The following is a 101811-nucleotide window of genomic DNA, read 5'->3' on the forward strand; positions in this document are numbered from 1 at the left end:
TTTAAAAGTGAAGAGTTGTTACCTCTGGCCGAGCGCACTGGCCTTATTGTGAAGCTTGACCGCTTTGCTTTACGGGCAGCCAGCCAGTGGCTTGTTGAAAATAGTGTCAGTGCTGAAACTATGCTGCACCTGAATTTATCTGTGCGGCATTTATTGAAAACCAGTCACCTGAATGAGCTGGTGAATATTGTGACTGAAAGCGGTGTTAAACCAGAGAACATCGCACTGGAATTTGATGAAACCGACCTGGTCAGAGACGGCCGCCGGGTACTGGCCAGTTTAAGACGGCTTTCCGAATTTGGCTTTAAGCTGGTTATAGACAATTTTGGCAGTGGCTCCGGGCCGCTTCAGTTCTTGTATAACTTTCCGTTTACCATACTTAAGCTGGACCACCATTATATTGCTCGTTTGAGCAGCAATAACAGGGCGCAGGCCATGTTAAAGCACATTGTGACCTTGTGTCATGAGCTCGATATTGCTGTTTATGCCGATGGACTGGAAACTGAAACGCAAAAAAATGATGTGGAAAAGCAAGGTGTTATGATGGGGCAGGGCAGCTTCATTGACGAAAACTATGAAGGCACTGTAGCCAAAGACGACGACACCTCTTTCGTATCAGCTTAGTTGTGCGCTACTTTTTCAGAGCGTTCTTCAACATTTCCAGACCCTGACTTCGTTGCTCTTCACGTTCCTCGTCAGATTTTTGCTTGCGATGTTCCCATTCTAAATCGTCCTGCGGTAACTCCAGCAAAAAGCGGCTGGGTTGTGGCTCCGTTTTTTCTCCAAACTGGCGGCGCTCCTTAGCCATAGTAAAGACTAACTTATGCTGGGCGCGGGTAATGCCGACGTAAGCCAGACGGCGTTCCTCTTCAATGTTATTTTCATCAATACTGCTTTGGTGTGGCAATAGACCCTCTTCCATGCCCACTAAAAATACTTGTGGAAACTCCAGACCTTTAGAAGCGTGCAAGGTCATTAGCTGCACCTGTTCAAACTGCTCGTCGTCTTCGTTACGGGACATCATATCGCGCAGTGACAAGCGGCTGACCACCTGATTCAATTCCATGGGTTCATGTTCGGCGTCGCCTTTTAGCATGTCCGATACCCAGCGGTGCAGTTCGTACACGTTTTTAATCCGCATTTCGGCGGCTTTCGCGCTGGGGCTTTGCTCAAACAACCAGTCTTCGTAGCCAATTTCGCTTAGCAGTTGTTTTACTGCGTCACTGGCGTCTTCCTGATGATCGGCTCGGCGGGCCAGGGTATCTATCATGTTGCGGAACACGTCCACATGCTGAAACACACCGGTGCTAAGCTGCGTTTTTAAATGGGGCGACTGACAGGCTTCAAATAAACTACAGCCTAACTCCTGCGACAAACGGCCAATACGCTCAACGGTCTGCGGGCCAATGCCGCGCCGCGGGGTATTAATAATGCGCAGAAAAGCGGTGTCGTCGGTAGGGTTCACCAGCAGCCGCAGGTACGCCATAATGTCTTTGACTTCCGCGCGGGCAAAGAACGACTGACCACCGGTAATTTTGTACGGAATGCGGTTGTTCATCAGGGCTTTTTCAAACAGACGCGACTGGTGATTACCCCGGTACAAAATCGCAAAGTGGTGATACGGCGTTTTGCGAAGGAACCGTTGTTTTACAATTTCGGCAACCACACGCTCTGCTTCATGCTCTTCGTTACGACCAAAAATAACGCTTATCGGCTCGCCGTACTGCATTTCTGAGAACAGCTTTTTCTCAAATACGTGCGGGTTGTTCTCAATGAGAATATTGGCGGCTTTCAGAATACGCCCGTGCGACCTGTAATTCTGCTCCAGCTTCACCACGTCCAGCTGTGGGAAGTCCTGCTTCAACAAGGCCAGGTTTTTAGGCTGCGCACCACGCCATGAATAAATGGACTGATCGTCGTCGCCCACCACGGTAAAGCGAGCGCGTTCGCCCACCAGTAACTTGACCAGTTGGTACTGGCTGGTGTTGGTGTCCTGATATTCGTCCACCAATAAATACTGAAACTTTTTCTGCCAGCGTGCGCGGGCGTTCTCGTTGGTTGCCAGTAACTGGGTCGGCAGGCGGATCAAGTCATCAAAGTCCACGGCATTACAGGCGCTCAGGTTATTCTGGTATTGCTGATAAACCTGAGCAAAGGCCTTTTCCTGATCGTTCCCGGCTTTTTGTAGAGCCAACTCCGGCGACAGCATGGCGTTTTTCCAGTGGCCTATCTGGTGCTGACAGGCTTGAATCAGCGCTTTGTCGCCCTCAAATACATCTTCAGTCAGGGCGTTAAGCAGGGCGTAGGTGTCCTGGTCGTCAAATAATGAAAAGCCGGGCTTAAACCCCAGGGTGCTGAGTTCCCGACGAATAATATTCAGCCCCAGAGTATGAAAGGTGCACACGGTTAAACCGCGCAGCTGCGCTTTCGGCAGAGTTTGCGCTATACGCTCTTTCATTTCTTTGGCGGCTTTATTGGTAAAAGTTACTGCACCAATTTGCCGGGCAGTGTAAATTTGCTGGCGGATCAGGTACGCAATTTTCTCCGTTATTACCCGGGTTTTGCCACTACCGGCGCCGGCAAGCACCAATAAAGGGCCCTGGATGTAATGTACAGCCTGGTTCTGGCGATCGTTCAGCATGGGCGCCGCGGAGTTCCTGATTCGTGAAAAAGCTGATAAGAAGCTCGGATTTTACCTGAATCTCCTGCTAAGCTAAACGCATAAGCAACGATTTACACAAAGAGAGACTTATGGACAACAAAACAATAGAGAATATTGCTCGCCAAATTAACGACAGCATGCCTGCCGGCGTCAAAGAACTGGCCGGCAATATGGAACAGCGCGTTAAACAAACCCTGCAGTCACAGCTATCTAAGCTGGACTTAGTCACCCGCGAAGAGCTGGACGTACAGCAGCAAATGTTACTGCGCTTACGTGAGCGTGTTGAACTGTTAGAAAAAGAGCTGGAAGCGACCAAGAACCAGAACAAGGACTAAGTCAGACGTATGATCCAATGGATTAGTGGGAAAGTTGTCGAGAATTACCGTTGGAGTTCTGGCGTTTTCAGTTTAAGAGTTGTGGCTGAGCCGTTTGATTTTAAGGCCGGGCAGTTCGTCCGTCTAGGTCTGAATGTGGGGGGCGAGCAACTGTTGCGCGCCTACTCGCTGGCCAGCGCACCGGGCGAAGCCATACTGGATTTTGTCATAGCCGAAGTGGAAGACGGCGAGCTCAGTACTAAGTTAGCCAAGCTGCAGCCCGGCGATAACGTGGATATTACCCAGCCCGCTGGTGGTTTTTTCACGCTGGACGAAGTGCCGGACGGCGACAGCTTGTGGATGCTTTCTACCGGAACCGGCATTGGTCCGTTCATTTCTATGCTAAGAACCGAAAAGCCGTGGGAACGATTTAAACGGATTAATCTGGTGCACGGTGTTCGTGTGGCAGAAGACCTGGTTTATCAGGGGCAAATAGAGCAGTGGCAACAAGAATACCCCGGGCAACTGGGCTACCAGCCGGTGATTACTCGTGAAAACATTCCGGGTGCTTTCTCTGCACGTATTCCTGAACTGATCAGCTCTGGTCAATTAAGTGATGCACTCGACACACCGCTGAATACCAGCGCGCAGGTGATGCTTTGTGGTAACCCCGACATGATAAAAGAGTCACGCGCCGCGCTAGCTGAATTGGGGCTTGCTAAAAACACTCGGCGTAAGCCTGGTAATGTTACGTCTGAAAACTACTGGTAATGGTTATATTTGAAACGTTTTCAAGGTGTTTGGGGCGGCAAACTTAATCGCCACTAGTTCACTTTCTTCATTATCTCTATAGCCTGATTTAGCAACGCCTTAAGGCTAGCTCCTACGAAATTGGGCTTTAAATTTCTCCAATCGGCTTTTTGCCTGCTCGTTATCAGTGAATGCGAACTGGCCAGACTCTAATTTCTGGAATGCCTGATTGACTTGTTCTGTAAGCCAGTTTTCCTGCGATAGCTGTTTTCGACGCTCTACTGCCTTCTGCGGCGCTAAGCGCTTTGTTTGTTCATCAATACGAAACTGAATTTTTGTTCCCATGATGGTTCTCTTATAAAAGTGCAGGCATAAATGCTAGTGTGCTTTGGAAGTATTATCAAATTATAGCTCTCAATTTATTCGTCAAACCTGGAAACTTGTCACTATCGTTATATTCCAAAAAATAGCAGGTCGATAGCTGCGGTGATTCTATCTCTGTCGTGGGATAAGTCGTCGACCACGTGAGTAAGCTGAGTTCTTGAAATACTGGCCATATCTTGTGTCATCAATGCGAATGTCTTTCCCTCAACGGTAACATCCGGGTTCAGCTTGGTGAGTTGGAAGGATTCAGCCAGCGGAGCGGGTATCAAAGGTATCACTAAGGTTGTCGCTAAGGCTGACAGCAGGTCACTCTGCACATCAATAAGATAGGGGTAGGTTGTGCGTGTCGCTGTATTGTTATTGGCGTAGACGGCGAATTGACTCATTAGAATTTTCGCACGCTGTCGCTGAATGTTCCGTTGCGCTCTACAAATTGATTATACGCTTCCATTGCGTCAGAGTTTTCCTTCAGCCAATGCGCTTGTTCTTTTAAACGAATTTGTTCCTTCAATGCAGACTCAAGTGTCGCCGATAAATTGATATCAAGCGATTTTGCTTTTGCCAGAAGTTCAGCGTTAATACTGACATTTGTCGGCTTCTTTGCAGGAGAAGCAGTTGTGTAAGCAGCCATTTTATCACCTGTTATTAAAAATTCGTAATCCATGCGCATCAACTATGCGCATGGATTATAGCAGAGTTAACTTCAGATGGTTAACCCTTTATCCTTGAGGCTTCATATCAGGCTGGTGATGAACACTGATTAATTCAGATTGAACTGTGTTGTCGCTATTTCTTCCAGCTTGTCATAAGGGATGTAACCAGGCATTACCTGCTGACCAATGATAATAGTCGGTGTGCCGCGAAAGCCTAAATCGCGAAACGCCGACATATTTTTGCGGATAACCGCCTCGCTCTCGCCGGACGGTGACAAAAAGGCCTCGGTACTCGTGACTTGCGCAACACTTTGCAGTGAATCAGCGGTGTGCATGCCCGACTTTTTCATCATTAAGTTGTGAGCTTCAAAGAATGCCTTAGGGTCATTGCGCCAAAGGTTTAGCCCATAAAGAGCTGAGTTGGTTTTGAGCCCATCAACCTGCTGTTGGCGCAATGGCACAAAAATGTTCACAACCTGAATAGACGGGTATTCCTCAATCAGTTTATGAAGGCCAGGCTCTAACTTCTTGCAAAACGGACAGTTGTAGTCGGTAAACACAATGATTTTATGTGGCGCGTCTTGGTCACCTAAAATTGGATGTGCCGCCGACTGATACAGCCATTCCTGATGGTTAGCAAAGGCGTTTTTCTGCTCACTTTGCTGTTCTAAAAAGCGCTGTAAGCCTCGGTGAATGTTTGGAATAAGCTCCGGATTTTCACGTAACAGCTGTTCTACTTTCTCTAAATCTTCTTCTTGTTGTGGGTTTAAATCTTGCGAAAATACGTTGCTGCTAAAGATAAAAGCAACAACGAAAAACGTTTTATAGATAAAATTCATACAACTTTCCTACTTAAAAATGAGTTACTTCAAAAAAACTGGTGAAACCAAAGACGAATAAACAAACCGGGAGGTGTTGTGACTCCGGTTGTCGCCGAAACAATGTCACCGTTTTCAATAATGATGATGGTTGGCGTGGCAGATACCTGCCAGCCATTTGAGACGCGGTTGAGGTTGTCGTTAACAATAGGGAACTCATACCCTTTCGCCTGCGCGTAGCGCGTCAGCTTGTGGTTGTCGCCAGAGCGCAGTGCCACGCTAATGGTCGGGTAGTGGTTGCCAACGTAATCAACCGTAGGCGATACCGCCGGGCAAACAGGGCACCAGGTTGCCCAGAAATACAGCACAACCGGGCTGACCTTACTCATCTCGCGTAAGTTATATTGCTCGCCGTTTATGTCCGTTAGTGACGACAGCTCCGGCGGAACAGACTCCGGCACGTCACTATTACGAAAGGCATCGACTACGAAAGCGACGACCGAGAACAGCACAATATAAAGCGCTGCGGTTCGTAGCCGCTTTGCCCATGACGGCTTCACTTTGCTATTGCTCACGAGCATCCTCCAGCGCGTCCATAACTTTATCTTTACTGAGTACTACGGGCAGGGTTATACCGTCCGGAGCGCCGGGTCCGTAAACTTTGTTAAAGGGCACACCAAAGGTATTGTTTGCCTTTAAGTATTGGGTAATGCTCTCGTTGGCTTTGGTCCAGTCGCCGCGCAGGCGGGTGACGTGCTCCTTACCTAAGGCTGTAAATACCGGGTCTTGCAGTAATACGCCGACTTTATTGGCCTGGCAGGTCACACACCAGTCTGCGGTCACATCCACAAACACGGTTTGGCCATTGGCAACGGCTTCATCAATACGTTGCTGGGTTAGTGGCTGCCATTGGTGGTCCTGCGGTAGTTTGTTGACCCAACGGTCTGCGGTAAGAATTAACGTCGTACCGACAACGGCAGCTAATACCAGAAAGCCACCAATGGATAAAAACAGCGCCTTACGGCCATGCACTTTACCAATAATCACCAATGTCAGAACCGATAAACCGACGGTTAGCGCCAGGAATAACTCGTTGCCGATAAAGTTTTTCAGCAAGGTTGTCAGCCAGACCGTGGTTGCCAGCATCATAATGGCGAAAACGGGTTTCACCCACTGCATCCAGCGACCGGGTTTGGGCAGTAATTTTGCGGTTCTCGGGAACACGGCTATAAGTAACCAGGGTAGCGCCATACCAACCCCAAGCGCGGCAAAAATCAGCAGAATAACCGATGACTCAGCAGCTAATGCAAAGGCCACTGCGGTGCCTAAAAAAGGCGCTGTACAAGGTGTTGCCAAAACGGTGGCCAGCATGCCTTGCAGGAAGTGCCCTTTGTAGCTGTCATCGCCGGCGGTTGCGGCACTGGTACTCAAAGAAGACGGCAATTTAAACTCAAAGGCGCCCATTAAGTTCAGTGCGAACAGCCAGGTAATAGCCACGAGTGCGGCAATAAAGTAAGGGTTCTGAAATTGAATACCCCAGCCGACAGAACCGCCTGACCAGCGAAGCGCCATAAGCCCCAGGGCAATGACCAGAAACGAGCTGATAATACCTAATGACGACGCGAAAAACTGCTTACGCACGACCTTCGGTTCTTGTACTCCTGACAGCATCAGGCTCTGAACTTTCAAACCCAGTACCGGCAACACGCAAGGCATAATGTTCAAAATAAGCCCACCAGCTAATGCCATAAGTAAAATGGCCCACAGCGGCGGTGCGTTATTAGCAATAGTGCCTGCGGTTAGCTGAATCTTATATTCAGCGGCAAACTTTTCATCACTGACTGTCGCTATAAGTTCAGCGCCGTTTAGGTCCGGCAGATCCAGCCAGTGACTAACGTCAACATTCGCCGTGAGCGAATTGCTTTCCACCTGAATATCTGGTGATGAAAACTCTGCGTCGGCCAAAGTCTCGTCGTTGCTGTGTATAAACAGCTGTGGGTTTTGCCAGCCACTGTCACGCTCTATGGTCAATTGAACGCGCTGGTTGGCGTCGGACCAAATAGCCTGCTTCACGTTATTGCTGTCGTATTCGCGAGGCACCTTGCCCGTGGCCTGATTAAAGGCAAACGCGCGATCACTGTCGACGGTCAGGGTGTCCAGATCAACGTGCAAGTCAATTGGGTAGTCCGTTAACACACAAACGGTGGTACAGGACGACATAGTCAGTGTACCGCTAATGTTTGCCTGCCGGGCATCGGGGCTTAGTTGTACCATTAACGGAAAGGTCAACGATCCCTGATACCCAACGGTATCAATACCCTGAATGCTGTAGCGCGAGGGCACCGGCCAGTGCCACTCAATATCGTTAATATTGGCTGATTTAGCCCAGTCAAAGGTTGGCGGTATGCCGCCTTCGCCGGGTGAACGCCAGTAGGTTTTCCAGCCTTCATCCAGCTCAACATGCAGCAGGGCGGGTAGTAGGTTGCGCTCAGCTTCATAGTGGCCGGTCAGTTCTAGCTTCACCGACACCGGTGGATGATCTTCATGACTCAGCCAACCGGTAGACGGCGTTTCTGCTAGGCTTTGCGCGCTGTAAATCAGCAGCGCAGCAATAAGCGATACGAGCCATAACGGTAAAATTTTATTCATACATTACTCCTGAAGTTAGTATTCCAAAGGTAAAAACCTGTTGGAAGCCTTACTCCAGAAAGCAACAAAATACGGCGTGGGGTCGCCTTTTACAGGAAAAGAAAAAGAGGGGAGGCGCTAATTGCTTGTTCACAGTGGCTTTCAGCGCCAAAGTCAGAAGAACAAAGAAAGACAGTGCCGCGTAGGTTATGTCTGACTTGAATTGTTGCAATAAGTGCGTTGTCTTGTCGCAGTCGGCTTCGGCGCCTTCGTGTTTTGCTTCCAGGTCCGCATGGCTTCCTACAAGCTGTTCAGCCGCGGGTGCAGCCTGATGCTTAGGACAGCCTTCCAGCCAACCAAAGTTTTGTCCCCAACACAGCATAAAAACCAGGAATAGCAATGGTGCTATATACCGACCTTTTCGACACTGTTGATTCAGTTGGTGGAACATGGCTTTTGGTGACCCTTGGTTATTCGGTTTACTCTTAATTAAGGCAAGATGATGACAGAAGTGGGTATAAAAGCAAGTGAGAGAAGGAATGATATCGGTCGTTGCTTGAAGTGTTTAGCTTACAGACAGGAATTTCCCCAAGGCTTATAGTTACGCCGTTGTTTAGTCACGGAGAGACAGATGGCGTTAGCGCGAGTTTATACCCGGGCATTGATAGGTATTCATGCGCCGGAAATTCGGGTTGAAGTGGATCTGGCAAGGGGAATGCCAGGCTTTACTATGGTCGGCATGCCGGCAACCACGGTTAAGGAGGCTCGTGATCGGGTCAAAACCGCCTTGATGAACGCGGGATTTGAATACCCGCCAGCCACGCGTATTACAGTGAATTTGGCGCCAGCGGATATCCCCAAAACCGGGGCGCGTTATGATTTGGCCATAGCGGTGGGGATATTGGCGGCTTCGGGACAAATACCGGACAGTATTTTAGAGCAAGCAGAATTCTATGGTGAGCTGGCGTTAACCGGCGAGTTGCGGGCTGTGAATGGTTTAATCCCAGCCTTATTGGCGTGTCGTAATAAAAAGCGGCAGGCGTTTGTGCCTATTGCTAACGAGCAGGAAGCCGGGTTAGTACGTGAACAAAAGAGCTGGTTGTCGGCCGATTTGGTCAGTGTTTATGAACATTTGCACGATCACCAGCCACTGAGGGAATCAAAGCCGATAAATTGGGCAAAGGAATCATCGAACCATGATGGCGACTTAGCCGACGTGGTTGGGCAGGAGCAGGCAAAACGAGCTTTGTTGTTGTCGGCGGCCGGTAAGCACCACTTGTTGTTCGTCGGGCCGCCAGGTACGGGAAAAACCATGCTTGCGCAACGGCTTAATGGCATATTACCTCCACTGACCGAGCAGGAAGCCATGGAAATTGCTGCGGTGAAGTCGGTGTCTTTTGATTACCATCATGCGGAGGCGTTAACACGGCGCGAGCTGCGAAATCCGCACCATACCTGTACAGCCGCTGCGCTTGTGGGAGGTGGAGCGGGTAATTCTGTTCGTCCGGGAGAAATATCCTTAGCAAACAACGGGTTATTGTTTTTAGATGAGATGCCCGAGTTCAGTCGACATGTATTGGACTGCTTACGTGAACCACTCGGAAGCGGTGAAATTACCATTAGTCGTGCAGGATACAACGTCAAATTCCCGGCTAACTTTCAGCTGGTTTGCGCGCTGAACCCTTCGCCCTGCGGTCAATTCGATGGCTCCTTAGCTAACTGCCGTTCTACCCCGGATCAAATCTTAAAATACTTAAGTAAACTCTCAGGACCGCTGTTAGATCGTATTGATATACAGGTGATGGTGCCCCGAGAGAGCGAGTCTATGAGTTTAAAGGGGGCAACTAAGCACAAGACTCAGCCCATGACCTCATTACAAGCAAAAAGCTTAGTCGAGAAAGCTCGGCATCGCCAACTAATGCGACAAGGTTGCTTAAACAGCGAGTTAAAACCAAAAGTGTTAAAGCAGATATGTTTTTTGTCTGAACAAAGCGAAGCTTTTTTGGCAAAAGCGGCCGAGAAAATGAAATTGTCGCATCGGGCCTATCACCGAACACTTCGTTTAGCCCGAACCATTGCCGATTTAGCCGACAGCAAAAAAATAGAACAACAGCATCTGGCAGAGGCATTGAATTATCGTGCGTTGGATCGGCTTATCGAGCAGGTGCAGAGCTTATGATGCTGCCGCATCAGGTTCGGTCCCAATTTATTTATGAGCCTTTTGTATATACAGATGTATTACGCTACAATTCAATGGAGGAGTTGTGCTGGAAATTAGCGATAAAGTTAGGGAAAAACTAAAGAACAAGCATAACGTCTCAGAAAGCATGATCAGAGAGGCTTTTGCAAATAGACAAGGTGGCTTCTTGAAAGATCAAAGAGAGAAGCATGGCACCATTCCACCTACTCAATGGTTTGTATCCGAGACAGATAACGGGGTAAAGCTAAAAGTTTGCTTCATTCATTCTAACGGAGTTATCTATATAAAGACTGCTTATGAAGCTAATTCGTTAGAGCAAAAAATCTATGAAAAGTATGGAAGCTAAAAATATCCCGGCATGAATTGGAGAGTCGTATGAAAAAAGAAGATATCAGAGAAGCGGTTGAGCAAGATGAAAAATGGGATAGTGGTGAATTAGGTCAAGAAGAAGCTTATGTAGAACGTGTGGGATTTGACCAGGCAATTGAAGATGCAATCAATCAGTCTGTGCGACTGCGGCCTATATCTATTCGTATGGAAGAAGAGCTCATCGACGATTTGAAGACCATCGCAGAGCATTATAACTTGGGATACCAACCGCTAATTAGGCAACTCCTGAAGCGATTTGTGGCATCGGAAAAGAAAGTTCTGAAGCAAAGAGCTCAGGTCATGGAAATCAAGGGCCCAGAAGATAAAGAAGCCGAAGAAGGGTAGCCTGACGCTATTGCGTCAGGTGCGATTTGCCCGTTTATACCAAGAGGTAAGAATTACCATTGGTGGTTAGCTTGACACCCCACCTGACGTGAACGTCAGGCTACTAAGCCACTGTTTGAACAATTCGACAAAACGTTCCAGCTGTTCACGGCTGACATCCAGATGGCATACCAACCGCAGCTTTTGGCCGCTGGGCAGTTTAATATCATTCTCAGTCATCAGTTCCCGCAAGCTGTCCGCCGGTAAACTGTCCGATAGCTCGACAAAGGTCATGTTGGTACCGGAATAGCGGACTTTGGCTTCGGTACCTGCCAGCAACTCAGAAAGTTGTTCAAACAACCATTTCGCGTTGTCGTGGTCCTGCTGTATACGCTCAAACTGATGCGTTAACGCGTAATCAATGGCTACGGCAACAAACCCGGCCTGACGCATACCGCCGCCGACCATTTTGCGCCAACGTCGAGCGTGGGCAATTAATTCTTTTGAGCCTGCCAGCAGTGAACCAATAGGCGCACCAAGACCTTTTGAACAACATAGAGACACGCTGTCGAAAGGCGCGGCGAGTTCCGCCATGCTGCGGCCGCTGGCAACAACGGCGTTGGGCAAGCGCGCGCCGTCTAAATGCATCGACAAACCATTTTGATCGGCCAGAATACGGGCTTTATCAAAATAGGCCTGGTCTATTAACTGCCCGCCGTGGGTATTTTCAAAGGCCAGCAAGCGGGTAATGGGAAAGTGCGGGTCGTTGGGTTTTATACGCTTTTCAATAGTTTCAAGCGACAAGGTGCCATCGGCTTCTACTTCTACCGTCTGTGGCACTATGCTGCCTAAAACTGCAGCGCCTCCGGCTTCGTAGCGGTATGTGTGATACTCCTGACCGACAATGTACTCTTCGCCGTTACGACAGTGGCTCATTAACCCCAGCAAGTTACTTTGGGTACCCGAGCTGCACAGCAAAGCATCTTCTTTACCCAGCAACTCTGCCACCCGCTTTTCCAGTGCGTTAATTGACGGGTCTTCACCATAGACATCATCGCCGACGGTAGCCTCGGCGATTGCAGTGCGCATTGCAGCGCTGGGAAGGGTTACGGTATCACTGCGTAAATCCAGCATAACAGCCTCATTTTGGGGTTAGTTATAACAACTATCATCCGGTTCTAAGCGCAAGGTTGTTTAGCGAGCTCAGTCAAGGGATAATGGCCTAATATTGAACCAGACACTCGACAACAAAGCGAGCCAATATGAAAGTTTTTAATAATGTAATGGAAATGGTCGGCAACACGCCAATGGTGCGCGTTACCAATATGGACACCGGCCCGTGCGAGCTGTATTTAAAACTCGAGCTGCAGAACCCGGGCGGCTCAATTAAAGACCGTATTGCGGTGGAAATGGTTGAACAGGCTGAAAAGCAAGGCAAATTAAAGCCGGGCGATACCATTATTGAAGCGACTGCCGGTAATACCGGGCTGGGTCTGGCGTTAGTGGCGGCGAGCAAAGGTTATCCGCTGAAAATTGTTATGCCGGACAAAATGAGCCAGGAGAAAGTAAACAACCTGCGCGCTATGGGTGCCGAAGTGGTACAGACGCGCTCCGACGTACAAAAAGGCCACCCTGAGTATTATCAGGATATGGCAGCGCGCATGGCGGAAGAGAACGGTTATTACTATGTTAACCAGTTTGAGAATCCGGCAAACGTCGATGCTCACTACAAAACCACAGGTCCGGAAATTTGGGAACAAATGGAAGGTAAACTGGATGCGTTCGTTTGTGGTGTTGGCTCTGGCGGAACCTTAACCGGTGTTGGCCGTTATTTACGCGAACAAAAAAGCGATATCGACTTAGTATTGGCTGATCCGGCAGGCTCTATTTTAGAACCATTGGTTAACCGTAACGAAGAAGTGGAAGCTGGTAGCTGGTTGGCCGAAGGCATTGGTGAAGATTTTATCCCGACCATTTGTGATATTAAATTAGCCAATACTGCATTTGCCATTTCTGATAAGGAAGGCATGCAAACCGCGCGTAAAGTACTGGAAAAAGAAGGCGTTATGGTCGGTTCATCAAGCGGAACTTTAATTGCAGCAGCGCTGCGTTATTGCCAACAACAAACCGAGCCAAAACGCGTTGTGACGCTAGCTTGTGATACGGGTAACCGTTACTTGTCCAAGCTGTTCAACGACGACTGGATGCGTGAGCAAAACCTGCTGTAATACTTGTTGTAAATTAAGGAACCGAATCATGGCAAATGAAAAAACGATGAAATTCGCGACGCGCGCCATTCACGGCGGGCAGTCTCCGGAGCCTGTTACCGGTGCGGTAATGCCTCCTATTTTTACCAGCTCTACCTATGCTCAGGAAAGCCCGGGCCAACACAAAGGTTTTGAGTATTCACGCTCACACAACCCCACGCGTTTTGCCTGGGAACGTTCGGTTGCATCGCTGGAAGGTGGCAAGCAAGGGCTGGCTTTTGCGTCTGGCATGGCAGCAACCTCGACCATTCTTGAACTGCTGGACAGCGGCGATCACATCGTTGCTATGGACGATTTATACGGCGGTAGCTTCCGCTTATTCGATAAAGTGCGCGGACGCTCTGCTGGCCTGAAATTCTCTTATGTCGACTTAGCTGACTTAAGCGCAGTGGAAGCCAGCATTCAGGACAACACCCGCATGATTTGGGTCGAGACGCCAAGCAACCCGATGCTGAAACTGGTCGACATTGAAGCCATCGTTAAACTGGCGAAGAAAAAGAACCCGGACATTATTGTGGTGGTGGACAACACCTTCGCTACGCCGTTTAACCAGCGTCCGCTGGAGATGGGCGCAGACATGGTTATGCATTCGGCAACCAAATACCTCAATGGTCACTCTGATATGGTCGGCGGTATTGCTGTTGTGGGCGACAATGACGACCTGGTTGAGCGTATGCTGTTCTTACAGAACTCAGCAGGTGCTATTGCCGGTCCGTTTGACTCATACCTGGCACTGCGCGGCGTGAAGACGTTGGCATTGCGTATGCGTCATCACAACGAAGCGGCAATGGAATTAGCTAAGTGGCTTGAGCAACACCCGAAAGTGGAAAAAGTCATTTACCCGGGACTTGAAAGCCATCCTCAGCACGAGTTGGCTAAAAAGCAGATGCAGGGCTTTGGCGGCATGATTTCTATTTTACTGAAAGGTGATTTAGAAGCGGCGCGCAAATTCCTGGAGTCGGTAGAAGTGTTTGCTCTGGCGGAAAGCCTGGGCGGCGTTGAATCGCTGATTGAGCACCCGGCTATTATGACTCACGCATCGGTTCCAAAAGAGAATCGTGAGAAGTTAGGCATTCTGGATAACTTCGTGCGGGTGTCTGTTGGTATTGAAGATCTGGATGATCTTAAAGCCGACTTAGACAACGCGCTTAATGCATTTTAATCGCTATTAACGATTAAAAATTCAATATTTAATATGTAAAACCGGCCTTTTGGTCGGTTTTTTACTTTTAATTTCATAGACTTATACAAAGTTTTACAGTTTAGTCATAATTGAGTAGTCTTTATCTATCAGTAATTACTTGCGAGTAAAAGCTGATTTAGAACAAAAAACAGAAACGCAAAGACGTTTTTTAAATAACGAAAAGGAAAGACTTATGCTATTGAGCCTCATGGTACTCCAAGGACTCGTAGCCGCTCTATTGTTTTATACTTTAGTGGGCCAGCATCAGAAAAAACCACTATGGAATTTGTTAGCGGTATTAACCGCCGGTTTCATTCCACCGGTAAACTGGGCGCTTCTTGTGTTCGCTATTGGTGTCAGAATGTGGCGTCGTTCGCCGCAAACCAGTACACCACAAAACATAACGGCAAAGCTCAGCCATTAAGTGGCTAAAGAGCAAGGCAATTTAGCAGTATGTCAGACACAACTAATGTACGACCCTTTCATTTAGCCATTCCTGTCAGCTCACTCGATAATGCCCGTGCGTTTTATGGCGATGTGCTTGGGCTGTCACAGGGACGCAGCAGTGACGAATGGATAGACTGGAACTTCTTTGGTCACCAGTTTGTGACTCATGTAGCGCCCAATGTTGCCGGTTTAAAAAATCACAGCGGCGTTGATGGTCATTCGGTTCCTGTTCCACATTTTGGCGTTGTCTTATTACGTGACGACTGGGAAGCGTTGGCAGAACGTGTGAAAGCTGCGGATATTGAGTTTGTCATAGAACCCTACATTCGCTTCAAAGGTAAGCCGGGCGAGCAGGGCACTATGTTCTTCTACGATTACTGCGGTAACGCGCTAGAATTCAAAACCTTCAACGACGACAGTCAAATCTTCGCAACCTAAGTTTTGATATAGGCTCGACTACTGGCGCAGCTTTATATCTTCCGGCTGCGCTGCAACATTACCACCGCTCAGCACCAACCCCACTCGTTTACCTTCAAATAGCGACTTATTTTGTATAACCGCAGCTAAAGCGATAGCAGACGACGGTTCCACAATAATTTTCAGATGATGCCAAATCAGCTTCATGGCGCTTAGGGTGTCTTCATCCTTCAAGACTAAGATATCGCTGATACGTTGCTGAATAATAGCAAAAGGCAATTCACCAACTTGAGTCAGTAAGCCATCGCACAGGCTTTTCGCGGGTAACGCCGGTTGCCGCTCTCCGGCTTTTAACGACAAGAAAGCATCATTCGCTAATTCCGGCTCCGCGCCGAACACTTGTATTTCGGTACCGTCGCAGGCAAGACAGGCACCTGAAAGCAAGCCACCACCACCCAGTGGCGTGATTACCGCATCCAGTGCGTCAGTTTGCTCCAGTAACTCAAGTGTTGCTGTGCCCTGACCGGCAATAATGTCGGCATGATCATAAGGCGGTATAAAGTGACTTTTACCTTCCTTTTGCCACTTGGTCACAATGGCTTCACGCGCTGCCATACCGGGTTCTATGTCGGTAGTTTCCGCACCACCGGCTTCAATATTTTGCCGTTTTATTGCGGGAGCATTAATGGGTACACCCACTTTTACTTTTACACCCAAAGCTTTACCTGCATGGGCTAATGCCGCACCATGATTGCCGGAAGACACGGTGATAACCCCTTGCTGGCGCTGCTCCGGGCTAAGCTTAAGTAGCGCGTTAGTGGCACCACGGAACTTAAAGGCCCCGGTACGTTGCAAATTCTCGCATTTGAAAAATAATTCGCAGCCCAATTGCTGATTTAACGCAGGGTTTGTCAGCACAGGGGTCTTGACGGTATAGCTATTAATTCTTTGCTGCGCTTGTACGACATCGGCATGGCAGGGGAGCGATAACTTCGGCATAATACGAGCCCTTAACGAATAAAACGACACAGTGATAAGCATACACTGTCTGGAGCCGGAACGTGAGTCAACTCGATACCTTTCAGCGCATACGCGAACTGCCGCGTGAACAGCAAATTGTTATGGCGTTATATTTGTGCGAACGCATGGTTCCTAATTACGACTTCTTCCATCAGTTAACCGGCTTTGGCGACAGTAAACCTTTGCACGGCACGCTAAATGCCTGCTGGGACTGGGTCGCGAACCCGAAGAAAACGAAGGTTAACTTTACCCGCTGGCAGGAAAAAGTCGACGAGCAAACGCCCAGTGAATACGGGCACGATATGCTGGGTGTCTACCCGGCAATGGATGCCTGCACGGCGTTGAGTACGTTGTTGCAGGGGCTGCTGGACGATAACGGATCTAACTTTCTGGATGTGGCAAAAATATCACAAGCCAGTGTGGCGAAATTTATTGAATTAAATGACGCCGAAGAAGTGGGTACCGAGCAGTTAAAAGAACACGTTCAGAACCATGAATTAATGGAATATGAAGTTGCGATTCAGCAGGCTATGATCAACTTTCTTGAACAACAGCCTGCGGTAAACAGAGCTTTGGTAAGCCAGTTAAAAATGATGCTTAACGACGAGGGGGTGTCGAACCTTGGTCTGGCTTTGGACGCTGAAGAATAGACAGCCAGGCGAAAATGCCAAAGGCCAGGATTTGCCAGCTGTCGCCTTTGCGCCAGGGAAAGACCTCTTTCATGGTGGCAACAAAAATACCAAGCAGCAGCAAGTGAGTAATAACCATAATGGCTAATAATAAGCTCAGCAAACCAATGGACTGAGTGCTGAGCTCGCCGTTTGCTCCTGCAAGCAGAGCAAAAAGACCCAGCCAGATAACGGCAAAAACCACTTTGCCCGCAATAATAATAACTTTCATGCTATGTCCTTCGTCAGTAAGCGAAAGCAAACTTGTCCGTGAGTTTTCTCTTTGGTCACACGCCAGTTTGCCGGTAATTTCAATGGCCACTCTTTTTCTGTTTCCAAATACACTCGACTGTCGGCTGCCAGCCAGTTGCTTTCATCCAGTAGTTTTAACGTTTTATCAGCCAGCCCTTCGCGAAACGGCGGGTCAATAAAAACAATGTCGTAGGCTTCAGCGGATTGAGTTTGCAGCCAGTCGAGTGCGTTATGAGTAATAACATCAATGTTTTCGCTGCTTAACAAGGTGACATTATTCTGTAATTGCTGGCTTACCGTTTTTACGGCCTCTATCAGGGTCAATTGAGCCGCTCCACGCGACGCAGCCTCGAAACCTAAGCTGCCACTGCCGGCAAATAAGTCCAGCACCCGGGCGTCAGTAATGTCCCACTGCAGCCAGTTAAACAGAGTTTCGCGTACGCGGTCCGTGGTGGGACGTAAACCCGGGCTGTCGGCAACGGGAAGGCGACGACCGCGCCATTTTCCGCCAATAATCCGATAGTCGCCGCTGGCGCTTGTCTGGCGTTTTTGTCTCACTCTGTGGCTTCCTTTATTCAGACCGTCGTCAGTTTGTTAACAGCATGGTAAACTAAAGCCTATAGTTTAACGATTCCTGCGTGTCAGTTCCAAGGAAACCAATATGTCGATGTTTTCGCTGTTTAAGAAAAAGCGTAATGAAAAGGCACCCGAGGCCGAAGAGAAAAAAGAAGATGCGGTAGTCGAAGAACAGGAGCAGCCAGAGCCTGAATCAGAAGCTGAGCCTGAGCCCGTAGTTGAACCAGAGCCAGAATCAGAAACTAAATCCGAAGCTAAACCTGAACATAAGCCAGAACATAAACCAGAACCAACCGAAGTCGCACCAAAAGAGAAGGGTGAGAAGAAAGGTTTCTGGGCACGTCTGACCCAAGGTTTACGCAGAACTTCCGGTTCTATCGGTTCAGGTCTTATTGGCGTATTCCGTGGTAAGAAAATTGATGACGACCTGTTTGAAGAACTCGAAACTCAGCTATTAATGGCAGATTTGGGTGTCGCGACCACCACCAAAATTATTGATAATCTGACAAAACAAGCTGACCGCAAGCAGTTAAAAGACGCGGAAGCTTTGTATGAGCTGTTACAAGAGCAGTTAGCCGAGATTTTAAAACCAGTCGATAAGCGTCTGGAGATACCGGAATCTGACTCGCCTTATGTGATTCTAATGACCGGCGTAAACGGTGTGGGCAAAACTACCACTATTGGTAAGCTGGCTAAGCAATTTAAAGCTGAAGGTAAGTCGGTAATGCTGGCCGCCGGTGATACTTTCCGTGCGGCGGCGGTAGAACAGCTTCAGGTGTGGGGCGAGCGTAACGACATTCCGGTTATTGCTCAGCATACCGGAGCCGACAGCGCTTCTGTTCTGTATGACGCGCTGCAGGCTGCTAAAGCACGCGACGTTGATGTGCTTATTGCGGACACCGCCGGACGCCTGCAAAATAAAGCCAACTTAATGGAAGAGCTGAAAAAGCTGGTTCGGGTAATGAAAAAGCTGGACTCGGAAGCGCCGCACGAAGTGATGCTGACGCTTGACGCTGGTACCGGTCAGAATGCTATTAGCCAGGCAAAACTCTTTACCGAGGCCGTGGGCGTTTCGGGTATTGTGATGACTAAGCTCGACGGCACCGCAAAAGGCGGGGTGATTTTCGCGGTCGCAGACCAGTTCGCTATTCCGATTCGCTATATTGGTGTGGGCGAAAGCTTAGAAGATTTACGGCCTTTTGTGGCAAAAGACTTTATCGCGGCGCTATTTGACCGTAACGTAGACGAATCAGAACAGACAACAGCGAGTTAATCATGATCCGCTTTGAGCAAGTCAGTAAAACCTATCGTGGAGGCCATCAGGCGCTAAGCCATGTCGACTTCCACGTAGAGCCCGGTGAAATGGCCTTTTTAACGGGCCATTCCGGTGCGGGTAAAAGTACCTTGCTTAAACTCATCAGTTTAATGGAAAGACCAACCGCAGGCCGGGTGCTGATTAACGGGCACGATTTGCGAAAGATTAAGCCCTCGCAAGTGCCTTATGTGCGTCGTGATATTGGCATGATTTTTCAGGATCACCGCCTGCTCATGGATAAAACGGTATTTGATAACGTTGCGTTGCCGCTGATTATCGAAGGCTACAGTGTTCAGGAGGCGCGCAAGCGTGTCATGGCTGCGCTGGAGAAAGTGGGTATAGCCGACAAAGTAAAACACTATCCGAAAATGTTATCCGGTGGTGAGCAGCAACGAGTGGGTATTGCCCGCGCTATTGTGACTAAGCCACCTTTGCTACTGGCCGATGAGCCCACCGGTAACCTCGATCCTAAGTTGTCGATGGAAATTATCCGGTTGTTTGAAGAATTTAATAAAGTCGGTGTTGCTGTCCTCATTGCCACCCACGATTTAGGCCTCATTGCACGCTTACGCTACCGCACGCTAACTTTAAAAGACGGACGTATGATTAACGATGGTCTGGAGGACAGTGAACTATGAGTTTATTGTTCCGCAACCGCAGCATTGAAAAAGGTGCCAGTAATCGCGGCCGATTGCCCTGGTGGCGCAGACTCGTTATGGTTCCTGTGCATCATGCCCAGCAGGCCATTGCGAGTTTAGGCGAGTTGTGGCGTAATCCTTTTGCTTCTCTTATGACCATGGCGGTACTGGGGCTTAGCCTGACGCTGCCGTCGTCGCTTTACGTGTTAGTCAAAAATACCACCAGTATTGCTGATAATTGGCAGGAAGCCTCTGAAGTTACCTTGTTTTTAAGGAAGGATCTGCAGCAATCTGAAGTCGATACATTAAAAACGCAAACGGAACTCTCCGAAGGTGTTGAGTCAGTGCGCCTTATTCCAAAAGAGCAGGGGTTGGAAGAGTTTAAGAAAGAGTCGGGCTTTGGTGAAACACTGGATTACCTGTCATCAAACCCGCTGCCGGACGTGTTGGTGGTTATTCCGGCTGAGTCGCATCGATCGCCCCAGCGGGCCGAGGAATTGCTCAACCGGCTGGAAAAACAACGCGAAGTCGCTTACGCGAAAATGGATCTGGAATGGCTTAACCGACTACAGGGAATTCTCAATTTAATTGAAGATATTCTCGGAGCGCTGGCCGTGGTGCTGTGTTTGTCGGTGGTGCTTATTGTAGGGAACACGATTCGGTTAAATATACTGTCCAAGCGTGACGAAATTATGGTGATGAAACTGGTCGGCGCGACTAACGCGTTTATTCAGCGTCCTTTTTTATACACCGGAGTCTGGTACGGAATTATTGGCGGACTGGTTGCCTGGTTAGCAACCGCGTTACTGATCTGGTGGGTGGAGAGTGCCGTAGTAGATTTAACTGAACTTTACGAGACGCCTTTCCAATTAAATGGTCTGACGTTAGGCGAGCTATTGATTATATGGTTGGTCGCTGTAGGATTAGGTTTAGCAGGTTCTTACTTGGCTGTAAGACGTCATATACAAAGCATAGAACCTGAATAAAATGGGGTTGCGAAAGCCATAGGCTTAGTTATACTGAATTACCTGATCTGCAATGATCATAATGGAACTTTTAGACTCAAAAAGGGTCTTAAAAGCTGACTGAAAAAGCAGTAATTAAGTCGGTATTTTAAGTAGAGGTTGTTAAATGAGCACTGAATTAAACACTATGGCATTATCGGTTCCCCAAGGGGCAGGACTCGACGGCTATATTCAGTCAGTCAACCGTATTCCTATGCTCACCGCCGAAAAAGAAAAGGCGTTGGCAACAAGATTATACGAGAACAGTGACCTTGATGCAGCGAAAGAACTCATCATGTCGCATCTCCGTTTTGTGGTACACGTAGCTCGTAGTTATTCGGGTTATGGTCTGCCGCAAGCCGATTTAATTCAGGAAGGCAATATTGGCCTAATGAAGGCCGTGAAACGCTTTGACCCATCAGTTGGTGTGCGTCTGGTGTCTTTTGCTGTTCACTGGATAAAAGCAGAAATTCATGAATACGTGCTGCGTAACTGGCGCGTTGTTAAAGTGGCAACCACTAAAGCACAGCGTAAGTTGTTCTTTAACCTGCGTAAAATGAAAAAGCGTTTAGGTTGGTTTAGTCAGAAAGAAGTTGAAACGGTAGCTAACGAGCTGGGTGTCAGTACTAAAGAAGTGCTGGAAATGGAAACTCGCATGAGCGCCCACGATCAAGCGTTTGAACTGAGTTCAGACGACGATGACTCGAAAGAGGGCTGTGCCTATTCTCCGGCGATGTATCTGGAGGACAAGCGTTCCGACTTAGCCGCAGAAATTGAAGCGGAAGACTACGAAAGCCATACACAGCAGAAACTGCTGGGTGCAATGAGTCACTTAGATGAGCGTAGTCAGGATATCGTCCAGTCTCGCTGGTTATCGGAAGACAAAACGACGCTGCATGACCTGGCAGCAAAATACGAAGTCTCGGCAGAGCGTGTTCGCCAACTTGAACAAAACGCGATGAAGAAACTTCGTCTCGCAATGAGCTAAATGAAGTGCCGCATTGGTTGCGGCGCTTGCTGCATAGCCCCCTCAATTAGTTCTCCCATCCCCGGTATGCCTAACGGCAAATCGGCGGGTGTGCGCTGTGTTCAACTCGATGACGATAATTTGTGTCGTTTATTTGGGAAGCCAGAACGGCCGAAAGTGTGTGGTGAGTTTTCTGCCGATGACTATGTCTGCGGCGAAACTCGCGAGCAGGCGCTTATTTTGCTGACGTCACTGGAAGAAGATACTCATTGCGGTTAACTACTGTGGTTAACTCAGATACGAATACCAATTCAATACCCTGCTCTTTTAATAATGGTAGTTGCTTTTGCAAAAAGCTAAGTGTTTCTGGGTAAGGATGTCCAATAGCTATGGCCTGTCCCTGATGTTTGGCTATACTCAGCAGTTGTTCAAATTGCTGCCGTAAATAGGGTTCATCAACTTGGTTATCAAGAAACACATGCCTATGTGATGTTCGTACACCAAATTCTCCCGCCATTTTTTCTGCAACGCTGAACTCAGATGTCCGGCTATCAATAAAAAAGAGTTTGCGCGCCGCCAGTGTTTCCATCACCGCTTGCATGGGCATTTGTAGTTGGGTCAATTTGCTTCCCATATGATTATTCACGCCAGTAACGTAAGGTATTGAGTCCAGGGCATCAACCAGTTGCAGTTTGATCTGCGCATTGTTCATATCCGCCGTAACCACGCCGGGACCCGGTCGGTTATTTTCAACGGCTTCCATTGGCATATGCAGTAGTATTTGTTTTTTCTGATGATGGGCACGTAAAGCAAAAGCGCGGGCATAAGGGGTATAGGGCAGCACTGCGAAACTGATATTGCCGGGTAACAGAGCTGCTTTTAAATCGTTTCTATTATTGCCTATATCATCGATAACAATGGCTATCTTAGAGGCATAAGCTGGCGCCATCAGGCACACCAGTAAACCCAAAGAAAGTACAAGCTTCAACATCAGCGTATCCAGTTACTTGGGTTTTGTGGACGCCCCTGATGGCGAATTTCAAAGTAAAGTGCCGCACTATTACGTGAACCAGACTGACCCATCAGTGCAATTTCTTCGTCTTTACGCACTTTATCACCAACCGCTTTTGTTAATGTCTGGTTGTGGCCATATAAGCTCATATAACTCTCACCGTGGTCAATAACGATGACTAAACCAAAGCCTCGCAGCCAGTCTGCATATACCACGCGGCCGTTAGCAATAGAGCGAACCGGTTGGCCGTTTTGTCCTTCAATGAGCACACCTTTCCATTCAAGCGGACCTTCGCGGCGTTGTCCAAACAAGCGTTTCACGTCTCCGTCACTTGGCCAGCGAAGTTGATTCTTGACTGCCTGCAGGCCAACCAGACGAACGTCTTTTTGCTGAGCCAGCGCGGTTTCAATGGCACTTAATACCTGCTCTAATTGCTCCCGGCTTTGCTCCAGCTGAGTCACCCGGGACCGGTCTTTACGTTGCTGCTGTTGCAGCTCTGCTAACTTCTCTTCCTGCCGGTGTTGCTGCTGCTCCAGTTGCGCGCGTTGTTCTTGTTGTTCGGCCTGTAAGCTCGCTAACTGGTTTTGTTGCTGCTTAAGTTGTTCTGTCAGCGTGGCAATTTCTTCCTGAGTGCGCCGAATAACTTCAATCTCTTCAACTCTGGCGGCATTCATGTATTGGTAATAGCTCAACATTCTTTCAAACTGGCCAGGGTCTTGCTGGTTTAACAGCATTTTCAGAAAGTCGTGTTTACCGTTCATATAAGCGGAAACCAGCTGATCTTCCAGTTGTGTCATCTGCTGCTTTTGTTTTTGCTTAAGCTCTTCGCGGCGTTGTTCTGAGTCAGCTATTTCTGCAGTAATTTCTTGAAGTTCAGTGTCGGTCTGGCGCAAAGAGCCGGCTATTTCTGAGGTTTTTATTTCCAGATCACGCAGTTGTCGTTCAGTTGAGTTTAGTGCACTGCTTCGCTCTTCTATAGCCTGCAAACGCTTAGCCAGTTCCTCTTTAACCGCTGCAATTTCGGCTTGAGTCGAGGCTTTATCATCCTCGCTATAGTCCTGCGCTAAACCGGGGCTGATAACAACCAGCCCCAGCGCCACTGCCCAAAACAGCCTTATTGGCATAAGTTAATCCTGTTCTAACGTCATTAGCGACGTACCGGTCATTTCGTCCGGCTGCTCCATGCCAATTAAATGCAGTATGGTTGGTGCAACGTCTGACAGGCGTCCATTTCGGGCTTTAGCCGGTCGACCCACATAAATAAAAGGCACAAGTTCGTTCGTATGAGCGGTATGTGCCTGCCCGGTAGTGGCGTCACTCATTTGCTCTGCGTTGCCATGGTCTGCCGTTATCAGACATTCACCACCAACAGCTTCTAATGCCGAAACCACTCGTCCGACACTATGATCAACGGCTTCACAAGCTTTAACGGCGGCATCAAAATTACCAGTATGTCCAACCATGTCACCGTTCGGGTAGTTGCAAATCACAACATCAAAGGCCTGAGACTCAATGGCTGCAACCAATTCGTCGGTAAGCTGTTCTGAACTCATCTCAGGCTGTAAATCGTAGGTTTTAACTTTAGGTGAAGGAATAAGAACACGTTTCTCGCCTTCAAATTCCTGCTCGCGTCCGCCGCTAAAAAAGAAAGTAACGTGTGCGTATTTTTCTGTCTCGGAAATGCGCAGCTGAGTTTTATCATGCTTAGCAAGCCATTCACCCAGTACATTATTCAAAGGCTCGGGTGGGAAGGCGCTGGGCGCTTTTAAGGTATCGGCATATTGGGTCAGCATAACGAATTCGCTAATGTCAGCGCGCGAGCCACGGTCAAAACCGTCGAAGTCTTTGTCGACAAAGGCTTGAGTCATTTCACGGGCACGGTCAGCACGGAAGTTCATAAAAAATACGGAATCACCGTCGGCAACTGGTGCTGGTTGCCCAATAATAACTGGCGTGACAAATTCATCGGTTTCGCCGCGCTCGTAAGCGTTTTCTACTGCGTCTGTTGCGTTGGCAGATGTTACCCCTGAAAGACCGTGATAAACCGCTTTGTAAGACTGTTCAATGCGCTCCCAGCGCTTGTCTCTGTCCATGGCGAAGAAGCGGCCACTTAAGGTGGCGAAACGACCCTTGCCTAAACGTGCGAATAAGGCTTCAAAACGTTCAATGGAAGGCAGTGCCGATTTCGGTGGTGTATCACGACCATCTAAGAAAGCATGCAGGTAAACGTCTTCTGCGCCTTGCTCAACCGCCATTTCTATCATTGCGACCAGGTGGTCTTCGTGGCTGTGAACACCACCGGCGGAGAGTAACCCCATAATATGGACTGCACCCTTAGCAGCTTTGGCTTTTTTCAGGGCGTCGCAAAGTATCGTGTTACTGAAAAAACTGCGGTCAGAAATGGCTTTGCTAATGCGGGTAAAGTCCTGATAAACAATGCGGCCAGCGCCTAAATTAACGTGACCCACTTCGGAATTACCCATTTGGCCGTCAGGTAAACCAACTGCGCCACCGGAGCCATCGACCAGACAATGCGGGTATTTTTCCCATAAACGATCCATAACCGGAGTATTCGCTTTGGCTATCGCATTATCAGGTGCATCTTCACGGTAACCCCAGCCGTCCAGAATCAACAATACCAAAGGTTTTATCGTAGGAGTCATAATGGGCCTCATTGCTCGGTGTTTTCACAGATGAAATTAGCCAACATTCTACTCGATTTCCAGAGCTTACGCATCCACCCAAGATTTTTCTGGAAACTGCGATTTGTACAGGTATACTCTTGACCCGCAACTCTTTTCTGTTACCGACGAATACTGGTAGGTCTTATGCAAGAAATTATGGAATTTGTCAAAAGCAACCCGATGATGAGTGGTATCTGGGTTGTGCTGCTAGTCGCACTGATTGTGACCACGATTCGATCGGCTATGTCACCGACAAAAAATTTAGAACCTCAAGAGGCCACGGTATGGGTAAACCGCGGTGATGGCGTTTTTGTTGATATTCGTAGTCCGGATGAATTTAAGAAAGGACACATTCACGGATCGGTGTCATTACCGATGGAAAAAATTAAACAAAAAGAACTTTCCTCTATTGAAAAGTTCAAAGAAGCCCCCATTGTGATAGTCTGTGCAACAGGAATGACGGCAAAATCGGCAGTTAGCCAGCTAACGGCTGAAGGCTTTACTCAAGTTGCTGTGCTGCAAGGTGGTATGAACACATGGCGCAGCGCCAAATTGCCGGTTTCGCAGAAAAAATAATAAAATTCGTCTAATACTTAAAAAAGAATAGGAAGTAAAATCATGGCTGAAGAACAGCAAGCAAACGGCGCAGCAGCTGAAAACCAACAGCAGCAAGTACAATTCGCTATTCAGCGTATCTACGCTAAAGACATCTCTTTTGAAACTCCAAGCTCTCCGGCTATTTTCCGTAAAGAATGGAAGCCTGACCTTAAATTAGACCTGAACGTTAAACACGAAAAAATTGAAGACGGTGTTTACGAAGTGGTACTGACTCTGACGGCAACTAACAAAGTTGAAGACGACGTTGCTTTCCTTTGTGAAGTACATCAGGCGGGTATTTTCACTATTGGTGAAGAAGTTCAGGACGGCCAGCTGGCACACATGCTGGGTTCTTTCTGCCCGAACATTTTGTTCCCTTATGCTCGTGAGTGCGTTTCAAACCTTGTTAACCGTGCGACTTTCCCACAGTTGAACCTGGCTCCTGTTAACTTTGATGCGATTTTCCAGCGTCACATGCAGCAGCAAGCTGAACAGGCTCAGGGTCAGCAAACTGCAGACGCGTAAGCAGATACAATAATGCAGACACCTCAGGTGACAGTATTAGGGGCGGGCTCTTACGGGACCGCCCTTGCTATTTGTTTTGCCCGTAAAGGTATTCCTACTACCTTATGGGGGCGGGATGCCGATAAAGTTGCCGTTATGCAAACGGCTCATGAAAACGAAGAGTACCTGCCGGCGTGCCCGTTTCCCGAATCATTAAAGGTTACTGCCGACTTAGGCGAAGCCCTTAAAGACGTGAAAAACGTAGTGGTTGTGGTTCCCAGTCATTCGTTTTCGTCTATGCTGAAGCAGGCAAAACCTTTGTTAGCGGAACATGCCCGCGTTGCCTGGGCAACTAAAGGATTAGAGCCGGACAGTGGGCGTCTTTTGTACGAAGTCGCAGAAGAAACTCTGGGCGACGAGCATCCGCTAGCTGTGTTATCCGGTCCTACTTTCGCTATTGAAATGGCTAAAGGCTTACCTACTGCCATTTCTATGTCGTCAACCGATCAGGCCTTTGTCGAAGAGCTTTCCGGGCTTCTGCATTGTGACCGTTCTTTCCGGGTTTACACCAATAACGACTTTATTGGTGTGCAGCTAGGTGGCGTGGTTAAAAATGTCATAGCTATTGGTGCTGGTATGGCCGACGGTATTGGCTTTGGTGCTAACGCCCGCACGGCGCTTATTACCCGCGGTTTGGCTGAACTTACCCGGTTAGGTCTGAAGTTAGGCGCAAAAAGCGAAACCTTTACTGGTATGGCAGGTTTGGGCGATTTAATTCTTACCTGTACCGACAATCAGTCGCGTAATCGCCGTTTTGGCATGGCTTTAGGTCAGGGTAAAGGAGTTGATGAAGCGCTGAAGAGTATCGGGCAGTCGGTTGAAGGCTACCGTAATACCCGTGAAGTGGTTGCTTTAGCAGCGCGCAACGAAGTGGAAATGCCCATCTGTGAGCAGATATATGCGGTCCTTTACGAAGGCAAAGAACCGCAACAGGCCGCTATCGATTTATTAAGCCGTGAGCGTAAAACGGAGTGATCTGTTTTACGCCTTTATTCACGCACTGATTAGCTGTTGCTCCATTACCTGCCACTGAGCCGAGAAATGCTCGGTCGGTAAACGCTTAAAGTTAGACCGTACAAACTGACTGATTTTGCCATCGGCATAGCTCAGTAATAAGTTCGCTAATACCGCTTCGTCCACAATAAAGCGCTGCTGTTCGCGCATCGCTTTCTCGCGCAGTATTTGCTTAATTGAACTCTCTATACGGTTGAACAAATCTTCCATACGACCACGCAAACGGTCATGTTCACCCATTAATGCATCACCTGTCATAACACGGGTAATACCGGGGTTGCGCTCGGCAAACGTCAGCAATAGCTGCAATATTGCGTGACAGCGGGAGAGGGTGTTTTTCTCCTCGTCCATAATCATGTTAATACGGGTTAGCAGGGTGTCTTCAACAAACTCGATAAGCCCTTCAAACATCCGCGCTTTCGACGGAAAGTGACGATATAAAGCCGCCTCTGAAACGCCTAAATTAGCCGCCAGTTTTGCTGTAGTAATGCGCTGACCCGGACTGGTTTCCAGCATTGCCGCTAAAGCCTGTAAAATTTCTTCACGACGGTTACGTTTTTGTTCTGCCATGACAGTAACTTTCCTTATTTGAGAGGCCAGAATGATTAGTTGCTGTAACTACGAACGACCAGAATGACCAAAACCACCTTCACCACGATCCGTCTCGTGGAACTCTTCAACAATCGACATTTGCGCCTGCACAACCGGTAAAATGACTAGCTGCGCAATACGGTCTCCAGGCTCAAAGGTGTAAGCCTGATTACTGCGGTTCCAGCAGGACACTTTAAGCTCGCCCTGGTAGTCCGAGTCGATAAGGCCGACCAGGTTACCCAGCACCAGGCCGTGCTTATGGCCCAGCCCTGAACGCGGTAAAATAGTGGCCGCATAATTCGGGTCGCCAATGTACATGGCAATACCGGTGCCTATTAACTGAGTTTGTCCTGGCTCAATGGTTAATGGCTGGTCCAGGCAGGCACGCAGATCCATTCCGGCAGAGCCCTGTGTGGCGTATTCAGGAAGCGGGATAGACTGGCCAATGCGGTCATCTAAAATTTTTACTTCGACTTGCGTCATGGAGTTCTCACTTTCTTATTAATTGGCAGTGGTATTAAAATAACGTTTGGCTATCGCGTCGATAATTGCAATAGCCATATCATGCTTGCTCATTGTTGGAAGTGACTGCTCACTGTCCTTACTCAAAATAATGGCGTTATTGCTGTCGCTGTTAAAACCCAGCCCAACCTGACTAACGTCGTTAGCGACAATCATCTGTAGCTGCTTTCGCTCCAGCTTGCGCAGCGCGTTGGCTTTTAGGTTTTCAGTTTCGGCCGCAAACCCAACGGTAAAAGGTGGTTTTTCAGAGCTGGCGACCTGCTGCAGAATGTCCGGGTTTTGCACCAGCTTTAGTTGTGGCGGCTGGTTGTTCTGTTCTTTTTTTATTTTCTGCGAGGCAACCTCAGCAACCCGATAGTCTGACACAGCGGCACAACCAATAAACACATCGCAGTTTGGCAGTTGCTGCTGTACCGCGTTTAGCATTTGTTCTGTGGTTTCTACGTCAACGCGTTGAACGCCGGCGGGCGTGGGCAGTTGCGTTGGCCCGGATACTAAAATGACTTCAGCCCCTGCATGTGCAGCAGCTTCAGCCAGGGCATACCCCATTTTTCCGGAACTGTGATTACTGATGTAGCGCACTGGGTCGATGGCTTCACGGGTCGGGCCTGCGGTAATCACAAAGGTTTTACCCTGCCAGTCTTGCTTGGCTTCAGGGGCTTTTTTTATTAACGCCTGCACAATCTCTGTAGGGTCACTCATGCGGCCGTAACCGACATCGCCACAGGCCTGTTCGCCACTTTCCGGGCCTATCATTTGCACACCACGGCTGAGTAGCGTTTCAATGTTTTCCTGCACCGCAGTAGCCGCCCACATTTGCTGATTCATTGCCGGAGCAATGGCGAGCGGCGCTTTACTGGCTAAAACCAGGGTACTCAACAGGTCATCGGCAAAGCCGTGAGCAATACGGGCAATGGTGTTAGCCGTGGCCGGAGCAATAAGAATAAGATCCGCCCAGCGAGCCAGTTCAATATGGCCCATAGCGGCTTCTGCTGTGGGATCCAGCAGGTCGTCGCTGACCGTAAAGCCGGACACCGCTTGTAAGCTAAGTGGGGTTACGAAGGCTTTGGCACCGGCAGTCAGCACCACACGAACTTCTGCGCCCTGCTCACGCAAACGGCGCACCAGGTCAGGTGCCTTATAGGCGGCAATGCCACCGGTAATACCTAAAAGTATGTGTTTGTTCTGCAGCTGTGCCATGCGAACCCCTTAGTGTTAAGTCGTGTAAAGATAACATGAGACCCCGTGACTGGGTAGATGGTCGTTATACTTCTCTCTTAAGAATTAAGGTAAGAATTAAGGAGAAAAGAATGAGCGTCAAGGAATGGCCCGTTTCGGAACGACCGAGAGAAAAACTGCAGACCCAGGGGGCAGAATACCTGAGTGACGCAGAATTATTAGCTATTTTACTTGGTAGCGGCAGTGGCGGGCAGGACGTTGTCAGTTTTGCGCGTCGTTTACTAAGTGACTTCGGCGGTGTAGGCGCTTTGTTAACAGCCACTCCTGAGCAGCTATTGGCTTGCAACGGCATAGGCCCGGCCCGTGTGAATCAGTTGCGGGTTGTGCTGGAATTGTCACGACGCTACCTGAAATGGCAGCTGGAGCGTTCAGACGGCTTTACCGAACCTACCATGGTCAAAGACTATTTAACCTCACAGTTGCGTCATCAGGGCCGCGAAGTCTTTGCTATTTTACTGCTGGACAGCCAGCACCGGCTGTTACGTTACGAAGAGCTGTTTCAGGGCACCATTAATGCCGCGCCAGTGTATCCACGTGAGGTAATAAAGCTGGTTATGCAGTATAATGCGGCGGCGGTTATTCTGGCACATAATCATCCATCGGGCGTTGCAGAACCCAGCCAGGCTGACCAGCGAGTCACCGAACGAGTTAAAAAAGCCCTGACTTTAATTGATGTAGCGTTGTTGGATCATTTCGTCGTGGGCGCCGGCGATCCAATTTCTTTTGCAGAGCGCGGATTGTTGTAGTTTTGTACTGGCGGTTTGGTTAAAAATCACGTAAAATCCGCACCGAACGATCGATGACGATCAAATTTCCGTCGTATAAGCTTGATTAGAAGGGCAGTTTGCTGTATAAAATGCGCCCTCGGATTTATAGGCAAGGTCACGTTGGGCGACAGGCGAGCTTGCAGCAATTTTGGAGTAAAGACATGTCACAAGTATGCCAAGTTACAGGTAAGCGTCCGGTAGTCGGTAACAACCGCTCGCACGCACGCAATGCGACTAGACGTCGCTTCCTGCCGAACCTTCAATCGCACCGCTTTTGGGTAGAAAGCGAGAAGCGTTGGGTTAAGTTACGCATTTCTACTAAAGGTATGCGTATCATTGATAAAAACGGTATCGATACGGTATTAGCGGATCTCCGCGGCCGTGGTGTTAAGGTTTAAGGAACTAAATTATGCGCGATAAGATTCGTTTAGTGTCATCTGCTGGTACAGGTTATTTCTATACCACAGACAAAAACAAACGCACCATGCCAGAAAAAATGGAGATCAAAAAATTCGATCCAGTGGTTCGTAAGCACGTGATCTTCAAAGAAGCTAAAATCAAGTAATTGGTTTAAAGCTTACAAAAAACCCAGCTTCGGCTGGGTTTTTTATTGGGTGGCGTTTGAGTTTATCGTGGCGGGTCAATAATGCCCGAGATGCTGGCATTAATTCGGAACCAGCCGGTAATGCTGAAGCGGTCACGTTCCGAGCGCTGTACTTCATGCACAAAGCGGTCGCTTAAAAATACCACTAAACGCCCTTGTTTAGGCAGTACGGTTTCCAGCACCTGTCCCTTGTCGCCATAAATAACCAATTGCCCACCGTCGGTTTCCTGCCATTCGGGGTTCAGATAAAATACCGTTGTGAGCACTCGGTTGCTTCTGCCTTTAAACGCATCCAGATGTTTTTTATAAAACGCGCCTTTAGGGTAATGCGCCAGGTGGCATTCGTAATCGAACAGGCCAAGAAAGAGCTCGCGGTTAAATTCGTGGCGTAACTCATCCATAATGCTTAGGTAGTCTTTATGACGCGGCTCTTCGGACGTTAGCCAGTAAATGCGGTCGTTACGAACCATGGTATTAATGGTCTGGTTTTGCTGGCGGCCTATACCTGCCAGGTTCCAGTATTGCGCGGGTAATTGCAGAGCATATTGATACAGAGCCTGCGAACGCCGCGGCTGCAGAAAATCATCGATAATGCAGTAGCCGTGGTCGGCAACTTTGTCGATAATATCAGATAGCACCATAATGCAATAAAGCTCCGTACTTTGTTGTCGCGCGAGAATATAGGGTATTCTGTCTCCAGTAACAAGGAGTACGGCAACAAGAGAATTATTCGAACCTTAGCACAAAGAGCGCAAGCCGATGAAAGTGAATGAGAAGCGAAAAATATTTGGACTGACCATGACCCGAAGGGCATGGAACAACGTTTTGGTTTACGTGATATTAATTATCATGGTGGTGTTCTGGTATGTCGCTCCGCCGGTTAAAGAGGAAGCTGATGACGGTATTGCGCAAGAGGCTGAATCGGGCGAAGTCATAGGCTTAATACCGAATGATGGAAACTTGAGAACAATACAAATTGACCAACTGAAGTTAGCGCTAAATGACGGGCAATGGCAGTGTCAGGCTCCATGTCGTTTATCGGAAAAAGCGGCCGCCAGCGTCGCTGAAAATTGGTTGGCATTAACCATGACGCCAACCGAACAGCCAGCTGAAAATTTAATAACGGAAATTTATTTTGGTTTTGTCGGGGGCGAAGAAGCACGTGTTGAGCTTTATTCAGAGCCCGAGTTGATGATCCGTTTGCCAAATCAGCAACAGAATTATCGTGTTATAGAATTTACTGCCAGTCAGTTACTGGGTCATTAAGGAAGTTTTAGGTTTATGCCAGAGTTACCCGAAGTTGAAGTCAGCCGTTTAGGCATTTCTCCACACATTGAAGACCGCACAATTAAGTCGGTTAAGGTTCACGATAAGCGCCTGCGCTGGCCGGTCCCTGAAACTGTGCATCAGGTCGAAGGACACGTGCTGCGTTCGGTTAGCCGCCGTTCAAAATATTTGCTCTTACAGACTGATAACGGCTGTCTGATATTGCACCTGGGTATGTCGGGTAAGCTGCGCGTGGTTCCAGCCGAAACAACTCACTACAAACATGACCATATTGATATTGAGTTCGATAACGGCCAAACCCTGCGTTTGAATGATCCACGGCGTTTTGGCGCTTTGCTTTACAGTGACGGTGATGTGAGCGGGCATGAACTGCTAAGCCAGCTTGGTCCGGAACCGTTAACCGACGCGTTTAATATCGACTATTTATTTGAGCGCTCACGCGGGCGTTCGCAGTCGGTGAAAACCTTTATTATGGATAACAAAGTTGTGGTGGGTGTCGGTAATATTTACGCGAACGAAGCTTTGTTTAAGGCGGGTATAAACCCAAAGCGAGCGGCCGGGAAAATCAGTAAAGTGCGCTACCAGAAACTGGTGCCGATAATAAAAGAAACCCTGGCAAGCGCTATAGAGCTGGGCGGCACTACCTTAAAAGATTTCACTCAAGTGGACGGTAACCCGGGCTATTTCGCTCAAAAACTTCAGGTTTACGGGCGTGGCGGTAAGCTTTGCATGGTGTGCAGTAACCGGTTGAAAGAAATTCGTCTGGGTCAGCGCAGCACCGTGTACTGCACCCAGTGCCAGCGCTAGTTTGGTTTTTAACTCTTAGTTCTCAACAACCTTCAGCAATTCACTGACAAAGCGCTCCGGTTCCGAAATAAATGGGGCGTGTGCGCTTTTGGTGAATACCACAGCTTTTGACTCCGGCGCCAGTGCGGAAATATCGTTGATAGCGCGCTCCGGAACCAGGCTGTCCAGGCGTCCGTAAAAACGGTGAAAGGGAACTTCAATGCCGGGTAGTTGCTGGCGTAAATCTGCGGTTTGCAAAATGGTTAAGGACTGTTTCAGCACACCCTGGTCTGGCATAGGCTTGGTAAATATCAGCTGTTTTACCTGCTTAACCTGTTCGCGTGCGTCCTCGCTGCCCATGGCCTGAATCGCTAAAAAACGCTCAATGGTCTTTTTAAAGTTGCTGTCCAGTTGCTGTTGAAACTGCTCAAGAATGTCAGGTTTGATTCCAGCCCAGTCGTTGCTTTCCACAAAGTGCGGTGACGATGCAACGGTGGTTAGGGACATAACCCGGTCAGAATGCGTCAGCGCAATTTGTGTCGCAATTAACCCGCCTAAAGACCACCCCAGCAAGTGAAAGCGTGGCGGCAGGGCTGGCATAATTTGTTCAATAAAACTTTCCAGTGACACCTCATTCTCTGATGACCAGACAGAGTCGCCAAAACCGGGCAGGTCGACGCAATACAACTGAAAGTGCTCGCTTAATGCCGGTACCACGGGTTGCCAGATGTTCGAATTCATTCCCCAGCCATGGAGTACAACAATAGGGGTTCCTGTACCACAGCACGTTACCGAAAGGCTCACTATACTACCTGTCCGAGTTATTAATTAAGGGGTGGTATGCTAGCGTTTTTACAGCGTTTCGCCAATGCTTTTGAGTTGGGCACATGCTGGAGTTGCGGTTATTCTAAGGTGGCCGCTGCAAGCCTTTGCCCTTATTGCGAAGAAGCACTGCCGCGTTGGTATCCGCGTTGTTGTCAGCATTTGTCCGATATTGAACAGCATTTAGTGGCGGAGCAGAAGCCGTGCCGCTACTGGTACGGTGCATTGCGCTGGGAGCCGCAGGTACAACAGCTTATTACTCAGTTTAAATTTCGCTATAAAGCCGAGCTGGCCCCTTTACTGGCAAACCAGTTAGCGGCTCATTTACGCCTTTGCTATCGCGAACAGCCACTGCCAGACTGCGTTGTTGCGGTGCCTATGACGCAACAAGCCTGGCGTAAAAGAGGCTTCCACCAGACTGCGTTACTGGCGCGGCATGTGTCAGTGGCTCTTGAGTTACCTTACATTGCGGGCGGATTACGTAAAATACGGGCCGTGCCCATGCAGCATATGGCATCAAAGGCATTACGCTGGGAGAACAGTCGGGGCAGCCAACTCGCTTTACAGGATTTTAGTGGCTGTACGGTAGCGGTTGTGGACGACGTGCTGAGTACCGGCGCCACTATGATGGCAGCAGCCGATGCGCTCTACAAAAAAGGGGCTAGAGCGGTGGATGCGTGGGCCGTTGTCTATAACCAGCACGACTAGAAACTGCAGGGCGTTTCGGTTACACTATACCCTAGTAATTTACTCAGGTATAAGCCGTGAGGTCAGTATTTATGATTCGTATTTCAGAAGCAGCGCAGTCCCACTTTCAGAAGCTATTAGCCGATCAGCCCGACGGCACGTGTATTCGTGTGTTTGTGGTGAACCCGGGTATGGCGAATGCAGAGTGTGGTGTTTCTTATTGCCCGCCAGATTCGGTAGAACCGGATGACGAGCGTCTGCCGTTTAATGGTTTTGATGCCGTAGTGGATTCAGGCAGTGCACCTTTTTTAGAAGACGCCGCTATTGATTTTGAAGAGCAGGAAATGGGGTCTCAGTTAACTCTGAAAGCTCCGAACGCCAAAGCGCGTAAAGTGGACGACGACGCACCGCTAATTGAGCGGGTAGAATACGTTATTCAGGCGGAGATTAATCCCCAGCTTGCCAGCCACGGCGGACAGGTGATGGTGTCAGAAATTACTGATGACGGCGTTGCTATTCTGCAATTCGGCGGTGGCTGTAATGGTTGCAGTATGATTGACGTAACCCTGAAAAACGGCATTGAAAAAGAGTTGCTTGAGCGTTTCCCGGAAGAAGTGAAAGGCGTGCGTGATATCACTGATCATGAGCCCGGAGAACACTCCTACTACTAGACCTTTCGATTATACAACTTAGTATCTTTCGATTTTTTGATGTTAAAAATATGTGATCCCTTGCACAAATAATGCTCGTAACGATATTTGCCTAATCAATACGAGGATTTAAATTATGCAAGGGATCAAAAAACTGGGTGTCATAGCGACATCGCTTTTTCTCATCACAGGTTGTGACTGGTTCGACAGTGACAATGACGATACTAACACACCACCTCCTGAAGCTGAATCAAGCTTTGTACGGGTACACCACACGTCTGCCGATTCGCCTAACGTTAACGTTTTAGCAGGTGAAACCGAATTATTAGAAAATGTGCCTTACCATACGTCTTCCGGCGTTCTGGAAGTTGATGCTGGTGACTATGACATTACGGTTCAGGGTATTTTACCCGATGACAGTACCGTTGATGCTATTGGTCCGGCTTCCTTAACCTTTGCCGCGGATACTCGCTACGAAGTTTTGCTGCCGGTCAGCTGGGTGACGAGTCTTTAGAGCCATTGGTTCTTTCTAACCCGGTATCGGATGTTGCAGCAGGTGAAAGCCGTATTCAGGTTGTACACGCTGCCTATGGTGCGCCGACTGTCGATGTGTATCTGACAGCTCCGGACGCTGAGTTAAGCAGTGCCTCAGCTACTTTAACGCTTGCTTACGGGGAAGACAGTGGTCAGGTTGATGTTGAAAACGGTGACTATCGCATTCGTTTAACCGGTGCGGGTGATGATGCGGTCGTTTACGACTCGGGAACCGTGAGCCTGGCTGACGGGGGTGACTACATTATTGCCGCAACCAATAATGTTGCTGCTAACTCTGCGAGTTCACCCGTCACTCTGCAAGTGAGCGACGGTGAGGCAACCACCTTAATTAATGATGCAGATGCTGGTGCGGATGTTCGTGTTGTGCACGCCGTAGCTGATGCACCGAATGTTGACGTGACATTAAACGACGCCGCGGATCCTCAAATTGCTGACCTGGCATTTTTAAGCGCGACAGACTACTTAAATCTGGAAGCCGCTGAATACAGTGTTGATGTTGCCGCTGCCGGAGGTTCTCCCGTAGTGCTTGAGGACCTGCCTCTGGAAGTAGAAAACGCAATGAGTTATTCAGTTTATGCTGTCGGTGAACTGAGCACTATTGGTCTGCAAGTGTTGACCGAAGAACGTCGTAGCGTGGCGACTGAAGCCAAAATACAGTTGGTGCATGCAGCACCAAGTGCCGGTAATGTTGATATCTATGTCACTGAAACCGATGACATTAGTGGCGCAGACGCTGCTTTTACCGATATTGCGTTTGACGCAGAAGGCCTGGTGAGCACCGGCAACGTTCCGTTAACTCCGGGTGACTATGTGGTTACGGTAACCGCAACGGGTACGCAGGACATTGCTATCCAGACGCCGGTTCTGACTTTAGAGGGCGGTGGTATCTACACGGCAGTTGCCGTTGATGCAACCAGCGGCGGCTTACCTCCGCAGCTTATCCTGATGGATGACCTGGCGAACTAAAGTATTTAAGCCAAATTGCCTGGGTAATACCACGCATGAATAAAAAGCCGCTGAGAGCTAACCACAACCCGTGGTTCTCCAGCGGCAATCCCGCCCACCATAAAGGCAGAAAGCCAATTAAAGCGCTTAATATCATCGTATTACGCATACCACGGCTGAACGATAAACCAATGAAAACACCGTCAAACCAATAGCTCCAGTGAGCAATGAGTGGCAACACCACTATCCATGGCAGGTAGTTTTCGGCAACCCGGATGATTTCAGGAATATCGGTAATAAGGCGAATAATTGCACTGCCGGCCAGGGCAAAAACCAACGTATAAACCACAGCAAAGAGTGACGACCAGAGCAAAGTAATTTTGCACCAGTAACGCACTTTATCGTAACGTTTCTGACCTTTTGCGGCACCGGCAAGAGCTTCCACGGCATAGGCTATGCCGTCTAACCCCAAAGAGATTAGCATCAGGAACTGCATGAGTACGGCGTTAACTGCCACCATGGTACTGCCGTAGCGCGTCGCGTAGCCTGTCATTGTGGCCATACACAGCTGCAACACCAGGCTGCGAATAAAAATATTACCGTTAACGCCTAAAAACTGACGCAGCTGCTGAAATTTGAGCTGCCAGTGACGTAAGTGCCAGCCCAGTGCACGGGCGGTCCAGTAGAAACCGACAATGGCGGTTACCCACTCGGCACTTAACGATGCCCAGGCGGCGCCTTTTACATTCAGTCCAAAGCCAAGAATGAGTATCACATCCATAACCACATTCACGGCGTTGGTAATGATTACCAGGAGCATGGCTTTGCGGCTGTTTTGCCGGCCTAATAATACCCCCAGAGCGACCAGCGTTATCAGCGAAGCCGGTGCTGACCATAAGCGAATTTCGATGTAATCGCGGGCGTAGCCTTCGAGCTCGACAGAAGGGGCGATAACCCACATGGCTAAGTCATTAATTAACGGGCTGGCAACGGCTATTAAAACGCCTAAACCCAGCGCGATAATAATGCCGTTATTAAAGTGCTGCCGCTGAGCATGTATGTCATCGGCACCGTAGGACTGGGCTATATAGCCGGTTGTCGCCATACGCAAAAATACCGCCAGCAGATAAATAAAACTGACCACCATGGCACCAACGGCAACGGCGGATAAGTAGATAGCGTCAGGCAAATGACCTATGATGGCAGTATCAACCAGACCGAGAAGCGGCGCAGCAATATTGGAAATGATCATTGGCAGGGCAATCGCAAAAACGCGGTTGTGATCAGACAATGAAAATCCAAACAGCTTGTGCATAACTATCCTTAAGTAAACTCGGTTAAAAACGGCTTTTATACTTTATCAGGAGTCAGTATGAAGATGTTGAACAAAATGACGTTGAGTGCCGCATCGGGCTTATTGCTGGGGTGCTCACCATTGGCTCAGGCGGGCAGCGCCGATAGCGTGGTGGTGCTGCAGTACCACCACGTCAGTGACTCAACTCCCGCCGTAACGTCAATTGACCCGGAGACGTTTCGAGAGCATCTGCAATACCTGCAGGATAACAACTTTAACGTTATTGATATTACCGTCGCGCGCGATGCCATTGAAAAAGGCGAAGAGCTTCCTGAAAAAGCCGTTGTTATTACCTTCGACGACGGCTACCAAAACGTCTATGAAAACGCTGTAAAGGTTCTGGAAGAGTTTGAAATGCCCTATACGGTGTTCGTTAACCCTGAGCTCTTGCGTAAGCACAGCGGCCATTACATGGGCTGGGAAGAGCTTAAAGAAATTCAGCAGAACGGGGCGACTATTGCTAACCACGGGCAGACTCACGCACACCTTATTCGCAAGCAGGAAGGTGAGAGTGGTGAAGAATGGCGCGAACGTATGCATTACGATGTTATTACCGCACAAGAAGCCATTGATGAGAACTTAGGCGAACAGCAGAAGTATTTTGCCTATCCTTACGGTGAGTACAACAACGAGTTGCGAGCTTTACTGGATGAATGGGGCTTTCTGGCCTTTGCTCAGCATTCAGGCCCATGGTCTAAGTGGAGTGAGGATACTGTTATTACGCGTTTTCCTGCGTCTGGTATCTACGCGAACTTAAATACGCTGAAAGCCAAGTTGAATTCGAAAGCCATGCCGGTAAGTGCTTACCAACCGGAAGAGCCTTTAGTCGCACATGAAAATAAGCGCCCAACGATTAGCGTAACGCTGGAAGCGGGCGATACACTAAACGATATGCGTACCGATGCGCTGCAATGCTTTGCCGGAGGTTCAGTCTTAAAACCTGAATGGGAAAGCGATACTCAGTTTAGTGTGACGCTTGAAAAGGACATTAACATTGGGCGCTCACGCGTCAATTGCACGGCACCCAGCGCATCAGAGTCTCGTTACTATTGGTATTCCGTAGCACTTATCCGTCCGAACGAGTCAGGCAGTTGGCCTGACTAATTGGCGATAATGGCAAAATCTTTTGCCAGTTGTTCCATGTCGACTACCGGTATTTCCCCACGTTGGTGGTCGGCATTAAATATCGCTTTACGGTGCCCGTTCGGGTTAACCAGAATAATAGCGGCGCTGTGGTTAACCAAGTAATTTTCCTCGCCTTCATCGGGAATGGAATACATTAAGCCTAAATCACGTACGAAAGGGAACAGCTCTTTGTGCTCGGCTCGCACACCAACAAAGTCGTCACCAAAATAGTTAACGTATTGAGTTAAACGTTCAATGTCATCACGCTGAGGGTCAACTGAAATCATCCAGACTTTCACCGGTTTAGACACTTCTTCCTGTAATGAAGGTAGCACCCCTTTGAGATCCGACATGGTGGTTGGGCAGATATCAGGACAGAAGGTATAACCGGTAAAGAGTAAGGTCCACTGACCTTTCAGTGCATCGTTTTCAATAGCGCCGTCGGCTGTGCTGTTTAACTTAAATGATTTTAACGCACGAGGCGGCTCATAAATTAAAGCTTCCGGCTTTTCTTCGGGCCAAAAGTTGTAAACTGCGAACCCTGCAGCAAGGGCGATAAGCGCAGCCAGCAGCGTAACGATACGACTCATGTCTTACTCCAGTTATACGTAATGATCGACCAGTAAAATCACAAACAGCAGCATGAGGTGCCAGATAGAAAAGGCAAACATGTTAAAGGCTGTTTTCTTGCTGGGCGCGTATTTCAACTTCCAGGCGTAAGCCAGGAAAATAGCGTTAAGTACACTGACGCCAACCAGATAAATCATGCCTGTCATGCCAATTAAAAATGGCATAAGGCAAACCACGGTCAGCAAAACGGTGTACAGAAAAATACAGGTTTTGGTGAACTCAATACCATGGGTTACCGGCAGCATTGGCACTTTAGCTCGGGCATAATCTTTAGCGCGGTGTACCGCAAGTGCCCAGAAGTGGGGGGGAGTCCAGGTGAATATGATCATAACCAGCAGCACCGCCGGCGCGTTAATTTCGTTGGTCACCGAGGTCCAGCCCAGTAACGGTGGTGCCGCACCGGCTAAACCACCAATAACAATGTTCTGCGGCGTTGCGCGTTTTAAGAACATGGTATAAACCACAGCGTAACCCACCATACTGGCAAAGGTTAACCAGGCAGTTAATGGATTAACCCAGGCATACAGGGTCACAAAACCAATGACACCTATAGATGCAGCGAACGTGGTGACTTTTGCAGGTGACAAATTTCCCTGAGGCAGCGGACGCCGAAGTGTGCGCGCCATTTTTGCGTCAATATGGCGGTCAACCAGGTGATTAATGGCGGCCGCAGCGGCAGACATGAGCCCAATACCAGTCAGCGCCGGCACTAGCACTTTCAGCGACACCAGTTCTTCAGTGGCCAGACACATACCAACCACGGCGGTGAGTAACAGCAAGGCGACGACACGGGGCTTGGTCAGTTCAAGGTAGTCCCGCCAATGAGCGTTGCGCGTTTTTGTTATATTATTTGTGGCAACGGATTGCATAGTTTCAACTCCTCTACGCTTTTCTGGACAAGTTGTAGTTCAACGCGACCAGCGACAGCAACAATAAAGCCCCTACGGCATTATGTGCCACTGCATTCCAAAGCGGTAATTGAAAGACTACGTTACTAATACCCAGCAGAATTTGCAAAGATAATAACAAGCCAATAACAATTAATGAGCGCCGGAAAAAGTGCGACTTCGCTTTTCGCCAGCATTTAAAGAGTAGAGTACAAATCACTAAAAAAGTAATAATAGCGCCCACTCTGTGCATTACGTGCATAGTCATACGGTCGTTGTAGTCATGAGCACCGTATTGATAGGTGTCAGCCTCGGGTATGCTGAAGGCTCCGGCAAAGTCCAGCTGCGCCGTCCAGTTACCTTCGCAAAAAGGTAGCTCAGTGCAGGCTACGGCGGCATAGTTTGCAGCAACCCAACCACCTAAGGCTATTTGACCAATAACCACCAGTAGCGTAAAAAATGCCAGCCCTCGATAGCGCCTGAGTTCCGGGTCACCACCGGCCAGCCGAAATGAAGACAGCCGCAGCGAGAGCAGATATAGCAGCGATATAACCGAAAAGCCGCCCAGCAAATGCCCCATGACTATGAGCGGTTGCAGGTTCATGGTAACTGTCCACATACCCAGAGCCGCCTGAAATATTACTAGCCCGAGAAGCAAAGTGGGCAATTTAACCGGAGTCGGGTAATGACTGTAGCGACGGCTTTTAACCCAGGAAATAATGGCAATGGTCAATATTAATAACCCCAGGGTGCCAGCAAAGTAGCGGTGCACCATTTCGTTCCAGGCTTTGGCGTGCTCCACAGGTGCATCCGGGAACCTAAGTTCCGCCTGCTGAACGTGCTCCTCCTGCGACGGTACCTTCAAAAAACCGTAGCAGCCGGGCCAGTCAGGACAACCCAGGCCTGCTTCAGTGAGCCGGGTAAAGGCGCCAAGAACAATAACGATAAAAGCAAAAAAAACACTAATTTTTACCAGTAAACGCATGTCATTTCCCTACCCAATTCTGGACAATTTAAGCAGTTTACGAAGATCCGCCAACACGTTTTTACCTTCCGTTATCATTTGCTCTTTGTCCTCATGGGTGGGGTAATACAGCATGACGTTATGCATCGGGTCGATAATAAACAAGGTGTTTTCGGGCAGAGCTGAAAGTTGTTCGATCAGTTCAGGCGTTACCAGCTGGGTAATATGCGGGGCACTATGATTAAAGCCAGCCTGAAGGCTTTCGCTTTGGTGCAACACTACAGGGGTTAGCCTATCGGTGTCTTTGCCAATAGCGACATCGATTTGGTTCATAACGTATAAAGCATTTTCGCAGGTGATTGCACAGTTCTGCGGGGCGATATATCCCACTTGCCAACCTTCTGGTAGCTGTTCGGCTTGTTGTTCTAAGGTAATGGTGGGTTGCAATAAAATGCCTTTATTGGTTCCCGCCTCATACCAGTTTTGAGACAAAAAAAGCCACGCGGCCAAAACGGGGACTATAAAAGCAAGGAAAACAATAATCATGGAACGGCGAGAGCGATTCAGGGAGCTCATCGGGTCTCCTCTTTTTTTGGTTGTTTATTCAGTTTTATAACAGCAAATACAAAAATCACCAAGCACGCAATGGCCAGCGAAAACCACTGAACAGCGTAACCCTGATGTTTTTGCGGCGACATTACCTGGGGTTTCCAGTTACGTTGCCAACCCAGGGTGTCTGGTGATTTCAATAAAAAGGTGTAGTCGGTTAATGGAATGTCGAGTTCTTTACTAATGGCGTTAGGCTGAAACTCTTGTACTCGTATTCGGTCATCAGCTAACTCGGTTTCATAAGTATTACTGACAAATTTGTTGTTCGAGGGAAAGTACAGGTAGCCCGTAAGATTCTGTCTACTCTCGGGAACATTTATTTCGGGCAGTTCTTGCCGGGATGCAGGAGCAGGTACCCAGCCCATATTAACAGGAATGTAATTATTGGGTTTGGCGTCAGGGCGAAACAAGGCAATAACCTGATAGCCGACAATGCCATCGGTCATTTTATTATCGAGAAAAAAGACCGGTTGTTTAACAAATTCGCCTTCCATTTTGGCAAAAAGAAAGCGATCAGACTCAGAAGATATTGTTCCTAGCTGAGACAGTGCCGTTGCATCCCCTTTCGATTGTTGCTGGTCGTAATCGGAAAATAGCTTACGTTTTTCTTCTGCGCGCTCTAGTTGCCAAAAACCTAGCTTGACCAACACCGCAATTGCCAGCAGAGTAACTAACGTAGCGATAAGAGGAAAACGTATGTTGGTCTTTTTTAAAATCATTATTGTACTGCTGCTTGGTTATATGGTGGTGAATCTGTTCCGCGCATTATTCAGTATGCTGCGCAACGACCCGAATAAACCACCCATGTCCCATTATCTGGGGAAACGGGTGGGAGTGGCCGCCGTTATCCTTGTGATACTGATAGCGGCGACGGTTAGTGGCTTTTTACCTTTAAACCCGCGCCCCTATTAGACGGGGCGTTTTTTTAGAGTATGTAAACCACGACGAACAGGCATAACCAAACGACATCAACAAAGTGCCAGTACCAGCTGGTCGCCTGAAAAGCGAAGTGGTTATCTGGTGTAAAATGCCCCTTCAAAACCCTCAGGAACATGATGATAAGCATCACGGTTCCTAAGGTTACGTGCATACCGTGGAACCCGGTGAGCATATAAAAGGTGTTGCCATAAACACCGGAATCAAGCGTTAGATTTAAATCTTGGTAGGCATGCACATACTCAGCGCCTTGCAGATAGAGGAAAATGCAACCCAGAATAATGGTAACGCCCAGCATTGCGGTTAGCTGTTTACGTTTATTTTGTTCCAGGCCTGTGTGAGCAAAGTGACAGGTCACTGAACTGGCCAACAAAATAAGCGTGTTGATAGCCGGCAGACCATACCAACCCATAGCCTGGGTTTCAGTGCCGCCTGGTGTTTTTACCAACGGCCATTGCGCAACAAACTCTGGCCACAGAACCTCATTGGTCATAGCATTGTTACTGTCTCCTCCCAGCCACTGAACGGCAATAACGCGAGCGTAGAAAAGGGCACCAAAAAAAGCAGCAAAGAACATGACTTCGGAGAAAATAAACCAGCTCATACCTTGTTTGTAGGAGTCGCCGAGTTGGTTACTGTATTTACCGCTCATGGATTCGTTGATTTGGTCACGAAACCAACCAAAGAGCATGACGGCTATAACGACTAAGCCAATGGTCAATACAGTACTGCCATAACCATCCTGCTCTTTGCTCATATCAATAACAGTGTGTCCAGCGCCCCAGGCAATTAAGCCTAGCCCAACTGCACCAACAATTGGCCAGGGACTGGAAGCAGGAACATAATAACTTTGTTGTTCTGCCATAACGTCGTTTCCTTATTCTGTTTTTAACAGCTGAGCAATTGCTTCAGCCGACGTATTGGCTGTCATATCGTACAGCGTGTATGACAGGGTAAAGGTCGTAATATGATCGGGAATGTCCGGGTCCAGATAAAACTGCATTGGCATTTCTGTTTCAGCGCCAGCGGCCAGCGGTTGCTGGTTAAAGCAAAAGCATTCTACTTTGTTCAGGTAAAGAGAGGCTTCCGCAGGCGCTACAGATGGAATAGCCTGAGCGATCATGTTTGAGGAAGTCGGGTTTCCTGCTAAAAAATTAACTACTTTAACTTCACCTGGATGAATCTTGACTTGCTTGATCGATGGCTCAAACTTCCACGGAATACCTTTGGCATTGCGTGTCAGGAATTGCACCGTGACCGTGCGTGATTCATCCACTTCAACCTGTTGATAAACCGCTGCTTCGTTACTGGTACGACCGTTAAAGCCGGTCACTTCACAAAATACGTCGTAAAGTGGTACCAGGGCGAAGCCGAATGCGAACATTCCAGCGACTGTCAGTAACAGTCGCTTAACCAGAATGCTGTTGTCGGGACGCTGTTCAGACATGATTTATCACTCCACTTTGGGCGGTTTTTCAAAGGTGTGATAAGGCGCTGGTGACGGAACTGTCCACTCCAGTCCTTCCGCGCCTTCCCAGGGTTTAGCCGCTGCTTTTTCGCCGCCTTTAACGCACTTAATAGCCACCCAAAGGAAAATAAGCTGTGATAGCCCAAAGGCAAAACCACCGATACTTGCTATCTGGTTAATATCAGCAAACTGCGTGGCGTAATCCGGAATACGTCTTGGCATACCGGCAAGTCCTGCAAAGTGCATAGGGAAGAACAGCACGTTTACGGAAATAAGCGATGTCCAGAAGTGAGTTTTCGCCAGCGTACTGTCGTACATATGCCCGGTCCACTTAGGTAGCCAGTAATAAGCCGCTGCCATAATAGAGAAAATGGCACCTGTGACCAAAACATAGTGGAAGTGGGCGACGACGAAGTACGTGTCGTGATACTGGAAGTCAGCGGGAGTTATAGCCAGCATTAAGCCGGAGAAACCACCTATGGTAAACAGGATCACAAACGCCAGCGCAAACAGCATGGGTGTTTCAAAGGTCATGGAGCCGCGCCACATAGTGGCTACCCAGTTAAAGATCTTCACCCCGGTGGGAACCGCAATGAGCATGGTGCAGTACATAAAGAACAGCTCAGCAAACACTGGCATACCGGTGGTGAACATATGGTGAGCCCAGACCAGGAAGGACAGTAAGGCAATGGCCGCCGTGGCATATACCATGGAGGAGTAGCCGAACAATCGTTTGCGGGCAAAGGCCGGGATAATTGCTGAAATGATACCGAAGGACGGTAAAATCATGATGTAAACTTCCGGATGCCCAAAGAACCAGAATATATGCTGGTACATCACTGGGTCACCACCGCCAGCGGCGTCAAAGAAACTCGTACCGAAGTATTTGTCGGTAAGCAACATGGTAACGGCACCCGCCAGTACTGGCATTACGGCAATAAGCAGAAAAGCCGTAATAAACCAGGTCCAGACGAACAATGGCATTTTCATGTAATTCATGCCCGGTGCGCGCATGTTCATAATAGTAACGATGACGTTAATAGCGCCCATAATGGATGAAATACCCATAATGTGTACTGAAAATACGAACAATGCCGTTGAATCCGAGCTGTAAGTTGTGGAAAGCGGTGCGTAAGCTGTCCAGCCAAATGCCGGGCCGCCACCTTCCATAAACAAAGAACCCAGCAAAATCATGAAAGCAAAAGGTAAAATCCAGAAGCTCCAGTTATTCATCCGGGGCAGCGCCATATCTGGTGCGCCAATCATCATGGGGATCATCCAGTTAGCCAAGCCCGTAAAAGCAGGCATAACGGCACCAAAAATCATAACCAGACCATGCACTGTGGTCATTTGGTTAAAAAACTGGGGTTCAACAAGTTGCAATCCGGGTTGGAACAGTTCCGCGCGAATGATCATTGCCATAGCGCCGCCCACCAGGAACATGGTGAAGCTAAACCATAAATACATCGAACCAATATCTTTATGGTTCGTTGTAAATAGCCAGCGACCAATACCAGACGGCTTATGATCGTGGTGTGTATCGTGATGTGTCTCTTCCACTACAGTGCTCATCACCGTCTCCTTATTGATTCATGACTTCGTTAATATCGGCGGCCTGAATCAGGTCTCCGGTATCGTTACCCCAGGCATTACGCTCGTAGGTGATAACTGCGGCTAACTCGCGCATGGAAAGCTGACTTCCAAAGGCTTGCATAGCCGTGCCGGTAACGCCGTTAACAACGGTGTCGATGTGTTTGTCTATGGCTTCAGGATCTACCGCAACGCCTGAACCAGCAAGTGCCGGGAACACGCCGTTTACGCCTTGACCGTTAGCCTGGTGACAAGCTGCACAAGTACTGTTGTATACTTTCTCACCGAGGTCCATGAGTTCGTCTTCTGACATTTCCATAGCAAGCAACTCTTGTTCACGTTCGCGTGCTTTACGTTGCTCTTCTTCTTTCTCGGTAATCCATTTTTCGTACTCGGCGGGCTCCTTCGCTATAACAACGATGGGCATGAAGCCATGGTCTTTGCCACACAACTCGGCACATTGACCACGATAAATTCCGGGCTCATCTACCCTAGTCCAGGTTTCATTAATAAAACCGGGGTTCGCGTCTTTTTTAATGGCGAAGTCAGGAACCCACCAGCTGTGAATAACATCATCTGAGGTAACCAGAAAACGCACTTTCTTATTGGTTGGAATAACTAACGGACGGTCCACTTCCAGCAGGTAGTTTTCGCCTTTCTCAAACTGATTATCAATTTGTTCTTGCTGAGTGGCTAAACGGCTGAAGTATTCGACCTCATTTTCAAAGTATTTGTAGTGCCATTTCCATTGCGATCCGGTGACTTGCACCGTTACATCTGCATCTGAAGTGTCTTCCATGGCAATTAGTGTCGTGGTCGCCGGCACTGCCATACCTGCAAGTATCAGCAGCGGCACTATAGTCCAGGCTATTTCTACTTTGACGTTTTCATGGAAATTGGAGGGGGTTGGGTTCTTCGACTTCCGGTGTCGGATCATCGAAATAAACATGAGACCAAATACAATCACGCCAATCACACAGCAGATGTAGAAGATCGTCATGTGGAGATCGTAAACCCGGTTACTCACTTCAGTGACACCTTGGGTCATATTGAGACGCGACTGAGCAGCAGCCGGTAGACTCGTTAGCGCCAATAGTGCCCACAAAGGCTTCATTTTCACGTGGCTTCTCCTCTTATTCTTCAATGAGACAGCAAAGCAAGTTTTGCTAGCCTGAATTAGAAGAACAAAGAGGTAAGCAGAAAAAGGTACAGCTTCTCCCCAGAAATCGCTTTCTCTACTGACTCTTTGTTGTAGTTATCGTTGTTATATTATTTTTATATTCGGGTACTGCATTTATTAACGAATTTACAACGAAAGATCCAGATCAAATCACACGAACGAACAAAAAATAAGCGGATCTGTTAAAAAAAGGCTGCAAAAGCAGCCTTGGGGAAGAAAACACACTAACAAAGGTGGGGTTAGTGCAGGTGGGATGTCAGTGTGTTTTTATCAAACAGAAAATACTGTGTTTCGCTTAATTTACTGGCCATTTTCGCACGCTGCCAGGTGCGACTGGAAACAGAATCAAGATAACCGATAACCATACTGCTGGTACCAGCGAGTAGAGCTTGCTCCAGCGCCCATTCACAGCGCTCAACTGAGTGGCTGCGTAACCAGCGAATTTGAGACTCAGCAACGCCACAAGCGATAAGCTGTTGAATGACGTTTTTGTCGCCGCCAATAACCGTTATCCACTGGCTGGGTTTTTGCTGTAAAGCCCGCTGTATAACTGGAGAAAGGGTATCAACATCAAATGAATCCGGATTACTTTTCGCATCCATAGGGAAGGGTGATACTGACGTTTCAGCAGTCCACAGACCCGGATGATGTAATTTTTGCTGATATTGAGTTTTCATAAGGTCGCTCCGTTTCTGATCACACCCACCGCAAGCCCTTCAATGGCAAAAACTTGCTCTGCAAGATTGACAGTAATGGTCGAGAAATCGTTATTTTCGGGGTGAAGCAAAATAGTTTTTCCGCGCTGTTCAAAACGCTTTACAGTGACTTCGTCTTCAACTCGTGCAACGACTATTTGTCCGTTACGTGCTTGTTCGGTTTTATGTACAGCCAGTAAGTCACCGTCTAAAATTCCAATGTCTCTCATGCTCATACCGTTTACTTTTAGTAAGAAACTGGCGGCAGGATGAAACAGTGATTCGTCAATTTTGTAATGACCTTCAACATGTTGTTCAGCCAATAAAGGTTCGCCCGCTGCAACCTGGCCTATTAACGGCAGACCATCGGCGATATCGTAGTCATCGCCGACAAGGCGAATGCCGCGAGACATGCCGGGTAGTATTTCAATAACGCCTTTACGGGCCAGCGCTTTCAGGTGCTCCTCTGCGGAGTTGGCAGAGCGAAAACCCAGCTTATGAGCAATTTCGGCACGAGTCGGCGGCATACCGGTTGCGTGCAGATTATCCTTAATAAGCTCAAGAATTTCAGATTGTCTTGGTGTTAACGGGCGCATAATGTACCTGTTTATTTGTACAGTGATACTGTGAGTATATACAGGTAAATTGATTTCGCAAGTAATTTCTTGAACGACATTTTTACACGAAGTTGGTATCCTGTATTTCTGTTTAAAACAGAGGTCTCTATATGAAAGGAATAAGCCGCTTTTTCCCAATTTTTAAATACCCGTTACGCTGGTTAACGCGCTTTCAGGAAATTTGGGATGGTACTGAAGAAGAGCATTCAGCAACTGTTGGCAAGCCAATTGTCTATGTAATGCGTTCAACCTCTAAAGCGGATCTATCCATTTTGCAGCGGGCGGCGCAGAAGCGCGGTTTGCCAGACCCTGTCGACCCTCTTGAGGTTAATGGTAAAACCTATAACCGAATCATGTACCTGGAAGAGCTGGCGAACGAGGTATCTGATCAAACGGTATCCGAATTTCACCAGTTATTAACCCTGCATAAAGACCAGCCGGAGCTGGATGTGCAACTGATACCTGCGGGCGTATTCTGGGGCCGCCAGGCAGGAGAAGAGGCGCATGCCGGTAACACCATGACCGGTGACTTAGATAACCCGGGCCATTGGCGTAAATTCTGGCTGGTAATTTTTTCTGGTCGACAAGTGTTGCTGCGTTTCTCTCGTTCGGTGAGTCTGGGCACTATGGCGCGTGACCACGGCACTGATATGCGTATTGCGCACAAATTAGCGCGGGTAGCGCGTGTTCATTTCGTACGTATGCGCCATGCCGTTGCCGGCCCTAAACTGAGTCAGCGCAAAGAGCTGATGTCAGCACTCATTAATACGCCGGCGTTAAAAAAGGCCGTATCGGATGAAGTCAGAGGCAAAAAGATTAGTGAAGAAGCCGCCCGCAAGCGCGCTTTATCTTATATCGATGAAATAGCCGCTAACTATAATTCAACACTTATCCGGGTGTTAGATCGTTTTATGACCTGGATGTGGAACCGGATTTATAACGGCATTCATGTAAAAGGCGGGGATACAATTAGACGACTGGCGCAACAAGGGCACGAAGTTATCTATGTGCCTTGTCACCGCAGCCATATGGACTACTTGCTGCTCAGCTACGTTATTTATAAAGAAGGCCTTGTACCGCCGCATATCGCGGCTGGCGTGAATCTTAACTTTTTCCCGGTTGGCGGTATTTTCCGCCGTGGCGGTGCGTTCTTTATTCGCCGCAGTTTTCGTGGCAATAAACTGTATTCAGCGGTTTTTCGTGAATATTTGTGCTGGTTGTTCCAAAAAGGCTACCCGGTGGAATACTTCAGTGAAGGCGGCCGCTCCAGAACCGGCCGCTTATTGCCGCCTAAAACCGGTATGCTGGCAATGACCGTGCAGGGCATGTTGCGTGACCAGCAACGGCCAGTGTCACTGGTACCTGTTTACCTTGGTTACGAGCATATTATGGAAGTAGCGACTTACCTGAAAGAGCTTAAAGGTAAGGACAAAGAAAAAGAGTCGGTTTTTCAAATTCTGAAAACCGTTGCCAAGCTGCGCAACTTTGGTCAGGGTTTTGTGACCTTCGGTCAGCCTATTAATTTAAAACACCATTTGGACAAAGTGGCGCCGAACTGGCATGAGTCGGTCACCCGTGGGGCGCAGGAACCGGAACGTCCAGGCTGGTTAAACCCGGTGGTGAGTGGCTTAGCCGAGCAAGTTATGCAGGGCATTAACGATTCCGCGGCGGCTAACAGCGTTAACCTTACCGCATTAGCTTTGCTAAGTTCAGAGCACCATGCGTTGATGAAAGAAGAACTGCTTGCTCAGCTGGACGTTTATTTGGGTGTGCTGCGCGAAGTACCTTACAGCAATATGATGAGCGTGCCGGACGAGACACCGGAAGAGCTTTGGCAGCAAGCTTTGCGTACTGACAAATTTACGGTCAATAGCGATACTATGGGTGAAGTCGTCTCGCTGGAGCACATGACAGCCATAGCCATGACTTACTATCGGAATAATATTCTTCACTTGATGGTGGTTCCCGGCATTGTTGCGTCAATTATCATGGCGAAGAAAAAAGTCAGCGTGGCTGAAATTGCGGCGCGGACACAGGCAATTTATCCGTCGTTAAAAGCTGAACTTTATTTGAGTCATAATGTTGAAGACCTACCGCTCTGGACAGAGGCTCTTGCCGAAGAGTTGGCACGCCAGCAGTTAATTACATTGGAAGATGGCATTTGCACAATTGCACAACGGGAAAGTGCGCAGTGGTATCGGTTACGGCTATTGGCCAACAGTGCCAGTGAAACCTTGCAGCGTTACTGTATTGTGCTTGAGTTGCTGCAACAGGCGCAGCCCATCATGCGCGCGGATCTCGAAAAGCAGTCTATTACCCTGGCCGAACGTTTAAGTTCCATTCACGGCATCGATGCGCCGGAATTTTACGATAAGAAAGTCATGTCGACGCTCATTGCCAGTTTAAAACAGCAAGGTCTGGTAGAAATTAATGACGACGGCCAGCAAATTGCTGCCGAGCCGGTGGGCGAGCTCAGCGATCAGGTCGATGAGCTCATTGACGGTCCTGTGCTACAAACCATTCGTCAGTCGGTTGAGCAGTTCGTTCAGCAGTTGAAAGAGCAGGCCGAACATGAACAAAAAGAAGCACCCAAAGAAGAGCAAAAGCCGACTGAGAGTAATCAGAACCAGTAATGCACGGCTAAGCCAATAGCGAATACCATGCCAATATAATGGTTATGCAGAAAAGCCTGGAAGCACTTTCCGGGCTCTCTGTGTCGTATTAGCCAGTGCTGGTAAGCAAACAACAGAAAAATAGCCGCTAATGCCAGCCACACCCAAAGTTCAACGGTAATTAAGTGCAATACCCAGCCCAATAAGGCCAGAGTCGCGAGTTGCATCAAGCCAATAGCCAAGCGGTCAAAGCGACCAAATAAAATAGCCGTGCTCTGCAGGCCTATTTTCAGGTCATCTTCGCGGTCTGCCATGGCGTATTCGGTATCATAGGCTACGGCCCAGATAACATTAGCCATGAAGAGCAGCCCAGCGATGAACCACTGTTCAGACTCTAAGGCTGTGAACGCCATTAGTATGCCGAAGCTGAAGGCAATGCCCAGCACTATTTGTGGCAAATGCGTCCAGCGTTTACAAAACGGGTAAAGTGCCGCTACGCCGGCGGCGAAAAAGCTGAGCATGACCGTTTCAGTGTTCAGTTGCATAACCAACCCGAAGGCAATGGCTAACAGGGCGATGAAACCTATCATCGCTTCAGTTGCCGATATTCTTCCCGCCGGAATAGGACGCTGGCGCGTGCGGCGTACGTGACCGTCATAATTACGGTCGGCAAAGTCGTTAATAACACAACCGGCAGAGCGCATGACAAAAGTACCGAGCAAAAATATGACGACGATACGCAGGGGCGGCTCGCCAGCTCCGGCTATCATGAGTGCCCAGATGGTCGGCCAGGCAAGTAAATAGGTACCAATGGGTCTGTCTGCGCGCATTAATTGCCAAAAAGCGACTAACCTATGCATACTAACTCCTTTTACAGGATGAACAGTAAAGTGACGACGGCTCCAGGAAAATTTCGCTGACTAACAGCTGCTCACCACTGGTGGAAAACATTCGGCGCCTGCCCAGCAATGAGCGTTTTTGCGCAAACCATTGTTGATTTAGCTGTACCACGGGGTGACCCAAAGTAACTTCAGCTACCTCAATTTGGCCACAGCGCAAATCGCTACGGACGAATAAAGACTCACCCAAAGACTGAGTCCCCAACTTTTGTAAGTTCAGGGTGCCGGCGTTTTCGGCACTGGGTGAAAACAAGCTGCGCGCAAAAACCCAAGGCTTTTCATTACAGTATAGTAGAACTTCGCGAACCACGACGGGTTCTTTACGGTTTAGCCGTTGCTTTTCTTCGGCATGAGGATCCAGTAATTGCTGGCCAAGTAACCTGACGGAAAACTGCTGACCTACTTGCTTCAGACGCTCGGTAAGCGAGCCTTCGTATAGCAGCCAGTCGGCTTGCTCTGTGGTTAATTCAAGTTGCTCCGGCGGTACCCATGGCAGCGGTTCACTTACGGGAAAAGCCGGGGTTGGATAAAACTCTGTTGTCATTTGTGTTGGCGTTATTAAGCTCTGTCGCTATGATAGCAGATAGAACTTAATTGAACAGCAATCGGGCCGGGTAGGGCTATGAAACTTCTGATAACAGTATTTGCCAGTATTTTTCTTTGGTTCAGCAGTGTAACGGTGGCGTCGGCAGACGACGTTTCGTACTACGGCTTTGAGCCTGATATCACCACCAATTACCTGAAAGAGGGAAACGATTACCGGTTGGGTTTCATTCGGGTTGCTATTGAAGTGATGGTGCCGGACCCCAGTTACGTTAGTGTGGTAGAACACCACGCGCCTTTATTGCGTAATGCCTTTGTGTCAATTTTAAGTACCGCGACCGAACGTCAGGTGCGAACCATGACGGGACGCGATCAACTTCGTTTAAAATGTATAGAAAGAGCAAAAGAACTGATGCAGCAGGAAACCGGTAATCCAGTTATCCGCGATGTTCTTTTTACCAAGTACATTTATCAGTGAAGCGGCCGCATTTTAGGGTTTAACCAACGCACTACAAAACCTGCAAAACAGCCGGAAAGCAGCCCGGCCAGATGAGCCTCGTTAGCAACATTTATCCATAGCATGTCGGTGTAGCCAATTACTAACCACAGCAGCATAAAGATAATGAGCCCCGGTGGCAGATACAGCGGCGTTGGGCGATTGAAGCTGTATATCCAGCAGAAACCAAGCAAGCCATAGACCACACCGGACAGCCCACCAAAGTTAGGGCCATTGAAAAGGTACTGAATAACGTTTGCAGTAATACCGCAGAATAACAGCAGAGCCAGTAACCAGGATATACCCAGAGAACGTTCAATACGACCGCCCAGATACCACCACCAGAAAATATTAAATACCAGATGAAGCAGCGTAAAGTGCATCAGTACGGGCGTAATAAAGCGCCAGGGCTGATCGTAGGGAAGCGCCGAAAAATATTGGCTGATCCTCAGTGTCTCCAGTACGGTTTCGGGGTACATTTGCACCATCCCAAACACCAGCAACGCCAGAACCGCGACAATTCGGGTCAGCCAACCGCTTTGCTGCAGCAAACTAAAAGACAGTGATGATGAACCTCGTTCCGAAGTTCGCTTTGCTTGAACGGGCGCAGCGGCTAGCTCTGGGTTATCTTTAAACTGTTGAATCAGTGTTTTAGCGGCAGCTTCATAACTGCTCTGATGTAACCATAATTCCAATTGCTCACCGCGTTCAGTAACGCTGACTGGCATGCCTTGCTGACGTAAATACTGATACAGCTTGTGCATCCAGTCTGAGTCGCGGCTGCTGAGCAATCGTCGCATGGTTTAGTCCCTTTCGGTTTCTTTATGAGAAGTATGTTCAGGAAAAGACATGGACCAGGCCGTATAGCCGCCGTCCATGCTGTGCACATCAGTAAAACCGTTGCCAGCTATGTAATCAGCTGCCCCCTGACTGCTAATGCCATGGTAGCAAACCACAATCACTTTTTGGTTTTTATCAACCGAACTCAGAAACTGCGGCAGGTTGCTGTTATCCAGATGCTGAGAGCCCGGAATGTGGCCCGCAGCAAAGGACTGCGAGTCGCGGATATCAACAAAAACCGCATCGCCATTTTGCCAATGCTCAACGGCGATGGGTAATTCCATTAGCTGATAATTGCTCATCTACGCATTAATCCCAATTTAGTATGACTTTGCCGGACTGGCCTGAAATCATGGTTTCAAAGCCTTTCTCAAAGTCATCAATAGGCATTTCGTGCGTTAAAATAGGCGAAATATCCAGCCCCGACTGCAGCAAGCTGGCCATTTTGTACCAGGTTTCAAACATCTCGCGGCCATAAATGCCTTTAATAACCAAACCTTTAAAAATAACCTGGTTCCAGTCTATAGCGATGTTTTCTGGTGGAATGCCCAGCATGGCAATTTTGCCACCATGGTTCATGGTTTCCAGCATTTGTGAAAACGCAGACGGAACACCGGACATTTCCAGACCCACATCAAAGCCTTCTTTCATGCCCAGCTCGTTCATAACGTCAGAGAGCTTTTCTTTGCTCACGTCCACTGCGCGGGTCACACCCATTTTACGGGCTAAGTCCAGACGGTATTTGTTGACGTCGGTAATAACCACGTGGCGTGCGCCAACGTGACGGGCAACGGCTGCTGCCATAATACCAATAGGGCCAGCGCCGGTAATCAGCACGTCTTCACCTACCAGGTCAAAAGCTAGCGCGGTGTGAACCGCATTACCAAATGGGTCAAATACGGCGGCCATTTCATCAGTAACGTCATCTGGCAGTTTGAAGGCGTTTTCAGCTGGTAGTGCCAGGTATTCTGCAAAAGCTCCCGGACGATTAACACCCACACCATAGGTATTGCGGCACAAGTGACGACGGCCAGCACGGCAGTTACGACAGTGACCACAGGTAATGTGGCCTTCGCCGGAAACACGGTCACCAATTTCAAAGCCGCGAACACCGTCACCCATAGCGGCAACTTCACCCACGTACTCGTGGCCGACTACCATAGGCACCGGAATGGTTTTCTGCGACCAGTCGTCCCATTTATAAATGTGAACATCGGTGCCGCAAATGGCGGTTTTCTTAATTTTAATCAGCAAATCGTTGTAACCGCATTCCGGCTTTTCAACGTCGGTCATCCAAATGCCGGGTTTTGCGTGCAGTTTTGACAAAGCTTTCATTCTTTACTCCTTAAATCACACCCAGCTCTTTACCAATACGGGTAAAGGCTTCAATGGTACGATCCAGTTGTTCACGTGTGTGGGCCGCAGACATCTGCGTGCGGATACGGGCTTTGCCTTTAGGAACGACAGGGAAGGAAAAGCCGATCACATAAATATCTTCTTCTAACAGTCGGTCTGACATTTCAGAGGCCAGTTTGGCATCGCCGACCATCACCGGAATAATGGCGTGATCTGCGCCACTTAAGGTGAAGCCTGCGTTCGTCATTTGTTCACGGAAGTAGCTGGCGTTTTCCCAAAGTTGACTGCGCAACTTGCCGCCTTCTGCCAGCATATCCAGTACACGAATAGAAGCCTGCACAATGGCCGGTGCTACTGAGTTAGAGAACAGGTAAGGGCGTGAACGCTGGCGTAACCAGTCAATAACTTCTTTTTTACCTGAAGTGTAACCACCAGAAGCACCACCCAGCGCTTTACCCAAGGTACCGGTGATAATATCAACACGGCCAATAACGTCGCAGTATTCGTGCGTGCCTTTACCGTTTTCGCCTAAGAAACCAGTAGCGTGGCAGTCATCCATCATGACCAGCGCGCCATATTTGTCGGCCAGGTCGCAAATACCTTTTAAGTTGGCAATAACGCCGTCCATTGAGAACACACCGTCGGTTGCTATTAATTTGTGGCGTGCGCCGTCTGCGTCAGCTTGCTTCAGCTGTGCTTCTAAGTCTTCCAGATTGTTGTTTTTGTAGCGGAAGCGTTTCGCTTTACTCAAGCGAATACCGTCAATAATGCTGGCGTGGTTGAGCTCGTCACTAATAATAGCGTCTTCGGGGCCCATTAGGGTTTCGAACAAACCGCCGTTGGCGTCAAAACATGACGAATACAAAATGGTGTCTTCTGTTCCTAAAAACTCGCTCAGTTTTTGTTCCAGCGTTTTGTGAATATCCTGAGTACCACAAATAAAACGCACTGAAGCCGTACCAAAACCGTGTTCGTCCAGGCCTTGTTTAGCGGCTTTAATTAAGTCCGGGTGGTTGGCCAGACCCAGATAGTTGTTAGCGCAGAAGTTGAGTACCTTGCGGTTATTCACCGTAATTTCAGAGCTTTGATCCGAACTGATAATACGTTCTTTCTTGTACAGGCCTTCGGCTTTGGTTTCGGCCAGTTGGTCGGCCAGTTGCTGATAAAAGGCTGAGCTCATTTTTTACTCCACTATTTGAAAACGTAAGTTACCCTCTAGTTTACTGATGTTAGTCGCAACTCGCATCCTTAATTTGAATATCGGGCTTTTGTTTAGTGTGCACTTGCGTGTACTCTTTAGGCCAAATGAAAAGCGTGCAAATAAAGTGCTTGCACAAATAACGGTTTAGGAGACTCTATGCACCGTCGAGCAATTTATCCGGGAACCTTTGATCCTATTACAAATGGCCACGCCGACTTAATTGAACGGGCCGCCAACTTGTTTAGTGAAATTGTTGTGGGTATTGCAGAAAGCCCCAGTAAAAAGCCGCTGTTTAGTCTGGAAGAGCGGGTTTTGCTGGCGCAGCAAGTGACTGAAAACCTCGATAATGTCACTGTCGTTGGCTTTTCCGGACTGTTGGTGAACTTTGCCAAAGAGTACGAAGCAACAGTGCTTATTCGCGGGTTACGCGCGGTGTCTGATTTTGAATACGAATTTCAGCTAGCCAATATGAACCGACGTCTGGCGCCGAATCTGGAAAGCGTGTTTCTGACGCCAGCAGAGGAAAATTCGTTTATTTCTTCTTCTTTAGTAAAAGAGGTGGCGCTGCATGGCGGCGACGTTTCCGGTTTTACTGACGCCCGGGTGGCGTCAGCACTGAAGCAGAAGTTTTCCGGTAAGCGTCCGGGTAAAAGTTAACCCGGCTTAGCTAAAGGCTACGTGATAAAACACGATGCTCATTAGTACCGGACATAAATAGCGGATATGCCAGCGTAACAAGGTTAAGCCGACACTACCCGCAGCAATAGCTTTCAGGTGATTGCTGCGGTGCCATAACCAGCCCACCACCAGCAAATAGAATAAGCCTGAAAGCGGCAGCTGGAACTGTGTGACTGCCGTAACAACCCAGCCAAACAGCGGTTCAAAGAACAGTATTAGCAGCAGCGAAAACACCGCAATAACGCTCAGTGACAGGGCGGTTGCTACTGGCCGTTTCAGTTTGCGCTCTTCTATGCAGTAAGACACCGGTACTTCGGCCTGAGCAATGGTCGAGGTTAGAGCGGCAATACTCAGCAACATGAAAAATGCAAAAGCCACAAAAGGTCCGGCAATGCCCATACTATTGAATAGCTCTGGCAGTACCGCAAAAATGAGCTGGCCTTCGCCAATGAGTTTAGAGCCGTCGCCAACATTAACGCCCAGATGAATACCTGCGTACAGAGCTGGAATAATTAACAGCCCCGCCAGGAACGCGATAAAAGTATCCAGCGCGGCAACTGATAAGCTTAAACGACCTAAGTTAGCGCCCGGTTTCAGGTAGGAGCCGTATATCATCATGCCGCCCAAACCAATAGAGAGCGAGAAGAACGCCTGACCCATAGCCGCCACTAAAATGCTGGTGTCGGTCATGAGGCTGAAGTCGGGGACAAGATATTTCTTCAGGCCTTCGTCGGCGCCGGGTAAGGTCAGCATGTAGGCAATTAACGCCACCAGCAAAACGACTAAGGTAGGCATCAGGCGCTTGGACCAGCGTTCTATGCCCTTTTCCACACCCTGAAAAACCACGTAAGCGGTGGCGAGTAAAAATACAGCGGTGAAAATTAAGTCGCGGGTTAGTGAGCTGTTCAGCAAAAATTCGGCAGCAGGTTCAACACCAAAGCCTCGAGCCAGAAAGCCTAAGGCGTGAACTAGCATCCAGCCGGCAACTACGTGGTAAAAGCTGAGCATTAAGCAGGAGCCCAGCACATTAAGGTAACCCATTAAGCGGCCAATAGGGCGGGCGCGTCCTTCGGACAGCTGCGTTAAGGAGCGAACCGGGTTCGCCTGTGCACTATGGCCTATCAGCATTTCGCTGTACAAAGCGGGTATGGCAAGTATAAAGATTACGCAAAGATACACCAGCAGGAAGGCGCCGCCGCCGTGGTTCGCAACCTGAGTCGGAAAGCCCCAAATATTCCCCAGGCCAACGGCAGAGCCCGCGGCTGCTAATATAAAGCCAATTCGGCTGTGAAAGGAGTCACGCATAAATGATCAGAAGCCCACTGCTGCATACAAAAGTCAGGCGGGCATTCTAACGAACTGGCAAAATTTTGCTCTATCTTTTTTTACACAATCAGGTTAATATTCGCGCCCTGAAAATGAGCCAGTAACCAAACTGTAAAACAGGATTTTTTACGCTGTGTTGCTGCTGTTAACGTTAACGAACGACCGTAATCTCAGGAGCCTTACGTCATGCCTAATCTGGATCTGAGCCGCTACGGCATCACAGATGTCGAAGAAATTGTCCATAATCCGTCCTACGACCTGCTATTCGAAGAGGAAACTCGCGACGACCTGCAAGGTTATGAAAAAGGAACGGTAACGGACCTGGGTGCGGTTGCTGTCGATACCGGAATTTTCACCGGACGTTCCCCTAAAGACAAATACATTGTCCGCGATGACACAACTCGCGATACCGTCTGGTGGGCTGACCAAGGCAAAAACGACAACAAACCACTGTCGACCGAAACCTGGAATGAACTGAAAGGTTTGGTCACTGAGCAGTTGTCGCACAAACGTTTGTTTGTAGTGGATACCTATTGCGGTGCTAACGAAGACACTCGTCTTGCTGTTCGCTTCATTACCGAAGTGGCATGGCAGGCGCATTTCGTAAAAAACATGTTCATTCGCCCAAGCGAAGCAGAGCTGGAGAACTTTGAGCCAGACTTCGTTGTTATGAATGGTGCCAAGTGCATTAATCCTAAGTGGCAGGAACAGGAACTGAATTCAGAAAACTTTGTGGCGTTTAACTTAACTGAAAAAATTCAGCTAATTGGCGGCACCTGGTACGGCGGCGAAATGAAAAAAGGTATGTTCTCAATGATGAACTACTTCCTGCCGCTAAAAGGCATTGCTTCTATGCATTGCTCTGCCAACGTTGGTAAAGAAGGCGACGTGGCTGTTTTCTTCGGCTTGTCAGGCACAGGTAAAACCACCCTGTCGACTGACCCGAAACGCGCACTCATTGGTGACGACGAACACGGTTGGGATGACGACGGCGTATTCAACTTTGAAGGTGGCTGCTACGCAAAAACCATCAACTTGTCGAAAGAAGCGGAACCTGACATATACAACGCGATTCGCCGTGACGCACTATTAGAAAACGTTGCTGTCGATGACAACGGAATCGTTGATTTTGACGACAACTCGAAAACTGAAAACACTCGCGTGTCTTACCCCATTTATCACATTGAAAACATTGTGAAGCCGGTGTCTAAAGCGGGTCACGCAAAGAAAGTTATTTTCCTGACAGCCGATGCCTTTGGCGTATTGCCTCCGGTTTCTAAGCTGACTAAAGAACAGGCGCAGTATCATTTCTTGTCCGGCTTTACTGCTAAATTAGCCGGTACTGAGCGTGGTGTAACCGAACCTACACCTACTTTCTCCAGCTGTTTTGGCGCGGCGTTCTTAAGCCTTCACCCAACGCAGTACGCGGAAGTATTAGTGAAGCGTATGGAAGCGGCTGGCGCAGAAGCCTACCTGGTTAACACTGGCTGGAACGGTACCGGCAAGCGCATTTCTATTAAAGCGACTCGCGCTATTATTGACGCCATTTTAGATGGTTCAATTGAAGATGCTGAATTTGTGCAGTTGCCTCACTTTAACCTGGCTATGCCAACTGAGCTGGCCGGCGTTGAAGACAGTAGCATTCTGGACCCACGTAAAACATACGAAGATGACGGTGAGTGGGACGTTCGCGCCAAAGACTTAGCCGAACGTTTTGTCGCAAACTTTGAGAAATTTACTGATACCGATAACGGTAAAGCGCTGGTTGCCGCAGGCCCTCAGCTGTAAATTCATAGTTTGAAACAAATTAAAGGGCTCGTAACACTTGTTACGGGCCCTTTGTCTTTCTAAGATAGGCGCTTCTTAAGCAAATAACAGAAAAATAACATGCGCCTTTCAGTTAATAATGTCACTAAGCGTTACCGCACCGTAACGGCGGTAGACGCTATCTCCCTCGATATTCAGCCCGGCAAGATTCAGGCGTTACTCGGTCCTAACGGCGCCGGTAAGTCGTCCCTGGTTCGTATGCTGGTCGGCCTGACCCAACCCGACGAAGGTGAGATCCTCGTTGAGAATAACGGCGAGAGTATAGAGCTGACCTATCACGACTTCGCTTATCTGCCTGAAGACCGCGGTTTGTATCAGGACCGAACCATACTGGATAACCTGAATTATATTGCCAGTTTGCGCGGGTTGAAGCTGAGCGATATACGCAGCGATATTGATAATTGGCTGGAGCGGTTCGAACTGACTGATCGCAAAGATGAGCCCTTGCGTCAGATGTCTAAGGGAAACCAGCAAAAAGTACAACTTATTGCCACGCTGCTGCACGACCCTCAACTGGTTATTCTGGATGAACCCTTTTCGGGATTGGACCCGGTAAACCAGGAGCACGTGCTGACGGTATTGAACGAACTGCGTGAACGGGGCAAGACTGTGGTACTAAGTGCACACCAAATGGAGCTGGTTGAACGCTTAGCCGACACCATGTTGCTCATGAATAAAGGACGGGCGGTAGCTCAGGGCAGCTTGCAGGAAATTCGCAATACCTTGCTGCCTAAGCCGGTTTACCGGGTAACAACCAATGCTCAGCTTGCGTTGGATAGCTGGCAGGGCGTTGAGCAAATAGAGTCCATGCGCAAGGTGAGTGAAGAACAAGTGGAGATAACTTTTCGCACCGATGCCGGTATAGACGAGTTGTGGCCACAATTGGCACAGCAGGTATCGATTAAAGCCTTTGCGCCGATTCAGCCCGGGTTACATGATTTATATCTGGATACGATTCGTCGGCAAGCGAGTGATGAGAGAAGCAGCGAGGAGGCGCAGTCATGAAACAGACGAATCCGGGTTATTTTAAGCAGTTGAAAGCCATTTCATGGTGGGAGTTTAAGCGCTTCTTTAAGTGGAAGCAGGAACTTCTGTCTATTGTCATTTTGGTCGGCATTTTTGCCGTGAGCACTGGCTGGGGCGCAATAGCCCAACTTTTGTCAGATGAATATCACGGAGCTATTTTCTATGAACAAGGAAAGCCACAGGCTTGGGAGTTTGAGGCCCCAAAAGACTTAAACCTTCGCAGCGCCGGTACTATGGAAGTGGAAAATTGGAAAGCACAATTACCGGAAGACCTGGATACATTAATTGTCATAACACCGGAATTAATCGCAAAAGTCTGGGTTAAGAAGTCTCAGACCTGGCAACAGGAATTGCGCCGCGAATTACAGGATCAACTGCAGGATCTGCGCATTCAGCAGTTACCACTGTCACCGGAAGAAAAAGCGGTTATTGATGAAAAGCCGGAAATTGCGTTTTCTATTGAAGAAAGCGAAGAAGCTTCCATTGACGATGCTAACGACGGTTCAGCCAGTATGCTACTGGTGATAATAATGGTTGGGGTTTTTACTGGCTTCGGTTTGATGATGATGTCCATAACCGCCGAGAAACAACAGCGTGTAACCGAGCAGTTGCTGACTATCGTGACACCGACTCAGTGGATGGATGGCAAAATTATTGGTATTACCTTGCACAGCCTTAAATCAATGCTCTTTATCGGCTTAATGATTTTGGGCGTAAGCCTGGTCGTTGCGGCACTGTCCGATAAGAGCGGTTCAGGTCTGGACTGGGGTATTGGCACAGGTCTGTTGAGTCTTATCTTTGTTTTATTGGGCACGGTCTTAATTAACGCCTTACTAGCGGGTTTTTCCGCAACCATCGATGACCCTAACCACTCGTCCCGCAGTACGGTGATGCTTGTACCCATGTTGCCAATATTTCTGAGCTTTAGTGTGGTAAGTGAACCTGACTCGACCTTAGCTACCGTAATGAGCATTCTGCCGATTAGCTCCTTTGCCATGATGCCGGCGCGTTTGTTGCAAACTGATGTCGCGGTATGGGAATGGCTGCTGAGCCTGGTATTACTGGCGGCTTTTGTATACTGGATGCGCAATGTGGCGGGCAGATTATTCGCTATGGGTATTCAGTATTACGGAAAAGAACCGGGCTGGAAGGAAATTTGGCAGGCCGTTTCTGGTAAATAACAAAGTTTCAGAGACCAAAAAGCCGGGAGCTTCAAAATGAAGTATCCCGGCTTTTTATTAGGAACTGGCTTTATTTAAGCTGCTCAGCGTGTGGCAGCTCAAACGATGGTTTTTCCTCAGCTTTTTCTACCAGGAAGGTATCCATCCAGCGCATAAAGCGCATGCTGTAGTCCAGCTGTGCCGCTACTTTGCGGTTACCATGGCCTTCGCCGGGGTACAACACTAAGCGAACCGGCACCTTGCCGTGAGTTTTCAGATAACGGTACAATTCCATGGACTGTGATGGATGAACGCGGGTGTCTTCTTTACCATGCATAATAAGAATTGGCGTGCGCGCTTTTTCTGCGTGATAAATTGGGCTGCGCTCTAAGTACCATTCCCACTTGTCCCAGGGATAGCTACGGGCATGTACAGCGTGCATTTCTTTAGCAATGTCAGTGGTACCAAACTTAGATAAGTTGTCGCTGATACCTACAAACATAACGCTGGCAGCGAAATGCTCGGTCTGTGCTGTTGCGCCCCAGGCCGACGCGTAACCACCGTAAGACCCGCCGGTAATACCCACGCTCGACTCATCGGCTAAACCAATTTCGACCAGATGTTTTTTCGCATCAACAATGTCGTCGAACTCTTTACCCGCATAGTCATTCTGACCCAGCTTAGAGAACTCGACACCACGACCAGTACTGCCACGGTAATTCGGGAAGAACAGGGCATAACCTTTGGCTGCAGCATGTTTAACCGGCGACGCATAGCGATCTAACCAGCCGTTGCTGTAATGCGACTCAGGACCACCGTGAATCACCATCATGGTCGGGTAGGTCTTGCCTTCTTCGTAGTTGGCTGGGTAAACCACAATACCTTCCAGCTTAAGCCCGTCGCGTGCTTCATAAGTCATGGTTTCCTGACGCGGCATATCGATCTCGGCCAGCCAGGGGTTAGAGTCGGTTAAACGCTCCAGACGACCGTTACTGTACTTAAACGCTTCGCTCGGGTGGCTTGGGCGGTGACCTGTTAAAACAAATTCTGATTTACCGGCTTCGCCGTCCAGGCTGGTGAAAACGGCTTCACCCAATTCTAACAGGCTGCGGCTTTCTAAAAACTTAAGTGTTAATGCCTGAACTTCGGTTTCGGTACCACGATGACCTAACCAGATAATTTCTTCATCGGTACGCCAGCTAAAGTCTTTGACTGCGCCTTTGTAGTCAGGCAACACGTTGCGGTGCTCTTGCTCGCGAGTGTCGTAAACAAATAAAGAACCAGCAGAAGGATCGTTGTAGTCAGCAGCGCGGATCATGGCCAAATAACGACCGTCCGGTGAAAATTCTGCACGACCAAGCTTGCCTTCACTTTCAAAAGAAGTGACTACTTCGCCGTCCAGACTAATAAGCTGATATTGGCTGCTCATGTAATTGTCATCGATAAGCGAAGTTGGTGCGGTACGAACCAGTAGCTGTTCGTTATTCGGGTGGAAGCTAACCGAAAGCGCGTGCTGGTCGTCGGCGGTAACCGCTTTGGCCTCAGCGTCTTCCTGACCCAATGAAACATGGTAAACCTGAGTATAGGTTAAGTCTTCTTCGTAGACTTCGGCTTTAAAGCCTTTCTTTTCAAGTTTTTCTTCATCGCTGTCTTTCGCGCCTGAAGACAAAAAGACCAGTTGCTCGCTGTCATCACTCAACGCGTAGCTGCCAATATTGCCGTCAAATTCAAACACCGACTGAATACCGCCGCCGTGCACAGGCATGCGGTAAAGCTCCTGATACTCATCGCCTTCTTCTTTGGCAGTAAAGTACAGGTATTCGCTTTGCGGACCAAAGCTGACCCGGCCGAACTTTTTGTCTTTACTCAGGTAAGACGTTTCTTCGCCTTCAGCGTTAATAAGCACTAACTCACTGTAGCTGGAGCCGTCGTCATCTTCGTACGGAGTGCGGGGTGTTGAGCGGATAACCGCAGTGAACTGACCATCCGGCGACAATTGAGCCGAACGAATGGCTTTGGTGGTTACGGTTTCCATTAGCGTCATTTCGCGGGCATCAATATCGGCCGCCAAGACTGCTAATGCCATACCGCCTACAGCACGTAAAAGCATAATGTTCTCCAGTTTCTTGTTCTGATTAAGATTGTTTTTTATGACTCTCGTTTTAGTAATCGGCGAGTCGCTTCGGCGCCCCGGGCAACTAAGCGAACTTGCAGAATCGTTTTTTCGGTAATAATTTCGCGCTCTTCTTCGTCTACGTCAAAGCAGTCGGCACCGGCGCTGAATACAATTTTGGCAATAGTGTCCGACTGTAACTCGGCCAACTCGCGGCTAAACGACTGTTCGTTAACTAAATAGTCTTCCAGTTCGGCCTTGAAGTGATCTATTTCGCGCACTACCGCCAAACGAAAACTGCGTGAGCGGCCTGAACGCTCCTGCAACAACAACCTGAAGGTAGCGGTGTTGTCTGCGACAAACTGCATAAAAGTTTCTATAGATACCCGAATAATTGAGCCGCCGGATTCAATGCGCTGACGCGCCTGGCGTAATAGTTGGCGTAAAGCCAGACCGCATTCGTCCACCAAAGTAAGCCCTAACTCATCCATGTCGCGAAAATGTCGATAAAAAGAAGTAGGAGCAATACCGGCTTCACGGGCAACCTCACGCAGGCTCAAACTGGAGAAACCGTTTTCGGCGCTTAATTGGTTCATTGCCGCGTTAATTAACGCCTGTCGGGTTTTCTCTTTCTGCTTTGCGCGAATTCCGGCCATAGTCGTATAGTCATCTTTGCGTGTATATTAAGAATGATAACACAGCTTTTTACACTTTTACCGCTTGTAATTTGAACACGAAACACGTACATTCAGCGTACAGGTGTACGCTATTAGACGCCTGCCTTTATTTGAATGTTTTAGGTTATATGCATGCAAAAGATTTCTGAAAAGCCCCCCATTATCTGGTTAAACACCCTGGTGTTCTCTATTACCTTTATTGTCGCCATTGTTGGTGTACCTTTATACGCATACAGCGTTGGCATTGGTGCCGCGTTTTGGTGGGTTATGTTGGGCACGGCGTGTTTCGCCGGCTTATCTATTACTGCGGGCTATCATCGCCTGTGGGCGCATCGTACATACGATGCAAACCCGGTAATTCGTTTTATTTTTGCCATTGGCGGTGCGGTTGCGCTGCAGAACAGTGCGCTTCACTGGTCTTCTGACCACCGTGAGCACCACAAGCACGTTGATGACAACGACAAAGACCCGTATTCAGCTAAGCGAGGCTTCTGGTACTCGCATATTGGCTGGATGATCCGTGAATATCAGGCGAGCCGTTATACTGACTACGATAACGTTAAAGACCTGCAGAAAGACCCAATTGTTATGTGGCAGCACAAGTATTACTTGCCGCTAACTCTGTTTGTGAACTTTGGCTGGCCAATTGCCGCCGGTTTCATGCTGGGCGACGTGTGGGCAGGATTGTTGGTTATTGGCGTGTTGCGCCTGGTGCTAAACCACCACACCACTTTCTTTATTAACTCGCTGGCGCATATTTGGGGTAAACAGCCTTATACCGACAAAAACACTGCGCGCGACAATGGCGTGCTGGCGTTTCTGACGTTTGGCGAGGGTTACCATAATTACCACCACATTTTTGCCGCGGATTATCGTAACGGTATTCGCTGGTGGCAGTTCGACCCAACTAAATGGCTGATCGTAGCCAGTAAATGGCTGGGTCTGGCGAAAAACTTAAAGCGCAGCTCGCCGTATCAGGTCGAGCGGGCGAAACTGCAAATGCAGTTAAAACGAGCTCAGCTGAAAGCTCAGGCAGCGCCGGAATCTTTGTTTGAAAGGGCTCAGGAACATTATGACCAGATGGGCCAGCAGTTGAAGGCATATTATCAGGCTCGTAAAAAGCTTCTGGATACTAAAGCTAAAGCCTTGAAAGAACATGTGCATCACGATATTGATGCGTTGAAGCGTCAGGTTGATGAAATGAAGGCTTCGCTGGAAATGCAAAAACGCTCCTGGAAAGCGCTATTAAATCAAATTCAGCAGCACGCGTAATTATTGGTTGAAATTGCGACGAATGGCATTTGTCAGTACTTGAAAATGTTTAAAATATAAACGATACTGACAAATACATTCGTAGTAACACGCCCTAGTGTGTGGGAGGAAACGATGGAAATTGGTGCAGCAATGAACTCAGGCCTGCAGGGTATGCAACGTGCAAACCAGCAGGTATCACAAGCGAGTCAGGAAATTGCGTCTGCTTCAACATCGGGTCGTAATGATGTTCAGCAGCAAAGTAATGCCGTTGCAAATGGTGCCCAGGCCGCAACTGAAACTGCGTCAGAAACCAGCCAAAGCGTTACGGCTGCCAACACAACTGATTCTTTGGTTTCATTAAACCAAGGGCAGACCAACTTTGAGTCAAACACCCGTACGGTAGAAACTGCCGACGAGATGTTGGGCACAATGATTGATACCAGCGCTTAATGTTCTAACATGAATATCTCACCAGCGTTACCGCCTATTCCTGTAACGTCGGCACCACCTGCGGAGTCGATGAACAGGGATAATTTGCAGCGGCCGTTGGTGAACGAACCTGCCAAATCTGATCAATCCAGTAATAAAGCCGATACCCAGGCTGACAGAAAACCCGACGCGAAAGCGGATGGAAAGCCTGACAGCAAAAAAGCCACCGACAAAGCTAGCAAAGAAGTTACTGACAATGCTGAAAAGAATCAGCAGAAGCTCAGTGAAGAAGAAGTTGAAAAAGTCGATGAGCTAAAAAGCCGTGATCAGGAAGTTCGTGTACACGAACAAGCCCACGCGGCAGTTGGCGGCCAGCATGCTGGCTCGCCTTCCTATGAATACGAACGCGGGCCTGACGGTAAGTCTTATGCTGTGGGCGGCGAAGTTCAAATAGATGTCAGCCCGGTTAACGGTGATCCGCAAGCGACCATTCAAAAAATGCAGTTGGTACGTCGCGCGGCATTAGCGCCGGCACAACCTTCTGCTGCCGACCGTTCAATTGCTGCCGAAGCGGCTAATAAAGCCACGCAGGCTCGGGCGGAATTAGCTCAAATGCAAGTTGAGGCAAGCGAAAGCGGTGAGGAAGGCGAGAAGCAAAACCCCGATATCAGTATTAACGCGCCGTTTAATAAAAGTCTGGAAGGTGAAAACAAAGGTGATGGCGATAGTCAATCTGCGTCATCAAGTGCTGTAACACCTGCCGAAGAAGGTAGAAAAACGCTTTCATCGTCCGAACGTGGCGAAATGATTTCTTCATTTTACGATAAGCGCGTTCGTCCTTCCGTGGACTCATTCAGCGCTACCGCTTAACTATTCCTGTTTAATCTTTCTTCGCTTTTGCAAAGGCGTCTGCTAATGCACTGCCCATTGCTGAGTTTTGTGGCTGTGGCGCACGACCACCATTGCCTGAAGGTTTTTTCTTAGGTCCGCTTCCGGTTTTCGCTTTAGGCTTGTCGCTGCCTGCGGTATTGGCTGGGGCTTCATCGCTCAGGCGCATGGTTAAGCCAATACGTTTACGCTCAATGTCCACTTCCAGCACTTTTACCTTCACAATGTCGCCGGCTTTAACCACTTCGCGCGGGTCGCTGACGAACTTGTCCGCCAGTGCTGAAATGTGCACCAGACCGTCCTGATGCACGCCAACATCAATAAAGGCACCAAAGTTCGCCACGTTAGTTACCACACCTTCCAGCAACATGCCGGGCTTCAGATCACTGACTTTCTCAACGCCTTCTTTAAACTCTGCCATTTTGAATTCAGGACGCGGGTCGCGGCCGGGTTTTTCCAGTTCGGACAAAATGTCGGTAACCGTTGGCAGACCAAAGCGCTCATCGGTGTAGTCTTTAGCGTTCAAGGTTTTAATCAATTGCTGATTACCAATAAGTTCCTGTACCGGAATTGAATTGGTTTTGGCAATGCGTTCAACCACAGTATAAGCCTCGGGGTGAACCGAGGAGGCGTCCAGTGGTTGTTCGCCGTTACTAATGCGTAAGAAGCCGGCTGCCTGTTCAAAGGCTTTTGGTCCCATGCGCGCAACATCCAGCAATTGCTTACGATTACGGAACGCACCATGCGCATCGCGGTGCTCAACTAAGTTCTTCGCCAAAGTTTTCGATAAGCCGGATACGCGCTGCAGCAACGCGGCAGAAGCCATATTGGCATCTACACCCACGGCGTTTACGCAGTCTTCAACCACCGCATCCAGACTTTGCGCCAGTTGTGACTGACTCACGTCGTGCTGGTATTGGCCTACACCAATAGACTTAGGCTCAATCTTCACCAGCTCTGCCAACGGATCCTGCAAGCGGCGGGCAATAGAGACTGCACCACGTAGCGACACGTCCATATTCGGGAATTCCTGCGCAGCCAGTTCAGACGCCGAGTAAACCGAAGCACCGGCTTCGTTCACTATAACCTTAGTGGCTTTAATGTCGCTGTGTTGTTTCAGCATGTCGCCGACCATTTTGTCGGTCTCGCGCGAGTGGGTGCCGTTACCAATGCTGATAAGCTCCACTTTGTACTGCTTGCACAAGGTAGCCAGCGTACGCATGGCTTTGTCCATTTGGTTCTGCGGCTGGAACGGGAATACGGTGTTAGTGGCAACCGCTTTACCGGTTTCGTCTACCACCGCAACCTTAACACCGGTGCGAACACCCGGGTCTAAGCCCATAGTGGTTTTAGCGCCGGCAGGTGCCGCCATCAACAAGTCTTTTAAGTTGCTGGCAAATACCTGAATGGCTGCTTCTTCAGCGCGTTCACGCACTCGCGCCATTAGCTCGGTTTCCATGTGCAGTGACAATTTCACCCGCCAGGTCCATTGAATAACCTGACGCAACCAGTCGTCGGCAGCGCGGCCTTTATGCTCAAAGTTCAGGAAGTCGGCAATAATCACTTCGCAATGTGAGCCGGCGGTTTTATCTTCACTGCCCGGGTCAGCGTCCATAGAAAGCTGTAAAAAGCCTTCGTTACGGCCACGCAGTAAGGCCAGCGTGCGGTGCGAGGGGATGGTTTTAAACAGCTCAGAAAACTCAAAGTAGTCGCGGAACTTAGCGCCTTCTTTCTCTTTACCCGCCGCGACTGTGCTGGTTAAGTGTGCGTTCTGCCATAAGTGCGAACGTAAGCGTTTTAGTAACTCCGCCTGCTCGGCAAAGCGCTCCATTAAAATAGCGCGGGCACCGTCTAAAACCGCTTTCGCATCGGCAAAACCTTTGTCGGCGTCAATGTATTCTGCCGCGGCCTGTTCCGGGTTCTTTGTTGGGTCTTTCCACAGCAAGTCTGCCAGCGGCTCAAGCCCTGCTTCAATGGCAATTTGACCCTTGGTGCGACGCTTCGGTTTGTAGGGCAGGTATAAATCTTCCAGCTCGGTTTTAGAGTCAGCTGTTTTAATGCTCTGAGTTAGTTCGTCGGTCAGTTTGCCTTGCTCGTCAATGGACTTGAGTATCACCTGGCGGCGGTCATCCAGCTCGCGCAGGTAGTTAAGACGCTGATGCAGCTGGCGCAATTGCGTATCGTCTAAACCGCCGGTCACTTCCTTACGGTAGCGCGCAATAAAGGGCACCGTTGAGCCTTCATCCAGCAACTGGATAACAGACGAAATCTGGCGTTCATCAACCTTCAGTTCATTAGCAAGTAATTGCGGTATCTGGCTCATAGTACATCTCTTAGTTTAAAAACTTTACGGCAAATAATGGGGACGAATGCTATCACGAATTGACTACGCGGGCTGCTGGTAACTTATCTTATTAATGAACCAGGTCCTAGTACCCTGCTGTGTCGTTACTTCAGCCTCGTCGTCTACCTGCTTTTTCAGCAGGGCACGCGCCATGGGCGAATCAATAGACACCGCGTCTTTGCGATCATAAATTTCATCCGGTCCCACAATTTGGAAGGCGCGAACGTTCTCTTCCTCGTCCTCAATTTCCACCCAGGCACCAAAAAACACCTTACCGTCCTGTTGTGGCGAATAATACACCACCTTCACCTGCTCCAGACGCTTGGTTAAGTAACGAATGCGGCCATCAATTTTACGCAGCTTCTGCTTATTGTATTTGTAATCCGCGTTCTCAGATCTATCGCCTAAGCTCGCCGCCCACGACACCTTCTCCACTGTTTCGCGGCGCTCCACCCGCCAAAGGTGTTCAAGCTCCTGTTGCAACTTTTCATAACCGCCACGGGTAATTAAATTGGTTTTCATACGCTTATTCGTTACTGCCTGCGTTTAAAGATAACTCATGATTTTACTGGGTTATTGCTCCGAAGGAAATGGCAGCGAGGGGAATGTTAGATTGTCTAGCGGGCTAGACGTACCAGCGTAATGTTGACCAATAACATGCGTATATATTTGAGTGGTTTTAACATCGTTATGGCCCAGCAGCTCCTGAACCGTACGAATATCGCAACCGCCTTGTAGCAAGTGCGTGGCGAAGGAGTGACGAAAGGTATGACAATTTACCTTTTTATAAACCTTTGCTTGAACGACTGCTGGTTTAAGGGCCTTTCTAATGACGCTACTGTGAAGATGATGTCGACAAAGAACGCCGGTGTAAGGGTGTGCGCACAAGGAAGTTGATGGAAAGACAAACATCCAACCGGGTTGCTTAAAAGCGTTGGGATATTTTCTATCAAGCGCACTAGGTAAGGATGGGCCGACACCTTTTTTGTTATCATCAGCTTGTACCTTTAATGCTGTACTTATCGCCTCCTTAATCTGAGGAACTAAGCGTTCGCTCAACAACGTTTGCCGGTCTTTTTTACCTTTTCCATCACGAATAGTAAGAGAAAGATTTTCTAGGTTTACATCCTGAACTCGTAAGCCTAGTGCCTCACTTATTCTAAGACCGCTACCGTAAAGCAACTCGATAACTAAGCGATTACGTCCGGTTAATTGGCTCAAAATATCGATGACTTCGCTGGGCGATAAAACAACAGGTAACTGTCGCTGTTTGGTTGCTAAACTGAAGTTTAAATCGCCGAGTTTTTTGCCAAGAGCTTTATGATAGAGATAGACCAAAGCATTAAGCGCCGTTTTCTGAGTATTTATGGCGACATGGCGTTCGTTAGCTAGCCAACTTAGAAACTCTCGAACTTCATTACTGCCCAGTTTTTTAGGGTGCTGTTTTTTATGAAAATAAATGTACTGACGAATCCAGCCTAAGTAGGACTTCTCTGTTCTTAAACTGTAACCACGTAAACGCATATCAGCGCGTATTTGTTCAATAAATGGGCTAGGCATAAACTCTCATCCTTGAGTTTTGAAATTAGCCATTAACTTTAGCCTAACTTGCGGCTCACTTTTGTCAGCAATATTGCATAGTTTGTTGTTGTATTGCGTATTTAACTCGTTTAATGTCAGTTACATAATAAAAAAGTAAAGTTGGATATTGTGCACTCGTGAGATCAAAAATGAGCATGCTCGAATTAGTTTGTCTGTTTTTGGTGGTTTTTTTGAAAAATAAAACGAGTTATTAAAGGGTTGCAAAGAAAAAGGGAGCAATTTAATGAACGCGCAAAGTGCGCACGCACAATATACAAATGTTACGCTCTCAATCTAACCAATGAGATACTATGAAGTACGACAAGGTAATTGACCGAATCAAAAGCGGAAATATGAGCCGCGCCGATCTCGTCAAGCTGAAACGGAATGCTGACGAAAAATATAGCAAGGGTGATTCTGAGGCGAAGTACGTTCTTGATGCGATAAACAACGCCACGCCAACGGACTCTTACATTCTTTTCATGGGGTTTTGCCCGGGAGCGGACTTCAATGAACGCCTTGATACCGAATGGAAAGAAAAGGGAATCTGTAGATTCGATTATCATGAAAGCGAACATCAGGTAGAACGGTTCAACAGCATATGTAAAGGCGATCTTGTCGTCCTAAAAAAGAGAGAGCAATTTGGTAAAACCATGAAACTGTACGGGCATGGACGAGTGAGTGGGATAGCCTATGATGAGAACCAAGTCCGGTATCTCAAGATGGATTGGTCAAGCCAAGAAGAAACTATCGAAGTGCCTTTGATGGGCTGCAATTCCACAGTGGATATTAGAACCATTGAGGCAGTGGAAAATGAAATGCCAGAAGAGTTCTACACATGGCTAAAAGCGTAACAAGGCGCTGTTGCCGGACTGCTTTTCCGCTAGCGCTCCAAAGCAGCCGCAAAGCGCGGCGTTATGCCACAAGGAGAATAGAGTGCTTTCATATCAAGATGCTTTGAATCAACTAGAGGATGGCGAAAAACGGTCGATTTTAATTGCTAATGGTTTTTCCCAGGCATGGGATGCAAAAATATTTAACTACGCCAATCTATTAGATGCAGCATCATTTGATAAAAGGGATTTGGAAATAAGAGGCCTGTTTACAGCGTCTCATACCTATGACTTCGAAGCCATAATGCGTCAACTTGTATCTGCACAGATTGTCTTGGAAACCTACGGCGCTGATACCAAATTAATAGATACAATTAAAGCTGATCAAGAAATATTGAAAGATGCTCTTTTGGACGCGATTACTAAAACACACCCAGGATTGCCATCCGAAGTTACAGACGATCAATATGTGTCAGTAAGAACGTTTTTATCTGGTTTTAAAAACGTTTTTTCACTTAATTACGACCTCCTGTTTTATTGGGCTAGAAACAAGTCTAATTTAGATCCTGATCCTTATAAAACAGATGATGGTTTTCGTTGGCCAAACACATGGAGTGTCACCGAAACCAAGCAAAATGTTTTCTTCCTTCATGGAGGATTACACATATATGATAATGGCTTAGGAATACGAAAACATGCTTGCACTGAATATGGTGAAACAATTATCGAACAAGTGAGAGATAACTTGAATCAAGGTCGCTTTCCGTTGTTTGTGTCCGAGCCCAACGACTCAAAGAAAAAAGAAAAGATAGAACATAACCCTTATTTATATCATTCTTTTAGAGCACTAAAACAATTGGATCACGTTCTCTTCATTCACGGACATTCAATGGACGAGAATGACAAACATATTTTTGATCAAATAGCTTCTAGTGGAGTGCGTAAAATATACGTTAGCATTTTTGGCAATGAGAATACTGATGAAAACAAAAGGACAAAAGCCAATGCGCGGGCATATCTAGAATCGCTCACAGTATCTGTTGATTTTTATCAAGCAGAAACAGCGCCAATATGGGCATAACAAGTGCGTGCACGGGATGTCAAAAAGCTGCGCTTTTCGCCTCCCGTGACGCAGGCGTTACACCTCACTAATTTAGTCTTGTCATTTATACGGCGGTGCCGTATATTTTAACTATGCTATTCATTGAAACCTCAACATTCACCAAGTTGTTGCCGAGCTACCTTACGGACGAAGAATATCGTGGGCTCCAAACATACCTTTTGCAGAAGCCCGATGCTGGCGATCTCGTCAAAGGGTCTGGTGGTGTTCGCAAGGTTCGGTGGGCGCCAGTCGGATCGGGCAAGAGTGGCGGCATTCGAGCAATCTATTATTGGAAGAAGTCTGACCACGAAGTATGGATGCTGACGTTGTACAGTAAATCTGAGCGTGCCTCGATTCCTGGGCACATGCTCAAACAGATAGCGGAGGCCATCAAAAATGAGTGATAGAAATCTTGGTAATGAAATCCTTGCTGGGCTTGATGAAATCAAACAGTTCAAAAAGGGTAAGCTGGCGCTGCGAACTCGTGAGTTATCCGAGCCCTCAGCGCCGCAGGTTATAAGGCTGAAACTAAAGATGTCTCAGTCTGCCTTTGCTGGTCTCATGGGAGTCAGCGTGCGCACTTTACAAGACTGGGAACAAGGGCGTAGAGAACCACAAGGCCCAGCAGTCGCGTTGTTGCGTATCGCAGAACAACATCCGGAAGTTTTTAGCCAGCTACACTGAGCATGCCGCAAGGTGTAACCAGACGGTCAACCGGACACCAAAAGCGTGCTGCTTTTGGTTTCCTCCGCTGGCGCTCCGGTGCCGGTTACCTAAGCGTTACATGTATGACAGGAATTCAGTTTGAAATATTTATTTTGGGTCTTTATTTGGAGTTCATGTTATATGGGTAATGCACAGGCAGAAGGAATGCCTCAGGAAATAGTTAGATTTGAAAATGCCTTTAAATCTGTTCCAGGCGTATCTGAAGTTGAAATAGGTAAGCACCATTTCTCGCAAGACGATGTTTCAAAACTTGATGAAGTGTATTTTGGGGGGCAATACGCAGACCTGCCGATAGCTATGTTACGAAGAACAAATGGCAACTTAGACAACGAGCTTCTTATTTTTGCAGAGTTTACTGTTGCACCAAACAAGCAAGGCTTAAATGCCTTGGAATTCCTGTCGTGGTGGGTTCGTGATCTTTCGCGGTCAGGAGATAATGTACAAATAAGATCTATAGGCTTGCCACCTATGGCGGGCGAAACGATCCAGCTTGGTTCAACACTTAGGTTTTGGTTTGAGGCATACATCGTAACAGACAGAGAAGACATTGGCCTTGTATTAGCTAAAATCAACGAGTTTTCTAAATCTCTGGAAGAGAGCATCAGGTTGTATGAACCAGCGTTTCAAGAAAACATGTAACAAGCGCAAGCAGGCATGGACAAACTTTCTGCTGGCGCTCCAAGTTTGCCCCTGTTGCGGGCGTTATACCAATGAGCATTGAGTACTGAAATGGAATGGAAAACATACGAAGAAAACCAGCTGCCCCTAAGAGATGAATTGATTGATGGTGTTTCGAAGATTATTCAGTTCAATCTACCCAAGGACTATGTTGATTGTGTAAAGCTCTATCATGGTGGGCAGCCAAAATGCGATGGTTTAACTATTCACGTTGGCGGGGTTCCTTGGGGTATTGGTTTCGGTTCACTGCTCACACTTGATCCACTAGAGAGCGACGAAAACGTCATCGGGTCACTTTCCACTTTGAGAAAGGTACATGGGGTTCCAAATCATTATCTACCTATTGTAGTGGGCGGCGGTGGAGATTACCTTTGCTTGGACTACTCAGAAAGCGCCTACAACCCCAAAGTGGTATTTTGGTTTCACGAGCTTGAGGCTAATGAAGCAATTTTTCCAGTCGCAAATTCATTTACGGAATTATTATCAATGTTAGAAGCATATGCAGAGTAAAGGTATAACAAACGGCTCATGTACGACCTCCGTTCCGTCGGCGTTTTTTGTGGTGGATACCACAAAAAATTCCAACTCCACTCCGGCGCCATAGCCGGGCGTTAGCATTCTCCTATTAAGAGGATCGTGATGAACACTAAACCTCAAATATTATTTTTGTCTCATGGCGGCGGGCCGATGCCACTTCTAGGTGATGTTGGGCATAAAGAAATGATTGATTGCTTGCAAAAAATCTCATCTATTTTGCGTAAGCCATCAGCCATTTTAGTGGTAAGTGCGCACTGGGAAGAAAAAATCCCAACCATTACTTCGGGCGCCAACCCTTCCCTTATTTACGATTACTATGGATTTCCAGAAAAGTCTTATAGTATTACCTATCCTTGTCAGGGAGAGCCATCACTGGCGGAGCAGACCTATAAGCGGCTGGAGCATTCAGGTATTTCCGCAAAACTTGATGAGCAGCGCGGTTTTGACCACGGTCTATTTATTCCTCTGAAAATCATGTACCCGGAGGCAGATATTCCGTGCATTCAGCTCTCTCTTGTCGATAATCTCAGTCCAGCAGCTCATGTCGGGATAGGGCGAGCAATCCAAGACTTGGAGTATGAAAATTTACTTATAATTGGTTCTGGTTTCTCCTTTCATAATATGAAAGCATTTTTTTCATCTGAAACCAGTGAATCAAAAACTTTAAATGAATCTTTTGAAGCGTGGCTGCTAGAGACTTGCACTAACAGTAGTATTACTGAAGAAGAAAGAGAACAAAGATTTATCCAATGGGAAAAAGCCCCCGGTGCTCGTTACTGTCACCCAAGAGAAGAGCATTTATTGCCGTTGCACGTTTGCTATGGAATAGCTAATAGTGTTTGCACTAAGTCGTTTGAGCTAAAGATTCTAAATAAAAAATCGAGCATGTACATCTGGTCATAAAATGCTAACAAACGCGTCAATTAGGACGCTCGCAAGCTCTCGCCTATTACCCGGGCGTTAGGCAGAAAGCTTAGTTTTAATTATTGCTTCCTTAGCTGCTGATAATTCGAAGGGGTCATTTTCATTTTTTGTTTGAAGAGGCGACGAAATACACTATCGTCTGAATAACCTAGAGAGAAAGCGATCTCTTTTACCGATTTGTTGGTAGTGACCAATAATGTACATGCATGGCTTATTCGAACTCCATCAATAAAGGCTTTGGGTGTTTCACCTGTTAGCTCTTTTAGCCTCCGGTTTAATGTGCGCTCAGAAACGGCCATGATTTTGGATAAGTCTTTAGCATTCATCGTTTGATAGTGCGCCTTACGAATGGCGTATTCTGCTTTTGCTAAAAATGAGTTTTTTGAAGTTTGATAACCTTCTGGTACATACAAATTTTGAGACTTAGGTATTGCATCAACCACTGAAAAATCAGCGACTACTTTTGCGGTTTCGGCACCCGCTAGCTTTTTGACTATATGGAGTGTAATCGTTACCCAAGACAGTGGACCACCCGCAGTAATAATCCCTCTATCATCAATTAATTCGCTGGCCCACTCTGCACTTGCTCTAGGGAATCGTTGTTTTAATTCATCATGTAACCACCATGTGGTGGTGCATCGCTTACCATTCAGAACCCCTGCTTCACCGAGCGCAAATACGCCACTGCATGAACCGCATACCAGTGCGCCTTGTTGGTAGCGCGCGCGCAACCAAGATTGCGTCTTCGAGTTGGTCATAATTTGTGGTGGGCAGCCTTCTCCATTGGGGATGAAGCCAGGTACTAAAATAGCATCGCAGTGATCAATGGAACCAAGATCAGAGTCAGCCTCAAAAGCTCGTCCGTGTCCATCTGTGATAGGCTTTCCATCATGGCTCGCCAATTTGACGGTTGGATTCCAGTCTACATTGCCAGAATCGCTATCTTCAGATTTTTGAAAAAAGTTCAAACCGCTTAATGCCATCATATCATTTATGCCCATTAGGGCTGATGGTAGTACGCCTTCAATAGCTAGAATCACAATTGTCGTCATAAATTAAGGTTTATCTGTGTTTGGCAAATATTGCACGTATAGTGTCTTTTTTGCCTATGCGGGTCAAGTGATTTTAAGGCATAGAATTGTGCTTCAATTCAAACATGAGGACAAAAAGATGAAAGTACCGAACCTAATGCGTAGCGCGACAGTTTATTTAGCAACATCGCTTTTTATTTTAACCAATGCATCACTATCACATGCTCAAAACACACTACACCAGGAGCCAACCATGAAAGAAGCAACTTATATTCCATTTACAGCTAAATCTGAGCAGGACAAAAACCTAGCTAATTTTCTGACTGAAGGCGCAAAGCTCGTCACTCAAACTGAGCCTAATACCTTATATTGGTATGCACTTAAAAAAACAGACGGTAGTTTTGGTATTTTTGATTTTTTCCCAAATGCAGCCGGTAGAGAAGAGCATTTCGTTGGGCAAGTGGCTGCTGCATTAAATGAGAATGCAGACATCTTAGTTGCCCAAGGCTGGGATAAAGGCGTTGTCGCTAATATCACTGATTCTGCTGTCTTATCATACAAAGAACCGAGTGAAAATTCGCTAAGCGCAACTCAAGCGACTTATATTGTGCTTAACGCACAAGCAGGCAAAGAGCAAGCACTAGAGGAGTTATTAACAGGGGCAGCTTCTGTTATCGAGCAAACAGAGCCAAAGACGTTGTTATGGACAGCACTTAAATTAAACGATAACACGTTTGGCATTTTTGATACCTTTACTGATGAAAGTGGCAGAGAAGCTCATTTTGCCGGCAAAGTTGCTGCCGCACTCAACGCTCAAGCTGACGACCTTGTTGTGGGAGGCTGGGAAAACGGTGTTCTACCCAATATTCACAACTTTGAAGTTATCGCAGAAGCAGAAAAATAATTTTTAACCCCTAATTTGCTAAGTTACAATATGCCTAACAAGTTAATTGTGTGGGATGCGCTAAACGCGCACCCCACATTATGGTGTTAACTGTCTCTATCTATGAAAGTTGTAACCTGGAACTGTAATGGAGCACTCAGACGAAAGCTTGCAGAAGCAGATAGCTTGCGAGCTGATGTTTTGGTGGTTCAGGAGTGTGAAGACCCTGCGCTATCGACCCCCGAATATAGAGAGTGGGCCGGTTCTTACTTGTGGGTGGGTGAGTCCAAAAATCGTGGCATCGGAATTTTTCCCCGAAACGGTCATCGAGTTGAAAAATTAGATTGGAGGGGCAGCTTTTCCGTCCCTGGGCTGTTCAGCAAAAGTGAAACGCTGAATTGGAGCACGGAAGATCTCAGGCTTTTTCTCCCTTTTACTGTCAACAGAGATTTCACTGTGCTGGCTGTCTGGACGAAGGGGCGTAACGAAGAAGCCTTTGGCTACATGGGGAAATTCTGGAAGTACCTTCAGATTCACCGTGACGATCTTAGCGGGTCAAAGACAGTCATTCTCGGCGATTTTAATAGCAATGTGCGTTGGGATAAGCCGGATAGCTGGTGGAATCACTCAGACGTAGTTGCTGAGCTCGGAGATATGGGTTTCAAGAGCCAGTATCATCGAGTATTCGAGGAAGAGCAGGGTAGTGAAAGCAGTCCAACATTTTTCTTGCAACGGAACCGCGAGAAGGCGTATCACATTGATTATGTTTTTACCTCGTCAGACTTTTCCGAAGAATGTAATTTGCAGGTTGGTCAGCACGACGAGTGGATTTCAATAAGTGACCACGTCCCGTTGACGTTGGACATCAACAGTTAACAATCGGCTGCACAGCGACCGATTTTCCGCCGCTGCGCGGCTCCAAACCGGCGCGTGAGCCGGGCGTTAAATTTTCAATCGGGTTTAGTGATGAATATTGAGATCGTAGAAAAAGCAGATTACCTTAAGCTGATAGAAATCTGGGAAGCGTCGGTCAGGGCAACGCATGATTTTCTGGCTGAAGATGATCTACAGGAGTTAAAGCCGTTAATTCTGGAGCAGTATTTTGGCGCAGTTGATTTAAGGTGCGCTAAAAGCGGTAACGGTGAAATTCAGGGATTCAGTGGAGTACATGACGGTAATATTGAGATGTTGTTCATCTCACCTGATGCACGAGGGAAAGGCATTGGTGCCATGTTGGCGGCCCATGCTATCGAAGAGCTGGGAGCATCTAAGGTCGATGTAAACGAGCAGAATGAACAGGCGGTGGGTTTTTATCAGCATATTGGCTTTAAAGTGAGAGATCGGTCACCAGTCGATGGCCAGGGTAAGCCATATCCGCTGTTGCATATGGCGCTATAAAAATTTAACAAGGCCTGGCACGCGCGGCTATTTAACATAAGGAAATAAAATGTATCAGGGTAGCTGTTTGTGCGGTGCTGTAACAATAGAAGTACATGGTGGTATTGATTCAATTATTTACTGCCATTGCTCAATGTGTAGAAAAAGCAGTGGCACTGCATACGCGACAAATGGTTTTGTAGCTAAAGCGGGTCTCCTAATTAAAACTGGCGAGGAGCAAATTAATTATTATGAAATTGCTCCTGGCAAGAAACGGCATTTCTGTAGCGTCTGTGCATCGCCAATTTTTAGCAGTAACGACGAATCACCAGAACTATTACGCTTACGGTTAGGCATTTTAGATACTGATATTGTGGAGAGGCCGATATCGCACAATTTTGTATCTTCTAGCGCAAACTGGGATGCATATTGATGCAGAACTACCTCGGTACAATGGGCATGAACCAAGCCGTGCAGTTAAGAAGTAGAAGCAAAGAGTGCCAACAAACAAGTCTTATCGCCGGCAAAAGGCGCTGGCTGCGACATCAACCCGCTGCGCGGCTTTCCGCGCTAAATTTAGGCGTTTTACGGTTTATCGGGCGCGGGGGCCATTAAGCGTTTGCCTTTTACAAAGTTAGCGTTAATTCTTATTGCCGGAATATTCTTACTGCGTGGTGTTTTCTTTGTAGGGTTAATGCCAATGTTCCCAGAAAATAGCCCAACGTTTTGGTTAATTAGCTCAGGTATTTGTTTGTCTATTGGTGGGCTTTTTGCTTTAGGTGTTTGGCAGCAATGGTCAATTCTAGGTCGTAAGACTGCCTAACAATGTGTTGTACTAGCGGCCAGTCGCTCGTGTGCGCGGCGTTACGTGTATTGAAACTGGAGGCTCCGTGAAGCCTGAAATAAGGGATAAATTTTCGACATACCCTGACAAGGCGAAGAAGCAGCTTATAGCCGTTCGTCAGCTCATTCTTGACGTCGCAGAAGAAAACGATTTGGATACAGTTGAAGAAGCTCTTAAGTGGGGCGAGGCCAGCTACCTGGTAAAAGGCGGCACTGCGATTCGCTTGGATTGGAAGCCAAAGAGTCCGGATTCTATAAAGGTATATTTTCATTGTCAGACTAAATTGATCGAAACCTTTAGGGAAATATATCGAGATGAGTTTGAATATGAGGGTAAACGAGCGATCGTTGTACCTCTGGACGCCGATATCAAAGATGGGCCCCTAGGCCATTGTCTTCAAATGGCGCTGAAGTACCATAGCTTGAAACACCGTCCTCTGCTTGGAGCTTGAGATGACGGAAATACGCAACAAAACCATTAAATTCGTCCCCCTTCGGTTGCCCGGTTCCCGTTTCACTCGGTTGTTTATGTAGGCCGCTATATTTCTGGAGAAACAGTTTGAAAACAAAAGCTTTATTATTTGCCTTAACTTGTTTTGCATTCAGCTTAAACACAATGGCAAATGCTATAGATAACAAGGAAGAACTTGAAGCATTAGTTAATAGCTACGAAAAGCTCGCGATAGATGCGCAAGAATGCACGGATTCAAGTAACCTTAAATCTGCTCCCTGTAGAAAATTTATTAGAGTTTTTAATGACGGTGAAATCAATGATCGACTAGGTTCATTTGGAAATAACCTGGAGCTCTATATCAGTATCGATCAAGAAATGGCACTTAAAGGGATAATTGCAGTAGGCACCATAGCTGACACTTTAGGTTTTGTATTTGAAGAGCGAGCCGAAACTGTACAAAAGCGAAAATAACAATCGCATCAAAAGGGTGGCCTAACAGTTGGCTGGTGTTCATTCTTCGCTAATTTTAGCTAAGTGTTAGCCGCAGTTTATGCGGGGCGTTAGTTTTTAAGAGGGTTCTATGAAAAAGTTTTTAAAATTGAGCATTTTAAGCATTGCTTTTTTTGTAACGGGTTGCGCCAACATGATTGGATTTACAGGCGCAGATGCGGGCAAGAGAGTGGGCGACTGGGTTGAATACAATGTGAATCACCCCGGGCTAACCATCAGAATCATAGAGCCATACAGTGAAGAGTTGCTGCCAATTTCAACGGTAGGTAAAACGTCACCATCACCACTACGGCACACTGTTATTTTTGGCGCGCAATCAAATCAGCACAAATTGGAAATTATTGGTCGCTATAACAAAGAATTGTATCTGGACAATAAATTTTATGGTTCAGTTTGGTTTGGAGATATTTTAATTCGCGCCGGAAGTCTTTCAATAGACGGCAAGTTAGTAGCGGCAGTTGAAAATTAACAAGTGGTATAGCAATGAGCACACATAAGAAGGGTTATCACAAACGTATATTGTCGGAATGGTCGGCCAACTATGACCTAAAGGCAATGCAATGTGGAAGCATGTAATAATATCTAGTATTCAAGCCGCTTTTGTAGGGGCTATGCTACTCATTTTAGTTAGCCTGCCAGCGTTTGGCGGTGCAGCAACAATATTTGGTGTAATGGCATTTCCTATCGCACTTTTTTGGTGCCTTGCTTTGGCGTATCCATTAATTAAGCTTCGCCAGAATTCTCAGCTTTCAGAATATGCCTATTTTATGATTTATTTAGTTTCTGGGGCTATATTGGGTGCTCTCACGCCAGTGTTAATGTTTGGCACACCGTTCGGCCTTCAATCAGCCGCTTTTCTTAGTTTTTATGGTCTATGCGGTGCGGCGTGTGCCGTTAGTGCGTGGAACTATGTGCGTAAAAATGTCAGTTTATAACAAGGCTAAGCAGGGCTTCGCTTCAACCTTGTCGCTTTTCTTGAACCGATAAACAAGCAGCTAAAGATCTCAGGCATGGTGGGCGTTAGGAGAGTTTAAAAAATGATGGAGCTGTACTTTTTAGTCAGCGTCTTTGTAGGAATGGCTGTAATTGTTGATGGTGTTGTTTTATATAAAGCCAGAGGCGTTTGCTGGACAAACAAAATACAGTCGTTTACAACCACTATTGAGTTTTTATGGGTTATTGCCTCTATTATTGCTGTTTTTACGCTAGAGTTCTCACAGCTCCAAATATTAATCCCTTCTCTTTACGTCGCGCATAATATTTTTGGCTGGGCGTACGGCTCTTATCTTGTGTCAAAGTCACCTGAAGTGAAGAATGGTACAGAAGCATTGGTTATACCGTACTGGTATCTTATGTTTGGCTTAACCGTTGGTATCGTATTCAGCATAAGCAGTTTATGGGCATTCATACTCCTATAATCAATGGCTTAAATAATTAACATGAAAATGGAAACACTTAGGTACCCAAATGGCATTACAGGCAACTCCTTATAAAATCTCACTGGATATATCAGATACTGATCGCGGTGTTTACGAGAGTGTGAAATTTACTGTTGCACGCCATCCATCCGAGACAGAGCAGCGTTTAGCCTCACGAGTACTGGCTTATGCGATGTTCTATCATCCGCATTTAGCCTTTGGCCGGGGGTTATCCGATACCGATGAAGCGGCACTCTGGGAAATTGATCTCACCGGTGAAATTCAGCATTGGATTGATGTTGGCCTACCGGATGCTGCGCGGGTTATCAAAGCCAGTCGGCGTGCACCAAGGATGTCTGTAGTTGTGTATGGCAATGCGCGTTTGTGGCGAGAAAAAGTGCTACCGAAGTTTGCCCATTTAACCAACGTGAATGTGTTTGTTTTACCGCAAAATGAGCTAGCGGAAATTGCTGAAAAATTACATCGCTCAACACACTGGGGCGTAATGATAAGCGATGGTCAGCTGTATATCAGTGATGGTGATGAGCAGGTGATTGTTGCGCTTGAGTGTTGGCATGGTGAAATGCCCGAGGCATCGCTGTAGGTTAATGGGCATTACAAATAAGTGGTGCAGTGGTTCTTCGTTGCGGCTTTGAATGCACTCCAAAGCCGCGCAGCGTCATTTCGTTAACTTTCAGTCAGATAGCCAAGTTCAATCAGTGTTTCGCGGACTCGCTTTTTGATGTCTTTGGAGTTCCGTATAAAGTACCGCTGAACAGAGGTGTTTTCTGCGTCGACTTTATCCAGCATCTCGTCTTTAAGCTTACGTGCTACGTGAGCTGGCGCTAAAGGGTCAGTGACTAAACCGATAGTGTGACTGCCAAGTCTGCTTTGTATCGCCATTGTGTCCGCGTACCGGCCTGATTCAGTTACTTTGGTATAAACTTCGTTAGCTGGCAAATCATAGATGTCCGCATAAATTTCACGTAATTCGTCGAGGCCTTCCTGCAGTTCCTGATCGGTGTAATCTCGCATACTCATCGCGTGCTCTACTGAAAGTTCCGCTGTGGTCAGCGGGTTGATAACACCGTCGTAGATGTCGCGGGCTCCAACGGCTACGGTTTCCCAATACGGAGCCATTGTTTCTGTAATTTTAGGTAAATGGTCTTTTCTAGGCCAGGATGCGATTAAGTTGTAATCTAGGTGAGGAGCTTCGGACTCCCAGCTTAGCTCGTAACTACCGTCGGGATTGGTTGTGGTAACAGGGTCTTTAGAGCTGCAACTGCCGGTTCTCTTTAAATCGGCGCAGACTTCCACGTTGCCGACTCCTTTTTCAAATATAACCTTGCCGGATACTTTAATGGTGCGGGTTTCAGGTTCATTACTAGGCTGTTCAGTAGCGCTTTCATTGCTCTGAACTTGAGTCTCTTTAACTTCGGTTTCTGAATCGGAGTCGTTGCAACCAATTCAAATATAACTTTGCCGGATACTTTAATGGTGCGGGTTTCTGGCTCGGCACTCGCCTGTTCAGTCGGGCTTTCATTGCTCTGAACCTGAGTCTCTTTAACTTCGGTTTCTGAATCGGAGTCGTTGCAACCGATTAAAACCGTACTCATTAAAATAAGACCAAAAAGTTTTGTTGGCATTTCAAAATCCTTTCGAAACAAAATGTAAGTATGTATATTCACATAGCGTAGTGGAAAGTAAAAGTTAAGAAAGCGTTAAGACAAGATGCCAGATGAAATTGGAGTTCAAAATCAAACATGCAAAATTCAAATAATGTTGTCGGCAAGCAGAGTAGTTACGACGAGCCAATGAATTTACCTGAAGAGAGGGTTAAGTCGTTTATTTCCCATTGGTATGAACAATGGTTGCAAGCCGAGGCAAAAAGCGAGACTGAAAAGAATAACGATCAGGGGTTTGATTTTGGCTACTGGCGTGATCTTATGTCCGCTGTCGATAAAGCTCACTTTGTTGCCGGCAGTGGTTCAGGGTCTGACAATTCGTTTGGGCCCGCCGACTACGACCCGAATAACGAAAAAATCATTGAATGTGATATTCAAGGCGACTTGGCTCAACTGCTTACCGAGCTGCATCAAGATGAGGGTAGGCCTTCAAATTATCATGCCTACGAGCTCAAGTTAGATGCAGAAAAAGACTGGAAAATAACGCGGATACATACTCTTTTTCATCCTCCCAAAAGCCCGGTTATTGCCCCTGAACAACATGCTGATATTCTTGCTATGTCGAGCTCCGCTGCTCCCCTTATGAATAAACAAGAGAATTTAAACCTTAATGAACAGACTCTTTTTCAGAAAAACCGGCGTGTCACAATCCCGCATTTAGATGAAGGAGAGACAAAACTGGAAGAGGTTGGAAAGCTCCAAATTAGCTCAGGTATTCTCGGGATTCTAGATTTTGGCTATGATATTTACCGGTTTGAACCGCTGCAACGGAGGGTAACGCCGGGCGAGTATCTTGTTGAAACGGTAACCACTCATGATCGAGTCGCTGGTATTCGGGTAAAGCTAAGTGAAAGCGAGCAGGCAGTAAAATGGTACGCGGCGAATACACCGAGCGGTAATGGAGTTTATGGTGTCGACGCTGGAAACTTGGCTATATTCGATGTTGCGAACCTTGTGGAACTAAGCCATTTGAGAAAAGAAAAGCTCTTTAACGAATGGAGCCTGGAGGGGAAAACAGAGCTGTTATCAATGACCGGGCAAGATGACTGCGTTATTTGCACCAGCGGTTTCGGCGATGGCGCTTATCCCGCATTTTGGGGCGTTAATGAGCAAGATGAAGTGGTCTCGCTGTACATTGATTTCATGATCCTTGTGCAAGAAACCGAAAACGGCTCATATGAGTCGATTTAAAATATTCTGTCAGTACTTTGCAGCCTTTGAACAAACCGCTTATATTGGAAGCAGCGCTTAATAGGAAGAGGTAAGTCATTGCAACATGCATTGTTAGTGGTGAATCCTAAGAGTCGGAATGGTCACTCTGAGGTGCTAACAGAAGCTATCGATTTGCTCAGAAACTCCGGCATTGAGGTAGAGGTTTGCGTTACTGAGAGTGCATCTCATATGGCTTCCTGCATCGAAAATTACCGTGAGCAAGATGGTGTAGTTATTGTTGCCGGTGGCGATGGAACTATCAGCTCTGCGTTAGAGTCAATTTATAAAAGCAAACAAACCTTAGCCATTTTACCTATGGGTACGGCGAATGATTTTGCGCGGTCGCTGGGGCTGCCACAGGACGTTGTCCCGGCCGTACAGGCTATCATTGACGACGAGCGGGAACGCATAAACCTGGCAAAGGTGAACGGTAATTACTTTGTGAATGTTGCTCATGTTGGCTTAGGCGTAGAGGTAACCCGCGAGCTGACATCAGAAATGAAGAAATATTTCGGTGTGTTTGCTTATCTGGGAGCTTTTACCAGCGTAGTTAAACGCAATAAAAGTTTTAAAGTCGCTATAAAAGCAGATGATTGGGAAGGCTCAGTAAGAGCTATTCACCTGGCGGTGGGTAATGGTCGCTTTTATGGTGGAGGGAATATTGTCGATGATGACTCCACGTTGCTGGATGGACAACTGAATTTATTTTGTTTGAAGCCAATACGGTGGTGGCGGTTGCTATTGCTGGGGGTAAATTTCCGTCACGGTAATTTAGGAAAGGCAGAGCGCGTGGTCTGTAAAAAAGCCCGGGAAATTAGTATTAAAACTTCCAGACCCAAACAGATTCAGGCCGACGGCGAGTTTAAAACCGATACTCCGGCTGAGTTTGAAGTGATCCCAAAGGCGATTGAAGTTATTGTTGGCGATATGCCAGTGCCAAATAAAAACAAGGAATAATATGTCGATATTACGCACAGATAATCAGGCCGATAGCATGGAAATGCTGAAGTTAGTCATTGAGACAAAGGATTACTACCGTGAAATAGCGAAGGTGGTTGAAGATGATAACCTTGCTAACGAGCTTGATAGCATTGCCAGTGAAAGAGCCTCCTTTATTGAGCCGTTTGAAAATATCGTTAAGGATCTCGGCGAGCTGCCGGCTAAACCCGACCCTGATAAAGAGCTGATGCAAATAATTGAAGGGGAACTCACTCAGTTTTTCTCTGCGGATTCTAAAACCGCTATTTTGGATAAGTGCCTGCAGGAAGATGAAGAGCTGGCATCTTTGGTAAATAGCACCAAACTGGGCGAAAAGTCGGCGGAGTATCAGGAGCTACTCGACGCGTTGGCTGAGAACCTTAGTGACACCAAAAAATCAATTCAGGCGTTAAAAGATTAGTATGTAACCTGGCAGGCAATTGAATGCTCTAACCTACAATTCAGAACCACTCAAACCTAAATTCCTACCGTTCACGCATTCCTTGTTTGTATCTGCCGGGCGGCTGGGCTAGCTTAGCTGTCAGTTTCCTAACGGTACTGACGTATGACTTTCAATAAAAAAGAAAAACTGTCGATATCAGCACTGCTGATTATTCTCTATTTAATACCTGCAGGGCTAGAGTGGTTAGAGTTTGATAGTGAAAACTTACACGTTATTGCGATAAGCCTGCCAATTTGGCTGGCCTTTTTTTACCTCGGCCCGTTTTGGTTGTTCTACTGGGCTCAACAGAACAAGCATGTTGCCCGCTTACATGTGGTGGCGCAGGGCGTGTTGTACGTTCTGATGATGTTTGCTGGCGCCAATATCGTCGGCAGACTGCATGCGCTGGCGTTTCCGCAGTACCAGTTTCCGATAAAGGAGCAGGGGCTGTCGGCATTTCTGTGGGGTGTGTTCATCTTCTCGATGACGCACATGTACCTTTTATATCAGCGCTTTGTTCAGGAGCAACGGTTGCGTAAAGAAGCTCAGCTGGCTGATTTGACCAGCCGTTTAAATCCCCACTTTCTGTTCAACTCGTTGAACACCATTTCCGCGCTTATCCACTCATCACCTGACAAAGCCGACGATGTATTGCATAAACTTTCCGACATACTGCGTTACTCCGTTGATCAGCAAAACAAGTGGGTGCCGCTGGAGCAGGAGCTTGCTGTTTGTGAAACCTATTTAACGGTTGAGAAGGCAAGGTTCACCGACAATTTGAACATTAGCTGGCAAATTGCGTCTTCGGTGGATACGCGGCAATTGAAGGTGCCGCCGTTGTTACTGCAACCGCTGATTGAGAACGTTATGAAACACGTGAAGCGCCGACCTATTGAGTTGATCATTAGCGTGCAAGTGGAGCAGGGCAAGTTGATATTCAAAGTAAAAGACAACGGTAAAGGTTTTTCTGAGCAGTCGTTGGATGAGCAATCTAGAGCTGGTAAGGGTCTCAATATTGTAAAACAACGTGTTGATATTGCAGGTGGTGAGCTGTCGCTTTGTAACGATACGTCAGAGCATGGAGGTGCGGTGTGCGAAATCACCTTACCCATTCACGCCTGCGTGTAATTATTGTCGAAGATGAAGCGCCCGCGCGCTCGAAGTTAAATACGCAGCTCTCGCAAATGGAAGGCGTTGAAGTTGTTGCGGAATGTGCTGATGCTCCTCAGGCAATACACGGCATTAATTCACTTAAGCCAGATTTGGTTCTGTTAGATATTGAGCTGGGTGAGTTGTCAGGCTTTGACGTGCTTGAAGCAATAAAGCACCCGTGCCATGTGATATTTACCACGGCTTACAGCCAGTATGCCGTGAAAGCATTTGAGAAACAGGCCTTAGATTATCTACTGAAACCCTTTGATTTGCCGCGACTGCGTCATGCTTTAGAGCGCGTAGTATTAGCGCAGCCCCAGGTTGCAGAACCCGCTACAGTGCAGCTCACTGCGAAAATCGGCGATAAAATACGCATGCTGCAATCGTCCGATATTCGATTTGTGAAAGCCTCACAGGGACTGGTAGTAGCGCAATGCCTTGAGCGCGAACACCATTTGGATGCAAGTCTGGAATCACTGTTGAGCCAGTTGCCAAGTTCCTTTTTGCGGGTGCACCGCAACAGCATCGTAAATATCCAACATATTCATCAAATAGAAAAGTGGCAAAACGGTGCGCTTTTACTTCGTTTTGAAGGCATAAACGACACCATTACGACCAGCCGACGTGGCGCTGCAACACTAAGAAAATATCTTAACTTATAACCGGAGAACAATATGAAAAAATTAGGGTTATTCGTCGCGTTGTTTATAACCACGCAGGCTTTAGCAAGCGACTTTGTGATAAACAATGTGTTGTTGCCAGACTTTCAGACACGCGAGTTAACGCCCGTTAACATTGAAGTTGCGGACGGTAAATTCAAACAAATTGTGGATAGCTCGGTCCCCTTGTCGCATGCCGATGTGCGTGACGGTAAAGGGCAAGTGATAATGCCTGCCTTTATCGATATGCACTCTCACAGCATGGGCAATTCATCGCTGGATCGTAGCGACTATCAATACATCGGTATACGCGGCACCGCGAATGCCATGTTGTATGCCGGAGTGCATGGCTGGCTCGATTTATATAGCGATGAGAATGATATTTTCGAGTATCGAGATCAGCAATTTACAGAGGAGCGCGACGAAGCCTACGTGTTTGCCGCAGGTCCCTGCTTTACCGTGCCAACCGGACACTGTGACTTTGGTGAAACGCGATTGATCAGCACACCAGAGGAGGCGGTTGCAGAGCTGAGAGATTTAAGCGGCTCCAAGCCTAATGTGGTGAAAGTTGTATTTGATAATGCCGGCAGTAAACCCACTATTGATAAGGCTACGCTTAAGGCTTTTTTGAACGAAGCAAGGCGTCTAAATATTAAGTCGGTGGTGCATATCGGTTCCTGGAGTGATATTCGCAAGGCCTCAGAATTAGGCGCTGATGCTGTTACCCATTTGCCCTGGCACGCTATGCCTGACGATATTCCCGAGCTATTGGTAAAACAGGGTACTGTCATTATTCCTACGGTGAGTGTTATAAACGAGCTACTGTATTTGCACGACTCAGGCTCCGATGAGCTTGCAGCCTCTGTACTTTCCGTTCCAATGACGGACGCATTAGTCGAGGAAGATCTGTTGAGCGACTACCCGATAACCGCAGAAAATAAAGTGTATTTTGACTGGGTTGCAGGGATAAAGGCAGATGGCGCTCTCGAAAACCGGAACGATGCGATTAAGCGTTTAGATGCCGCTGGAGTCAATATACTGGTTGGATCCGACGGTGGCAATTTCGCCGTATTCCAGGGCGTAGGCTTCCATCGAGAAATGTACTTTTTGCAGCAAATGAGTATGTCTCCCTGGGATATTGTGTTGGGCTCCACCCTTAAGGCCTACGAGTTCCTCGGCGTAGACTGGGGAATTGAAGAAGGTCGTCCTGCGCACTTCACTCTGCACGACCGCCGTATTTTTGAGGACTTAAGCCTTTCAACTGAGGTGGAGGACATTTACCTACACGGCAGAAAAGTGAGTCGAGAACCTATGCTGAATTACGCCAACCCAGGGTTCTTTCAGTACATGAAGTTGTTTTTTGGGTTTGAGGTGTAGGAGAGCGCAAAAAAGTACTGCAAAACGGTGCATAAAAGGTCAGAATTAGAAGATACCGGATGCAAAAAATTACCGTTTAGGCAGGGAAAGACGTTGTCACAACAACAAAAACAATACGACATACATTGGCTGACGGGACAGTTTTGCGATTCCAGCAAGGAGTCCCGGTATCGCAACTCGATTAAAACGCGGGTACGTTTCGAGTCGCGCTTTGCATAGCTTGCCGTTATGGATTAATCAGCATTGATATCTAAATTACCTAAATGGATTGAGTATGGGGCGTTTGTGCTGGCGTTTATAGCTGGCTGCATAAACGCTATTGGCTTGCTTGGTTTTGAGCACCAGGCGGTTTCTCATGTTTCAGGTACTGCCACTTTGTTTGGTACCAGTATGCTGTCGGGCTCTTTCGATGAGGTGCTGCATTTGGCCGGTGTGTTGTTCTCGTTTTTTGTCGGTGCCGGTCTGTCTGGATATCTATTGCACGGCACACAGCTAAAGTTAAGCCGTCGTTACGACATTGCTCTCGCAGCTGAATCACTGCTGATATTTGCTTCGTTTTACTTACTGTCTGAAGGATCATTTTACGGTCATTTCACCGCATCATTAGCCTGCGGTATGCAGAATGCCCTGGCAACGACGTACAGCGGTGCCATTGTACGGACCACGCACCTCACCGGTATTTTTACTGACTTAGGCATTATGTTTGGATCGGTTATGCGCGGCAAAGCTTTCGATAAAAGAAAAGCGGTATTGTTTGGATTAATCATTGCCGGCTTTGTTACCGGAGGAACATCCGGCGCCTATCTGTTCATGTTATTACAGTTCCAGGCGTTGTTAGTACCAGCCGTTATTTGTCTGGCGCTCGCTTTCTTGTATCGTGTGCATTATAGAAAATCAGGCCAGCATAAATAAACTCGCCTAAAAGGTGGCTATGTGCCGCTGGAGCTTGGGTGGGTTAATATTCTGAAATGAATTAATTAGGGGAAGTCATGCACGGAGAATATAAAGTACCAGGCGGTAAGTTAGTCGTTGCTGATGTTAATTTAGAAGATGGTTGTCTGAGTGAGGTCAGTATTTCAGGCGACTTTTTCTTAGAACCTGACTCTGCGCTAAACTTAATCAATGAGGCTTTAACCGGACTACCCGAAACATCAAGCCATAAAACGCTCGCTGCCGCAATTGATGAAGCACTTGATGAAGACGTAATGATGTTTGGTTTTTCCGCCGAAGCTGTTGCTACAGCTGTACGACGTGCCTTAGGTAAGGCGAGCAGCTGGTTAGATCATCAATTTACTCTTATTCCACCAGTAACACTGCCCGCAGCAGAGCATGCCGCGTTAGACGAAGTGATAGCCGATTCAGTTGCCAAAGGTTTACGAGGCCCAACATTAAGATTTTGGGACTGGGACGATTCTGTGGTGGTGATTGGTTCTTTTCAGTCAGTAAAAAATGAAGTGGATATGGCCGCTGCGAAAGAGGCCAATGTGCAAGTTGTGCGCCGGGCGACAGGTGGTGGCGCTATGTTCATGGAACCCGGTAATTGCATTACTTATTCATTAACGGTACCCACCTCATTAGTTGATGGCATGAGCATTGAAAAGTCTTATGAATTTTTAGATGCCTGGGTTTTGGCTGCGTTAGCTGAGGTTGGTATCAAAGCCTACTATAAACCGCTAAATGATATAGCTTCTGCGCAAGGCAAAATAGGCGGAGCAGCACAAAAACGCTTTGCCAATGGTGTTGTCGTGCATCATGCGACTCTCGCTTATGATATCGACGCCAATAAAATGCTACAGGTATTACGTACTGGCCGTGAGAAACTCTCGGATAAAGGCATTACCAGTGCCAATAAACGAGTTGACCCTATGCGTAGCCAGACAGGCTTAACCAGAACCGCGATTATTGATGCTTTTATGAATCAGTTTACCCAGGCTTATCAAACCCAGGTCGACGACTATTTACCGCAAGAATTATCCGCGGCAAGAGCTCTGGTAGAAACAAAATATTTGACGGAAGAATGGTTATACAAGGTAACTTAAACATGGGAAGTTATTATGATTACCTTCCGTCCAGCTAAGAACCTGACTAACGCTGCAGAGCTGACCCTTGCCAATACGTACACAAAAAAACTCTCTTCACAGACATAAAAGTCCGCGCTCCATGCTGTCTAGATCGCTATGTTTAGTTTAGAGTATTTGCATGCTTTTAAAATATACCCTAACGGAGTATACTTTGATTTATAAGACAAAGGAATTTGCTTCTTTAATGAAAAAAGAAGCAATGTCTGACGAAGATCTGATTAATGCTTGCAAGGAAATGAGTAAAGGTCTTATTGATGCAGACTTAGGCGGTAATGTTTATAAAAAGCGTATTGCCTATAGCAATAAAGAAAAACGCGGCGGGTATAGAACAATTGTTGGTGCTGTTATAGGTAAAAAGTACTTTTTCCTTTATGTGTTTGCGAAAAATAAAAAGACTAATATCAGTTCTAAAGAGAAGGTTGCTTTAAAAGAGCTAGCTAGAATGTTTATCAGCTTTGATAAAAAGCGGTTAGGTAAGCTTGTCAAAGAGGGTGAGCTTATCGAGGTAGGTGATTTATGAGTGATATTTTAAAGTCTGTTCATAAAACGGCTAAGGGTTTGAAAAACTCGGGTGTAATAGATAAGACAACGATGCGCAAGTTTGATGCGTTATGCTTGACCACTGTCCATGAATTTTCCGCTGAACAGGTTAGAGCTCTTAGACTGAAATATAAGTTATCACAGCCCGTATTCGCACAATATTTGAATGTCAGCGATAAACTGGTTAAGAAGTGGGAGCAGGGCGACAGTAAGCCACGCGGAGCGGCGCTTAAAATGCTTTCTATTGCTGAAAAAAAAGGTTTAGAAGTTATTGCTTAAACTAATTTGGAACCCTAAGAATGTACGTACCAAAGCATTTCGAGGAAGATGACAACGCAAAGTTGCACCAATATATTCGCGATTACGGTTTTGGCATATTAATTGTTGCCGATGAAGATGGCATTGAGGCAAACCACCTTCCTTTTCATTTAAGTCGCGAAGAAGGCGAATCTCTAGGAACGCTTCAGTGTCACGTGGCACGTAATAACTCGGTATGGCAGCGCCTTAAAAATGGTGGTCGCGTGTTAGCCGTTTTTCAGGGACCGGACGGTTACGTTTCTCCTTCGTGGTATCCCTCTAAAGCAGAATCAGGGCGAGTTGTACCAACTTGGAATTATCTGGCTGTGCATGCGGCAGGTAAAGCGAGAATCGTTGAAGATGCAACTTGGCTAAAGCAGCATTTAATGAAACTAACAGATCAGCACGAGTCAGGAATGAAAGAGCCCTGGCAGGTAAATGATGCCCCTGAGGACTTCACCGACCGCTTAGTTAAGGCTATTGTTGGTATAGAGATAGAAATTGAAACCCTGACCGGTAAATTGAAAGCGAGCCAAAACTTGCCGGAACGAAATAAAGCAGGAGTTAAAGCAGGTCTTGAAGGCAGTGATCAACCGCAGAGCTGCGCGATGTCTAAATTCGTTAGTTAGTAAAAGCTGATTTTAGCGATTCGACTGCGGTATCAGTGTACTCTCTGTCATTAAATCGTCATGCCATTGACACATTCATTCGATAGCATCCGGCCTCGTGATTAAACACCAACACAGAGCGTTGCTATATGTCCGTAACCCGAGTCTTATCTGTTATTTCCTTGCTAGTATGCATGACCTTAACCAGCGTTTTTGCTAATGGTGCTGAGGCTTCTCGTTCTGACGACAGTCTGGTATTGAAGTTTGCTGTACTGGGTGATGCTGAGCCTAAACCCAAAGCAGAATTCCCGGGTGTGTCAGCGGCCGTTGATGATGTAAACAAATTGGCGGAAGACGGCACTATGGATTTTGTTGTCGGGGTAGGTGACATTGCGCATAAAGGCACGGTGATTCAATACGAAAACGTGACACCGGTACTGCAGCGCCTGAGCCTGCCGTTCTATCCTATTATGGGCAACGAGGAGCATGGCTCTACTGTAGAGCGCTACCTGAAATATGCGAACTTGTGGAATGACGGTAAAATTTCCATAGAGAAACCAAGCTATGTTCTGGAGCGCGACTCTGTTGCTTTGGTGTTCGCTTCTCCGGATTTCGGTCGGGATTTTGGCGACGAGGGCATTGCCTGGATGAAGGAGCAAATAGAGCGTTTGGCTCCGAAACCTGTACTGCTTGTTGTTCACGGTGCACAAACGGGTGTGTACCCTGAAAATGCAGATAAAGGTGTGACGCACGAAGGGTTTAAAGGCATTGTTGCGCAACCGAATTTAGCAGCAGTGATATCGGGCGATTTGCATATGGATATGGAACGGGTTAATCATTCTAAGCAGATTGATGGTGTTCATTATTTACATATGCCTGCACTGGAACGTACAAAAATACCGGACGAAACTCGTCACACACCGATGTTTCGTGTGTTCAGTATTTTTGATGACGGACAGGTACTGGTAGAAACCTACCAGGTAGACGTTGAAAAACCGCTGGCGCGGCATGAATATCGGTTTGAACTCCCTGATAAATAATGTTTTAAAAAGCCTGTCGGAATAGTTTCCGGCAGGCTATTCTCTATATTTTTTCCCATCAACTAGCCTTTCTGATAAGTTGTAAAGATAAAGCAAACCTTCCCCAAAGTGCCTGAAGTATCGATAATATAAACAACTTCAACTATCTCATTAAACGCACAAGGGATTGTAATGACAGACTTCAAAATGGATGAAAAACTACCTAACTCTTTGCGATGGTTTTTGAGCCAAAACCTGCATAACTTTGCTCCCTGGATCCTGTTGGACAGAAACTCTCAATACGAATTTATTACCGAAGGTGTTGGGGGAGGAGGAGCCGGCACGGGAAAGGTTTATGTTTTTGCTCGCCGTGAAGATAACGGTAATTTTGCCGGGTTGGAAATAATTGCGAATAAAATTACTGATAGAGTGGTTTGCTTTCATCCATATGCTTTGGCCGGCGAATCGGAATTGAGCTGGAACGTCGTTAACGCAGTATACGAGGATGTATTCGTATTTGTGGGGAAGCAAGTTATGCCGGACATGCAGGCGATGGCAAGAGAGAAAGACGCCGCTGATTTATTCTGGAAAGAATAAAGGCGAGCTAACGTATTAACTACAAGGAGGTTTTATTTATGTCTTCACCGCAGGTTGGAGTGGGTGTTCTTATCATTCGAAATGGTCGTGTACTTCTGGGTAAAAGGAAAGGCGCTCACGGCGCTGGTACCTGGTCTGCGCCAGGCGGACATCTTGAATTTGGCGAGTCGATTGAAGACTGTGCACGACGTGAAGTTCTGGAAGAAACCGGGCTGGAACTCACAACTGTTCGGAACGGGCCTTTCACCAACAACGTGTTCCAGGCAGATAATAAGCACTATGTAACCATTTTTGCGCTGGCGGAGCCTTTGAACGGAGAAGCTAAAACTCTGGAGCCTGATAAGTGCGAGGGTTGGGACTGGTTTGACTGGAATACGCTTCCGCAGCCGTTATTTCCGCCATTAAAAACGCTTATTCGTGAGGGATACACTCTTACCGACTGGCTTTGAATTTAAAAGCTGTATGCAGTTGAGCAAAAAAGCTACCAATAATTGGTAGCTTTTTTGTTGTAGTCTGACTTATTCCGTAATCTAAATTAAAACGAGTAACGCACGCCCAATGCAAATGTGCGTGAATAAATGGCGTTATTAAAATTGAACAGATTATCGTTGTCTTAAACCGGTGTTTTGTGCAGTTCCGCCAGTGTGTGCTCCAGAGCATGTCTGGCGTTGACTAAAAGCGTCTGCATTTCTTCACGGGCGACTACCGGGCTCTGCTCTTTAATGGCCATGAACACTGCTTTATGACCGGGTAGTGAATCGACATATTCTTCCGCTATAGCACTGCTTAAACGAAATGAATTTTCCAGAGCAGTTTCAATGGTTACACCTAACGACGCCATAAATTCGTTATTAGTGGCTTCCAGTAAAGCTAAGTGAAACTCTAAGTCGCTTTTGTACACAGCGTCAGTACCAATTTGAGCCTCTTCCATTGCCTGGTAAGCTTCAGTTAATGCGGCTAACTGCTCGTCAGTACGGTGCATAGCTGCCAGACTGGCTGCATTAGGCTCAATAATTTCCCGCATTTCATACAGCGACATGTAAAACTTCGTGTCTGGGTTGCTGCTAAAACACCAGCGCAAAACTTCCGCGTCAAACATATTCCAGTTTTTACGCGGACGGACTCTCGTGCCCAGTTTCGGACGGGATTCGATTAGCCCTTTAGCGGTTAACAGCTTAAAGGCTTCACGTAATGCTGTGCGCGATACACCCAGCTCTGCACCAATGTCATTTTCATTCGGGATATACTGACCAGGCAAATAGACGCCACCCACGATTCGAGAACCCAGTTCCTGAGCAACCCAGGAGTGGATACTTTGTGGTCTGCTTCGGGTTGCGCTTTTCATGTGTCTTCCCTTGCATGTGGTGATGATGCGATTTTGTTCATATTAGCGTTTTTTCTCTGTAAGCGTAACCCGAATGAAATAGTGAGTGTAAATAAATGTAATTTTTGTACCTAAAGCTGGTGTGATGCATGCAAGTTAGTCTAAATACTCTAAGCTTTATCCAAAAAATGACTAACGGGCGTGCGCGCCCACTTAAAGGAGAAAATTATGTCACGGATTTTACTATCAGGCATGCTGCTTCTAGCCTGCTCATTCTCGGTTTTGGCTAATGACCTGAAACCGGGGTTATGGGAAATTACGTCTTCAATGGAAGGAGAGGGTATTCCTAAGCAGCTTACGCGAGAACAAAGCTCGCAGGAGTGTCTCACAGCTGAGGAAGGTAGCGATATGGTCGCTACTATGCGCAAACGTTGGAATGAGACCGGGTGTAAGGATATGGATATCTCCCGGGATGGAGATAAAATTGAAGTTGCGGCGTCGTGCGAAGCCGGTGGGCGCACTACGGAAGTCGATGCATTGATTACGGTGCACAGCAACGAACATTATTCCAGTGAGGTTACAACCACTAACGATAGCTCAGTAACCACCTATCGAGAAGCTTCCTGGGTATCGTCGGAGTGCAAGCAATAAGGGGTTCTAGGGATTTTCCCCTCTAAAGTAACATAAATCGCCACAACCCTCGCAGTTAATGGCTTGTGGAGCTGGGTTACCTTTCATTTTAGACTTCATTTTCAACAATAGGCCTAGTTATTTCCTGTAAATCAGGTAGTTTGCGGTTACTAGCGAACTGATAAGTGCCGCTCAGATTAATGTTCTGCCATGCAACGGGTGATACTTGTCGAGTTATTGCTGCTTTTTCCTCGTCACCAACTTCTTCAAAGTGCAGTAATAGATGACTTAGGATCATCGAGTTAAAGTAGATAATAGCATTTGCCGTCAAACGGGCACACTCGTTCCAGACGACTATTTCTGATTCGTTTTTTCCACGGAACTGGTCACGATTGACCGATGCAATAGCTCGCCTGAGGAAATGCCAGGCTTCGCCTCGGTTCAGTGCTCGTTGAACATATTGGCGCAGACTTGCATCATCAATATAATCAAGTAAATATTGGGCTTTGATGAGCCTATTATATTCCGTTAATGCTTGTAATATAGGGTGTCTAGATGGATAACCAGATAATTTGCGTACTAGCAATGCCTGTGTTGTGCGTTTTTCTTGAAGGGATAACACAATACGCTGAATATCCTGCCAGCCTTCTTCAATCACATTCATTTTTATCGGCTTTTTCAGCGCCAGATGCGTGTTTCCGTCGTCGCTTTCAGTTACGTTAAATAGGTCATTGATCACACTGGTGAACTGAGCATACCTAGGCGCAAAACTATAACCGCATAAATCCAATAAGGCATAATTAACATGATTAACACCATGGGTGTCGGTTGAGAGGACATCTGGCTTAAGATCACTAGTATTAGATTGTAGTAAGTCGTAAATATAATGGGACTCATGCTCATTAGATCCTATGATACGGGCATTTAACGCACTATGATTGGCAACTAACGTCATGGCCGTAATACCTTTGTTGGTGCCGAAGTATTTCGAGGAGTAGCGAGTTTTAAAAGTCTCAAGGTGAGTTTCAAATTTTTGCCCATCGGTACTGGCGTGCAGGACGTCTTCTTGGATGTGATAGTGGCGGAAAATAGGGAGTGCCGCTACTGCGTTATTGATGATATCACTAGCCTCTTGCAAGGTTTCAGGCCTAATATAATTAGCTTGTATAGTGCTTAGATGCTCATAACTGCGATCAGATATTTGTGCCATCCCATATACGCCGCGATGTGTCGCATTCGCAATTAGAATAGCCAATAAATCGGGTATCCGGAATTTCTGGTTGATAAAATGCCAAAGATGTAAAGAAGAAAATCTTTCTCAGCGGATTATCTGATTGATCCTCTTCAGCCTACTCTACTGCCAATTTTCTGTTTCCACCTTCGCCTGAGTCTTCATAGCGATGCTGACTAGGGAGGACAGCGAGAGCTGGGCAAGCGTCAAAGCGGTTCTGGTTCATGCGCAATCCGGACACCTGCACAACATTCCTCTTGTAAGAAACCGATCAAATTCTCTAGGTGCCCATACTCGGGTATACAGACAATCGTGCGGCTATGTTTCTCCTGCCGGATCAGCCCTACCTTGGCCATGCGCGCAAGGTGATGTGATAGCGTCGAAGCAGGAATACCCAGCCCCTTCTGGATATCTCCGACCGAAGCCCCATCATGGCCAGCTTTGACCAGAAAGCGGAACACGGACAGTCGGTGACTATTCCCTAGCTCAGCTAAGCTGGCTGCAACCTTTTCGCGATCCATAGCACGCCCCAATAATTCGATGTTTCTAGAATTATAGTTGACAGGTCGGATAAACGCAAGTAGGCTGCGTACATCATTTCGATAAAACTAGAAATATAGGAGTAATATTGAATGTCACCTCAACTCCAAGACGCTCTAGGCATGTTCGCCTTTCTCGCTATCGAGCTATCGGTTTTATTCATTGGCATTAGCTTGCTGGTCGGAGTTCTTCAACGTCACATCCCACCATCCAAGGTGGAAGCGTTACTGACTTCCAGTGGGAAGCGAGGCTATTTTCTTGCTGCTGGTTTAGGAGCTATAACGCCCTTCTGTAGTTGCTCGACTATCCCCATGTTGAAAGGGTTGATTCGGGCACGGGCCGGTTTTGGGCCGATGATGGTGTTTCTTTTCTCATCTCCGTTGCTGAATCCTATCGTCGTCGGCCTGCTGGTTGCCACGTTTGGATGGACACTTACTGCTATCTATGTGCTCGCCGCTTTGGTGGTCGCGGTAGGTGCCGGATGGCTGCTTCACACGCTTGGCTTCGAGCGTTATGTGCGCCGGACGGCGACACAAGAGAGCAGTGGATGTAGTTCATCAGCAAGCCCGTGCAGTGCTACATCGACCGCATCGAGTTGCGGCACCAACAGCTGCGACACCACTCCGAAGACGGCTTCTTGCGGGGCTGATAGGAAGACAACAGTCTCTACGTCTAGCGAATGCTGTGACAGTCAACCCACTGTCACGGTTAAGAAAGAAGGGAAGTACAGTGGTGTGTGGCGGGAAGCTTGGTCGGACTTTATCGATGTGTTGCCTTACCTGCTCATCGGTATTGCGATTGGCAGCGTGATCTATGGTTTCATGCCCACTGACTTATTGGAGCAGTATGCAGGCCCAGATAATCCCTTTGCCATTCCAGTTGCCGCTGTCATCGGCGTGCCGTTGTATATTCGCGCTGAAGCCGTCATACCTCTGGCAGCGGCTCTGATGGCCAAAGGCGTGGGTGCCGGGACGGTGCTAGCGTTGATCATCGGCAGTGCCGGAGCCAGCCTGACTGAGCTCATTCTGTTGCGCTCTTTGTTCACGCTGAAGCTTTTAGCGGCGTTTTTAGCAGTCATTTTTGCTATGGCGATGATTGCCGGTTACGCCACCTACCTGTTTTTCTGATCAAGGCGGGAGATGATTAATTCGTTAAGCCTTCCTGGGTACCAGTTGGTGGATTCTGATGAGCAGAATGAAGACATACATTTTCGGCTTGAAGCACCTACACCAGTAGCCTGCGAGGGGTGCGGCGTGCAGGGTGAGTTCGTGCGGTTCGGCAAGCGTGATGTTCCCTATCGTGACCTGCCCATCCACGGCAAGCGGGTCACCCTCTGGGTAGTTCGTCGCCGGTACACCTGCCGGGCCTGCAAGACCACCTTCAGGCCCCAGCTACCGGAGATGGTGGACGGCTTCCGCATGACGCTGCGGTTGCATGAGTACGTGGAGAAGGAAGCCTTCAATCACCCCTACGCCTACGTGGCTGATACCACGGGCCTGGACGAGAAGACGGTACGCGACATTTTCAACGCCCGCGCCGAATTCCTGGGGCGCTGGCACCGCTTCGAGACGCCCCGCATCCTGGGCATTGACGAGCTATACCTGAACAAGCGCTACCGCTGCATTCTGACCAACAT

120 protein-coding genes and 3 pseudogenes (1 of these 123 cut by a window edge) are annotated in these 101811 nt (G+C 47.6%); 73 read left to right on the forward strand and 50 right to left on the reverse strand.

Annotated elements, in window-relative coordinates; translation table 11 throughout:
• Positions 1-624: the final stretch of a diguanylate cyclase gene (locus tag DEU30_RS09795; RefSeq protein ID WP_034818980.1), read on the forward strand. 1977 nt of this gene lie to the left of the window's left edge; the window shows 624 of its 2601 coding nt (coding positions 1978-2601); its start codon lies off the left edge, out of view; it ends in the stop codon at positions 622-624.
• A gap of 7 nt (positions 625-631) precedes the next feature.
• Here DEU30_RS09795 and rep read toward each other — a convergent pair whose 3' ends face one another.
• A complete protein-coding gene (gene rep / locus DEU30_RS09800) occupies positions 632-2641 on the reverse strand; it encodes a DNA helicase Rep (protein WP_034818978.1) in 2010 nt (669 codons plus the stop codon).
• Between the two features lie 110 nt (positions 2642-2751).
• On the opposite strand from rep, the gene DEU30_RS09805 reads away from it, so the two are divergent.
• Both DEU30_RS09805 and DEU30_RS09810 read left to right on the forward strand, forming a co-directional pair.
• Positions 2752-2997 carry an accessory factor UbiK family protein gene (locus DEU30_RS09805; RefSeq protein WP_011233471.1) on the forward strand — a complete coding sequence of 82 codons (246 nt, stop codon included), beginning with the start codon at positions 2752-2754 and terminating at the stop codon, positions 2995-2997.
• Between the two features lie 9 nt (positions 2998-3006).
• Positions 3007-3747, forward strand: a complete 741-nt coding sequence (locus DEU30_RS09810) for a ferredoxin--NADP reductase (protein ID WP_051018720.1) — start codon at positions 3007-3009, stop codon at positions 3745-3747.
• A gap of 105 nt (positions 3748-3852) precedes the next feature.
• Here DEU30_RS09810 and DEU30_RS09815 read toward each other — a convergent pair whose 3' ends face one another.
• The 7 genes from DEU30_RS09815 to DEU30_RS09845 all read right to left on the reverse strand — a co-directional run bounded on the left by DEU30_RS09815 (position 3853) and on the right by DEU30_RS09845 (position 8660).
• Positions 3853-4071 (reverse strand): hypothetical protein, encoded by a 219-nt coding sequence (locus tag DEU30_RS09815; protein ID WP_034818974.1) that lies wholly within the window; start codon positions 4069-4071, stop codon positions 3853-3855.
• Positions 4072-4178: 107 nt separating this feature from the next.
• A complete protein-coding gene (locus tag DEU30_RS09820) occupies positions 4179-4496 on the reverse strand; it encodes a CcdB family protein (protein WP_034818972.1) in 318 nt (105 codons plus the stop codon).
• The gene (locus DEU30_RS09825) at positions 4496-4774 is read right to left on the reverse strand and encodes a type II toxin-antitoxin system CcdA family antitoxin (protein WP_227016370.1); all 279 of its coding nucleotides are present in this window, start codon (positions 4772-4774) and stop codon (positions 4496-4498) included. Before DEU30_RS09825 ends, DEU30_RS09820 begins: the two co-directional genes overlap by 1 nt.
• A 96-nt stretch (positions 4775-4870) precedes the next feature.
• A complete protein-coding gene (locus tag DEU30_RS09830; protein WP_011233474.1) occupies positions 4871-5602 on the reverse strand; it encodes a DsbA family protein in 732 nt (243 codons plus the stop codon).
• 29 nt (positions 5603-5631) lie between these two features.
• Positions 5632-6156, reverse strand: coding sequence for a protein disulfide oxidoreductase (locus DEU30_RS09835; RefSeq protein ID WP_011233475.1), 525 nt, complete (start codon positions 6154-6156; stop codon positions 5632-5634).
• Positions 6146-8230, reverse strand: a complete 2085-nt coding sequence (locus DEU30_RS09840; RefSeq protein WP_011233476.1) for a protein-disulfide reductase DsbD domain-containing protein — start codon at positions 8228-8230, stop codon at positions 6146-6148. The genes DEU30_RS09835 and DEU30_RS09840 overlap by 11 nt, the downstream gene beginning before the upstream one ends.
• Positions 8231-8279: 49 nt before the next feature.
• Positions 8280-8660 carry a hypothetical protein gene (locus tag DEU30_RS09845; protein ID WP_011233477.1) on the reverse strand — a complete coding sequence of 127 codons (381 nt, stop codon included), beginning with the start codon at positions 8658-8660 and terminating at the stop codon, positions 8280-8282.
• A 180-nt stretch (positions 8661-8840) separates the two neighbouring features.
• Here DEU30_RS09845 and DEU30_RS09850 point away from each other — a divergent pair, with 180 nt between their 5' ends.
• From DEU30_RS09850 to DEU30_RS09860, 3 genes are all read left to right on the forward strand, one after another.
• A complete protein-coding gene (locus DEU30_RS09850; RefSeq protein WP_011233478.1) occupies positions 8841-10388 on the forward strand; it encodes a YifB family Mg chelatase-like AAA ATPase in 1548 nt (515 codons plus the stop codon).
• Between the two features lie 85 nt (positions 10389-10473).
• On the forward strand, positions 10474-10755 hold the full coding sequence (locus DEU30_RS09855; RefSeq protein ID WP_016341255.1) for a hypothetical protein: 282 nt from the start codon (positions 10474-10476) through the stop codon (positions 10753-10755).
• A 29-nt stretch (positions 10756-10784) separates the two neighbouring features.
• Positions 10785-11123 carry a hypothetical protein gene (locus DEU30_RS09860; protein WP_011233479.1) on the forward strand — a complete coding sequence of 113 codons (339 nt, stop codon included), beginning with the start codon at positions 10785-10787 and terminating at the stop codon, positions 11121-11123.
• A gap of 66 nt (positions 11124-11189) precedes the next feature.
• Here the strand turns inward: DEU30_RS09860 and ltaE are convergent, their stop codons facing one another.
• Positions 11190-12236, reverse strand: coding sequence for a low-specificity L-threonine aldolase (gene ltaE, locus DEU30_RS09865; protein ID WP_114982123.1), 1047 nt, complete (start codon positions 12234-12236; stop codon positions 11190-11192).
• A gap of 128 nt (positions 12237-12364) precedes the next feature.
• Here ltaE and DEU30_RS09870 point away from each other — a divergent pair, with 128 nt between their 5' ends.
• The 4 genes from DEU30_RS09870 (at position 12365) to DEU30_RS09885 (ending at position 15437) form a co-directional block, all read left to right on the forward strand.
• The gene (locus DEU30_RS09870) at positions 12365-13330 is read left to right on the forward strand and encodes a cysteine synthase family protein (protein WP_011233481.1); all 966 of its coding nucleotides are present in this window, start codon (positions 12365-12367) and stop codon (positions 13328-13330) included.
• Between the two features lie 28 nt (positions 13331-13358).
• Positions 13359-14531 carry a cystathionine gamma-synthase gene (locus tag DEU30_RS09875; protein WP_011233482.1) on the forward strand — a complete coding sequence of 391 codons (1173 nt, stop codon included), beginning with the start codon at positions 13359-13361 and terminating at the stop codon, positions 14529-14531.
• Between the two features lie 300 nt (positions 14532-14831).
• Positions 14832-14984, forward strand: coding sequence for a hypothetical protein (locus DEU30_RS13595; RefSeq protein ID WP_011233483.1), 153 nt, complete (start codon positions 14832-14834; stop codon positions 14982-14984).
• 21 nt (positions 14985-15005) lie between these two features.
• On the forward strand, positions 15006-15437 hold the full coding sequence (locus DEU30_RS09885; RefSeq protein ID WP_011233484.1) for a VOC family protein: 432 nt from the start codon (positions 15006-15008) through the stop codon (positions 15435-15437).
• Between the two features lie 18 nt (positions 15438-15455).
• Here the strand turns inward: DEU30_RS09885 and DEU30_RS09890 are convergent, their stop codons facing one another.
• A complete protein-coding gene (locus DEU30_RS09890; RefSeq protein ID WP_114982122.1) occupies positions 15456-16415 on the reverse strand; it encodes a threonine/serine dehydratase in 960 nt (319 codons plus the stop codon).
• A 62-nt stretch (positions 16416-16477) separates the two neighbouring features.
• On the opposite strand from DEU30_RS09890, the gene DEU30_RS09895 reads away from it, so the two are divergent.
• Positions 16478-17086: a YjaG family protein gene (locus tag DEU30_RS09895; RefSeq protein ID WP_114982121.1), complete on the forward strand. Its 609-nt coding sequence runs from the start codon at positions 16478-16480 to the stop codon at positions 17084-17086.
• On the opposite strand, the gene DEU30_RS09900 is transcribed toward DEU30_RS09895, so the two are convergent.
• Together DEU30_RS09900 and rsmD are read right to left on the reverse strand one after the other, a co-directional pair.
• Entirely contained in the window at positions 17034-17336 is a 303-nt protein-coding gene (locus DEU30_RS09900; protein WP_034818953.1) for a membrane protein, read from the reverse strand. The genes DEU30_RS09895 and DEU30_RS09900 overlap by 53 nt on opposite strands.
• Positions 17333-17914, reverse strand: coding sequence for a 16S rRNA (guanine(966)-N(2))-methyltransferase RsmD (gene rsmD, locus DEU30_RS09905; RefSeq protein WP_114982120.1), 582 nt, complete (start codon positions 17912-17914; stop codon positions 17333-17335). Before rsmD ends, DEU30_RS09900 begins: the two co-directional genes overlap by 4 nt.
• Positions 17915-18017: 103 nt before the next feature.
• Here rsmD and ftsY point away from each other — a divergent pair, with 103 nt between their 5' ends.
• The 5 genes from ftsY to DEU30_RS09930 all read left to right on the forward strand — a co-directional run bounded on the left by ftsY (position 18018) and on the right by DEU30_RS09930 (position 22135).
• Positions 18018-19205 (forward strand): signal recognition particle-docking protein FtsY, encoded by a 1188-nt coding sequence (gene ftsY, locus DEU30_RS09910; protein ID WP_114982119.1) that lies wholly within the window; start codon positions 18018-18020, stop codon positions 19203-19205.
• A 2-nt stretch (positions 19206-19207) separates the two neighbouring features.
• A complete protein-coding gene (gene ftsE / locus DEU30_RS09915) occupies positions 19208-19885 on the forward strand; it encodes a cell division ATP-binding protein FtsE (protein WP_114982118.1) in 678 nt (225 codons plus the stop codon).
• Positions 19882-20871 carry a permease-like cell division protein FtsX gene (gene ftsX, locus DEU30_RS09920; RefSeq protein ID WP_011233491.1) on the forward strand — a complete coding sequence of 330 codons (990 nt, stop codon included), beginning with the start codon at positions 19882-19884 and terminating at the stop codon, positions 20869-20871. The genes ftsE and ftsX overlap by 4 nt, the downstream gene beginning before the upstream one ends.
• Before the next feature lie 145 nt (positions 20872-21016).
• Positions 21017-21877 carry an RNA polymerase sigma factor RpoH gene (rpoH, locus tag DEU30_RS09925; RefSeq protein WP_114982117.1) on the forward strand — a complete coding sequence of 287 codons (861 nt, stop codon included), beginning with the start codon at positions 21017-21019 and terminating at the stop codon, positions 21875-21877.
• On the forward strand, positions 21878-22135 hold the full coding sequence (locus DEU30_RS09930; RefSeq protein WP_114982116.1) for a YkgJ family cysteine cluster protein: 258 nt from the start codon (positions 21878-21880) through the stop codon (positions 22133-22135).
• On the opposite strand, the gene DEU30_RS09935 is transcribed toward DEU30_RS09930, so the two are convergent.
• The 3 genes from DEU30_RS09935 to gpmI are packed head-to-tail and all read right to left on the reverse strand — an operon-like array spanning position 22092 to position 25531.
• Positions 22092-22847: a divergent polysaccharide deacetylase family protein gene (locus tag DEU30_RS09935; RefSeq protein ID WP_034818944.1), complete on the reverse strand. Its 756-nt coding sequence runs from the start codon at positions 22845-22847 to the stop codon at positions 22092-22094. The two genes, DEU30_RS09930 and DEU30_RS09935, sit on opposite strands and share 44 nt — an antisense overlap.
• On the reverse strand, positions 22847-23992 hold the full coding sequence (locus DEU30_RS09940; RefSeq protein WP_034818942.1) for a peptidoglycan DD-metalloendopeptidase family protein: 1146 nt from the start codon (positions 23990-23992) through the stop codon (positions 22847-22849). Before DEU30_RS09940 ends, DEU30_RS09935 begins: the two co-directional genes overlap by 1 nt.
• A gap of 3 nt (positions 23993-23995) precedes the next feature.
• A complete protein-coding gene (gpmI, locus tag DEU30_RS09945) occupies positions 23996-25531 on the reverse strand; it encodes a 2,3-bisphosphoglycerate-independent phosphoglycerate mutase (protein ID WP_034818940.1) in 1536 nt (511 codons plus the stop codon).
• A 165-nt stretch (positions 25532-25696) separates the two neighbouring features.
• Between gpmI and DEU30_RS09950 the strand changes: the two genes are divergently transcribed.
• From DEU30_RS09950 to gpsA, 3 genes are read left to right on the forward strand one after another with little or no spacing between them, the layout of a single operon-like run.
• Complete coding sequence (locus DEU30_RS09950; protein WP_011233497.1) at positions 25697-26128, forward strand: rhodanese-like domain-containing protein; 432 nt, start codon at positions 25697-25699, stop codon at positions 26126-26128.
• 42 nt (positions 26129-26170) lie between these two features.
• Positions 26171-26674, forward strand: a complete 504-nt coding sequence (gene secB, locus DEU30_RS09955; protein WP_011233498.1) for a protein-export chaperone SecB — start codon at positions 26171-26173, stop codon at positions 26672-26674.
• A gap of 12 nt (positions 26675-26686) precedes the next feature.
• Positions 26687-27688, forward strand: a complete 1002-nt coding sequence (gpsA, locus tag DEU30_RS09960) for an NAD(P)H-dependent glycerol-3-phosphate dehydrogenase (RefSeq protein ID WP_034818938.1) — start codon at positions 26687-26689, stop codon at positions 27686-27688.
• An 18-nt stretch (positions 27689-27706) separates the two neighbouring features.
• On the opposite strand, the gene slmA is transcribed toward gpsA, so the two are convergent.
• The 3 genes from slmA to coaBC are packed head-to-tail and all read right to left on the reverse strand — an operon-like array spanning position 27707 to position 30040.
• Entirely contained in the window at positions 27707-28297 is a 591-nt protein-coding gene (gene slmA / locus DEU30_RS09965; RefSeq protein ID WP_011233500.1) for a nucleoid occlusion factor SlmA, read from the reverse strand.
• A gap of 48 nt (positions 28298-28345) precedes the next feature.
• A complete protein-coding gene (gene dut / locus DEU30_RS09970) occupies positions 28346-28801 on the reverse strand; it encodes a dUTP diphosphatase (protein WP_034818936.1) in 456 nt (151 codons plus the stop codon).
• A gap of 18 nt (positions 28802-28819) precedes the next feature.
• Positions 28820-30040, reverse strand: coding sequence for a bifunctional phosphopantothenoylcysteine decarboxylase/phosphopantothenate--cysteine ligase CoaBC (gene coaBC / locus DEU30_RS09975; RefSeq protein ID WP_034818934.1), 1221 nt, complete (start codon positions 30038-30040; stop codon positions 28820-28822).
• A gap of 110 nt (positions 30041-30150) precedes the next feature.
• Between coaBC and radC the strand changes: the two genes are divergently transcribed.
• The 3 genes from radC (at position 30151) to rpmG (ending at position 31411) form a co-directional block, all read left to right on the forward strand.
• Positions 30151-30825, forward strand: a complete 675-nt coding sequence (gene radC / locus DEU30_RS09980) for a DNA repair protein RadC (protein WP_011233503.1) — start codon at positions 30151-30153, stop codon at positions 30823-30825.
• 182 nt (positions 30826-31007) lie between these two features.
• A complete protein-coding gene (gene rpmB / locus DEU30_RS09985; protein WP_011233504.1) occupies positions 31008-31244 on the forward strand; it encodes a 50S ribosomal protein L28 in 237 nt (78 codons plus the stop codon).
• A gap of 11 nt (positions 31245-31255) precedes the next feature.
• Positions 31256-31411 carry a 50S ribosomal protein L33 gene (gene rpmG / locus DEU30_RS09990; RefSeq protein ID WP_006953863.1) on the forward strand — a complete coding sequence of 52 codons (156 nt, stop codon included), beginning with the start codon at positions 31256-31258 and terminating at the stop codon, positions 31409-31411.
• 62 nt (positions 31412-31473) lie between these two features.
• Here rpmG and DEU30_RS09995 read toward each other — a convergent pair whose 3' ends face one another.
• The gene (locus tag DEU30_RS09995; RefSeq protein ID WP_110013028.1) at positions 31474-32091 is read right to left on the reverse strand and encodes a 2OG-Fe(II) oxygenase; all 618 of its coding nucleotides are present in this window, start codon (positions 32089-32091) and stop codon (positions 31474-31476) included.
• 157 nt (positions 32092-32248) lie between these two features.
• Between DEU30_RS09995 and DEU30_RS10000 the strand changes: the two genes are divergently transcribed.
• Positions 32249-32716 carry a hypothetical protein gene (locus DEU30_RS10000; protein WP_227016368.1) on the forward strand — a complete coding sequence of 156 codons (468 nt, stop codon included), beginning with the start codon at positions 32249-32251 and terminating at the stop codon, positions 32714-32716.
• Between the two features lie 15 nt (positions 32717-32731).
• Positions 32732-33544 (forward strand): bifunctional DNA-formamidopyrimidine glycosylase/DNA-(apurinic or apyrimidinic site) lyase, encoded by an 813-nt coding sequence (gene mutM, locus DEU30_RS10005; RefSeq protein ID WP_110013030.1) that lies wholly within the window; start codon positions 32732-32734, stop codon positions 33542-33544.
• Positions 33545-33559: 15 nt separating this feature from the next.
• On the opposite strand, the gene bioH is transcribed toward mutM, so the two are convergent.
• Positions 33560-34327, reverse strand: coding sequence for a pimeloyl-ACP methyl ester esterase BioH (bioH, locus tag DEU30_RS10010; protein ID WP_110013031.1), 768 nt, complete (start codon positions 34325-34327; stop codon positions 33560-33562).
• A gap of 36 nt (positions 34328-34363) precedes the next feature.
• Here bioH and DEU30_RS10015 point away from each other — a divergent pair, with 36 nt between their 5' ends.
• From DEU30_RS10015 to DEU30_RS13770, 4 genes and pseudogenes are all read left to right on the forward strand, one after another.
• Positions 34364-35053: a phosphoribosyltransferase family protein gene (locus DEU30_RS10015; RefSeq protein WP_110013032.1), complete on the forward strand. Its 690-nt coding sequence runs from the start codon at positions 34364-34366 to the stop codon at positions 35051-35053.
• 71 nt (positions 35054-35124) lie between these two features.
• Positions 35125-35703, forward strand: a complete 579-nt coding sequence (nfuA, locus tag DEU30_RS10020) for a Fe-S biogenesis protein NfuA (RefSeq protein ID WP_114982115.1) — start codon at positions 35125-35127, stop codon at positions 35701-35703.
• A 115-nt stretch (positions 35704-35818) separates the two neighbouring features.
• A pseudogene (locus DEU30_RS13680) lies at positions 35819-36237 on the forward strand (DUF4397 domain-containing protein); the annotation flags it as partial.
• Positions 36238-36633: 396 nt separating this feature from the next.
• Positions 36634-37203, forward strand: a complete 570-nt coding sequence (locus DEU30_RS13770; protein ID WP_347813348.1) for a DUF4397 domain-containing protein — start codon at positions 36634-36636, stop codon at positions 37201-37203.
• Here DEU30_RS13770 and DEU30_RS10030 read toward each other — a convergent pair.
• The gene (locus DEU30_RS10030; RefSeq protein ID WP_114982114.1) at positions 37175-38497 is read right to left on the reverse strand and encodes an MATE family efflux transporter; all 1323 of its coding nucleotides are present in this window, start codon (positions 38495-38497) and stop codon (positions 37175-37177) included. The two genes, DEU30_RS13770 and DEU30_RS10030, sit on opposite strands and share 29 nt — an antisense overlap.
• Before the next feature lie 57 nt (positions 38498-38554).
• On the opposite strand from DEU30_RS10030, the gene DEU30_RS10035 reads away from it, so the two are divergent.
• Complete coding sequence (locus DEU30_RS10035; protein WP_114982113.1) at positions 38555-39640, forward strand: polysaccharide deacetylase family protein; 1086 nt, start codon at positions 38555-38557, stop codon at positions 39638-39640.
• Here the strand turns inward: DEU30_RS10035 and DEU30_RS10040 are convergent.
• The 5 genes from DEU30_RS10040 to DEU30_RS10060 are packed head-to-tail and all read right to left on the reverse strand — an operon-like array spanning position 39637 to position 43470.
• Positions 39637-40251 (reverse strand): SCO family protein, encoded by a 615-nt coding sequence (locus DEU30_RS10040; protein ID WP_034818912.1) that lies wholly within the window; start codon positions 40249-40251, stop codon positions 39637-39639. The genes DEU30_RS10035 and DEU30_RS10040 overlap by 4 nt on opposite strands.
• 12 nt (positions 40252-40263) lie before the next feature.
• Positions 40264-41160, reverse strand: a complete 897-nt coding sequence (cyoE, locus tag DEU30_RS10045) for a heme o synthase (RefSeq protein ID WP_114982112.1) — start codon at positions 41158-41160, stop codon at positions 40264-40266.
• Between the two features lie 13 nt (positions 41161-41173).
• On the reverse strand, positions 41174-42163 hold the full coding sequence (locus DEU30_RS10050; RefSeq protein ID WP_110013038.1) for a COX15/CtaA family protein: 990 nt from the start codon (positions 42161-42163) through the stop codon (positions 41174-41176).
• Positions 42164-42172: 9 nt separating this feature from the next.
• Entirely contained in the window at positions 42173-42718 is a 546-nt protein-coding gene (locus tag DEU30_RS10055; RefSeq protein ID WP_011233517.1) for a hypothetical protein, read from the reverse strand.
• Positions 42715-43470 (reverse strand): SURF1 family protein, encoded by a 756-nt coding sequence (locus DEU30_RS10060; RefSeq protein ID WP_114982111.1) that lies wholly within the window; start codon positions 43468-43470, stop codon positions 42715-42717. The genes DEU30_RS10055 and DEU30_RS10060 overlap by 4 nt, the downstream gene beginning before the upstream one ends.
• Here DEU30_RS10060 and DEU30_RS10065 point away from each other — a divergent pair.
• Complete coding sequence (locus DEU30_RS10065; protein ID WP_016341259.1) at positions 43448-43663, forward strand: DUF2909 domain-containing protein; 216 nt, start codon at positions 43448-43450, stop codon at positions 43661-43663. The genes DEU30_RS10060 and DEU30_RS10065 overlap by 23 nt on opposite strands.
• 13 nt (positions 43664-43676) lie before the next feature.
• On the opposite strand, the gene DEU30_RS10070 is transcribed toward DEU30_RS10065, so the two are convergent.
• The 6 genes from DEU30_RS10070 to lexA form a co-directional block, all read right to left on the reverse strand.
• Positions 43677-44552, reverse strand: coding sequence for a cytochrome c oxidase subunit 3 (locus DEU30_RS10070; protein ID WP_011233519.1), 876 nt, complete (start codon positions 44550-44552; stop codon positions 43677-43679).
• 12 nt (positions 44553-44564) lie between these two features.
• Positions 44565-45134, reverse strand: coding sequence for a cytochrome c oxidase assembly protein (locus DEU30_RS10075; protein WP_011233520.1), 570 nt, complete (start codon positions 45132-45134; stop codon positions 44565-44567).
• A 6-nt stretch (positions 45135-45140) separates the two neighbouring features.
• Positions 45141-46727, reverse strand: a complete 1587-nt coding sequence (ctaD, locus tag DEU30_RS10080; RefSeq protein WP_110013040.1) for a cytochrome c oxidase subunit I — start codon at positions 46725-46727, stop codon at positions 45141-45143.
• A 10-nt stretch (positions 46728-46737) separates the two neighbouring features.
• Positions 46738-47859, reverse strand: a complete 1122-nt coding sequence (gene coxB, locus DEU30_RS10085; protein WP_110013073.1) for a cytochrome c oxidase subunit II — start codon at positions 47857-47859, stop codon at positions 46738-46740.
• Positions 47860-48164: 305 nt separating this feature from the next.
• Complete coding sequence (locus DEU30_RS10090; RefSeq protein ID WP_110013041.1) at positions 48165-48602, reverse strand: SOS-response cell division inhibitor; 438 nt, start codon at positions 48600-48602, stop codon at positions 48165-48167.
• Complete coding sequence (lexA, locus tag DEU30_RS10095; protein WP_110013042.1) at positions 48599-49216, reverse strand: transcriptional repressor LexA; 618 nt, start codon at positions 49214-49216, stop codon at positions 48599-48601. The genes DEU30_RS10090 and lexA overlap by 4 nt, the downstream gene beginning before the upstream one ends.
• A 131-nt stretch (positions 49217-49347) precedes the next feature.
• Here lexA and plsB point away from each other — a divergent pair, with 131 nt between their 5' ends.
• Complete coding sequence (plsB, locus tag DEU30_RS10100; protein WP_110013043.1) at positions 49348-51870, forward strand: glycerol-3-phosphate 1-O-acyltransferase PlsB; 2523 nt, start codon at positions 49348-49350, stop codon at positions 51868-51870.
• On the opposite strand, the gene ubiA is transcribed toward plsB, so the two are convergent.
• Together ubiA and DEU30_RS10110 are read right to left on the reverse strand one after the other, a co-directional pair.
• Positions 51858-52709, reverse strand: coding sequence for a 4-hydroxybenzoate octaprenyltransferase (gene ubiA, locus DEU30_RS10105; protein WP_114982110.1), 852 nt, complete (start codon positions 52707-52709; stop codon positions 51858-51860). The two genes, plsB and ubiA, sit on opposite strands and share 13 nt — an antisense overlap.
• Position 52710: 1 nt before the next feature.
• Positions 52711-53292: a chorismate lyase gene (locus DEU30_RS10110; RefSeq protein WP_114982109.1), complete on the reverse strand. Its 582-nt coding sequence runs from the start codon at positions 53290-53292 to the stop codon at positions 52711-52713.
• Positions 53293-53370: 78 nt separating this feature from the next.
• On the opposite strand from DEU30_RS10110, the gene DEU30_RS10115 reads away from it, so the two are divergent.
• Positions 53371-53769 carry a flagellar basal body-associated protein FliL gene (locus DEU30_RS10115; RefSeq protein WP_110013046.1) on the forward strand — a complete coding sequence of 133 codons (399 nt, stop codon included), beginning with the start codon at positions 53371-53373 and terminating at the stop codon, positions 53767-53769.
• On the opposite strand, the gene DEU30_RS10120 is transcribed toward DEU30_RS10115, so the two are convergent.
• The 4 genes from DEU30_RS10120 to DEU30_RS10135 are packed head-to-tail and all read right to left on the reverse strand — an operon-like array spanning position 53763 to position 57163.
• Positions 53763-54587, reverse strand: a complete 825-nt coding sequence (locus DEU30_RS10120) for a rhomboid family intramembrane serine protease (RefSeq protein ID WP_110013047.1) — start codon at positions 54585-54587, stop codon at positions 53763-53765. The genes DEU30_RS10115 and DEU30_RS10120 overlap by 7 nt on opposite strands.
• Positions 54588-54590: 3 nt before the next feature.
• The gene (gene glpE / locus DEU30_RS10125; RefSeq protein ID WP_114982108.1) at positions 54591-54929 is read right to left on the reverse strand and encodes a thiosulfate sulfurtransferase GlpE; all 339 of its coding nucleotides are present in this window, start codon (positions 54927-54929) and stop codon (positions 54591-54593) included.
• A 7-nt stretch (positions 54930-54936) separates the two neighbouring features.
• Positions 54937-55962: an L-threonine 3-dehydrogenase gene (tdh, locus tag DEU30_RS10130; RefSeq protein ID WP_114982107.1), complete on the reverse strand. Its 1026-nt coding sequence runs from the start codon at positions 55960-55962 to the stop codon at positions 54937-54939.
• A gap of 10 nt (positions 55963-55972) precedes the next feature.
• Positions 55973-57163, reverse strand: a complete 1191-nt coding sequence (locus DEU30_RS10135; RefSeq protein WP_114982106.1) for a glycine C-acetyltransferase — start codon at positions 57161-57163, stop codon at positions 55973-55975.
• 177 nt (positions 57164-57340) lie between these two features.
• On the opposite strand from DEU30_RS10135, the gene coaD reads away from it, so the two are divergent.
• Entirely contained in the window at positions 57341-57841 is a 501-nt protein-coding gene (coaD, locus tag DEU30_RS10140) for a pantetheine-phosphate adenylyltransferase (RefSeq protein ID WP_114982105.1), read from the forward strand.
• Between the two features lie 6 nt (positions 57842-57847).
• Here the strand turns inward: coaD and DEU30_RS10145 are convergent, their stop codons facing one another.
• Positions 57848-59167, reverse strand: coding sequence for a sodium-dependent transporter (locus DEU30_RS10145; protein ID WP_114982104.1), 1320 nt, complete (start codon positions 59165-59167; stop codon positions 57848-57850).
• 207 nt (positions 59168-59374) lie between these two features.
• Here DEU30_RS10145 and pckA point away from each other — a divergent pair, with 207 nt between their 5' ends.
• From pckA to DEU30_RS10160, 3 genes are all read left to right on the forward strand, one after another.
• Complete coding sequence (gene pckA, locus DEU30_RS10150; RefSeq protein WP_110013050.1) at positions 59375-60976, forward strand: phosphoenolpyruvate carboxykinase (ATP); 1602 nt, start codon at positions 59375-59377, stop codon at positions 60974-60976.
• A 99-nt stretch (positions 60977-61075) separates the two neighbouring features.
• The gene (locus DEU30_RS10155; protein WP_114982103.1) at positions 61076-62020 is read left to right on the forward strand and encodes an ATP-binding cassette domain-containing protein; all 945 of its coding nucleotides are present in this window, start codon (positions 61076-61078) and stop codon (positions 62018-62020) included.
• On the forward strand, positions 62017-63222 hold the full coding sequence (locus tag DEU30_RS10160; RefSeq protein WP_114982102.1) for an ABC transporter permease: 1206 nt from the start codon (positions 62017-62019) through the stop codon (positions 63220-63222). Before DEU30_RS10155 ends, DEU30_RS10160 begins: the two co-directional genes overlap by 4 nt.
• 70 nt (positions 63223-63292) lie before the next feature.
• Here the strand turns inward: DEU30_RS10160 and DEU30_RS10165 are convergent, their stop codons facing one another.
• Positions 63293-65311: a S9 family peptidase gene (locus tag DEU30_RS10165; protein ID WP_114982101.1), complete on the reverse strand. Its 2019-nt coding sequence runs from the start codon at positions 65309-65311 to the stop codon at positions 63293-63295.
• A gap of 38 nt (positions 65312-65349) precedes the next feature.
• Entirely contained in the window at positions 65350-65970 is a 621-nt protein-coding gene (gene fabR, locus DEU30_RS10170; RefSeq protein ID WP_110013054.1) for an HTH-type transcriptional repressor FabR, read from the reverse strand.
• A gap of 153 nt (positions 65971-66123) precedes the next feature.
• Between fabR and DEU30_RS10175 the strand changes: the two genes are divergently transcribed.
• The 3 genes from DEU30_RS10175 (at position 66124) to DEU30_RS10185 (ending at position 68544) form a co-directional block, all read left to right on the forward strand.
• Positions 66124-67263, forward strand: coding sequence for a fatty acid desaturase (locus DEU30_RS10175; RefSeq protein WP_011233540.1), 1140 nt, complete (start codon positions 66124-66126; stop codon positions 67261-67263).
• Positions 67264-67377: 114 nt separating this feature from the next.
• On the forward strand, positions 67378-67695 hold the full coding sequence (locus DEU30_RS10180; RefSeq protein ID WP_011233541.1) for a hypothetical protein: 318 nt from the start codon (positions 67378-67380) through the stop codon (positions 67693-67695).
• 69 nt (positions 67696-67764) lie between these two features.
• Complete coding sequence (locus DEU30_RS10185; protein WP_110013055.1) at positions 67765-68544, forward strand: putative metalloprotease CJM1_0395 family protein; 780 nt, start codon at positions 67765-67767, stop codon at positions 68542-68544.
• A gap of 10 nt (positions 68545-68554) precedes the next feature.
• Here DEU30_RS10185 and DEU30_RS10190 read toward each other — a convergent pair whose 3' ends face one another.
• The 3 genes from DEU30_RS10190 to DEU30_RS10200 all read right to left on the reverse strand — a co-directional run bounded on the left by DEU30_RS10190 (position 68555) and on the right by DEU30_RS10200 (position 72466).
• Positions 68555-70885 carry a Tex family protein gene (locus DEU30_RS10190; RefSeq protein ID WP_114982100.1) on the reverse strand — a complete coding sequence of 777 codons (2331 nt, stop codon included), beginning with the start codon at positions 70883-70885 and terminating at the stop codon, positions 68555-68557.
• 63 nt (positions 70886-70948) lie between these two features.
• Positions 70949-71428 carry a transcription elongation factor GreB gene (gene greB, locus DEU30_RS10195; RefSeq protein ID WP_114982099.1) on the reverse strand — a complete coding sequence of 160 codons (480 nt, stop codon included), beginning with the start codon at positions 71426-71428 and terminating at the stop codon, positions 70949-70951.
• A 51-nt stretch (positions 71429-71479) separates the two neighbouring features.
• Positions 71480-72466: an integron integrase gene (locus tag DEU30_RS10200; protein WP_110014216.1), complete on the reverse strand. Its 987-nt coding sequence runs from the start codon at positions 72464-72466 to the stop codon at positions 71480-71482.
• A 332-nt stretch (positions 72467-72798) separates the two neighbouring features.
• Between DEU30_RS10200 and DEU30_RS10205 the strand changes: the two genes are divergently transcribed.
• From DEU30_RS10205 to DEU30_RS10235, 6 genes are all read left to right on the forward strand, one after another.
• Entirely contained in the window at positions 72799-73341 is a 543-nt protein-coding gene (locus DEU30_RS10205) for a hypothetical protein (RefSeq protein WP_114982098.1), read from the forward strand.
• Between the two features lie 82 nt (positions 73342-73423).
• Positions 73424-74401 (forward strand): DUF4917 family protein, encoded by a 978-nt coding sequence (locus DEU30_RS10210; protein ID WP_114982097.1) that lies wholly within the window; start codon positions 73424-73426, stop codon positions 74399-74401.
• Positions 74402-74818: 417 nt separating this feature from the next.
• Positions 74819-75106 (forward strand): helix-turn-helix domain-containing protein, encoded by a 288-nt coding sequence (locus DEU30_RS10220; RefSeq protein WP_114982095.1) that lies wholly within the window; start codon positions 74819-74821, stop codon positions 75104-75106.
• Positions 75107-75268: 162 nt separating this feature from the next.
• Positions 75269-75787, forward strand: coding sequence for a hypothetical protein (locus DEU30_RS10225; RefSeq protein ID WP_114982094.1), 519 nt, complete (start codon positions 75269-75271; stop codon positions 75785-75787).
• Positions 75788-75877: 90 nt separating this feature from the next.
• A complete protein-coding gene (locus DEU30_RS10230) occupies positions 75878-76336 on the forward strand; it encodes an SMI1/KNR4 family protein (RefSeq protein WP_114982093.1) in 459 nt (152 codons plus the stop codon).
• A 129-nt stretch (positions 76337-76465) separates the two neighbouring features.
• Positions 76466-77266 (forward strand): class III extradiol ring-cleavage dioxygenase, encoded by an 801-nt coding sequence (locus DEU30_RS10235; RefSeq protein WP_086994183.1) that lies wholly within the window; start codon positions 76466-76468, stop codon positions 77264-77266.
• An 80-nt stretch (positions 77267-77346) separates the two neighbouring features.
• Here the strand turns inward: DEU30_RS10235 and DEU30_RS10240 are convergent, their stop codons facing one another.
• Entirely contained in the window at positions 77347-78339 is a 993-nt protein-coding gene (locus DEU30_RS10240; RefSeq protein WP_034818881.1) for a helix-turn-helix domain-containing protein, read from the reverse strand.
• Between the two features lie 232 nt (positions 78340-78571).
• Here DEU30_RS10240 and DEU30_RS10245 point away from each other — a divergent pair, with 232 nt between their 5' ends.
• The 11 genes and pseudogenes from DEU30_RS10245 to DEU30_RS10295 all read left to right on the forward strand — a co-directional run bounded on the left by DEU30_RS10245 (position 78572) and on the right by DEU30_RS10295 (position 84407).
• On the forward strand, positions 78572-79222 hold the full coding sequence (locus tag DEU30_RS10245) for a hypothetical protein (protein WP_051018717.1): 651 nt from the start codon (positions 78572-78574) through the stop codon (positions 79220-79222).
• Between the two features lie 102 nt (positions 79223-79324).
• The gene (locus DEU30_RS10250; RefSeq protein WP_110014208.1) at positions 79325-80077 is read left to right on the forward strand and encodes an endonuclease/exonuclease/phosphatase family protein; all 753 of its coding nucleotides are present in this window, start codon (positions 79325-79327) and stop codon (positions 80075-80077) included.
• A 90-nt stretch (positions 80078-80167) separates the two neighbouring features.
• Positions 80168-80599 carry an acetyltransferase gene (locus tag DEU30_RS10255; protein WP_034819122.1) on the forward strand — a complete coding sequence of 144 codons (432 nt, stop codon included), beginning with the start codon at positions 80168-80170 and terminating at the stop codon, positions 80597-80599.
• Between the two features lie 49 nt (positions 80600-80648).
• A pseudogene (locus DEU30_RS10260) lies at positions 80649-81066 on the forward strand (GFA family protein).
• Positions 81067-81197: 131 nt separating this feature from the next.
• Complete coding sequence (locus tag DEU30_RS10265; protein WP_227016364.1) at positions 81198-81401, forward strand: hypothetical protein; 204 nt, start codon at positions 81198-81200, stop codon at positions 81399-81401.
• Positions 81402-81468: 67 nt separating this feature from the next.
• Positions 81469-81873, forward strand: coding sequence for a DUF1801 domain-containing protein (locus tag DEU30_RS10270; protein WP_110014207.1), 405 nt, complete (start codon positions 81469-81471; stop codon positions 81871-81873).
• Between the two features lie 107 nt (positions 81874-81980).
• Entirely contained in the window at positions 81981-82346 is a 366-nt protein-coding gene (locus DEU30_RS10275; RefSeq protein ID WP_034818871.1) for a hypothetical protein, read from the forward strand.
• A gap of 109 nt (positions 82347-82455) precedes the next feature.
• Positions 82456-82854 (forward strand): hypothetical protein, encoded by a 399-nt coding sequence (locus tag DEU30_RS10280; protein WP_034818869.1) that lies wholly within the window; start codon positions 82456-82458, stop codon positions 82852-82854.
• 91 nt (positions 82855-82945) lie between these two features.
• Positions 82946-83320, forward strand: a complete 375-nt coding sequence (locus tag DEU30_RS10285; protein ID WP_034818867.1) for a hypothetical protein — start codon at positions 82946-82948, stop codon at positions 83318-83320.
• Between the two features lie 102 nt (positions 83321-83422).
• The gene (locus DEU30_RS10290; RefSeq protein ID WP_034818865.1) at positions 83423-83803 is read left to right on the forward strand and encodes a hypothetical protein; all 381 of its coding nucleotides are present in this window, start codon (positions 83423-83425) and stop codon (positions 83801-83803) included.
• Positions 83804-83852: 49 nt separating this feature from the next.
• The gene (locus DEU30_RS10295; protein WP_110014206.1) at positions 83853-84407 is read left to right on the forward strand and encodes a YaeQ family protein; all 555 of its coding nucleotides are present in this window, start codon (positions 83853-83855) and stop codon (positions 84405-84407) included.
• 83 nt (positions 84408-84490) lie between these two features.
• Here the strand turns inward: DEU30_RS10295 and DEU30_RS10300 are convergent, their stop codons facing one another.
• Both DEU30_RS10300 and DEU30_RS13690 read right to left on the reverse strand, forming a co-directional pair.
• Positions 84491-85120, reverse strand: coding sequence for a hypothetical protein (locus DEU30_RS10300; RefSeq protein WP_227016363.1), 630 nt, complete (start codon positions 85118-85120; stop codon positions 84491-84493).
• Entirely contained in the window at positions 85099-85449 is a 351-nt protein-coding gene (locus tag DEU30_RS13690; protein ID WP_227016362.1) for a hypothetical protein, read from the reverse strand. The genes DEU30_RS10300 and DEU30_RS13690 overlap by 22 nt, the downstream gene beginning before the upstream one ends.
• A 117-nt stretch (positions 85450-85566) precedes the next feature.
• Between DEU30_RS13690 and DEU30_RS10305 the strand changes: the two genes are divergently transcribed.
• The 14 genes from DEU30_RS10305 (at position 85567) to DEU30_RS10370 (ending at position 96899) form a co-directional block, all read left to right on the forward strand.
• Positions 85567-86679: a DUF4241 domain-containing protein gene (locus DEU30_RS10305; RefSeq protein WP_114982091.1), complete on the forward strand. Its 1113-nt coding sequence runs from the start codon at positions 85567-85569 to the stop codon at positions 86677-86679.
• Positions 86680-86757: 78 nt separating this feature from the next.
• On the forward strand, positions 86758-87657 hold the full coding sequence (locus tag DEU30_RS10310) for a lipid kinase (protein WP_114982090.1): 900 nt from the start codon (positions 86758-86760) through the stop codon (positions 87655-87657).
• A gap of 1 nt (position 87658) precedes the next feature.
• The gene (locus tag DEU30_RS10315) at positions 87659-88099 is read left to right on the forward strand and encodes a hypothetical protein (protein WP_114982089.1); all 441 of its coding nucleotides are present in this window, start codon (positions 87659-87661) and stop codon (positions 88097-88099) included.
• A gap of 144 nt (positions 88100-88243) precedes the next feature.
• The gene (locus tag DEU30_RS10320; protein ID WP_114982088.1) at positions 88244-89248 is read left to right on the forward strand and encodes a histidine kinase; all 1005 of its coding nucleotides are present in this window, start codon (positions 88244-88246) and stop codon (positions 89246-89248) included.
• Positions 89212-89934: a LytTR family DNA-binding domain-containing protein gene (locus tag DEU30_RS10325; RefSeq protein ID WP_034818838.1), complete on the forward strand. Its 723-nt coding sequence runs from the start codon at positions 89212-89214 to the stop codon at positions 89932-89934. Before DEU30_RS10320 ends, DEU30_RS10325 begins: the two co-directional genes overlap by 37 nt.
• Before the next feature lie 12 nt (positions 89935-89946).
• A complete protein-coding gene (locus tag DEU30_RS10330; protein ID WP_034818836.1) occupies positions 89947-91308 on the forward strand; it encodes an amidohydrolase family protein in 1362 nt (453 codons plus the stop codon).
• A 243-nt stretch (positions 91309-91551) separates the two neighbouring features.
• A complete protein-coding gene (locus DEU30_RS10335; protein WP_114982086.1) occupies positions 91552-92220 on the forward strand; it encodes a YoaK family protein in 669 nt (222 codons plus the stop codon).
• A 77-nt stretch (positions 92221-92297) separates the two neighbouring features.
• Positions 92298-93347: a biotin/lipoate A/B protein ligase family protein gene (locus DEU30_RS10340; RefSeq protein ID WP_110014199.1), complete on the forward strand. Its 1050-nt coding sequence runs from the start codon at positions 92298-92300 to the stop codon at positions 93345-93347.
• A gap of 160 nt (positions 93348-93507) precedes the next feature.
• Positions 93508-93909: a type II toxin-antitoxin system RelE/ParE family toxin gene (locus DEU30_RS10345; protein ID WP_114982085.1), complete on the forward strand. Its 402-nt coding sequence runs from the start codon at positions 93508-93510 to the stop codon at positions 93907-93909.
• On the forward strand, positions 93906-94208 hold the full coding sequence (locus DEU30_RS10350) for a DNA-binding transcriptional regulator (RefSeq protein WP_011233564.1): 303 nt from the start codon (positions 93906-93908) through the stop codon (positions 94206-94208). The genes DEU30_RS10345 and DEU30_RS10350 overlap by 4 nt, the downstream gene beginning before the upstream one ends.
• A 20-nt stretch (positions 94209-94228) precedes the next feature.
• Complete coding sequence (locus DEU30_RS10355; RefSeq protein ID WP_034818828.1) at positions 94229-94855, forward strand: FMN-binding negative transcriptional regulator; 627 nt, start codon at positions 94229-94231, stop codon at positions 94853-94855.
• 173 nt (positions 94856-95028) lie between these two features.
• Positions 95029-95874: a metallophosphoesterase gene (locus tag DEU30_RS10360; protein WP_227016361.1), complete on the forward strand. Its 846-nt coding sequence runs from the start codon at positions 95029-95031 to the stop codon at positions 95872-95874.
• Positions 95875-96045: 171 nt separating this feature from the next.
• On the forward strand, positions 96046-96450 hold the full coding sequence (locus tag DEU30_RS10365; RefSeq protein ID WP_114982083.1) for a hypothetical protein: 405 nt from the start codon (positions 96046-96048) through the stop codon (positions 96448-96450).
• A gap of 38 nt (positions 96451-96488) precedes the next feature.
• Positions 96489-96899, forward strand: coding sequence for an NUDIX hydrolase (locus DEU30_RS10370; RefSeq protein WP_011233567.1), 411 nt, complete (start codon positions 96489-96491; stop codon positions 96897-96899).
• A 164-nt stretch (positions 96900-97063) separates the two neighbouring features.
• Here DEU30_RS10370 and DEU30_RS10375 read toward each other — a convergent pair whose 3' ends face one another.
• Positions 97064-97795, reverse strand: a complete 732-nt coding sequence (locus tag DEU30_RS10375; protein WP_011233568.1) for a FadR/GntR family transcriptional regulator — start codon at positions 97793-97795, stop codon at positions 97064-97066.
• A 207-nt stretch (positions 97796-98002) separates the two neighbouring features.
• Here DEU30_RS10375 and DEU30_RS10380 point away from each other — a divergent pair, with 207 nt between their 5' ends.
• The gene (locus DEU30_RS10380; protein ID WP_114982082.1) at positions 98003-98425 is read left to right on the forward strand and encodes a DUF3617 family protein; all 423 of its coding nucleotides are present in this window, start codon (positions 98003-98005) and stop codon (positions 98423-98425) included.
• Positions 98426-98513: 88 nt separating this feature from the next.
• Here the strand turns inward: DEU30_RS10380 and DEU30_RS10385 are convergent.
• Both DEU30_RS10385 and DEU30_RS10390 read right to left on the reverse strand, forming a co-directional pair.
• A pseudogene (locus DEU30_RS10385) lies at positions 98514-99665 on the reverse strand (Tn3 family transposase); the annotation flags it as partial.
• Positions 99666-99841: 176 nt separating this feature from the next.
• A complete protein-coding gene (locus tag DEU30_RS10390; RefSeq protein ID WP_114982081.1) occupies positions 99842-100156 on the reverse strand; it encodes a helix-turn-helix domain-containing protein in 315 nt (104 codons plus the stop codon).
• 111 nt (positions 100157-100267) lie between these two features.
• Between DEU30_RS10390 and DEU30_RS10395 the strand changes: the two genes are divergently transcribed.
• Both DEU30_RS10395 and DEU30_RS10400 read left to right on the forward strand, forming a co-directional pair.
• Complete coding sequence (locus DEU30_RS10395; protein WP_023660029.1) at positions 100268-101302, forward strand: permease; 1035 nt, start codon at positions 100268-100270, stop codon at positions 101300-101302.
• Positions 101303-101314: 12 nt separating this feature from the next.
• Positions 101315-101811: transposase family protein (locus DEU30_RS10400; protein WP_147277859.1), on the forward strand; the 497-nt coding region annotated here is incomplete at its 3' end.

It is taken from the genome of Idiomarina sp. 017G, from assembly GCF_004362265.1.
Lineage (GTDB): Bacteria > Pseudomonadota > Gammaproteobacteria > Enterobacterales > Alteromonadaceae > Idiomarina > Idiomarina loihiensis.

Coding starts and splice junctions, on each gene's coding strand:
- rep (WP_034818978.1), bottom strand. CDS start 2,641: ATGCTGAACGATCGCCAGAACCAGGCTGTACATTACATCCAGGGCCCT.
- DEU30_RS09805 (WP_011233471.1), top strand. CDS start 2,752: ATGGACAACAAAACAATAGAGAATATTGCTCGCCAAATTAACGACAGC.
- DEU30_RS09810 (WP_051018720.1), top strand. CDS start 3,007: ATGATCCAATGGATTAGTGGGAAAGTTGTCGAGAATTACCGTTGGAGT.
- DEU30_RS09815 (WP_034818974.1), bottom strand. CDS start 4,071: ATGGGAACAAAAATTCAGTTTCGTATTGATGAACAAACAAAGCGCTTA.
- DEU30_RS09820 (WP_034818972.1), bottom strand. CDS start 4,496: ATGAGTCAATTCGCCGTCTACGCCAATAACAATACAGCGACACGCACA.
- DEU30_RS09825 (WP_227016370.1), bottom strand. CDS start 4,774: ATGGATTACGAATTTTTAATAACAGGTGATAAAATGGCTGCTTACACA.
- DEU30_RS09830 (WP_011233474.1), bottom strand. CDS start 5,602: ATGAATTTTATCTATAAAACGTTTTTCGTTGTTGCTTTTATCTTTAGC.
- DEU30_RS09840 (WP_011233476.1), bottom strand. CDS start 8,230: ATGAATAAAATTTTACCGTTATGGCTCGTATCGCTTATTGCTGCGCTG.
- DEU30_RS09845 (WP_011233477.1), bottom strand. CDS start 8,660: ATGTTCCACCAACTGAATCAACAGTGTCGAAAAGGTCGGTATATAGCA.
- DEU30_RS09850 (WP_011233478.1), top strand. CDS start 8,841: ATGGCGTTAGCGCGAGTTTATACCCGGGCATTGATAGGTATTCATGCG.
- DEU30_RS09860 (WP_011233479.1), top strand. CDS start 10,785: ATGAAAAAAGAAGATATCAGAGAAGCGGTTGAGCAAGATGAAAAATGG.
- ltaE (WP_114982123.1), bottom strand. CDS start 12,236: ATGCTGGATTTACGCAGTGATACCGTAACCCTTCCCAGCGCTGCAATG.
- DEU30_RS09870 (WP_011233481.1), top strand. CDS start 12,365: ATGAAAGTTTTTAATAATGTAATGGAAATGGTCGGCAACACGCCAATG.
- DEU30_RS09875 (WP_011233482.1), top strand. CDS start 13,359: ATGGCAAATGAAAAAACGATGAAATTCGCGACGCGCGCCATTCACGGC.
- DEU30_RS13595 (WP_011233483.1), top strand. CDS start 14,832: ATGGAATTTGTTAGCGGTATTAACCGCCGGTTTCATTCCACCGGTAAA.
- DEU30_RS09885 (WP_011233484.1), top strand. CDS start 15,006: ATGTCAGACACAACTAATGTACGACCCTTTCATTTAGCCATTCCTGTC.
- DEU30_RS09890 (WP_114982122.1), bottom strand. CDS start 16,415: ATGCCGAAGTTATCGCTCCCCTGCCATGCCGATGTCGTACAAGCGCAG.
- DEU30_RS09900 (WP_034818953.1), bottom strand. CDS start 17,336: ATGAAAGTTATTATTATTGCGGGCAAAGTGGTTTTTGCCGTTATCTGG.
- ftsY (WP_114982119.1), top strand. CDS start 18,018: ATGTCGATGTTTTCGCTGTTTAAGAAAAAGCGTAATGAAAAGGCACCC.
- ftsE (WP_114982118.1), top strand. CDS start 19,208: ATGATCCGCTTTGAGCAAGTCAGTAAAACCTATCGTGGAGGCCATCAG.
- ftsX (WP_011233491.1), top strand. CDS start 19,882: ATGAGTTTATTGTTCCGCAACCGCAGCATTGAAAAAGGTGCCAGTAAT.
- rpoH (WP_114982117.1), top strand. CDS start 21,017: ATGAGCACTGAATTAAACACTATGGCATTATCGGTTCCCCAAGGGGCA.
- DEU30_RS09930 (WP_114982116.1), top strand. CDS start 21,878: ATGAAGTGCCGCATTGGTTGCGGCGCTTGCTGCATAGCCCCCTCAATT.
- DEU30_RS09935 (WP_034818944.1), bottom strand. CDS start 22,847: ATGTTGAAGCTTGTACTTTCTTTGGGTTTACTGGTGTGCCTGATGGCG.
- DEU30_RS09940 (WP_034818942.1), bottom strand. CDS start 23,992: ATGCCAATAAGGCTGTTTTGGGCAGTGGCGCTGGGGCTGGTTGTTATC.
- gpmI (WP_034818940.1), bottom strand. CDS start 25,531: ATGACTCCTACGATAAAACCTTTGGTATTGTTGATTCTGGACGGCTGG.
- DEU30_RS09950 (WP_011233497.1), top strand. CDS start 25,697: ATGCAAGAAATTATGGAATTTGTCAAAAGCAACCCGATGATGAGTGGT.
- secB (WP_011233498.1), top strand. CDS start 26,171: ATGGCTGAAGAACAGCAAGCAAACGGCGCAGCAGCTGAAAACCAACAG.
- gpsA (WP_034818938.1), top strand. CDS start 26,687: ATGCAGACACCTCAGGTGACAGTATTAGGGGCGGGCTCTTACGGGACC.
- slmA (WP_011233500.1), bottom strand. CDS start 28,297: ATGGCAGAACAAAAACGTAACCGTCGTGAAGAAATTTTACAGGCTTTA.
- dut (WP_034818936.1), bottom strand. CDS start 28,801: ATGACGCAAGTCGAAGTAAAAATTTTAGATGACCGCATTGGCCAGTCT.
- coaBC (WP_034818934.1), bottom strand. CDS start 30,040: ATGGCACAGCTGCAGAACAAACACATACTTTTAGGTATTACCGGTGGC.
- radC (WP_011233503.1), top strand. CDS start 30,151: ATGAGCGTCAAGGAATGGCCCGTTTCGGAACGACCGAGAGAAAAACTG.
- rpmB (WP_011233504.1), top strand. CDS start 31,008: ATGTCACAAGTATGCCAAGTTACAGGTAAGCGTCCGGTAGTCGGTAAC.
- rpmG (WP_006953863.1), top strand. CDS start 31,256: ATGCGCGATAAGATTCGTTTAGTGTCATCTGCTGGTACAGGTTATTTC.
- DEU30_RS09995 (WP_110013028.1), bottom strand. CDS start 32,091: ATGGTGCTATCTGATATTATCGACAAAGTTGCCGACCACGGCTACTGC.
- DEU30_RS10000 (WP_227016368.1), top strand. CDS start 32,249: ATGACCCGAAGGGCATGGAACAACGTTTTGGTTTACGTGATATTAATT.
- mutM (WP_110013030.1), top strand. CDS start 32,732: ATGCCAGAGTTACCCGAAGTTGAAGTCAGCCGTTTAGGCATTTCTCCA.
- DEU30_RS10015 (WP_110013032.1), top strand. CDS start 34,364: ATGCTAGCGTTTTTACAGCGTTTCGCCAATGCTTTTGAGTTGGGCACA.
- nfuA (WP_114982115.1), top strand. CDS start 35,125: ATGATTCGTATTTCAGAAGCAGCGCAGTCCCACTTTCAGAAGCTATTA.
- DEU30_RS10030 (WP_114982114.1), bottom strand. CDS start 38,497: ATGCACAAGCTGTTTGGATTTTCATTGTCTGATCACAACCGCGTTTTT.
- DEU30_RS10035 (WP_114982113.1), top strand. CDS start 38,555: ATGAAGATGTTGAACAAAATGACGTTGAGTGCCGCATCGGGCTTATTG.
- DEU30_RS10040 (WP_034818912.1), bottom strand. CDS start 40,251: ATGAGTCGTATCGTTACGCTGCTGGCTGCGCTTATCGCCCTTGCTGCA.
- cyoE (WP_114982112.1), bottom strand. CDS start 41,160: ATGCAATCCGTTGCCACAAATAATATAACAAAAACGCGCAACGCTCAT.
- DEU30_RS10050 (WP_110013038.1), bottom strand. CDS start 42,163: ATGCGTTTACTGGTAAAAATTAGTGTTTTTTTTGCTTTTATCGTTATT.
- DEU30_RS10055 (WP_011233517.1), bottom strand. CDS start 42,718: ATGAGCTCCCTGAATCGCTCTCGCCGTTCCATGATTATTGTTTTCCTT.
- DEU30_RS10065 (WP_016341259.1), top strand. CDS start 43,448: ATGTTGGTCTTTTTTAAAATCATTATTGTACTGCTGCTTGGTTATATG.
- DEU30_RS10060 (WP_114982111.1), bottom strand. CDS start 43,470: ATGATTTTAAAAAAGACCAACATACGTTTTCCTCTTATCGCTACGTTA.
- DEU30_RS10070 (WP_011233519.1), bottom strand. CDS start 44,552: ATGGCAGAACAACAAAGTTATTATGTTCCTGCTTCCAGTCCCTGGCCA.
- DEU30_RS10075 (WP_011233520.1), bottom strand. CDS start 45,134: ATGTCTGAACAGCGTCCCGACAACAGCATTCTGGTTAAGCGACTGTTA.
- ctaD (WP_110013040.1), bottom strand. CDS start 46,727: ATGAGCACTGTAGTGGAAGAGACACATCACGATACACACCACGATCAT.
- coxB (WP_110013073.1), bottom strand. CDS start 47,859: ATGAAGCCTTTGTGGGCACTATTGGCGCTAACGAGTCTACCGGCTGCT.
- DEU30_RS10090 (WP_110013041.1), bottom strand. CDS start 48,602: ATGAAAACTCAATATCAGCAAAAATTACATCATCCGGGTCTGTGGACT.
- lexA (WP_110013042.1), bottom strand. CDS start 49,216: ATGCGCCCGTTAACACCAAGACAATCTGAAATTCTTGAGCTTATTAAG.
- plsB (WP_110013043.1), top strand. CDS start 49,348: ATGAAAGGAATAAGCCGCTTTTTCCCAATTTTTAAATACCCGTTACGC.
- ubiA (WP_114982110.1), bottom strand. CDS start 52,709: ATGCATAGGTTAGTCGCTTTTTGGCAATTAATGCGCGCAGACAGACCC.
- DEU30_RS10110 (WP_114982109.1), bottom strand. CDS start 53,292: ATGACAACAGAGTTTTATCCAACCCCGGCTTTTCCCGTAAGTGAACCG.
- DEU30_RS10115 (WP_110013046.1), top strand. CDS start 53,371: ATGAAACTTCTGATAACAGTATTTGCCAGTATTTTTCTTTGGTTCAGC.
- DEU30_RS10120 (WP_110013047.1), bottom strand. CDS start 54,587: ATGCGACGATTGCTCAGCAGCCGCGACTCAGACTGGATGCACAAGCTG.
- glpE (WP_114982108.1), bottom strand. CDS start 54,929: ATGAGCAATTATCAGCTAATGGAATTACCCATCGCCGTTGAGCATTGG.
- tdh (WP_114982107.1), bottom strand. CDS start 55,962: ATGAAAGCTTTGTCAAAACTGCACGCAAAACCCGGCATTTGGATGACC.
- DEU30_RS10135 (WP_114982106.1), bottom strand. CDS start 57,163: ATGAGCTCAGCCTTTTATCAGCAACTGGCCGACCAACTGGCCGAAACC.
- coaD (WP_114982105.1), top strand. CDS start 57,341: ATGCACCGTCGAGCAATTTATCCGGGAACCTTTGATCCTATTACAAAT.
- DEU30_RS10145 (WP_114982104.1), bottom strand. CDS start 59,167: ATGCGTGACTCCTTTCACAGCCGAATTGGCTTTATATTAGCAGCCGCG.
- pckA (WP_110013050.1), top strand. CDS start 59,375: ATGCCTAATCTGGATCTGAGCCGCTACGGCATCACAGATGTCGAAGAA.
- DEU30_RS10155 (WP_114982103.1), top strand. CDS start 61,076: ATGCGCCTTTCAGTTAATAATGTCACTAAGCGTTACCGCACCGTAACG.
- DEU30_RS10160 (WP_114982102.1), top strand. CDS start 62,017: ATGAAACAGACGAATCCGGGTTATTTTAAGCAGTTGAAAGCCATTTCA.
- DEU30_RS10165 (WP_114982101.1), bottom strand. CDS start 65,311: ATGCTTTTACGTGCTGTAGGCGGTATGGCATTAGCAGTCTTGGCGGCC.
- fabR (WP_110013054.1), bottom strand. CDS start 65,970: ATGGCCGGAATTCGCGCAAAGCAGAAAGAGAAAACCCGACAGGCGTTA.
- DEU30_RS10175 (WP_011233540.1), top strand. CDS start 66,124: ATGCAAAAGATTTCTGAAAAGCCCCCCATTATCTGGTTAAACACCCTG.
- DEU30_RS10180 (WP_011233541.1), top strand. CDS start 67,378: ATGGAAATTGGTGCAGCAATGAACTCAGGCCTGCAGGGTATGCAACGT.
- DEU30_RS10185 (WP_110013055.1), top strand. CDS start 67,765: ATGAACAGGGATAATTTGCAGCGGCCGTTGGTGAACGAACCTGCCAAA.
- DEU30_RS10190 (WP_114982100.1), bottom strand. CDS start 70,885: ATGAGCCAGATACCGCAATTACTTGCTAATGAACTGAAGGTTGATGAA.
- greB (WP_114982099.1), bottom strand. CDS start 71,428: ATGAAAACCAATTTAATTACCCGTGGCGGTTATGAAAAGTTGCAACAG.
- DEU30_RS10200 (WP_110014216.1), bottom strand. CDS start 72,466: ATGCCTAGCCCATTTATTGAACAAATACGCGCTGATATGCGTTTACGT.
- DEU30_RS10205 (WP_114982098.1), top strand. CDS start 72,799: ATGAAGTACGACAAGGTAATTGACCGAATCAAAAGCGGAAATATGAGC.
- DEU30_RS10220 (WP_114982095.1), top strand. CDS start 74,819: ATGAGTGATAGAAATCTTGGTAATGAAATCCTTGCTGGGCTTGATGAA.
- DEU30_RS10225 (WP_114982094.1), top strand. CDS start 75,269: ATGGGTAATGCACAGGCAGAAGGAATGCCTCAGGAAATAGTTAGATTT.
- DEU30_RS10230 (WP_114982093.1), top strand. CDS start 75,878: ATGGAATGGAAAACATACGAAGAAAACCAGCTGCCCCTAAGAGATGAA.
- DEU30_RS10235 (WP_086994183.1), top strand. CDS start 76,466: ATGAACACTAAACCTCAAATATTATTTTTGTCTCATGGCGGCGGGCCG.
- DEU30_RS10240 (WP_034818881.1), bottom strand. CDS start 78,339: ATGACGACAATTGTGATTCTAGCTATTGAAGGCGTACTACCATCAGCC.
- DEU30_RS10245 (WP_051018717.1), top strand. CDS start 78,572: ATGAAAGAAGCAACTTATATTCCATTTACAGCTAAATCTGAGCAGGAC.
- DEU30_RS10250 (WP_110014208.1), top strand. CDS start 79,325: ATGAAAGTTGTAACCTGGAACTGTAATGGAGCACTCAGACGAAAGCTT.
- DEU30_RS10255 (WP_034819122.1), top strand. CDS start 80,168: ATGAATATTGAGATCGTAGAAAAAGCAGATTACCTTAAGCTGATAGAA.
- DEU30_RS10280 (WP_034818869.1), top strand. CDS start 82,456: ATGAAAAAGTTTTTAAAATTGAGCATTTTAAGCATTGCTTTTTTTGTA.
- DEU30_RS10285 (WP_034818867.1), top strand. CDS start 82,946: ATGTGGAAGCATGTAATAATATCTAGTATTCAAGCCGCTTTTGTAGGG.
- DEU30_RS10290 (WP_034818865.1), top strand. CDS start 83,423: ATGATGGAGCTGTACTTTTTAGTCAGCGTCTTTGTAGGAATGGCTGTA.
- DEU30_RS10295 (WP_110014206.1), top strand. CDS start 83,853: ATGGCATTACAGGCAACTCCTTATAAAATCTCACTGGATATATCAGAT.
- DEU30_RS13690 (WP_227016362.1), bottom strand. CDS start 85,449: ATGCCAACAAAACTTTTTGGTCTTATTTTAATGAGTACGGTTTTAATC.
- DEU30_RS10305 (WP_114982091.1), top strand. CDS start 85,567: ATGCAAAATTCAAATAATGTTGTCGGCAAGCAGAGTAGTTACGACGAG.
- DEU30_RS10315 (WP_114982089.1), top strand. CDS start 87,659: ATGTCGATATTACGCACAGATAATCAGGCCGATAGCATGGAAATGCTG.
- DEU30_RS10320 (WP_114982088.1), top strand. CDS start 88,244: ATGACTTTCAATAAAAAAGAAAAACTGTCGATATCAGCACTGCTGATT.
- DEU30_RS10330 (WP_034818836.1), top strand. CDS start 89,947: ATGAAAAAATTAGGGTTATTCGTCGCGTTGTTTATAACCACGCAGGCT.
- DEU30_RS10340 (WP_110014199.1), top strand. CDS start 92,298: ATGCACGGAGAATATAAAGTACCAGGCGGTAAGTTAGTCGTTGCTGAT.
- DEU30_RS10345 (WP_114982085.1), top strand. CDS start 93,508: ATGCTTTTAAAATATACCCTAACGGAGTATACTTTGATTTATAAGACA.
- DEU30_RS10350 (WP_011233564.1), top strand. CDS start 93,906: ATGAGTGATATTTTAAAGTCTGTTCATAAAACGGCTAAGGGTTTGAAA.
- DEU30_RS10355 (WP_034818828.1), top strand. CDS start 94,229: ATGTACGTACCAAAGCATTTCGAGGAAGATGACAACGCAAAGTTGCAC.
- DEU30_RS10360 (WP_227016361.1), top strand. CDS start 95,029: ATGACCTTAACCAGCGTTTTTGCTAATGGTGCTGAGGCTTCTCGTTCT.
- DEU30_RS10365 (WP_114982083.1), top strand. CDS start 96,046: ATGACAGACTTCAAAATGGATGAAAAACTACCTAACTCTTTGCGATGG.
- DEU30_RS10370 (WP_011233567.1), top strand. CDS start 96,489: ATGTCTTCACCGCAGGTTGGAGTGGGTGTTCTTATCATTCGAAATGGT.
- DEU30_RS10375 (WP_011233568.1), bottom strand. CDS start 97,795: ATGAAAAGCGCAACCCGAAGCAGACCACAAAGTATCCACTCCTGGGTT.
- DEU30_RS10380 (WP_114982082.1), top strand. CDS start 98,003: ATGTCACGGATTTTACTATCAGGCATGCTGCTTCTAGCCTGCTCATTC.
- DEU30_RS10390 (WP_114982081.1), bottom strand. CDS start 100,156: ATGGATCGCGAAAAGGTTGCAGCCAGCTTAGCTGAGCTAGGGAATAGT.
- DEU30_RS10395 (WP_023660029.1), top strand. CDS start 100,268: ATGTCACCTCAACTCCAAGACGCTCTAGGCATGTTCGCCTTTCTCGCT.